Source organism: Methylobacter tundripaludum SV96, assembly GCF_000190755.2.
Classification (GTDB): domain Bacteria; phylum Pseudomonadota; class Gammaproteobacteria; order Methylococcales; family Methylomonadaceae; genus Methylobacter_A; species Methylobacter_A tundripaludum.
The window spans coordinates 457,435-572,777 of record NZ_JH109153.1 but is presented as its reverse complement, the minus strand read 5'-3'; the positions used below and the strand labels follow the sequence as shown (position 1 = coordinate 572,777).

The 115,343-nt window shown below is 50.3% G+C and carries 92 protein-coding genes, 3 tRNA genes and 3 rRNA genes (1 of these 98 running past the window's edge); 68 read left to right on the top strand and 30 right to left on the bottom strand.

The genetic code is table 11. The features are described 5' to 3' along the window. Nucleotides 1-195: 195 nt before the first annotated feature. Both METTU_RS15640 and METTU_RS15635 read right to left on the bottom strand, forming a co-directional pair. Complete coding sequence (locus METTU_RS15640) at nt 196-1,041, bottom strand: sulfurtransferase (protein ID WP_006892753.1); 846 nt, start codon at nt 1,039-1,041, stop codon at nt 196-198. A 4-nt stretch (nt 1,042-1,045) separates the two neighbouring features. After that, nucleotides 1,046-2,029 (bottom strand): NAD(P)H-quinone oxidoreductase, encoded by a 984-nt coding sequence (locus tag METTU_RS15635; protein WP_006892752.1) that lies wholly within the window; start codon nt 2,027-2,029, stop codon nt 1,046-1,048. A 357-nt stretch (nt 2,030-2,386) separates the two neighbouring features. On the opposite strand from METTU_RS15635, the gene METTU_RS15630 reads away from it, so the two are divergent. Together METTU_RS15630 and METTU_RS22635 are read left to right on the top strand one after the other, a co-directional pair. Further along, on the top strand, nt 2,387-3,466 hold the full coding sequence (locus METTU_RS15630) for a DNA cytosine methyltransferase (RefSeq protein WP_006892751.1): 1,080 nt from the start codon (nt 2,387-2,389) through the stop codon (nt 3,464-3,466). A 25-nt stretch (nt 3,467-3,491) separates the two neighbouring features. Next, nucleotides 3,492-3,926 (top strand): ATP-binding protein, encoded by a 435-nt coding sequence (locus METTU_RS22635; protein WP_081466939.1) that lies wholly within the window; start codon nt 3,492-3,494, stop codon nt 3,924-3,926. Here METTU_RS22635 and METTU_RS24585 read toward each other — a convergent pair. Beyond that, the gene (locus METTU_RS24585; protein ID WP_006893919.1) at nt 3,851-4,450 is read right to left on the bottom strand and encodes an IS630 family transposase; all 600 of its coding nucleotides are present in this window, start codon (nt 4,448-4,450) and stop codon (nt 3,851-3,853) included. The two genes, METTU_RS22635 and METTU_RS24585, sit on opposite strands and share 76 nt — an antisense overlap. Continuing rightward, nucleotides 4,447-4,920 (bottom strand): helix-turn-helix domain-containing protein, encoded by a 474-nt coding sequence (locus tag METTU_RS24580; protein ID WP_006893918.1) that lies wholly within the window; start codon nt 4,918-4,920, stop codon nt 4,447-4,449. Before METTU_RS24580 ends, METTU_RS24585 begins: the two co-directional genes overlap by 4 nt. Before the next feature lie 190 nt (nt 4,921-5,110). Between METTU_RS24580 and METTU_RS15610 the strand changes: the two genes are divergently transcribed. The 5 genes from METTU_RS15610 to erpA all read left to right on the top strand — a co-directional run bounded on the left by METTU_RS15610 (nt 5,111) and on the right by erpA (nt 11,835). Beyond that, entirely contained in the window at nt 5,111-7,669 is a 2,559-nt protein-coding gene (locus METTU_RS15610; RefSeq protein WP_254257998.1) for an ATP-binding protein, read from the top strand. Continuing rightward, nucleotides 7,662-9,455, top strand: coding sequence for a response regulator receiver domain (locus METTU_RS15605; RefSeq protein WP_006892749.1), 1,794 nt, complete (start codon nt 7,662-7,664; stop codon nt 9,453-9,455). Before METTU_RS15610 ends, METTU_RS15605 begins: the two co-directional genes overlap by 8 nt. Nucleotides 9,456-9,487: 32 nt before the next feature. Beyond that, the gene (locus METTU_RS22625; RefSeq protein WP_006892748.1) at nt 9,488-9,916 is read left to right on the top strand and encodes a very short patch repair endonuclease; all 429 of its coding nucleotides are present in this window, start codon (nt 9,488-9,490) and stop codon (nt 9,914-9,916) included. A gap of 457 nt (nt 9,917-10,373) precedes the next feature. Beyond that, nucleotides 10,374-11,405 (top strand): N-acetyl-gamma-glutamyl-phosphate reductase, encoded by a 1,032-nt coding sequence (gene argC, locus METTU_RS15595; protein ID WP_006892746.1) that lies wholly within the window; start codon nt 10,374-10,376, stop codon nt 11,403-11,405. A gap of 97 nt (nt 11,406-11,502) precedes the next feature. Next, a complete protein-coding gene (erpA, locus tag METTU_RS15590; RefSeq protein WP_006892745.1) occupies nt 11,503-11,835 on the top strand; it encodes an iron-sulfur cluster insertion protein ErpA in 333 nt (110 codons plus the stop codon). Here erpA and METTU_RS15585 read toward each other — a convergent pair whose 3' ends face one another. Next, the gene (locus METTU_RS15585) at nt 11,836-12,993 is read right to left on the bottom strand and encodes an anhydro-N-acetylmuramic acid kinase (RefSeq protein ID WP_006892744.1); all 1,158 of its coding nucleotides are present in this window, start codon (nt 12,991-12,993) and stop codon (nt 11,836-11,838) included. A 9-nt stretch (nt 12,994-13,002) separates the two neighbouring features. Further along, entirely contained in the window at nt 13,003-13,974 is a 972-nt protein-coding gene (locus tag METTU_RS15580; protein WP_254257995.1) for a M23 family metallopeptidase, read from the bottom strand. A 73-nt stretch (nt 13,975-14,047) separates the two neighbouring features. Between METTU_RS15580 and METTU_RS24575 the strand changes: the two genes are divergently transcribed. From METTU_RS24575 to rrf, 7 genes are all read left to right on the top strand, one after another. Then, nucleotides 14,048-14,347, top strand: a complete 300-nt coding sequence (locus METTU_RS24575; protein WP_254257993.1) for a hypothetical protein — start codon at nt 14,048-14,050, stop codon at nt 14,345-14,347. 307 nt (nt 14,348-14,654) lie between these two features. After that, nucleotides 14,655-15,851 carry a tyrosine--tRNA ligase gene (gene tyrS / locus METTU_RS15575; RefSeq protein WP_006892742.1) on the top strand — a complete coding sequence of 399 codons (1,197 nt, stop codon included), beginning with the start codon at nt 14,655-14,657 and terminating at the stop codon, nt 15,849-15,851. Between the two features lie 410 nt (nt 15,852-16,261). Further along, nucleotides 16,262-17,796 (top strand): 16S ribosomal RNA (locus tag METTU_RS15570). A 69-nt stretch (nt 17,797-17,865) separates the two neighbouring features. Beyond that, nucleotides 17,866-17,942, top strand: a tRNA-Ile gene (locus METTU_RS15565). Between the two features lie 54 nt (nt 17,943-17,996). Continuing rightward, nucleotides 17,997-18,072: transfer RNA gene (locus METTU_RS15560), tRNA-Ala, on the top strand. Nucleotides 18,073-18,414: 342 nt separating this feature from the next. Further along, nucleotides 18,415-21,307: ribosomal RNA gene (locus tag METTU_RS15555) — 23S ribosomal RNA — on the top strand. Between the two features lie 189 nt (nt 21,308-21,496). Continuing rightward, nucleotides 21,497-21,612: ribosomal RNA gene (rrf, locus tag METTU_RS15550) — 5S ribosomal RNA — on the top strand. Together the 16S, 23S and 5S rRNA genes with 2 tRNA genes alongside form the textbook arrangement of a ribosomal RNA operon. 623 nt (nt 21,613-22,235) lie before the next feature. Here rrf and METTU_RS15545 read toward each other — a convergent pair. Then, nucleotides 22,236-23,645 (bottom strand): amino acid permease, encoded by a 1,410-nt coding sequence (locus METTU_RS15545; protein ID WP_006892741.1) that lies wholly within the window; start codon nt 23,643-23,645, stop codon nt 22,236-22,238. Nucleotides 23,646-23,937: 292 nt separating this feature from the next. On the opposite strand from METTU_RS15545, the gene METTU_RS15540 reads away from it, so the two are divergent. The 17 genes from METTU_RS15540 (at nt 23,938) to METTU_RS15460 (ending at nt 37,887) form a co-directional block, all read left to right on the top strand. Further along, nucleotides 23,938-25,002, top strand: coding sequence for a L,D-transpeptidase family protein (locus METTU_RS15540; RefSeq protein WP_006892740.1), 1,065 nt, complete (start codon nt 23,938-23,940; stop codon nt 25,000-25,002). Between the two features lie 121 nt (nt 25,003-25,123). Beyond that, nucleotides 25,124-26,707: a phosphoglycerate dehydrogenase gene (gene serA / locus METTU_RS15535; RefSeq protein ID WP_006892739.1), complete on the top strand. Its 1,584-nt coding sequence runs from the start codon at nt 25,124-25,126 to the stop codon at nt 26,705-26,707. Continuing rightward, on the top strand, nt 26,704-27,345 hold the full coding sequence (locus METTU_RS15530; RefSeq protein ID WP_006892738.1) for an HAD-IB family phosphatase: 642 nt from the start codon (nt 26,704-26,706) through the stop codon (nt 27,343-27,345). The genes serA and METTU_RS15530 overlap by 4 nt, the downstream gene beginning before the upstream one ends. 186 nt (nt 27,346-27,531) lie before the next feature. Beyond that, a complete protein-coding gene (locus METTU_RS15525; protein WP_006892737.1) occupies nt 27,532-28,278 on the top strand; it encodes a YebC/PmpR family DNA-binding transcriptional regulator in 747 nt (248 codons plus the stop codon). A gap of 13 nt (nt 28,279-28,291) precedes the next feature. Then, complete coding sequence (gene ruvC / locus METTU_RS15520; RefSeq protein WP_174269946.1) at nt 28,292-28,792, top strand: crossover junction endodeoxyribonuclease RuvC; 501 nt, start codon at nt 28,292-28,294, stop codon at nt 28,790-28,792. Beyond that, entirely contained in the window at nt 28,789-29,400 is a 612-nt protein-coding gene (gene ruvA, locus METTU_RS15515; RefSeq protein WP_006892735.1) for a Holliday junction branch migration protein RuvA, read from the top strand. The genes ruvC and ruvA overlap by 4 nt, the downstream gene beginning before the upstream one ends. Then, the gene (gene ruvB, locus METTU_RS15510; protein ID WP_217182938.1) at nt 29,400-30,431 is read left to right on the top strand and encodes a Holliday junction branch migration DNA helicase RuvB; all 1,032 of its coding nucleotides are present in this window, start codon (nt 29,400-29,402) and stop codon (nt 30,429-30,431) included. Before ruvA ends, ruvB begins: the two co-directional genes overlap by 1 nt. A 10-nt stretch (nt 30,432-30,441) precedes the next feature. After that, nucleotides 30,442-30,858 (top strand): tol-pal system-associated acyl-CoA thioesterase, encoded by a 417-nt coding sequence (gene ybgC / locus METTU_RS15505; RefSeq protein WP_040580894.1) that lies wholly within the window; start codon nt 30,442-30,444, stop codon nt 30,856-30,858. Beyond that, nucleotides 30,848-31,525 (top strand): protein TolQ, encoded by a 678-nt coding sequence (tolQ, locus tag METTU_RS15500; RefSeq protein WP_006892732.1) that lies wholly within the window; start codon nt 30,848-30,850, stop codon nt 31,523-31,525. The genes ybgC and tolQ overlap by 11 nt, the downstream gene beginning before the upstream one ends. Before the next feature lie 11 nt (nt 31,526-31,536). Then, nucleotides 31,537-31,965, top strand: a complete 429-nt coding sequence (gene tolR / locus METTU_RS15495) for a protein TolR (RefSeq protein WP_006892731.1) — start codon at nt 31,537-31,539, stop codon at nt 31,963-31,965. A 6-nt stretch (nt 31,966-31,971) separates the two neighbouring features. After that, the gene (gene tolA, locus METTU_RS15490) at nt 31,972-33,561 is read left to right on the top strand and encodes a cell envelope integrity protein TolA (protein WP_006892730.1); all 1,590 of its coding nucleotides are present in this window, start codon (nt 31,972-31,974) and stop codon (nt 33,559-33,561) included. Nucleotides 33,562-33,658: 97 nt separating this feature from the next. Then, a complete protein-coding gene (gene tolB, locus METTU_RS15485; protein ID WP_006892729.1) occupies nt 33,659-34,942 on the top strand; it encodes a Tol-Pal system beta propeller repeat protein TolB in 1,284 nt (427 codons plus the stop codon). A gap of 57 nt (nt 34,943-34,999) precedes the next feature. After that, nucleotides 35,000-35,575 (top strand): peptidoglycan-associated lipoprotein Pal, encoded by a 576-nt coding sequence (gene pal, locus METTU_RS15480; protein ID WP_006892728.1) that lies wholly within the window; start codon nt 35,000-35,002, stop codon nt 35,573-35,575. Between the two features lie 81 nt (nt 35,576-35,656). Next, nucleotides 35,657-36,433, top strand: coding sequence for a tol-pal system protein YbgF (gene ybgF, locus METTU_RS15475; RefSeq protein WP_254257989.1), 777 nt, complete (start codon nt 35,657-35,659; stop codon nt 36,431-36,433). Between the two features lie 2 nt (nt 36,434-36,435). Continuing rightward, a complete protein-coding gene (gene queE / locus METTU_RS15470; RefSeq protein WP_006892726.1) occupies nt 36,436-37,077 on the top strand; it encodes a 7-carboxy-7-deazaguanine synthase QueE in 642 nt (213 codons plus the stop codon). A 6-nt stretch (nt 37,078-37,083) separates the two neighbouring features. Continuing rightward, nucleotides 37,084-37,761 (top strand): 7-cyano-7-deazaguanine synthase QueC, encoded by a 678-nt coding sequence (queC, locus tag METTU_RS15465; RefSeq protein ID WP_006892725.1) that lies wholly within the window; start codon nt 37,084-37,086, stop codon nt 37,759-37,761. Between the two features lie 50 nt (nt 37,762-37,811). Then, nucleotides 37,812-37,887: transfer RNA gene (locus tag METTU_RS15460), tRNA-Lys, on the top strand. A gap of 714 nt (nt 37,888-38,601) precedes the next feature. Here the strand turns inward: METTU_RS15460 and METTU_RS15455 are convergent. From METTU_RS15455 to METTU_RS15440, 4 genes are all read right to left on the bottom strand, one after another. Next, nucleotides 38,602-39,816 carry an MFS transporter gene (locus tag METTU_RS15455; protein ID WP_006892724.1) on the bottom strand — a complete coding sequence of 405 codons (1,215 nt, stop codon included), beginning with the start codon at nt 39,814-39,816 and terminating at the stop codon, nt 38,602-38,604. A gap of 195 nt (nt 39,817-40,011) precedes the next feature. Beyond that, nucleotides 40,012-40,668: a DODA-type extradiol aromatic ring-opening family dioxygenase gene (locus METTU_RS15450; RefSeq protein ID WP_254258075.1), complete on the bottom strand. Its 657-nt coding sequence runs from the start codon at nt 40,666-40,668 to the stop codon at nt 40,012-40,014. 376 nt (nt 40,669-41,044) lie between these two features. Next, the gene (locus METTU_RS15445; protein WP_006892722.1) at nt 41,045-41,611 is read right to left on the bottom strand and encodes a YceI family protein; all 567 of its coding nucleotides are present in this window, start codon (nt 41,609-41,611) and stop codon (nt 41,045-41,047) included. Nucleotides 41,612-41,741: 130 nt separating this feature from the next. Next, nucleotides 41,742-42,344, bottom strand: coding sequence for an FMN-dependent NADH-azoreductase (locus tag METTU_RS15440; RefSeq protein ID WP_006892721.1), 603 nt, complete (start codon nt 42,342-42,344; stop codon nt 41,742-41,744). A gap of 104 nt (nt 42,345-42,448) precedes the next feature. Here METTU_RS15440 and METTU_RS15435 point away from each other — a divergent pair, with 104 nt between their 5' ends. After that, nucleotides 42,449-43,354, top strand: a complete 906-nt coding sequence (locus METTU_RS15435; protein ID WP_006892720.1) for a LysR family transcriptional regulator — start codon at nt 42,449-42,451, stop codon at nt 43,352-43,354. Between the two features lie 179 nt (nt 43,355-43,533). Here METTU_RS15435 and METTU_RS15430 read toward each other — a convergent pair whose 3' ends face one another. From METTU_RS15430 to METTU_RS15420, 3 genes are read right to left on the bottom strand one after another with little or no spacing between them, the layout of a single operon-like run. After that, nucleotides 43,534-45,801, bottom strand: coding sequence for an FUSC family protein (locus METTU_RS15430; protein ID WP_006892719.1), 2,268 nt, complete (start codon nt 45,799-45,801; stop codon nt 43,534-43,536). Further along, nucleotides 45,798-46,985: an HlyD family secretion protein gene (locus METTU_RS15425; protein WP_006892718.1), complete on the bottom strand. Its 1,188-nt coding sequence runs from the start codon at nt 46,983-46,985 to the stop codon at nt 45,798-45,800. The genes METTU_RS15430 and METTU_RS15425 overlap by 4 nt, the downstream gene beginning before the upstream one ends. A gap of 18 nt (nt 46,986-47,003) precedes the next feature. Next, nucleotides 47,004-47,273 carry a YtcA family lipoprotein gene (locus tag METTU_RS15420; protein WP_006892717.1) on the bottom strand — a complete coding sequence of 90 codons (270 nt, stop codon included), beginning with the start codon at nt 47,271-47,273 and terminating at the stop codon, nt 47,004-47,006. A gap of 346 nt (nt 47,274-47,619) precedes the next feature. On the opposite strand from METTU_RS15420, the gene METTU_RS15415 reads away from it, so the two are divergent. After that, the gene (locus METTU_RS15415) at nt 47,620-49,056 is read left to right on the top strand and encodes a TolC family protein (protein ID WP_150107873.1); all 1,437 of its coding nucleotides are present in this window, start codon (nt 47,620-47,622) and stop codon (nt 49,054-49,056) included. Between the two features lie 165 nt (nt 49,057-49,221). On the opposite strand, the gene METTU_RS15410 is transcribed toward METTU_RS15415, so the two are convergent. The 4 genes from METTU_RS15410 to METTU_RS15395 are packed head-to-tail and all read right to left on the bottom strand — an operon-like array spanning nt 49,222 to nt 53,742. Next, on the bottom strand, nt 49,222-49,917 hold the full coding sequence (locus METTU_RS15410; protein WP_254257987.1) for a response regulator transcription factor: 696 nt from the start codon (nt 49,915-49,917) through the stop codon (nt 49,222-49,224). Between the two features lie 18 nt (nt 49,918-49,935). Further along, a complete protein-coding gene (locus METTU_RS15405; protein WP_006892709.1) occupies nt 49,936-51,549 on the bottom strand; it encodes a sensor histidine kinase in 1,614 nt (537 codons plus the stop codon). A gap of 5 nt (nt 51,550-51,554) precedes the next feature. After that, entirely contained in the window at nt 51,555-52,130 is a 576-nt protein-coding gene (locus tag METTU_RS15400) for a hypothetical protein (protein WP_006892707.1), read from the bottom strand. A 22-nt stretch (nt 52,131-52,152) separates the two neighbouring features. Further along, nucleotides 52,153-53,742 carry a sensor histidine kinase gene (locus tag METTU_RS15395; protein ID WP_006892706.1) on the bottom strand — a complete coding sequence of 530 codons (1,590 nt, stop codon included), beginning with the start codon at nt 53,740-53,742 and terminating at the stop codon, nt 52,153-52,155. Between the two features lie 344 nt (nt 53,743-54,086). On the opposite strand from METTU_RS15395, the gene METTU_RS15390 reads away from it, so the two are divergent. The 18 genes from METTU_RS15390 to galE all read left to right on the top strand — a co-directional run bounded on the left by METTU_RS15390 (nt 54,087) and on the right by galE (nt 77,243). Next, nucleotides 54,087-57,752, top strand: coding sequence for a hypothetical protein (locus tag METTU_RS15390; protein ID WP_006892704.1), 3,666 nt, complete (start codon nt 54,087-54,089; stop codon nt 57,750-57,752). A 136-nt stretch (nt 57,753-57,888) separates the two neighbouring features. After that, nucleotides 57,889-58,182 carry a type II toxin-antitoxin system Phd/YefM family antitoxin gene (locus tag METTU_RS21885; RefSeq protein ID WP_006892703.1) on the top strand — a complete coding sequence of 98 codons (294 nt, stop codon included), beginning with the start codon at nt 57,889-57,891 and terminating at the stop codon, nt 58,180-58,182. A 7-nt stretch (nt 58,183-58,189) separates the two neighbouring features. Then, entirely contained in the window at nt 58,190-58,516 is a 327-nt protein-coding gene (locus METTU_RS15380) for a type II toxin-antitoxin system RelE/ParE family toxin (protein ID WP_006892702.1), read from the top strand. 302 nt (nt 58,517-58,818) lie between these two features. Continuing rightward, on the top strand, nt 58,819-60,861 hold the full coding sequence (locus METTU_RS15375; RefSeq protein ID WP_006892701.1) for an STM2767 family DEAD/DEAH box helicase: 2,043 nt from the start codon (nt 58,819-58,821) through the stop codon (nt 60,859-60,861). Further along, entirely contained in the window at nt 60,852-61,487 is a 636-nt protein-coding gene (locus METTU_RS21880; RefSeq protein ID WP_006892700.1) for an STM2766 family helicase-associated protein, read from the top strand. The genes METTU_RS15375 and METTU_RS21880 overlap by 10 nt, the downstream gene beginning before the upstream one ends. A gap of 74 nt (nt 61,488-61,561) precedes the next feature. Continuing rightward, a complete protein-coding gene (locus METTU_RS15365) occupies nt 61,562-61,747 on the top strand; it encodes a hypothetical protein (protein ID WP_006892699.1) in 186 nt (61 codons plus the stop codon). Next, nucleotides 61,735-61,863, top strand: a complete 129-nt coding sequence (locus METTU_RS24860) for a hypothetical protein (RefSeq protein ID WP_302050593.1) — start codon at nt 61,735-61,737, stop codon at nt 61,861-61,863. The genes METTU_RS15365 and METTU_RS24860 overlap by 13 nt, the downstream gene beginning before the upstream one ends. A 452-nt stretch (nt 61,864-62,315) precedes the next feature. Continuing rightward, a complete protein-coding gene (locus METTU_RS15355; RefSeq protein ID WP_006892694.1) occupies nt 62,316-63,737 on the top strand; it encodes an undecaprenyl-phosphate glucose phosphotransferase in 1,422 nt (473 codons plus the stop codon). 117 nt (nt 63,738-63,854) lie between these two features. Further along, the gene (locus METTU_RS15350; RefSeq protein ID WP_040581267.1) at nt 63,855-64,970 is read left to right on the top strand and encodes a polysaccharide biosynthesis/export family protein; all 1,116 of its coding nucleotides are present in this window, start codon (nt 63,855-63,857) and stop codon (nt 64,968-64,970) included. Nucleotides 64,971-65,021: 51 nt separating this feature from the next. After that, nucleotides 65,022-67,394, top strand: coding sequence for a polysaccharide biosynthesis tyrosine autokinase (locus tag METTU_RS15345; RefSeq protein WP_006892691.1), 2,373 nt, complete (start codon nt 65,022-65,024; stop codon nt 67,392-67,394). 1 nt (nt 67,395) lies between these two features. Continuing rightward, entirely contained in the window at nt 67,396-68,649 is a 1,254-nt protein-coding gene (locus tag METTU_RS15340) for an O-antigen ligase family protein (RefSeq protein WP_006892689.1), read from the top strand. A gap of 537 nt (nt 68,650-69,186) precedes the next feature. Further along, nucleotides 69,187-70,506, top strand: coding sequence for a lipopolysaccharide biosynthesis protein (locus METTU_RS15335; RefSeq protein WP_006892685.1), 1,320 nt, complete (start codon nt 69,187-69,189; stop codon nt 70,504-70,506). A gap of 479 nt (nt 70,507-70,985) precedes the next feature. Further along, entirely contained in the window at nt 70,986-71,930 is a 945-nt protein-coding gene (locus tag METTU_RS15330) for a class I SAM-dependent methyltransferase (protein ID WP_006892683.1), read from the top strand. A 159-nt stretch (nt 71,931-72,089) separates the two neighbouring features. After that, nucleotides 72,090-72,872, top strand: a complete 783-nt coding sequence (locus METTU_RS15325; RefSeq protein WP_006892681.1) for a glycosyltransferase family 2 protein — start codon at nt 72,090-72,092, stop codon at nt 72,870-72,872. A gap of 5 nt (nt 72,873-72,877) precedes the next feature. Continuing rightward, nucleotides 72,878-73,732 (top strand): glycosyltransferase family 2 protein, encoded by an 855-nt coding sequence (locus tag METTU_RS15320; RefSeq protein WP_006892679.1) that lies wholly within the window; start codon nt 72,878-72,880, stop codon nt 73,730-73,732. Between the two features lie 295 nt (nt 73,733-74,027). Next, the gene (locus METTU_RS15315; protein WP_006892677.1) at nt 74,028-75,230 is read left to right on the top strand and encodes a glycosyltransferase family 4 protein; all 1,203 of its coding nucleotides are present in this window, start codon (nt 74,028-74,030) and stop codon (nt 75,228-75,230) included. Beyond that, nucleotides 75,223-76,146, top strand: coding sequence for a glycosyltransferase family 2 protein (locus tag METTU_RS15310; protein ID WP_006892675.1), 924 nt, complete (start codon nt 75,223-75,225; stop codon nt 76,144-76,146). Before METTU_RS15315 ends, METTU_RS15310 begins: the two co-directional genes overlap by 8 nt. Nucleotides 76,147-76,229: 83 nt before the next feature. Next, entirely contained in the window at nt 76,230-77,243 is a 1,014-nt protein-coding gene (gene galE, locus METTU_RS15305; RefSeq protein ID WP_006892673.1) for a UDP-glucose 4-epimerase GalE, read from the top strand. A 990-nt stretch (nt 77,244-78,233) separates the two neighbouring features. Here the strand turns inward: galE and METTU_RS15295 are convergent. The 3 genes from METTU_RS15295 to METTU_RS15285 all read right to left on the bottom strand — a co-directional run bounded on the left by METTU_RS15295 (nt 78,234) and on the right by METTU_RS15285 (nt 84,323). Next, entirely contained in the window at nt 78,234-81,353 is a 3,120-nt protein-coding gene (locus METTU_RS15295) for an efflux RND transporter permease subunit (protein WP_006892669.1), read from the bottom strand. Beyond that, the gene (locus tag METTU_RS15290) at nt 81,350-82,498 is read right to left on the bottom strand and encodes an efflux RND transporter periplasmic adaptor subunit (protein ID WP_254257985.1); all 1,149 of its coding nucleotides are present in this window, start codon (nt 82,496-82,498) and stop codon (nt 81,350-81,352) included. The genes METTU_RS15295 and METTU_RS15290 overlap by 4 nt, the downstream gene beginning before the upstream one ends. A 241-nt stretch (nt 82,499-82,739) precedes the next feature. Further along, entirely contained in the window at nt 82,740-84,323 is a 1,584-nt protein-coding gene (locus tag METTU_RS15285; RefSeq protein ID WP_254257983.1) for an efflux transporter outer membrane subunit, read from the bottom strand. Between the two features lie 437 nt (nt 84,324-84,760). Between METTU_RS15285 and METTU_RS21875 the strand changes: the two genes are divergently transcribed. From METTU_RS21875 to METTU_RS15240, 9 genes are all read left to right on the top strand, one after another. Beyond that, nucleotides 84,761-88,252, top strand: a complete 3,492-nt coding sequence (locus tag METTU_RS21875) for a CHASE domain-containing protein (RefSeq protein WP_006892664.1) — start codon at nt 84,761-84,763, stop codon at nt 88,250-88,252. After that, nucleotides 88,249-88,854: an ANTAR domain-containing response regulator gene (locus tag METTU_RS15275; protein WP_006892662.1), complete on the top strand. Its 606-nt coding sequence runs from the start codon at nt 88,249-88,251 to the stop codon at nt 88,852-88,854. Before METTU_RS21875 ends, METTU_RS15275 begins: the two co-directional genes overlap by 4 nt. A gap of 312 nt (nt 88,855-89,166) precedes the next feature. Continuing rightward, nucleotides 89,167-89,511: a hypothetical protein gene (locus METTU_RS15270; RefSeq protein WP_006892658.1), complete on the top strand. Its 345-nt coding sequence runs from the start codon at nt 89,167-89,169 to the stop codon at nt 89,509-89,511. Further along, a complete protein-coding gene (locus tag METTU_RS15265) occupies nt 89,508-89,981 on the top strand; it encodes a PAS domain-containing protein (protein ID WP_006892656.1) in 474 nt (157 codons plus the stop codon). Before METTU_RS15270 ends, METTU_RS15265 begins: the two co-directional genes overlap by 4 nt. Before the next feature lie 99 nt (nt 89,982-90,080). Beyond that, a complete protein-coding gene (locus METTU_RS15260) occupies nt 90,081-90,317 on the top strand; it encodes a hypothetical protein (RefSeq protein ID WP_040580885.1) in 237 nt (78 codons plus the stop codon). Between the two features lie 30 nt (nt 90,318-90,347). Next, nucleotides 90,348-91,196: an aldo/keto reductase family protein gene (locus METTU_RS15255; RefSeq protein WP_006892655.1), complete on the top strand. Its 849-nt coding sequence runs from the start codon at nt 90,348-90,350 to the stop codon at nt 91,194-91,196. Further along, entirely contained in the window at nt 91,196-91,723 is a 528-nt protein-coding gene (locus tag METTU_RS15250; RefSeq protein ID WP_040580882.1) for a GNAT family N-acetyltransferase, read from the top strand. Before METTU_RS15255 ends, METTU_RS15250 begins: the two co-directional genes overlap by 1 nt. A 116-nt stretch (nt 91,724-91,839) precedes the next feature. Next, nucleotides 91,840-92,697, top strand: a complete 858-nt coding sequence (locus METTU_RS15245; RefSeq protein WP_006892653.1) for a ParB N-terminal domain-containing protein — start codon at nt 91,840-91,842, stop codon at nt 92,695-92,697. Between the two features lie 83 nt (nt 92,698-92,780). Further along, a complete protein-coding gene (locus tag METTU_RS15240) occupies nt 92,781-93,086 on the top strand; it encodes a hypothetical protein (protein ID WP_006892652.1) in 306 nt (101 codons plus the stop codon). A 39-nt stretch (nt 93,087-93,125) separates the two neighbouring features. Here the strand turns inward: METTU_RS15240 and METTU_RS15235 are convergent, their stop codons facing one another. Next, nucleotides 93,126-93,629, bottom strand: a complete 504-nt coding sequence (locus METTU_RS15235) for a hypothetical protein (RefSeq protein WP_006892651.1) — start codon at nt 93,627-93,629, stop codon at nt 93,126-93,128. Between the two features lie 39 nt (nt 93,630-93,668). Beyond that, nucleotides 93,669-94,265 (bottom strand): DUF938 domain-containing protein, encoded by a 597-nt coding sequence (locus tag METTU_RS15230; RefSeq protein ID WP_006892650.1) that lies wholly within the window; start codon nt 94,263-94,265, stop codon nt 93,669-93,671. A 52-nt stretch (nt 94,266-94,317) separates the two neighbouring features. Here METTU_RS15230 and METTU_RS15225 point away from each other — a divergent pair, with 52 nt between their 5' ends. The 3 genes from METTU_RS15225 (at nt 94,318) to METTU_RS15215 (ending at nt 96,479) form a co-directional block, all read left to right on the top strand. Then, nucleotides 94,318-95,454: a GNAT family N-acetyltransferase gene (locus tag METTU_RS15225; protein ID WP_006892649.1), complete on the top strand. Its 1,137-nt coding sequence runs from the start codon at nt 94,318-94,320 to the stop codon at nt 95,452-95,454. 197 nt (nt 95,455-95,651) lie between these two features. Continuing rightward, complete coding sequence (locus tag METTU_RS15220; RefSeq protein ID WP_254257981.1) at nt 95,652-96,035, top strand: hypothetical protein; 384 nt, start codon at nt 95,652-95,654, stop codon at nt 96,033-96,035. 144 nt (nt 96,036-96,179) lie between these two features. Beyond that, nucleotides 96,180-96,479, top strand: a complete 300-nt coding sequence (locus tag METTU_RS15215; RefSeq protein WP_006892646.1) for a hypothetical protein — start codon at nt 96,180-96,182, stop codon at nt 96,477-96,479. A 1,013-nt stretch (nt 96,480-97,492) separates the two neighbouring features. On the opposite strand, the gene METTU_RS15200 is transcribed toward METTU_RS15215, so the two are convergent. The 5 genes from METTU_RS15200 to METTU_RS23310 all read right to left on the bottom strand — a co-directional run bounded on the left by METTU_RS15200 (nt 97,493) and on the right by METTU_RS23310 (nt 103,817). Further along, nucleotides 97,493-98,146, bottom strand: a complete 654-nt coding sequence (locus tag METTU_RS15200; RefSeq protein WP_006892645.1) for a SagB/ThcOx family dehydrogenase — start codon at nt 98,144-98,146, stop codon at nt 97,493-97,495. 417 nt (nt 98,147-98,563) lie between these two features. After that, on the bottom strand, nt 98,564-99,895 hold the full coding sequence (locus METTU_RS15195; RefSeq protein ID WP_006892644.1) for a hemolysin family protein: 1,332 nt from the start codon (nt 99,893-99,895) through the stop codon (nt 98,564-98,566). Nucleotides 99,896-100,027: 132 nt separating this feature from the next. Further along, nucleotides 100,028-101,377 (bottom strand): POT family MFS transporter, encoded by a 1,350-nt coding sequence (locus METTU_RS15190; RefSeq protein ID WP_006892643.1) that lies wholly within the window; start codon nt 101,375-101,377, stop codon nt 100,028-100,030. Between the two features lie 220 nt (nt 101,378-101,597). After that, nucleotides 101,598-102,851, bottom strand: coding sequence for an MgtC/SapB family protein (locus tag METTU_RS15185; protein ID WP_006892642.1), 1,254 nt, complete (start codon nt 102,849-102,851; stop codon nt 101,598-101,600). Nucleotides 102,852-103,595: 744 nt separating this feature from the next. After that, entirely contained in the window at nt 103,596-103,817 is a 222-nt protein-coding gene (locus tag METTU_RS23310) for a hypothetical protein (RefSeq protein WP_150107867.1), read from the bottom strand. A 69-nt stretch (nt 103,818-103,886) separates the two neighbouring features. Between METTU_RS23310 and METTU_RS15180 the strand changes: the two genes are divergently transcribed. Then, nucleotides 103,887-104,993, top strand: coding sequence for a TIGR00266 family protein (locus tag METTU_RS15180; RefSeq protein ID WP_006892640.1), 1,107 nt, complete (start codon nt 103,887-103,889; stop codon nt 104,991-104,993). Between the two features lie 208 nt (nt 104,994-105,201). Here METTU_RS15180 and rpiA read toward each other — a convergent pair whose 3' ends face one another. Continuing rightward, entirely contained in the window at nt 105,202-105,888 is a 687-nt protein-coding gene (gene rpiA, locus METTU_RS15175) for a ribose-5-phosphate isomerase RpiA (protein WP_006892639.1), read from the bottom strand. Nucleotides 105,889-106,330: 442 nt separating this feature from the next. Between rpiA and nifJ the strand changes: the two genes are divergently transcribed. From nifJ to METTU_RS15160, 3 genes are all read left to right on the top strand, one after another. Next, entirely contained in the window at nt 106,331-109,969 is a 3,639-nt protein-coding gene (gene nifJ / locus METTU_RS15170; protein ID WP_006892638.1) for a pyruvate:ferredoxin (flavodoxin) oxidoreductase, read from the top strand. Further along, entirely contained in the window at nt 109,962-110,975 is a 1,014-nt protein-coding gene (locus METTU_RS15165; RefSeq protein ID WP_006892637.1) for a dihydroorotate dehydrogenase-like protein, read from the top strand. The genes nifJ and METTU_RS15165 overlap by 8 nt, the downstream gene beginning before the upstream one ends. Nucleotides 110,976-111,336: 361 nt before the next feature. After that, a complete protein-coding gene (locus METTU_RS15160; RefSeq protein ID WP_006892636.1) occupies nt 111,337-112,686 on the top strand; it encodes a glycoside hydrolase family 30 protein in 1,350 nt (449 codons plus the stop codon). 126 nt (nt 112,687-112,812) lie between these two features. Here the strand turns inward: METTU_RS15160 and METTU_RS15155 are convergent, their stop codons facing one another. Next, nucleotides 112,813-115,185: a hypothetical protein gene (locus METTU_RS15155; RefSeq protein WP_006892635.1), complete on the bottom strand. Its 2,373-nt coding sequence runs from the start codon at nt 115,183-115,185 to the stop codon at nt 112,813-112,815. Nucleotides 115,186-115,264: 79 nt separating this feature from the next. Here METTU_RS15155 and METTU_RS24085 point away from each other — a divergent pair, with 79 nt between their 5' ends. After that, a protein-coding gene (locus tag METTU_RS24085; RefSeq protein WP_006892634.1) for a hypothetical protein crosses the window boundary here: on the top strand, nt 115,265-115,343 show its beginning. It continues 107 nt past the right edge of the window; only the first 79 of its 186 coding nucleotides appear in the window; the start codon lies at nt 115,265-115,267; the stop codon falls past the right edge of the window.

The following is a 115,343-nucleotide window of genomic DNA, read 5'->3' as shown; positions in this document are numbered from 1 at the left end:
AGTGCGCCTTGGCTACGCTCTCATGTATTAAGTTAACTCGTTCGGGATAAGAAAAGAAGCAAGCTTTTTGGGCAGGGCTTTATTGAGATGTAGTGGAACTCAACGACTACACTCAATAAAGGATATGGCTTTTGATGGGCTGCCGGCTCTTAACGTTGACAACGTCAATCTATTGCCGCTTCTTTAAATTTGAAGTTAGTCTTTAGCAACCGCCCTGTTTTTATTCCTGATCCATTCACTCCACGATCCCGCATAAAGCTTGGAACCGGTTAATCCGGCATATTCCATCGCCAGCAAGTTATGGCAGGCGGTTACGCCGGAGCCGCAATAATGAACGACTTGTTCGGGTGCGGTGGCGCCGATAAGTTGGTTAAATTGTTCGCGCAATTGTTCCGCCGATAAAAACAAACCGTTGCTGTCCAGGTTTAATTGGAAGGCTCGGTTTAATGCGCCGGGAATATGGCCTGCAACCGGGTCGATAGGTTCTTGTTCGCCGCGATAGCGTTCAGGCGTTCTGGCGTCGATCAGGCAAATGGATTTTTTTGCCATGTTGTTTTGCACTTGCAAGGCGCTAAGCCATGCAACATCGTTCAGAGACGGCCTGAATGTGGCGGGCTTAACGGTGGGCAAGGTTGTGGTGACGGGTAGGCCTTGTTTTTGCCATTGTTTGATGCCGCCATTTAATACCGCAACCTTGTCATGGCCCATGCAGCGCAATAGCCACCAGAGACGGTCTGCAAAAGCGCCGCCTGCATCGTCATAAACCACGACTTGGCTGGTGTTGGTTACGCCCCAGTCGCCCAGTTTTTTTGCCAATAAAGCGAAGTTCGGCAAAGGGTGGCGGCCGGTAAAGTCGGTGATGGCCGAGGACAAGTCCTTGTCCAAATGGGCGTAGTGGGCATTGGGGATATGTCCGTGTCGATAGGCTTTGGCACCGACTTCGGTATCCGCTAATGAGAACCGGCAATCAATGATGATCCAGTCGGGATGATTAAGTTGTTGATGGAGTGTTTCTGTGGAAACGAGTGTCGAGTAAGTCATAGTTTTATACCGTTAAGATGATTTTGCCGACGTGTCGGCTGCTTTCCATGAGTTGATGGGCTAAGGCGGCATCGGTGAGTGCAAAAGTTGAATGGATAACCGGTTTGATTTGGCCGGATGCTAATAAAGGCCAAACCTTTTCAAGTAACTTGGCTGCGATTGCCGCTTTAAAGGTATCGTCCCTAGCCCTCAAGGTGGAGCCGGTGATGATCAGCCGTTTGAGCATGACGGGCAATAAGTTTATTTCGGCTTTCGGGCCGTTTTGAATGGCAATTTGCACCAGTCTGGCGTCGTCAGCCATGCATTTTAGATTGCGCGGGAAATAGTCGCCGCCGATCATGTCCAGAATAACATCGACGCCTCTGTTGTCTGTAAGGCGCTTGATCTCGTCAACGAAATCCTGTTCCTTATAGTTGATCGCGGCATCAGCGCCCAGTTGCAGGCAGAACTCGCATTTAGCTTCCGAGCCAGCGGTGACTATGACCTTGGCGTTAAAGGCTTTGGCCAGTTGTATCGCCGTCGTGCCTATGCCGCTGGTACCGCCATGTACCAGTAGCGTTTCGCCGGGCTGCAACTGGGCGCGGTCAAAGACGTTGCTCCAGACGGTAAAGAAAGTTTCCGGCAATGCGGCAGCCAGGGTAAAAGACAGGCCTTCCGGTATAGGCAGGCATAACGCCGCCGAAGCGAGGCAATATTCGGCGTAACCGCCGCCGGTCACCAGTGCGCAGACCTTATCACCTTTATTTAAATGATGGATGTTGTCACCCAATGCCTGAATGGTTCCGGCAACTTCAAGTCCCGGAATGTCGGGTGCATCGGGTGGGGGCGGATACAGGCCTTGGCGCTGCATCACATCGGGTCGATTGACACCGGCGGCAGAGACCTTAATTAACACCTGGTTAGCTGGCGGCGTGGGTATGGTACGTTTTGCCGGTTTTAAAACACCGTTTTCTATTTCAATGGCGATCATCTGTTTGGGAAACGGCATAGTTACAACGTCAATAAACTGAGTTGCGGTTATTATATGCCGCAGTTATTGATCTGATAACTTAAATAATGGAACACTGATGGCGTCTGATTAGACGGGTTTAAACGGATTTTTAAAATATGGGGAGAGCCCGCTCCGCGCATCATTTACGAATACCAGAATGACCGGGTTATTTTTTCGGGTATCAAGATTTCTAGTACGGTTGGGCTTTGAAAAGGGAGGCAACGCTCACTTTACTTGGCTTGCGTAGTTTTATTGAGATTGGGATGGTGTTTTGAAAATGGTACGCGATAAGGTACCCTACACGATAAAACGCAAGAGACCTAAGAGCCCTGTAAGTAACAAGTAATAGTTTTTATGAAGGAAAATCGTCCGAATTGTATAGATTTATTTGCGGGAGCCGGAGGATTCTCGTTGGCAGCAAAAAATGTTGGCTTCAAAGTGTCCGCTGCCATCGAAATAAACAACCACGCTTGTACAACGTACCGACAAAATCTCATCGAAGGCAATTCAACAAAGCTATATCAAAAAAATATACTTGAACTGGCTCCTGAAGAAATTAAGCATGCTCATTTTATGGATGGAGCTGTATGCGATATTGTCTTAGGCGGCCCGCCTTGTCAGGGATTTTCAGTCCATAGAATTAAGGACGCAGGTATCGATGACCCCCGTAACAAACTTATTCTGCGTTATTTTGAATATGTTGCAGTCTTAAAGCCAAAAGTTTTTCTTATGGAAAATGTACCTGGCATATTGTGGTCCAGACATAAGAAGTTTTTAGACGCATTTTATGCAGAAGGGAAAAAAGCCGGATACCAGTTAATGCAGCCGGTGACTCTTGATGCCAGAGATTATGGTTTGCCGCAAAGAAGAAAAAGAGTATTCATACTGGGCATAAGATCCGATATTGAATTTAATTCAGTATGGCCGCCGGCAGCTACGCACGGCATCGAAAAAGAAATAGAAAAAAATTCGTCGTTGCATCCTTGGATACCGGCAACTGAAGTATTTAAAGATTCTGTTCCTGAAGATGATGAAAATAACATCCACATGAATCATTCCTCCGATTTGATTGAAGTATTCAAATCTACGCCTTTAAACGGCGGTAGTCGTCGAGACTCCAATCGTGTTTTGCCGTGTCACGAAAAACATAATGGACATAAGGATGTTTACGGTAGAATTGATCCGACACAGCCCGGCCCGACGATGACTACGGCCTGCATTAATCCATCTAAAGGCAGATTTGTACATCCGACCGAACATCACGGCATTACCTTACGACAGGCCGCACGTTTTCAAACCTTTCCAGATCGGTTCGTGTTTAAGGGGGGGCTTATTGCCGCAGGTGAACAAATCGGTAATGCCGTACCGGTAAAACTCGGTGAAGTTCTATTACGCACTATTGCGGAAGGCCTAAACTTTAAGCTTGATAAATAGCAACCCAAAGATACAGCAGAATCGCATGATTGAAACCGCAGCATTTAAAACCCGAGCCAGAACTATAGACCATCTCGGTCGTGAGCAGATTGCCGATTGCCCGACCGCTGTTTCCGAATTGTGGAAAAATGCCTACGACGCTTATGCGCGGGAAGTAGCACTTCATATTTTCGACGGCGAAGTGCCGATTGCAGCGATAGTCGACGATGGTCACGGTATGAGCCGAGAAGAGTTTATCGAAAAATGGCTGGTGGTCGGTACCGAGTCCAAAGCCTCCAATACAGTAACGCCGGACTCAGATCGTAACGGTCTGCCGTTTCGTCCAAAACAGGGGCAAAAAGGCATAGGCCGACTATCCTCAGCCAACTTGGGATCGTTAAGTAGTTACGCAAAAGTTATTTGGAATTTTTTACCGACGTCACTCAGGATTTCCAACACCCACTTTTTCAAGTGTCCGTAACTTTGATAGGCATCAAGCGGCAACCATTCGTACTTAACTTTACGCCAGAGTATTTCGATCAGGTTCAGCTCCGGGCTGTAAGGCGGAAGAAAATGTAAGCACACACCACGTTGTTGCCAGCCCGCCAGCTTTTCTTTGAATACGCCGCTACGATGAATGGAAGCATTATCCAACACCACACAGCACGGCACTTTAGTTTCTTCGTACTTGCCTGCATACGTTTCGACAAACGCATCAAAGGCATTGACAACCGTATCCGTTGTCACCGATTGTTCGGAGCTGTGGAAAAACAGATCATTGCTGCGACTCAAAAAACCTAACACATTCATGCGCTTGCTACGATAGCAGGGTATTTGTCGGGTCTCGCCAATCCGTTGCCATCCATAGGGTACACAGGGTGTCGTGCTAAATCCGGATTCGTCAAAGTAGTAAAGCTTCAATTCCCCATCATCTTCTTGCTGTTTCAAGGCCTTCAGATATGCCTTATCACGTTGGAAATCTGCTTCATTACGCTTTCCCTTCACTGATTGCCGACAACGTTTCCAGGCATAGGCACTTTTTTTAAAATTCGTTTAAAGGTGTCAAGGCTGGCTTCCTTGCCCGTCTCCTCCAGCAATCGTGCTGCGGCGGCCTTGGGTTGGTGTGGGTTTTTGTCAATATAGCCCAGAAAAACGGCTTGTTCCTCAACCGTGAAGCGCACAGGCCTACCGCTTCGTGGACAATCGTAAAGCCCTATTAATCCCTCTGTTTCCCATTTGTCTAACCATGAGCTGACAGTCTCATGCTGGGACTCAAACAATTCGCTCAGCCGTGCAATTACATACCTTCTATTATTCAATAAGATAGCATGTGCCCGTTGTCTAACCCGGAATAATGGGTGGTTACGATAGGCTTCGGTTAACGTTACTTCCTCTTCCGGGGTCAGTTTGGCGATGAATTTCAGGTGGACTCCTAATTTTTGTCTGTTATTGCAATCGTTTCCAGTTTGACACAATAAATTTACTTCCTAATAACTTTCGCATTACTACTTACTGCTGCTGATTTCAAAAAGAATAGACCAGCCATTTGTTGCCGCATTAATCGATTGGCGGCTATTTGAAAATCCATTTCTCTATCTGCAAGACATCGAAATTCCAATAATTGAATTTTTCGACAAAGACGAATTGTTAGGCCACCTGCCAAACATGTTTAAACAATTGCTGGGTAATTTGCCAGACAATGATCCCAGTACGGTAAGTGCAAAACAAATTACTGTTACTTCAGATCACCCGGAAAAGTCAGAAGATAAGCAGCTTCCAGACGATGATTATGACTTGGCAAGAAAGGAGCGCATTAAAGCCGCTTGGCTGAGTTTTGACCAATTAGAACAATCCGAAAATAAACCACTGACTCGGGAAGCAATTGAGCGAGTGCTGATAGCTGCTGTTTTTGAAAACCGGCATTTGCAGCAATGGCCGATCTGGAACGGTACAAAAACACACGGTACGGCACTGCTGATGGGGAATATTTCTTTCGATCTGGAAGCTCAATTGGATGGTCAAGTCGCATTGAACGAAGGAAACACCGCAAAACAGGCACAACAACGCTTGTATGAGACTTTACATAATTTTACTGATCCCTTTGTCGATCAGGCTGAAATCACGGATGGTTACGCCGCAGAAGACTTTCATTTTTCGGTCACAGCGTGGAAAGGTCTATTGAGTCGCTCGATTATTTCCGATGAACGTGAGTTCGACCTGGGCGACTTTGAAGAACTTGAGCATATCATAGTTGGTACCGTTGACGATTTCGGTATTTTTAGAGGCCGCATCAAGGCATTTGGTCAATGGCTGGATGGCGAAATTCAAATCCTGCCGAAAGTAAATGTTTCAACCCGATCCGACAGTAAAATCGGATTTTTTCGTATTCGCTTAGGATCTTATGAAGGATTAGAAACTAATTCAACACTCCCTCCTGCAATTTGGGCTAGTTTAAAAGAAAAATCAGAACGGTATGGTGGACTTTTGATGTATAGAAACGCCCTGAGAGTAATGCCTTACGGGAGGGAAGATAACGATTTTTTTGAAATTGAGAAAAGACGCAGTTTTAACGCAGGGCGCGAATTCTGGTCAAATCGACGAACTTTCGGGCGAGTGGCATTAACACGGGAACACAATCCAAATCTCAGAGATAAGGCGGGGCGTGAAGGTATTATAGATAATAAGGCATCGAAAATTTTCCGGGATATTGTCGAGAATATTCTAATCGCATCCGCCTATAGATATTTCGGTACTAACGCGGAAGTGCGTCAACAATTGTTACCGTCAATTCAGGAAGATAATGCCAATTTAAGGCAAAAAGCTAAAGCCGAAGAGGCACAAAAGAAGGTTAATGCTCGTAAACGCAAAGAGTTTCGAAAGAATCTTCAAGAGCTCTCTCCCAAGTTACGCAAGTCGTTGACTGAACTTCAAGAATTTGCAGAGCAAGCAAGAATAGGGCTATCTGACGACGAAACGCAAATTCTGGCACTCAGAGAACGAGTATCAGATTTGAAGAATGATGTTCGAGAATTGTCTCTGGGAGTGCCGCCCAAAACTTTGGGTATATTGGAAGACGCATACAAAGATTATCGCCGCGACAGTAGGGAAGTCGCCGAACTGCTTGAGCAGTTGAACGACACGTTGATTAAAAAGCTGGAAATCTTAAAGCCCAAATCGCCCGCAGAAACTGCGTATTCAGAGTTGAATCGGAACGCTGCCTTTCTGCACAACCGCTTACGTAAATGGAGTCAGGAAGCCAAAGAAATTCTAAATTCGGAACTACAACGTATTTCGCAGCTGACCGATGAGCGAAACAAAAGCTATCATCTTGAAATGCTGCCGCGTTTGGATGATCTGGAACACCAACGCACCACACTGACTCAGGTCCTTGATGATCTCGATAGGGAACGCGACAGGCAGGATCGGAAAAATACTGAGGTGTTTGAACCGTATATTTCAGTTCTTAAAAATCTTCAAGAAAGCATCGATGTCGAAACGATGATTAGTTTTACTCTGGGAGAGTCGTGGGAATTGAACAAAAAGCTTGTGGATCTGAATTCGCTGGCGCAACTCGGCATTACCGTCGAATTTATCGGTCATGAGATAGAAGGCTTGGATATGACGATTTCCCGTGGATTGCGCGAAATGCCGGATCAAATCAAGGCTACACAGGCCTATGAAGCCGTCAAAACGGCGCATGAGGCATTGACAGATAGGCTACACTTTTTATCGCCGCTGAAATTATCGGGCGAAAAAATGAAAGTCTGGCTCACCGGCAATAAGCTCGTTGAATATATTCAGGGTTTTATGGGCGACAACTTAACGCACCGAAACATTATTTTGGACGCAACACCAGCGTTTAGGCATTTCAGCATCTACGAACAGCCAGCACGTATCTATCCCGTATTCATCAATCTGGTTAACAACGCCGCTTATTGGGTATGTCAGACCGGTGAGGACTCGAAAAGGATATTGCTGGATATTGTCAACGGCAAGGTCGTTATCGCCGATAACGGGCCTGGGGTGGAAGATGATGATCTTAAACACCTGTTTACCTTGTTTTTTACCCGAAAACTTCGCGGCGGGCGTGGTGTTGGGCTTTATCTGTGTCGAGCCAACTTAGCGGCAGGCGGACATACCATTGATTATATTAAAAACGGCGATCTGAAAAAGTTGTCGGGGGCAAATTTCATGATCGATTTTAAAGGAGCTAAATATGAATAATTCTGTCGCTGCAACACCGATTGAGTACCGCGACCTGATCAAGGAAGTTTATATAGACCCAATTCGCACGGTGGTTGTAATAGATGATGAGTTTCCGTCGTTAGATGGGTTGATTGCTGAAAAATGGTATGGGGAAAAAGGAAGGGGCGGAACAGAGGAAAATGCCGAAAAGGTTAGAAATATTCTGAAGGCCTGTAGACATAAAGACCGACGTTGGCTGGTAGACGTTCATGACGGAAAAACAATTTCGACGAATGACGATCAATGCATCGCGTCTCACCTACATCAAAGCGACCTGATGATTCTAGATTATCATCTTGACGGTAATGACGGCAGCGGAGATAAAGCGATAGCTATCCTTAGAGAGCTGGCTGATAACGATTATTTCAATATGGTCATCATTTATACAAAAGGTTATGGGATCGACGCTGGTAACCTTGATCGCGTCATAGGGGAAATTGCATTAGGTCTTTCATCAAATAATTCTGCTCTAACACTAAAATCTCAAAATTTAGATGAGGTGAATGATTATATTGAGGAATGGGAATTAAAAGAGGAAGGAATTACGGATAAATTAAAAATAACAATTAACGAGAGTGCTTACTTGATTGTAAATCACCAAATCGACATTGATTGGGAAAAAATAAAAGACATGCCTGAATTCCAAGAAGCTGTTTTATTATTTAATAGTAATCCAAATAAACCATCCAAACTGAAGCTTTCATTATTATTGCATTGGTTAGTTCATGAGCAACAAAAAGAGTTAGACAGCAAATTGTCTCCAAGCAATCTGGGGCATGTCGCCTTCCGCTCTTCCGAAAACGGCATAAACTGGATAAGAACCAGTCGCTTATTTATAACCGTTATCCATAAAGAGCAAAATAATCCAGATTCATTGCCGGATAAATTGATTGAAGCGTTAAATCACTGGTGTCCCAAGCCTCATCGTCTACTGATGACAAAAATGCGAGCTGCGCTTGATACACGGGGTACTTTGGCGGAACAGGAGATATTGGAAAATTCCTTTTTACAGATAGCTTGGTTTGATGAGTTGCTGATTGATGACGCTTCGCAAAGAAAGCTAAATGTTAATAAAACTATTGAAAGGCATTGGGAAGGTCTGGGAGATTCAGTTCAAACCGAAGTTGCCCACTTTGCATCTAAAGTGACTGACTATCTTTGCGGCCTTGGTTCTGTAAAAGCATACGAAACCCATTGTCCTGATGGTGGTTCTAATAGCGACAGAACTCAAATTCTAGCCGCAGCAAACTGTTACCACTGCACTAAAACCATTGAGGGAAATCATCTAACGACTGGACATGTTTTAAAAATAGACACCGAGTATTGGCTTTGTCTTTCTCCTGCCTGCGACTTAGTACCTGGGCAAGAGAAAAAAGATTGGTCGAAAAACTTGAAACCGAATATGCCGTTTAAAGCTGTACGGTTATATGAAGAAAATAATCTTAAAAAAGCCTTAAAGTTGGTAAACAACGGAAACCATCTTTTTCTAAAAATAGATTCAGCGATAAAGGCATTTAACTTTTTACCAGACGATTCAACATCCTCAACTCCTAGATGGGAGCAAATGTTCGCGATTAACCAGGGGATATTTACTGATGATGCCAGAATTATCAGTCTACGCAGAATTGGCAACCAACAAGAACAATTAATCGTGCTTGAACCTTCCGCACAAGTAGTAGCTCATCTTCGCTACGAATATGCGCTGAATCTTTTACAACGGTTAGCAGTTTCATTTTCAAGAGTTGGGCTTGACTTTCAATCCTAGTCGAAAAAGAAATAGGGTTAGCAACTCAATACATGGACAAACTTAGTTCCGAGCAGCGTTCACTGAATATGGCGGCAGTGAAAGGAAAAAACACTACGCCTGAAATCCGAGTCAGACGAATGTTGCATAAAATGGGCTACCGCTTCCGATTGCATCGGAAAGATTTACCCGGAAAGCCTGACATTGTTCTCCCTCGGTATCATCTTTGTATTTTTGTCCACGGCTGTTTTTGGCATCAACATCCGGGATGTAAACGCGCAACGATACCCGAATTCAACCACGAATTTTGGGTAACAAAATTCCAAGGAACGATGGAAAGAGATGAGCGAGCAGAAAAAGAGCTCCGCCGACAAGGATGGCGTGTTTGTGTTATTTGGGAATGCGAAACAAAAAAAGAGGAACTTCTTAATAGAATTATTCGAGAATGTATTGGTTCTATCACATCTCTGTGCGCTGGCTAACCAGACATTTTGTTTCATGAACAACGACAGAATGCCTGGGCTGGTATTCCATCACGAATTTTTTCAACTTTTGCAACAAAGGCTCAACAATGAGTGATCAAACGCCCCCAACCCCCAGTCCGGAAACACAAGCCATGCTCGACTGTCTGCGTTTAGCTGTTACGAAGACGCTGGATCGCAAGCGGCGACTTGGGCAATATGCTGTGTTATGGTCGGAAGGAGCGCCTATCGCCGTTGGTGAGGATGCTCCTGTGCAGTTAGCGACACGAAAGGTTCTCAGGATTGAACAAAACGATAACCTGTCATGTGCTTTGCCGGTTTTAAGACGCCGTTGTCAATTTCAATGGCAATCATCTGTTCAGGAGGCGGCATAGTTACAACATCGTCAATAAGCTAAGTTGCGGTTATTATATGCCTCAGTTATTTTCATAAACAATGTGTGGGTAGGATAAAACAGATGATTCGTGCAGGTATTGTGGGCGGAACCGGATATACCGGTGTTGAGCTATTGCGGATTTTAGCGTTGCATTCGGATGTGGAGGTGACGGTCGTCACGTCGCGTGCCGATGCCGGACTTAGGGTGGATGCGCTTTATCCCAGTCTGCGCGGCGCTATCAATGCGGTATTTAGCTTGCCTGAGCTCGAAACCTTGGCCGAATGCGATGTGGTGTTTTTTGCGACGCCGAACGGCACGGCGATGCTGATGGCGGAGCAGTTATTGGCGCGTGGCGTAAAAGTTATCGATCTGTCCGCCGATTTCAGGTTAAAAGACGCAAAGGAATGGAGCAAATGGTATGGCATGGAGCACGCCTGTCCTGATTTAATCGCGGAAGCTGTTTACGGTTTGCCGGAACTAAATCGCGAGGCAATTAAACAGAGTAATTTAATCGCTTGTCCGGGCTGCTATCCAACCGCTGTGCAGCTGGGATTTTTGCCGTTACTTGAAAACGATCTGATTGATGTTAAGCATTTAATTGCCGATGTTAAATCCGGTGTCAGCGGGGCGGGGCGCAAGGCGGAGTTGGCGACGTTAATGAGTGAAACCGGCGAGAGTTTTAAAGCTTATGCGGTTGGCGGCCATCGGCATTTGCCTGAGATTGCTCAAGGGCTTGAGTTGGTGGCTGGAAAATCGGTCGGATTGACCTTTGTGCCGCATTTGACGCCGATGATTCGAGGGATACACGCTACTTTATATGGTCAGGCGCATGGAAACCTGGATGATGTGCAGGCTTTGTACGAAAAAAGATATGCCAATGAAGCGTTTGTTGATGTATTGCCGCAAGGTTCGCATCCTGATACCCGAAATGTACGGGGCAGCAATAACTGCCAGATTTCGATTCACCGGCCGCAGGGCGGTCAAACTATCGTGGTGTTATCGGTGATTGATAACCTGGTTAAGGGCGCGGCGGGGCAGGCGGTGCAAAATATGAATCTGATGTTCGGGCTAAAGGAAGACTCGGGATTAAAGATAATTGCGCTTTATCCGTAGGGGCAAATAATCAGTTGTACACACCTTCATAATTCTTGACTAAAAAGCTGGGTATAGTCATAATTTCTTCCAACTTCATTTTTATAGTGTTACATGTATGTCTAATCCGATAGTTTTTACTGACAGCGCCGCCTCCAAGGTGGGTGAATTAATAGCCGAGGAAGGTAATGATAATCTGAAGCTGAGAGTTTATGTTTCAGGAGGGGGGTGTTCAGGGTTTCAATATGGCTTTACTTTTGATGAAGAAGTCAATGAAGATGATACCTGCGTTGAAAACGGCGGTGTCACGGTATTGATTGACTCGATGAGTATTCAATATTTAACCGGCGCTGAAATCGATTATAAAGAAGATTTGTCAGGCGCTCAGTTCGTTATCCGTAACCCTAACGCGACCACTACCTGCGGTTGCGGGTCTTCTTTTTCCGCGTAGTTATTTTATAGTTTCTCCCCCCTCGTTGGGCGACAGGGTGTCGCCCTTTTTGTTTCCCTGATAAATTCCCCCAAGAATGACAGACTCAATCGCCCCTGTTACTTCTTTAAGATTGCCCGGCAGATTGTTCATGGTTTGTCTGGCCAGCCACGCGAAAGCAACGGCTTCAACATGGTCTGGATGAAGGCCGTACCGCTCTGTTGATTCAACAGGGCATTCAATGTTTTGTTGGATGAGTTCCAGTAAATATTCATTGTGAATGCCGCCGCCGCAAATCAATATGCGCTCAGTAGCTGGTGCGTGCTTTTTGATCGCATCGCAAATCGTTATCGCCGTCAAAAAACACAGGCTGGCTTGTATGTCTTCGGCTTTGTAACTGAATGCGTCGAAATACTGATAAATCCAGGGAAGTGAAAAATATTCTTTGCCGGTGCTTTTTGGCGGGGCGGCGTTGAAATAAGCATCTTGTTTTAATAGCGCTACCAAACCATGATCGATATTGCCGGTTTTGGCCCAAGCGCCGCTTTTGTCATACGATTGGTTCCGGTGCAGCTTGATCCATAGATCCATTAAGGTGTTGCCGGGGCCGGTATCAAAGCCGATGACTTCTGCCGACTGCTGTTTAGGCAAGACGGTAATATTGGCTATGCCGCCGATATTTACGATGCAGCGATGTTCATTTGGGTGGTGGAAAACGGCTTGATGAAAAGCCGGAACCAGCGGTGCGCCTTGGCCTTTGGCTGCAATATCCCGGCGTCTGAAATCGGCCACGGTGGTAATGCCGGTAAGTTCGGCAATTATATTGGGATCGCCGATTTGCAGGGAAAAAGGAAATCGGATGTCAGGCGCATGGTAAATGGTTTGTCCATGGCTGCCGATGGCATTGATCGATGAGGCGGGAATGTCGGCTTTAGCAAGCAAGGCATTAACGGCCTTTGCGAATAAGTGGCCGAGTCGGGCATCCATTGTGCCGTATTCTTTGAGCGAAATTAGCGTGTCAGGCTTGCTAAGGTGCTGGATTGTACTTTGAACATCGTCGGGAAAAGGCAGATATTCAAATTCGACAAGACGGGCTTTATGGTTTTTAAAATCCACAAGAGCGGCGTCAATGCCATCCAGGCTGGTTCCGGACATGAGTCCAATATAAAGTTCAGGCATCGGTTTTGGTTAATCGTAACGAGACGACTGCATAGACGCAGGAGGTAGGGCAATGCCGGGAGCAATTGCCGAAGGGGTTTTTGCAAATAAACTTTTGGCTTTGGCCTGAACAAGTTGAGTAAAGAACGGCTGGGTTTGAGCATTGAAGTCGGCCAGTAATACGCTGCTTATAGGCATTGAATGCGGTATTTTAACCGTCTCGGGGTCGCGATAAAGCCCGTCCACATGAAACTCATAATGTAGGTGGGGGCCGGTGGCCAGACCGGTTTGGCCCACAAAGCCGATAACATCGCCCTGTTTAACATGATTGCCGACTGCTAAGCCTTTTTTAAAATCGGACATGTGCGCATAAAGTGTTTCGTAGTGGTCATTATGTTGAACAATGACCACTTGTCCATAAGCGCCTTTGTTGCCGCTGAAGGTGACGATTCCGTCCCCTGTTGTTTTTACGGGTGTGCCGATTCTTGCGGCATAATCAATGCCTTTGTGAGCGCGAATTCTGTTAAGTATGGGGTGCTTACGGTGCATGTCAAAAGGGGAGCTGATCTTTGCAAAGTCAACAGGCGTCGTTAAAAAAGCCCTTTGCATGGACTGTCCGTCGGGGGTGTAATAACTGGCAATGCCGAATTCATTGATGTATCTGACCGCGGTGTGTGCGGATCCTTGGTTAATAAACTCAGCGGCAATGATTTCGTCGCTGTCGGTTTCTTTGCCATCAACTATTTTCTTTCCATAAACAATCGTGAATTGATCGCCAGGACGTAGATTGGTGGCAAAATCGATGTCCCATGCAAAAATATCGGTAAGTTGCAGGATCAGCTCTTTTGATAAGTCGGCTTCGAGTCCATCCAGAAATAAGGAGGTTTCTATAGATACATGAGCCGTGTTGATTTTTGTGATTTGCGGATGCTCGAGTATGGTTCGATGGAGTTGTTTGTCATTATTTGTGTGGATGATTTGATCCGACTCTGCATTATCCAAGTCCGGATTGGCGGGAGTGTGTTTTTGCAGTTTCTTATAGTTGAGAGGTTTGACGGATACGGATTCGATCGACTTGGAAGAAATAACGGTATGTTTTCTGGCGGATGGATCAAAAGAAGCAACAGCGTTAGTTTTGTGGCTCGATTTGGGAGAAATAATAGATTGTTTGTTGTTTTTTAACTTGGCGGAAACGGTGGGTTGCTTTTTTATCGTGGATTTAGGCGGTGTAGCAGATTTTTTTTGCGTTGTTAGCTTGGTCGTAGCAATAGTGTCTTTTTTGTTGGCGGACTTTGATGTAACAGGTGCTTTTTTGGTGCTTGGCTTGGCGTTAAGAGTTGATGCAGAGTTTTTCTTATTATCCGGTTTGGTGTGATTTGAGTGAAGGGGGGCGGCATAAATGGTTTTGGCTGGTGCGTGCGTGGGTTTTGTTTGTGTGTGGCCGGTTATCGAAAAGGCTACGCTAATTCCAAAGAGCACGGATGTATAGATTCTATTTTTCACTAGGCTATGCTAAGTAATTGAAAATTATATAAATCGGAGGGCGTTTAATGATTTTATGGCTTCATTTTAAGTGGTTTTAAAGGTTTTTGCCAATTAATTAGGTTATATAAAAGTTTTTATTCAGCCGAGCTGATTATTAATTCTATAATGGATTATTTATAGATATTTGGAGAAAGAAATTGCAAGAGGACGTATTGGCACACCTTCTTAGAGGGACTGATGAGGTTTTAATCAAGCAAGAGTTAATTAAAAAATTGGAAGAGGGACGGCCCCTTCGAATTAAGGCGGGTTTTGACCCGACCGCCCCTGATTTGCATTTGGGGCATACGGTGTTGATTAATAAATTGAAGCAATTTCAAGAATTGGGACACGAGGTCTTGTTTCTGATTGGTGATTTTACCGGGATGATTGGTGATCCAACAGGGAAAAATGTTACGCGTAAGCCGTTGACTCGAGACGAGGTTATTGACAATGCAAGAACCTATGAGGAGCAAATATTTAAAATCCTGGATCCGGCTAAAACGTTGGTGATGTTTAATTCAAGCTGGATGAATGCGATGTCGCCGGCCGATTTGATTCAATTGGCTGCAAAGCATACCGTGGCCAGAATGTTGGAGAGGGATGATTTTAGTAAGCGCTTTAAAGGTGGGCAGCCCATTGCGATTCATGAATTCTTGTACCCTTTAATTCAAGGGTATGATTCAGTGGCGATGAAGGCGGATGTAGAATTGGGCGGTACGGATCAAAAGTTTAACTTGCTGGTTGGGCGGCAGTTGCAGGAGGCTTTTGGACAAAAGCCCCAAGTCGTCATGACGATGCCGATTTTGGAAGGATTGGATGGCGTACAAAAAATGTCCAAGTCGCTGAATAATTATGTGGGCATAGCTGACTCTGCCGATGATATGTTCGGCAAACTAATGTCTATTTCAGATGAGTTGATGTGGCGTTATTTTGAATTGCTGAGTTTTCGTCCCATGACTGAAATAGGGTTATGGGCGGAGGAGTGCAAGCAAGGTGCAAATCCAAGGGACTATAAAGTAAAGTTGGCTCAGGAAATTATAGAAAGATTTCATGATGCAGCCGCTGCCGTCAAGGCGCTGGAAAACTTTGAAGCCAGATTCCAGCGTGGTGCGATGCCTGATGAAATGGATGAGCTGGAGTTAAAGATTGAGGGTACAAGTTACGGTATAGCGAATATATTAAAAGATACCGGATTAACGGAGAGCACATCCGAGGCTAATCGTATGATAAAGCAAGGAGCGGTGAAAATTGACGGAGAGAAAGTTTCTGATCAAAAACTGGAAATTTCGGCGGGCACCAATCATGTTTATCAAGTAGGAAAAAGAAAGTTTGCGCGGGTAAAAATAACTTCTTGACGCAGGCTGAAAAGGCTGTAGAATGCGCAGTTCTTTCAGGGCAGGCGCCTTGGCAGAGACGGCAACAAGAAATAAAGTTGGCAAGGATGTTGACAAGCGGACTGAGTAGGTTATAATGGTCGGCTTCATCGGGGTTCGGTAAATGGCTTCGGTGGTTCGGAATGAAAAATAAAGTTAACAGGGTGTTGACAAACTGAATTGGATCTGTATAATTGTCCAGCTCAACCGGGGTTTAACTCCACGCTCTTTAAAAACCTGATCAAAATAATTTGTGTGGGTGCTTGTGATGAACGATTTATGCTTGTAATAAATAGTCGACACAAGAACTACACGTAAAAAGTAATTTATACGTTTAATTCTGTAGTCGAGCCAAGATTGGCTACTCATCTTATTGAGTGGCAAAATGATATAAACTGAAGAGTTTGATCATGGCTCAGATTGAACGCTGGCGGTATGCTTAACACATGCAAGTCGAACGGTAACAGGCCTTCGGGCGCTGACGAGTGGCGGACGGGTGAGTAACGCGTAGGAATCTGCCTCATAGTGGGGGACAACGTGGGGAAACTCACGCTAATACCGCATACGCCCTACGGGGGAAAGCGGGGGATCTTCGGACCTCGCGCTATGAGATGAGCCTGCGTTAGATTAGCTAGTTGGTAGGGTAAAGGCCTACCAAGGCGACGATCTATAGCTGGTCTGAGAGGACGATCAGCCACACTGGGACTGAGACACGGCCCAGACTCCTACGGGAGGCAGCAGTGGGGAATATTGGACAATGGGCGAAAGCCTGATCCAGCAATACCGCGTGTGTGAAGAAGGCCTTAGGGTTGTAAAGCACTTTCAATTGGGAGGAAAACCTACCGGTCAATACCCGGTAGCTTGACATTACCTTTAGAAGAAGCACCGGCTAACTCCGTGCCAGCAGCCGCGGTAATACGGAGGGTGCGAGCGTTAATCGGAATTACTGGGCGTAAAGCGTGCGTAGGCGGTTCGTTAAGTCAGATGTGAAAGCCCTGGGCTCAACCTGGGAACTGCATTTGAAACTGGCGGACTAGAGTTTAGTAGAGGGGAGTGGAATTTCAGGTGTAGCGGTGAAATGCGTAGATATCTGAAGGAACACCAGTGGCGAAGGCGACTCCCTGGACTAGAACTGACGCTGAGGTACGAAAGCGTGGGTAGCAAACAGGATTAGATACCCTGGTAGTCCACGCCGTAAACGATGTCGACTAGCCGTTGGTCCTATTTACAGGATTAGTGGCGCAGCTAACGCATTAAGTCGACCGCCTGGGGAGTACGGCCGCAAGGTTAAAACTCAAATGAATTGACGGGGGCCCGCACAAGCGGTGGAGCATGTGGTTTAATTCGATGCAACGCGAAGAACCTTACCTACCCTTGACATCCAGAGAATCTGTTAGAGATAGTAGAGTGCCTTCGGGAGCTCTGAGACAGGTGCTGCATGGCTGTCGTCAGCTCGTGTCGTGAGATGTTGGGTTAAGTCCCGTAACGAGCGCAACCCTTATCCTTAGTTGCCAGCGGGTAATGCCGGGAACTCTAGGGAGACTGCCGGTGATAAACCGGAGGAAGGTGGGGACGACGTCAAGTCATCATGGCCCTTATGGGTAGGGCTACACACGTGCTACAATGGCCGGTACAGAGGGCTGCGAACTTGCGAAAGTAAGCAAATCCCAGAAAGCCGGTCCTAGTCCGGATTGGAGTCTGCAACTCGACTCCATGAAGTCGGAATCGCTAGTAATCGCGAATCAGAATGTCGCGGTGAATACGTTCCCGGGCCTTGTACACACCGCCCGTCACACCATGGGAGTGGGTTGCAAAAGAAGTGGGTAGTCTAACCTTCGGGAGGGCGCTCACCACTTTGTGATTCATGACTGGGGTGAAGTCGTAACAAGGTAGCCCTAGGGGAACCTGGGGCTGGATCACCTCCTTACAAATTGCAGCTAAACGCTGTCATGAGTGCCCACAACAAATTATTTTGATCAAACGCAGTATGAGCCTAGGGCCTGTAGCTCAGTTGGTTAGAGCGCACCCCTGATAAGGGTGAGGTCGGTGGTTCGAGTCCACCCAGGCCCACCACCTTGCCGTGATGGTAAACGTGATGTGGCCTAGGGGACTTAAGCAAGAAACACTGGGGCTATAGCTCAGCTGGGAGAGCACCTGCCTTGCACGCAGGGGGTCAGCGGTTCGATCCCGCTTAGCTCCACCAATTCTATAACGTCTCGATTCTGAACGAAGAATCGTCAGAGACCTTATAGAATTGGTGCATTACATGCATTAATAGCTCTTTAACAATTTGGAAATCTGTAACAAAGTAACTTCATGGAATAAAACCATGAGCTTACTAAACGAGTTCAAGTGAACCGACACCGAGAAGGTCAAGCGAAACCGGCGTAAGCGGGTCTAGCCTAACACTCAACGTCAAGGTAAACAAGAATGAGTTCTCAAAAGCAGAAAAAAGCGATTAAGAAAGCTGATCGATATAACACAAAACAGCTCTTTATTAACTATTGTAACCAATAGCGAAAAAGCAGACTTATTGGGGTTATATGGTCAAGTGAATAAGCGCATACGGTGGATGCCTAGGCAGTGAGAGGCGATGAAGGACGTTGTAGCATGCGATAAGTCTCGGGGAGTTTGCAAACTAACTTTGATCCGAGAATTTCCGAATGGGGAAACCCGGCCCGCATCAGCGGGTCACAGTACAGTGAATACATAGCTGTATTGAGCGAACCTGGGGAACTGAAACATCTAAGTACCCAGAGGAAAAGAAATCAACCGAGATTCCCTTAGTAGCGGCGAGCGAACGGGGATTAGCCCTTAAGTTGTACAGTTGTTAGTGGAACAGTCTGGAAAGTCTGGCGATACAGGGTGATAGCCCCGTACACGAAAACGCTGTGCAGTGAAATCGAGTAGGTCGGAGCACGTGAAACTTTGACTGAACATGGGGGGACCATCCTCCAAGGCTAAATACTCCTTACTGACCGATAGTGAACCAGTACCGTGAGGGAAAGGCGAAAAGAACCCCGGAGAGGGGAGTGAAATAGATCCTGAAACCGTATGCGTACAAGCAGTAGGAGCGGACTTGTTCCGTGACTGCGTACCTTTTGTATAATGGGTCAGCGACTTAATCTCAGTGGCAAGCTTAACCGAATAGGGGAGGCGTAGCGAAAGCGAGTCTTAATAGGGCGTTTAGTCGCTGGGATTAGACCCGAAACCGGGCGATCTATCCATGGCCAGGCTGAAGGTGGGGTAATACTTACTGGAGGGCCGAACCCACGTATGTTGAAAAATGCGGGGATGAGCTGTGGATCGGAGTGAAAGGCTAATCAAGCTCGGAGATAGCTGGTTCTCCTCGAAAGCTATTTAGGTAGCGCCTCGTGTATAACTGTTGGGGGTAGAGCACTGTTTCGGCTAGGGGGTCATCTCGACTTACCAACCCGATGCAAACTCCGAATACCAACAAGTTTGAGCACGGGAGACACACGGCGGGTGATAAGGTCCGTCGTGGAAAGGGAAACAGCCCAGACCGTCAGCTAAGGTCCCAAAATCTATGCTCAGTGGGAAACGATGTGGGAAGGCACAGACAGCCAGGAGGTTGGCTTAGAAGCAGCCATCCTTTAAAGAAAGCGTAATAGCTCACTGGTCGAGTCGGCCTGCGCGGAAGATTTACCGGGGCTAAGCATAGTACCGAAGCTACGGGTCACACTTTTAGTGTGGCGGTAGAGGAGCGTTCTGTACGCCTGCGAAGGTGAACTGAGAAGTTTGCTGGAGGTATCAGAAGTGCGAATGCTGACATGAGTAACGATAATGGGGGTGAAAAACCCCCACGCCGAAAATCCAAGGTTTCCTGCGCAACGCTAATCGACGCAGGGTTAGTCGGTACCTAAGGCGAGGCCGAAAGGCGTAGTCGATGGAAAGCAGGTTAATATTCCTGCACCAGTTGTAACTGCGATGGGGTGACGGAGAAGGCTAGGTCAGCTGTCTGTTGGAATAGGCAGTTTAAGCGAGTAGGGAGGGTTCTTAGGCAAATCCGGGAACCTATATTCTGAGACGTGATGACGAGTTGCTCTTCGGAGCGACGAAGTGATTGATGCCATGCTTCCAAGAAAAACCTCTAAGCTTCAGGTTACAAGTGGCCGTACCCCAAACCGACACAGGTGGATGGGATGAGAATTCTAAGGCGCTTGAGAGAACTCGGCTGAAGGAACTAGGCAAAATGGTACCGTAACTTCGGGAGAAGGTACACCCCGAGTAGGTGAAGGCACTTGCTGCTGGAGTTGAAAGGGGTTGCAATAAATTGGTGGCTGCGACTGTTTAGCAAAAACATAGCACTCTGCAAACTCGAAAGAGGAAGTATAGGGTGTGACGCCTGCCCGGTGCTGGAAGGTTAATTGATGGGGTTATCTTCGGAGAAGCTCTTGATCGAAGCCCCAGTAAACGGCGGCCGTAACTATAACGGTCCTAAGGTAGCGAAATTCCTTGTCGGGTAAGTTCCGACCTGCACGAATGGCGTAACGATGGCCACACTGTCTCCAGCCGAGACTCAGTGAAATTGAAATTGCGGTGAAGATGCCGTATACCCGCGGCTAGACGGAAAGACCCCGTGAACCTTTACTATAGCTTTGCACTGGACCTTGAACCTATTTGTGTAGGATAGGTGGGAGGCTTCGAAGCAGGAACGCCAGTTCTTGTGGAGCCAACCTTGAAATACCACCCTGGTATGTTCGAAGTTCTAACCTAGGTCCGTTATCCGGATTGGGGACAGTGTATGGTGGGTAGTTTGACTGGGGCGGTCTCCTCCTAAAGAGTAACGGAGGAGCACGAAGGTACCCTCAGCCTGGTCGGAAATCAGGCGATGAGTGCAATGGCATAAGGGTGCTTGACTGCGAGACGGACAAGTCGAGCAGGTACGAAAGTAGGTCATAGTGATCCGGTGGTTCTGTATGGAAGGGCCATCGCTCAACGGATAAAAGGTACTCCGGGGATAACAGGCTGATACCGCCCAAGAGTTCATATCGACGGCGGTGTTTGGCACCTCGATGTCGGCTCATCACATCCTGGGGCTGAAGCAGGTCCCAAGGGTATGGCTGTTCGCCATTTAAAGTGGTACGCGAGCTGGGTTCAGAACGTCGTGAGACAGTTCGGTCCCTATCTGCCGTGGGCGTTTGAGATTTGAGGGAAGCTGCTCCTAGTACGAGAGGACCGGAGTGGACGAACCTCTGGTGTTCCGGTTGTCACGCCAGTGGCATTGCCGGGTAGCTATGTTCGGACAGGATAACCGCTGAAAGCATCTAAGCGGGAAGCCCCTCCCAAGATGAGATCTCACTGGGACACTAAGTCCCCTGAAGGGCCGTCGGAGACTACGACGTTGATAGGCACGGTGTGGAAGCGCAGTAATGTGTGAAGCTAACGTGTACTAATTGCCCGTGAGGCTTGACCATATAACACCCAATCAGTTTGGTGTGTTGTAAGAAAGAACTAAGCATAAAACTTAGTCACAGCTTATTATCGCAAGCTAAAGAGAATATCAGTTACAGATTTCCAACACTCGGCATAACCTGCCCAGTGAAGACGGTCGATTAAGCAACCCCAGCCAAAAGCTGAAGAAGCCAACCGACCACACCAGTTTGCTTGGTGACCATAGCGAACGTGAACCACCCGATCCCATCCCGAACTCGGAAGTGAAACCGTTTAGCGCCGATGATAGTGTGGCAGTTTGCCATGCGAAAGTAGGGAATTGCCAAGCTCTTAAATTAAAACCCAAGCCCAAACGCTTGGGTTTTTTTTTGCCTGAATTTAGGCCAATGCCGGGTATAACGGCGATATTAGTTTTAGAGCGGTGTGGCAATCAGCAGGAATCATGACCCAATTACCCCGTTGGTCGATTGGGTTATCGGAAAAGACCGGTTGAATGATACTCCTTGCCTTCTGAAGATTGGGCAGGGTTGAACAACGGGCGTCGAGAAATAGCATACTCCACATGTCGAATCTTCATTCTCGCTGTGTGCTGAAAGGCTTGGTTGTGAGCCTTGTTTCGTGTGTCAATTTGGGGGCAACTGTTACTGACACGGAGTGCGGAGAGAATCAATTCGATCTGCTAGAGCTCGGCAATGTTATCGCGGCGGGTGTGGGTGCTGGAGTGAGTCTTACAGCGCTGCCCCACATAAGATCGAGAGGTTTGTTGAGCGGTATGATACAGCGTTTCGGATGCCCATGATGCCCACAGTGCGTTGCATGGAGAAGGCTGCATAATACGGAGGAATGAAATCTATTATTTTCCGCCCACAGCTTAGCAGTTGTGGATAGGGTACGCTACGGCTACGATTGAATGAGCGTCACTCGCAGCGTACCCTATCAAGCCAAATTAGCTTAATCCGCCTTTGCCAACTTACTATGCTGCACAGAATAAGAAAAATAAACAATCAACCCAATAACTAGCCAGATCACGAAGCGTAACCAGGTTAAGGCGGGCAAAAATGCCATTAGCGCAGAGCAAGACAGCATGCCCAGCACGGGAAATAAAGGGCTGAACGGCGAACGGAACGGGCGTTTTATGTCCGGCTTGGTGATGCGCAGCACTAATACGCCTAAACACACCAGCACAAATGCGGCAAGGGTACCGATATTGACCAGCTCGGCTAGATCGCCGAGCGGTATGAAGCCTGCAGTTATCGCCATGATGATGCCGCACAGTACGATGACGCGTACTGGCGTTTGGGTTTTGGGGTTCACTTCGCTAAAAAAGGGGGAGAGTAGGCCGTCACGGGACATCGCGAAGATGATGCGGGTCAGTGCGTAATACAGCACCAGCATGACGGTGGTAAGGCCTGCAATAACGCCGGTTGAGATCAGCGCAGACGCCCAGTTGTAACCGAGCAGGTTCAGAGCGTGAGCGACGGGCGAGGATACGTTCAGCTCTGTATAGTTGACGACGCCGGTGAGCAGGCCGGATACCAGGATGTAGATGACGGTGCAAAAGCCCAGCGAGGTGACGATGCCGAAAGGTAGGTCGCGTTGCGGGTTGTTGGCTTCATCGCCTGCGGTGGACACTGCGTCGAAACCGACATAGGCAAAAAATACCAGCGATGCACCCGCCAGAACACCGGTGGTTTTGCCGTCTGGCAGGGTTTGGAACCAGCCGAACGGCATGAAAGGGTGCCAGTTTTCCGGGTGGACGTTGAATGCGGCAATGGCGATAAAGACGGTGATGGTAAGCAGCTTGACAAACACCATGGCGTTGTTGACTTTGGCGCTGTGTTTTACGCCCATAATCAGCAGCAACATTAGTATCAAAATGATGCCGGTTGCAGGCAGGTTGATCAGTCCGCCGAGCTTGGGCGCTTTGGTCAGCATCTCCGGCAACGGTATGCCGATGCCGGTCAGTGCGTTGTTAAAATAGCCGGACCAGCCGTTGGCGACGGTTGCAACGGCAAGGCTGTATTCCAGCAGCAAATCCCAGCCGATAATAAAGGCGAATATTTCACCGAAAGCAACGTAGCTATAGCCATAGGCGCTGCCGCAGCCGCCGACTGAGGCGGATAATTCCGCATAAGACAAGGCGGCGAAAGCGCAGGCGAATCCGGCGATCACAAATGACAGCATCACGGCAGGCCCGGATTGGGTAGCGGCGGCGACTCCGGTCAGCACGAAGATACCGGTGCCGATAATCGCGCCTATGCCGAGAAAGGCCAGATCCCATTTAGACAGGCAACGCTTGAGGCCGCTGCCTGCGTCATCATCGGAAGTAATGTGTTTGCTGCGAAAAATTTCAATGGACATCTGGAGCTCTTGTTATTAAGTTGAAAGTAGAGGGCATAGGTAAGGTGTTGTATTGCCTGAATTATAGGGGCAATGGCGATAATCCCCAAAACAAGTGCATGAAACCAGCAAAATTATGCGTGAGTTGGTCTTGCATGATAATATAAGCGGTTTTTTTAGGTAGGCAGATCTTGAGTAATTACCTGGGGATTGCCTGTAAGTGTGGATAAATCCGCATCTACAACGAGTAACCAACGCTGGCTGTTGAAGAGTTGTTATTTTTTATATTGTGTTTTCTGAGAAACTTATCGCAATGAACATTCGCGCACTACTTGCTTTTACACTCTTACTGTCTGTCATTGGCGGTCATGCAAATGCTACGACCTATGCAATGCCGGCAAATAGTAATGATACTGTAATTACTCAATATCCTGATGGCATGGCTTTAACTCGCGCAGACCAGGATGAAACCTTATTGGATGTGGCGCGCCGCTTTCTTCTGGGACAAACGGAAATAGTCAGGCTGAACCCCGATGTCGATCGCTGGCTGGTTAAAAAAGATGAGATTGTTCGCTTATCCAACAGACGTATTTTGCCGGATTCGCCCCATAACGGAATTACTTTAAATATATCCGAATACCGTATGTATTATTACCCGCCGACTAAAAAGGGGCAGGCGCCTCAACAGGTCATGTCTTATGCGCATGGTGTTGGCAGGCAGGATTGGAAGACGCCGTTGGGTAAAACTAAAGTTGCGCGAAAAATCATGAATCCTGAATGGCATCCGCCCGAGTCAATAAGGCGTGAACATGCGGCGAATGGCGATCCTCTGCCGGTTGTTGTTCCTGCGGGGCCGCATAATCCTCTGGGTACGCGCGCACTGTATCTGGACCTGCCCGGAGAATACCGGATACACGGTACCGATATTGACAAGATTAATGGGATAGGCATGCAGATCACCCATGGTTGCGTTCGTATGTATCCTAAGGATGTCGAAGAAATATACGATCTGGTTTCAGTCGGTACGCCGGTCTATATTGTTAAACAGCCTATCAAGGTCGGTTGGTTGGACAATGTTCTTTATGTAGAAGCGCATCCTGATCTGGAGGGTGAAGAAACAACCTTGGATCAGCGTTTCGCTGTGGCGCTGGGATTAATCCAAAAAGCCAATAATCAGGAACTGCCTGATTTCGATCAACAAGCTTTGAATAAAGTACTTAAGGAGCAGAGTGGAGAGCCTATAGCAATCTATGAACGCTTGCCGCCACTGGAAGAAGCGGCATCGTCCATGCCGACGTCTGCCCCCGTATCGACACCTGCGCCTGCATCGAAACCGGCACGCAAAGCTTCCCCGGATGGTTATTATCATGGAAACTAAGGTATAGAGTTGTCTGGGAGATTGTAAAAAAGTCCTTTATAGCCGCAGGGTACACGTGCCCTGCGAGTAAACCTGTTAAACTAGATATTTTTAACGCATAGCCTTTTTTCGGTACATTCCTTTGAAAAAAATCCTTATTTCCGACAAATTAGCAGAAGCCGGCATCAATTATTTAAATGATCAACCCGGTATACAAATACATATTGAGACCGGGCTTAATGAGGACCAGCTTTGCAACCTGATCGGCGATTACGATGCGTTGTTGATTCGTAGCGATACGCAGGTGACAAAAAAGGTTTTGCAGGCGGCAAAGAACCTCAAGTTGATAGGTCGCGCCGGTATCGGTGTCGATAACGTCGATATACCCGCAGCAACGGAGCTGGGGATTATTGTGATGAATACGCCGGATGCCAATGCGACAACGACTGCCGAATTGGCCATTGCGCATATGATGTCGCTGAGTCGGCATTTGCCGACCGCAGACCGCTCGGTTCGCGCCGGAAAATGGGAACGCTCCAAGTTGATGGGGTCGGAAATCGCTCATAAGACACTGGCGGTACTCGGTTTCGGCACTATCGGGCGAATCGTCGCGCAACGCGGCTTTGGCTTGAAAATGCAGGTAATCGCCTATGACCCGTTTGTTGCGCCTGAAATATTTGAAGATCTGGGGGTTGAATCGGTAAGTCTGGAGGAGCTGGTCACCCGGGCGGATTATCTGACCTTACACTGCCCGCTGATTGAAAAAACCCGCAACGTTATCGACAGCGCCAAGCTGGCGATGATGAAAAAAGAGGCGATGATTATCAACTGCGCCAGAGGCGGTTTGATTGACGAGGCGGCGCTGTACGATGCGTTGAAAAACGGTCGGATAGCCGGTGCGGCGCTGGATGTTTACGAAAATGAACCGCCTGCCGATTCCCCGTTGCTGGGGCTGGATAATATCGTTTTTACCCCGCATTTAGGCGCATCGACCAGTGAAGCGCAAGTGGCGGTGAGTGTCGAAATCGCCCGGCAGGCAGTGACGTTTTTGAAGACCGGTGAAGCGGTTAATGCCCTGAATCTGCCCAGAGTGTCTGCGGAAGAATTGAAAAAATCGCACGAATTTATCACGCTGGCCAATATCTTGGGCAAGGTGTTGGTTGGTCTGGCGACCAAGCCGATAGAAAAAATAGAAGTTGCGTTAATGGGCCGGGCGGCAGAAGTTGAGGCGCGGCCGGTTTCAGTTTCCGCATTGATCGGCGTACTAAGCGGGCAATTTTCAACACCGGTAAACCGGGTTAATGCCGAAAATATTGCCAAACGCCAAGGTATTGCGCTGGTTGAATCGAAAACTGAAGAAACCCAAGATTATTTGTCGTTGATCAGGGTTACCGGGCATTGCGCGGATCATACGATTACGTTGGCGGGAACCTTGTTGGGCGGTTGCCATCCGCGTCTGGTTTGCATCGATCAGTTCGATATTGAAGTGGTGCCGGTAGGAACCTTATTAGTGACCCAGCATGACGACAAGCCGGGGGTTATCTCGGCAATCAGCAGTGTGCTGGGCAATGCCAATATCAATATCTCCAGAATGCAGGTCGGTACGGCGGATGAACAGCAGCGGGCGATGGCAGTTATCAGTGTCTCCGAACCTTTAACCGAGGATTTGTTGCAGCAACTCTGTCATATCCCCGCCGTGCATAAGGCTATCCAGATCAACTTATGAGTTTTGATGTCATCTGCTTCGATTGCGACAGCACCTTAAGCAAAATCGAAGGCATAGACGAACTCGCCCGACGTGTCGGTTTGGGCGATGAAATGTCCAGGCTGACCGATGCGGCGATGAATGGCGAGGTGTTGCTGGAAGCGGTTTATGAGAAACGTTTGTCGTTGATCAGGCCGGACCGGGACAGCATCAACTGGCTGGCTGATTTGTATATCGAACAGCTAGTCGATGGCGTTAAAGAAGTGTTTGAGGCTTTAACTGCGCCGGGCAAGGAACTGCATATTATCAGCGGCGGAATCCGTCAGGCGATCTTGCCGTTGGCAAGGTGTTTAGGATTGCCTGAAGCCCAGGTTCACGCAGTCGATATTTATTTCAATGCGGACGACAGTTATCGCGATTATGACCAGAGTTCGCCGTTGGCCAGATCGGGCGGGAAAGCCGAGATTTGCAGGCGCTTGCTTAAGTCGCAAGGCTCACTGGTGATGATAGGCGACGGCAAGACTGACATGGAAGCCAAGCAGGCCGGAGCCTTTGTAATCGGCTTTGGCGGCGTGGTTGACAGACCGGTTGTCCGCGAGCAAGCCGATTTTTACAGCGCCGAACCGAGCCTGGTTTCTATATTGGCGCATATTTTATAAGCTTAGTTATTCAGCCCTATAAAAATACAATGGAACGCTGATAACGCAGATGAGTATGATGTCCGCGGAGAGATACAAATACTGAAAATCTTATCTGATCATAATTATCAGCGTCATCGGCGTTCTATTTTTCCTGACTACTGAGTAATTACGAGCACACAGTTAACTATTTTTAAGAGAGAGACAATGGCTGGGCATAGTAAATGGGCTAATATCAAGCATCGTAAGGCAGGGCAGGATGCTAAACGTGGAAAAATTTTCACTAAAATGCTGCGGGAAATTACCGTAGCGGTAAAAACCAGCGGGCCGGATGCGGCGAGCAACCCGGCCTTACGCACTGCGGTAGATAAAGCTTTGGGTGCGAATATGCGCCGCGACACTATCGATACCGCGATCAAAAAAGCGTCCGGCGCGCTGGAAGGCGTTAATTACGAAGTCGTTCGCTATGAAGGCTACGGCCCCGGCGGCACGGCGGTCATGGTCGATTGCCTGACCGACAATCGCAACCGCACTGTCGGCGAAGTGCGTCATGCTTTTTCTAAAGCGGGCGGCAACTTGGGCACGGACGGTTCCGTGGCCTATCTATTCAGCAAAATCGGTATTCTCAGTTATGCGCCTTCCGTGGATGAGGATGCGTTGATGGAGGCCGCTTTGGAAGCCGGGGCGGAAGATGTCATCGTCAATGACGACGGCTCTGTTGATGTGATGACTACTCCGGAAAGTTATCTGGAAGTAAAGGACGCCCTGGTTGCAGCAGGCTTTGAGCCGGATAATGCCGAAGTCACCATGCAGGCGGCAACGATGACTGAGCTGGATGCCGAGGGCGCGGAAAAAATGATGCGCTTGATAGACCGGTTGGAAGATCTGGATGACGTACAGAATGTCTATTCCAATGCGGATATTAGCGACGAAATTATGGAAGGTCTGGATTGATAGTTTACCGTAGCTGATGCGAATTTTAGGGATAGATCCCGGCTCAAGAATAACCGGTTACGGCATTATAGAAGAGTCGTCGCGCGGTTATAAATATATAGCCAGCGGCAGTATTCATATCAAAGCCGATTATTTTCCCGACCGGCTCAAACAAATTTTTGACGGCATTCTGGACGTTGTCGAACGCTATCAACCTGAACAAATGGCCATAGAACAGGTGTTCATGCATAAAAATGCCGACTCTGCGCTGAAGCTGGGACAGGCTCGCGGAGCGGCGATTTGTGCGTTCCAGACCACCGGTTTGCCGGTGTTTGAATATGCGGCTAGGCAAGTCAAGCAAGCCGTAGTGGGCAAAGGCAGCGCCGAAAAAACTCAGGTTCAGCATATGGTGAAAATTCTGTTAAACATTCAAGGCGAGTTGCAAATCGATGCCAGCGATGCGTTGGGCATCAGCATTTGTCATGCCCATTATCAGCAAACTGCACAGCGGTTGCAGCGGGGTTTGTCGCGGTGATCGGTTTCCTGCGCGGCAAACTGGCGCATAAATCGCCACCGTTTTTAATGCTTGATGTGAACGGCGTCGGCTATGAAGTCGAAGCGCCGATGACGACTTTTTATGATCTGCCCGCCATCGGTTCCGAGATCACATTGCATACTCATCTGGTGGTTCGGGAAGATGCGCATATCCTGTTCGGATTTTCCACCGAAGCGGACCGCTCGATGTTCAGAACCTTGATCAAGGTCAATGGTGTCGGGCCTAAACTGGCATTGACGATTTTATCGGGGCAGAGCGCCGAAGAATTCCATCGCTGTATTCATAATAATGATACCCAAGCATTGGTACGCTTGCCGGGAGTCGGTAAAAAGACCGCCGAACGCCTGGTTATCGAAATGCGCGACCGGTTGCCTGACCTGACCGATTCATTTGATTCAGGCGGTACATCGGTGGCCGGTGTCGATAAAATCCAGCCGGTCAACAATCCCAAGCAGGAAGCGATCAGCGCCTTGTGTTCATTAGGCTATAAGCCGCTGGATGCCGGTAAAATGGTGCAAAATATCAGTGCTGAAGGTAAAAGCTGTGAAGACATTATCCGGCTGGCGCTACAGGGCACGATAAGATGATTGAAAGCGATCGCATGGTGACGGCTCACAGTCACTCGGATGAAGAGCGTCAGGATCGGGCTATTCGACCCAAACGCCTGGCCGATTATATCGGCCAGAAAGAATTGCGCGAGCAAATGGAGATTTTTATTCAGGCGGCAACGGCGCGGCAGGAAGCCTTGGATCATGTGTTGATTTTCGGCCCTCCCGGTTTGGGCAAAACCACGCTGGCTAATATCATAGCGGCTGAAATGTGTGTTAAAATTCGCCAAACATCGGGCCCTGTGCTCGATAAAGCGGGTGATCTTGCGGCGTTGTTGACCAATCTCGAACCCCATGATGTGTTGTTTATCGATGAGATACATCGGTTGAGTCCGGCGGTTGAAGAGATTTTATATCCGGCCATGGAAGATTATCAGCTTGATCTTATGATTGGCGAAGGCCCTGCCGCGCGCTCCATCAAGCTGGATTTGCCGCCCTTTACCTTGGTTGGCGCGACTACCCGAGCCGGATTGCTGACATCGCCGTTGCGAGATCGCTTTGGCATTGTTCAGCGCTTGGAGTTTTATACAGTTGATGAGCTGGCGAATATCGTGGCGCGTTCAGCCAAAGTGTTGGGCATTGCAATGGAGCCGCGCGGCGCTTATGAAATTGCCCGTCGTTCGCGCGGTACGCCCCGAATTGCCAATAGGTTGCTGCGCCGGGTGCGGGATTATGCGGAAGTAAAAGGGAACGGCACGATTACCGAGGAGTTATCCTTTCAGGCCTTGGAAATGTTGAAAGTGGATAATAACGGATTTGATTCATTAGACCGCAAACTGCTGTTAGCCATGATTGAAAGTTTTGCCGGCGGGCCGGTAGGGTTGGATACGCTGGCCGCAGCCATCAGTGAAGAGCGGGGCACTATTGAAGATGTCGTGGAGCCGTATTTGCTGCAACAAGGGTTTATTATGCGTACCCCCCGTGGTCGTGTGGTCACCCAGAATGCTTACTTGCATTTTGGCTTGCAGCCCCCCAAGCAATTGGGAATGTCTGAGGATTTGTTCGAATAATTAAACGCAAATGAAAAGTTTTATGTGGCCGGTACGCGTTTATTACGAAGACACCGATGCAGGTGGAGTGGTGTTTTACGCCAACTACCTGAAGTTTTTCGAGCGGGCAAGAACCGAAATGCTCAGGGCAATGGGGTATGAGCAGGACGAATTGATCGCTAATGAAGGTATTATTTTCGTTGTACGTTCTGTGCAGGTCGATTATTTGAGTCCGGCCCGGTTCAATGAACAACTACAAGTGAGTGCAAAGGTGAGTCTTGCTAAAAAAGCCAGTCTTACTTTTGAACAAGTCATTACGCGAAGTGATGATGTTTTATGCAAGGGCAGTGTTCGAATTGCCTGTTTGGATGCACAAACCATGCGTCCTAAAGCTATTCCTGAAACCTTATTTAGAGCAATTTTAGAGCACACAAGAAATGAATACTGATTTATCGATTTTCCATTTAGTTAAAGAAGCCAGCTTTGTTGTTCAATTCGTCATGTTGATATTATTATCGGCATCGGTGTCATCGTGGACATTTATTTTCTCCAAACGCAAAGAACTCAATCGGGCGATTGAAATCACCGACGAATTTGAAGAACAGTTTTGGTCAGGTGTGGTATTGGCTGAACTTTATAGAAAGTTGGCTGCCAAGGATTTCGAACCAGAAGGCATAGAGAAAATATTCCTGGCCGGGTACAAAGAATTCTCCCGCATGCGGCAAGCCGGCAATGTAGAACCCGGTGTGCAGGTGGAAAGCGCGCAACGGGTTATGCGTATCGAATTATCGCGTGAATTGGAACGACTTGATGAACATTTGGCATTTCTTGCCACGGTCGGATCGATCAGTCCTTATATCGGTCTATTCGGTACCGTATGGGGCATCATGAATTCCTTCATGTCGCTGGGTAATGTCAAACAGGCGACTTTGGCGCAAGTTGCGCCAGGTATTGCCGAAGCCTTGATTGCAACAGCGATTGGCTTGTTTGCCGCGATCCCCGCCGTTATTTCCTATAACCGCTTTTCCACTCGACTGGACAGATTGACTGGTCGATATGAGTTATTTGTTGAAGAGTTCGTCGTATTGTTGCAAAGGCAGGCACACCAAAAATGAGCGCGCCACAAATGGGTAGAAAAAATGGGCGCCGAAAGCCCATGGCAGAGATCAATGTGGTTCCCTACATTGACGTAACTTTAGTGCTGTTAATCATCTTTATGATCACCACGCCGATGCTGCAAACCGGTGTGCAAGTCGAGCTTCCGCAAGCCGAATCCGCCACCGTGGAATCGGAAGGCGATAATTTGCCGGTTGTTGTGTCGATTAATGAACAGAGCCAATATTTTATTACCATTGATGACAAAGAGCCTGAGCTGATACAGCCGGAAGAAGTCGAAGCCCGGGTGATGGCGGTATTAAGCCAGAAACCCAAAACGCAGGTTCTGATCGGGGCTTACAAGGGCATTGATTATGGTGTCGTGGTTACGCTGATGGCGGGATTAAAAAATGCCGGCGTGTCCAGCGTGGGCTTAATGACCAAGTCGGGCGAACAATAGATTTCGATGGATAGAAATAAAAAGAAATTTTCATGGCCGATCATTCTGGCCTTGGCTTTGCATCTTACGATTCTAGGCCTGTTCGCCTTAAGCGCCTTATTCAAACCTGATAAAACGGAATCGGAGTCCGCGCCTGAAATTATTCACGCTGAAATTGTCGATGAAAGCAAGGTTAAGAATCCGGCTGAGGTAACCGCCGAGCCTGTGAAGCCGGCTGAAAGTCCGGTTGAAGAGAAAATAAAACCGGAAACGGAAGCTAATCAGGAAGCCGAGCGAGCAATCGAGCAGGCGAAAGCAGAAAAAATGAAGGCCGAAGCCAAACAGGCTGAAGCCGCCAAAGCGAAAGCCGAAGCTGCCGAGCAAGCCAAGGCCGAAGCCAAACAGGCCGAAGCCGCCAAAGCGAAAGCCGAAGCTGCCGAGCAAGCCAAGGCCGAAGTCAAACAGGCCGAAGCCGCCAAAGCGAAAGCCGAAGTTGCCGAGCAAGCCAAGGCTGAAGCCAAACAAGCCGAAGCCTCTAAAGCGAAAGCCGAGGCCGCCGCACAAGCCAAGGCTGAAGCCAAACAGGCCGAAGCCGCCAAAGCAAAAGCCGAAGCTGCCGAGCAAGCCAAGGCCGAAGCCAAACAGGCTGAAGCCGCCAAAGCGAAAGCCGAGGCCGCCGCACAAGCCAAGGCTGAAGCCAAACAAGCGGAAGCCTCCAAAGCGAAAGCCGAGGCCGCCGCACAAGCCAAGGCTGAAGCCAAACAAGCGGAAGCCTCCAAAGCAAAAGCCGAAGCTGCCGAGCAAGCCAAGGCTGAAGCCAAACAAGCCGAAGCCGCCAAAGCGAAAGCCGAAGCTGCCGAGCAAGCCAAGGCCGAAGCCAAACAAGCAGAAGCCGCTAAAGCGAAAGCCGCTGAGCAAGCTAAAGCCGAGGCAAAGCAAGCTGAAATAGCCAAAGCGAAAGCCGAGGCCGCCGCACAAGCCAAGGCCGAAGCGGCTAAAGCGAAAGCAGCAGAACAAGCGGAAGCCGCCAAAGCGAAAGCTGCGGCAGAAAAAGCAGAAGCTGCCAAAGCAAAAGCCGAGGCAGAAAAAGCGGAAGCGGCCAAAGCGAAAGCAGCTGCCGAAAAAGCCGAAGCCGCCAAAGCGAAAGCGGCAGCAGAACAGGCGGAAGCGGCCAAAGCAAAAGCGGCGGCAGAAAAAGCAGAGGCCGCTAAAGCGAAAGTTGAAGCAGAGCGGGCTGAAGCCGCCCGAGTTAAAGCAGAAGCAGAAAGGGCTGAGGCGGCAAGAATGGACGCAGAGCAAGCGAGAATGGATGCGGAACAAGATCAGTTGGCGATAAAAACAGCCGCCGCTGCCATTCGGCAAAAAGTGGCCCAGAGCTGGATTCGACCGGTTTCTGCCACAGAAGGTTTAAAGTGTACAATTCAGGTCAGATTGATGTCCGATGGCACGGTGATTGATGCCGTGGTGGTGACTTCCAGCGGCGATGCGGTTTTTGATCGCTCAGCGGAAAATGCTGTCCACAAAGCATCGCCACTTCCGGTACCTAAAGATAAGGAGCTGTCGGCTAAAGAATTTAAGTCATTTAAATTTTTGTTTGATCCAGATCGTTCCAGGTAATCAGAAACAAGGTATTATCAGCACAAAGATGTCGTTGAAGAATATTAACGTCAATCATTTAATGGTCTTTTTTCAGTTAAATTACTGAGGTAAACAAGTGAGCTTTTTTAGAAAAATTTTGTTGATTGGTCTGGTTAGCTTCTATGTGCCAAGTAGCTATGCAGAGATGACGATTGAAATTACCGAAGGTATTGAGAGTGCGTTGCCTATTTCAGTCGTTCCTTTTGGTATGCAAGGGGCATCCGGCGTCCCGGTTGATGTTAGTTTTGTCGTTGATGCGGATTTGGGCCGTAGCGGCTATTTTAAAACGCTGGATAAGCAAAGTATGCCAGCTAAACCCAGCACTGCGGAAGCTGTTCAGTTTAAGGACTGGCAGGCTTTAGGGCAGAATTATCTGGTTATCGGTCAGGTGATTGAAGACCACGGCCAGTACAATGTTCAGTTTCAGCTGTTTGATGTCTATAAGGGCGAACAACTGATGGGCTACCGAATGACATCATCGGCGGCCGAGCTGCGTAGAACGGCTCATCATATCAGCGACCTTATTTTTGAAAAACTAACCGGTAAAAAAGGTGTTTTCAGCGGTCGGATTGCTTACATTACCAGCAGCAGGCAGGGCAAACAAAGTACCAGTAAACTTCAAGTTTCAGATGCTGACGGCTTTAATGCGCAAACCATAGCTTCATCTGTAGAACCCTTGATGTCTCCAGCGTGGTCGCCCGATGGTAGAAAAATAGCCTACGTGTCATTTGAGAAAAAATCAGCCGCAATTTATATCCAGACCTTGGCTACCGGAGAGAGAGCGAGAGTTGCCGAATTCCCCGGTATCAATGGCGCACCTTCCTGGTCGCCCGATGGAGCAAAGTTGGCTTTGACGTTATCTAAAGATGGCAGTCCCGATATTTACATATTAAATCTGGTGACGCGATCTTTAACTAAATTGACTAAAAGTTTTGCGATTGATACCGAGCCAACCTGGTCTCCTGACGGCAGTCATATTGTTTTTACCTCGGATAGGGGTGGGAAGCCACAGTTGTACATTATGTCGAGCCAAGGTGGTGAGGAAAAAAGGCTAACATTTTCAGGGAATTATAATGCCAGAGCCAGTTTTTCACCGGACGGCAAAAGTATAGCCATGGTCCATGGAAATGGCAGCGATTATCGTATTGCCGTTATGGATATGGCGACCAAGTCGGTTAATGTGATTACTGACGGTCGATCGGATGAATCCCCAAGTTTTGCACCGAATGGCAGCATGATTTTGTACGCTTCCCGAAAAGGTAGTGCAGGTTACTTATCGGCCGTATCATTGGATGGTAAAATGCAACAGAAGCTGGTGTTTGACAGCAGTGAAATTCGCGAACCGGCGTGGTCGCCCTAGTTCGGTTGGGCATAACATGATTTTTTGAATTAATAGATTACTTTTTGGAAATTAAAAATGAAATTGAATAAAACAGTATTGGCATTGGCAATAAGCGCGGTAATCCTATCGGGTTGTAGTGAAGATGAAAAAGATGCGAGTCTTACTGACGGCACTCAAAATACTGCCAGTGGTATCAACGATGCATCAACCAGCGGTTTAAATAATGGATCAGGCTTATCCGGGTCGGAAATGAATGCTTCGGGAATGTATCCCAATGCCGGTATAGGCCCTGAATTCAGCGATCCGAACAACCCGCTGTCAAAAAGCACTATCTATTTTATGCTGGACAGCAGCCAGGTTCAGGATGATTTTGTTCCGGTCATTGCAGCTCATGCACAATATTTGGTGGCGCATCCCGGTCAACGCGTCGTCATGGAAGGTCATGGCGATGAGCGTGGTTCACGTGAATACAACATTGCATTGGGTGAGCAGCGCGCAAAATCCATAGCAAGTATGATGAAAGTTCAAGGTGTTGCTGACGGTCAGTTAGAAGTTGTCAGTTACGGCGAAGAAAAACCTGCATCATTAGGTCATGATGAAGCGTCCTGGGAGCTTAATCGTCGCGTTGAATTAGTTTATCAAGGCAAATAAATGAAAGCTCGTCTTATCACGTTGCTGTGTGTTTGCAGCGCTGTCCATGCAGAATCGTTACCGCCCGTTGTTGATAATTCAATGTATCCGGCGGGTGAAGTCAGTGCTGCAAAGCCTTCACCGACTAATGCGTTGTATGAAATGATGGGGCGACTGGAGCAATTGCAAGGTGAAGTGCAGCAGCTTACCGGCAGGCTGGAAGAGCAGGCAAATCTTATTGCCGAGATGAAAAAGTCTCAAAGCACGATGTATTCCGATTTTGATGAGCGGATGCAAAGACTTGAGAAAAAAACTGAGGGCGTTAAGTCATCGGTTACTGACAGTTCTCCTACGCAAGATGGCTCCGTTGGAACCGAAGCAAAGATGGTCGAGCCGACAGTTGCGGCTTCGGCCGCATCTCCAGAGGTTAAACAGCCTCCTGTGCAAAAACAGGCGGCTGTCCAAACATCAGGTGAAGCTTCCGCTCCTGTAGGCGATGAAAAGCAGCAATATCAACAAGCGTATGAAGCACTTAGAAATGGACATAACGCTCAGGCAATTGCTGAATTCAATACATTGCTGGGTAAAAATCCGAAGGGCGAATATGCGAATAATGCCCAATATTGGTTAGGTGAGGCCTATAGAGTTAATCAGGATATCGATTCAGCGCGTAAAGCTTTTAGTGGCGTGATTGAAAATTATCCTGGCAGCTCCAAAGTGCCGGATGCTTTGTTGAAGTTGGGCACTATCGAGGTTGAGCAAAAAAATCCAGTTAAAGCGCGTGAATATTTAACGCGTGTTACCGTGGATTTCCCCAGCTCGACAGCCGCCCGCCTGGCCGCAAAGAAATTACTGTTACTTGATGATGTTAAACAATAGTTGTGAGTTCATTACGCATAACTGAAATTTTTCATTCGTTACAGGGCGAGTCGAATACGGTAGGTCTGCCCACCGTATTTATTCGACTCACCGGTTGTCCATTAAGATGCGTTTATTGCGATACGGCCTATGCATTCACCGGCGGTGAAAAAATAGGAATTGATGCAATCATTGCGCAAGCTGAACAGTATGGAACGCCGTATATTACTGTAACCGGTGGCGAACCTTTGGCGCAGCCGAGCTGTCTTGAGTTAATGACCAAGCTTCTCGATAAAGGCTATGTCGTTTCGCTTGAAACCAGCGGAGCACTTGATGTGTCGAAAGTCGATCAGCGCGTTGTTAAAGTCATGGATCTTAAAACCCCCAGTTCGGGTGAATTAAGCAGAAACTGTTATCAAAATATCGAATATCTAACCGCAAAAGACCAAGTTAAATTTGTTATCGGTAATGACAGTGACTACGACTGGTCAAAATCCATTTTAACAGAATACGATTTGCCTAATCTTTGTGAAGTATTGTTTTCACCGGTGATGGGGCAGCAAAACCCAACCGAGCTTGCCGAAAAAATTCTAAAGGACAGGTTACCTGTTCGCTTTCAACTTCAACTACATAAAATACTTTGGGATGACGCCCAAGGTAAGTAAACCGACATGCAAAAAAAAGCCATCGTCCTGCTATCCGGCGGATTAGATTCAATTACCGTACTTGCTCTTGCGAAAAAGCAGGGATTCAAATGTTACGCCTTAAGCTTTGATTACGGTCAGCGGCATAATGCCGAGCTAGTAGCGGCAGCGCAGATAGCCGCAGATTATCAAGTCGAAGATCATAAAATCATCAAACTGGGTTTAAGCTCGATTGGCGGTTCTGCGCTGACCGACGAGCACATTGCCGTGCCTCACTCTCCACAAGACGGCATACCGGTAACCTATGTGCCGGCAAGAAATACGATTTTCCTGTCCTTTGCCTTAGGTTGGGCGGAAGTTTTAAAATTAAGCGACATCTTTATCGGTGTTAATGCCGTGGATTATTCCGGATACCCGGATTGCAGGCCTGAATTTATCAAAGCGTTTCAGCAATTAGCCAACCTAGCCACTAAGGCCGGCGTAGAAGGTGAGCATTTCGTGATACATACCCCTCTAATCGCGCTGAGCAAGGCGGAAATCATTAAGCAGGGTGTTGAGTTAGGTGTGGATTATCAGCGCACAGTGTCCTGTTATTCCGCCGATGAGCAAGGTCGTGCTTGCCAAGTTTGTGATGCCTGTCGCCTAAGAAAAATCGGATTTACTGAGGCGGGAATAAAGGATCCGACACGGTATCAAATAAGCTGAAAAAAAACTTGCCAAGATCAGATTAATCAGTATAATAGGCAATCTTTGTTGGGTCGTTAGCTCAGCCGGTAGAGCACCGCACTTTTAATGCGATGGTCGCGCGTTCGAATCGCGCACGACCCACCATCAAAGATATATGAATCAACCAGTTAGGCTTTTCTGTCAACTGGTTTTTTTATGCCTGTCGTTAAAGTTTCCACATTGTTACCACCGTTTAAAGTTCTCGCCAACGGGTTAAGTTGAATTGCTTGAATCAAGCAGTCAGGCGACAGGTGAGAATACCTCATTGTAATATTTAAACTCGAATGCCCAATATCTGTTGAAGGGCAACAATGTTGCTGCCATTCATAATAAAGTGACTGACGAAAGTATGGCGGAGAATATGAGCCAGTTGTTCTACATGACTTTGCTCAGCACGGTAACCGGAAAAGTCTTCTGTTGCTCTCGAATAAAGCCGTATTTTATTGGCGTTCTTTCGCCAAGAAGACTGTACCTAAAGGGTGCCATATAATATTTCGTGCTCCATCCGCAATTGTTCAACTTTTTTACCTAAGTGGGGTAATTCGTCTTGATCAGTCAAGTTCAAAACCTTTTTCTTTCGTCTTCCACCCATCGCCCAATAGCAGTAAGTGATATGCCTAAATTATCGGCTGCTTGCTTGTGCGTATAGTCTTTTCAGTAACTAACTTAAGCGTCTTGTTTAAACTCAATGCTGTATTCGGGGCCTTTATGCTTATTTTGATTACTCATGTTCACCGCCCGCTGATGACATTATAAAAAGTGTCCTGTTTAATTAAACCATTTCAGTACAGCAATGGATTGACAGTCTGGACACAGGGATCAATGCAGCTGGTGAAGTTCCAGTCGGCGTAATTTCGGTGCCAGTTTTGCCGTCGCAGCAACGACAGTCAGCGTCATCACCCCACCGAAAACTACCGATGGCACCAGCCCCATCAAGCGCGCCGCAATACCCGATTCAAACGCTCCCAGCTCGTTGGATGAGCCGATAAATATACCGTTGATAGCGGAAACCCGGCCGCGCATGGCATCGGGTGTCGCCAGCTGCAGGATGGTCGTGCGCATGACCACAGATACCCCGTCGCAAACACCGGAGAGTATCAAGAGCAGCCCGGCAACCCAGAAGTTTGTTGATATGGCAAAGCCGATCATACAGAATCCGAATCCCGCCACGGCTGCCAGCAGCCAGCGTCCGGCATACAGGTTGATCGGATGGCGGGCGAGCAATAATCCTGTCATCACGGCGCCGATTGCCGGGGCGGCACGAAGAATACCCAGTCCCTGAGGACCGTAATGAAAGACGTCGTGAATAAACGCAGGCAGCATGGAAACCGCGCCCCCGAACAGCACGGCAAACATATCCAGCGACTGCGCGCCCAAGATGATCTGGTTGCTGAACACGAAGCGCAGTCCTTCAGCGATGCTGGTGAAGATAGGCGCGCTTGCCGCCGGAGGAGGCTCCTCGACGCGTAGCGACAGCAGGGCCACTGCTGCAACCAAACACAAACCGGCGGCAACGCCATAGGCGGCAGTCTTGCCTGCCCATCCAACCAGGATGCCGCCTAACGCAGGTCCGACTACGAGTCCGAACTGGAACGCGGAACTGCCGATTCCCGACGCTCGGGCATATTGATCACGCCGTAAAACCAGGGCAAACATCGCGCTATACGATGGGCCGATAAACGCACGCGCCACCCCGGTAAAGGCGATAGAGCCGTAGATCCACCACGAAGGATTGCCGCCTATCCAACCTGCCGACACGGCTGTCAGCGTCAGCGCGGTGAGAAATAGCATTAGGCAGGCGAGCACGCCGAACAGGCGGCGAGAGTAGTGATCTATCGCATAACCTGCAAATAGCGCGCAACAGAAGTAGGGGATGACCTCGGCCAGTCCGACCAAACCCAGCGCAAATGTGTCATGTGTCAGTTCATAAATGTGCCAGCCCACTACGATCGCCATTACTTGGTAGGCGAGAACGATTAGGACGCGAAAAGATAGCAGTTTGAGAAAAGGATTGGGTTTAACAAAAAATTGCATGAATGTCCGATGATTAATAGCGGCCTGCCTGAGTAGGACAATTGAGTCAAAATAGACGCTAAGTGTACCGCCTTCTTTGCGGACAGCAGCCCTGATTATGGAAAATTCCAACTTTTCGATTACTTATAAAATGTACAGCGATTTGGCTGATTTCCTCCCAATGATTTTATATATTTTGTTTCGAATAAAATCGTTTTACCAAATATAAGCACTCGCCATTTTTCCCATTATTTCAAATTCAAGCGCTTTTTTTGCCGCAGTACCGGCGATGCCATAGCAAACGTGTAAGGGCAATAAGTGTTCAGCTCTTGGGTGGCAGTATCTTGCAGCAGGGGCGCTAGCCCAGTTTTTTAACCTTTGCTCCCTCTGCTCTTCAGTAAGCTGGCTATTAGAACAGGTATCAATAAGCCACTGCTCGAAGGACTCGTTCATGGCTCGGGCTGCTTTTGTCGATGGCACAAAAAATTCTTTGAGATTATGGAATGAAAACCCGGAACCAATGACAAGAACGTTATCTTTTCTCAAATCAGCTAAGGCCTTGCCAATCCGGATATGCTCTTCGGGCTGCAAGCTATTGATTAGGGATAATTGAACGCAGGGAATGTTTGCCTCCGGATACATAAGCTTTAACGGCACAAACAAGCCATGATCAAAACCGCGCTGGTCGTCGAGTTTTGCTTCAATACCCGCTCTTCCCAAGAGATTAAAAATCCTATTCGCCAGCTCAGGCGAGCCCGGTGCTGGATACTCGATTTCATAGGATTCTTTGGGAAACCCATAATAATCATATATCAATGCAGGGGATGCCCCGCTGGTAATGGTTGGCTTACCCTCTTCCCAATGCGCGCTAATGACTAAAATAGCGCTGGGCTTTGCAAGCGTTTGCGCAATCTCCCTAATAATATTTGGTGGCCTTTATCTCCAAGCAAGGGTAAAGGACCTCCTCCATGAGAAAGGTACACAACAGAACCGGGTAAAATATTTGATTCGCTGTTCATGATTGCTTGGCCAATTGTGCGTATTACTGTGATCGCCTCGGCTACCCAAATGATACTTGTGTAACCTATATGCAGGCAAGCGTCTCAAATCCACGATGAGGACGGTCTGGAAAGTCGGCGATGAATCGTTACAACGCGCGAGTGGGCGAGTCGTACTCCTTAATAACGATAACAGTAATTCCTGTTACCGTTGTTTATTTCTATTCTGATATGGGACTTTAACCAAAGGTTTATTCCTTGACGGCTTCAACGGCAATGGTAAGGGTAACCTCGTCACTGACGTTAGGCGCGTACTTTCCCATATTGAAGTCCGTACGCTTAACGACTGCGGTTGCGTTCGCACCGCATGCGTCCTTTTTCAGCATCGGGTGCGGCATGCACTGAAACGATGTCACATCGAGCGTGACCGGCTTGCTGATACCTTTAAGCGTCAGTGAGCCATCGACTGAAACGATCTTTTCGCCATCGAAGTTGACTTTGTTGGAGGTGAAAGTGGCGGTGGGATACTTGGCGGTGTCGAAAAAATCTACACCCTGAATGTGTTCATTGAATAAGGGATAGCCGGTATCAACCGAAGTGGTGGCAATGACGACATTGACCGAGCCTGTTTTCGCCTCGCGATCGATAACGATGTTGCCGGAGGTCTTGTCGAAGCGGCTTAACTGCGTCGAAAAGCCAAAGTGGCTGTAGGAAAAACGTGGATAGGTATGGGTATTGTCGATGACATACGTTTCCGGAGCGGCTAGGGCTGGCGTTGAAATGGCTGCTGCCAGGATTAAAAGGGTAATGCGTTTCATGGTGTTGCTCCTTATAAAGGTAGTGATAAAAAAGATGACAATATGTTTTGACTAGCGAAAAAGTGAATCCTGATCCGGATTTCTTTGGCAACAGCGCTAAAGCCGGACCGGATCTACGCGTCGTCCGCCCTCATGCCGCCAATGCGGTGAGCCGTAGTTTGGCTCCGGCCAGTGCTGCTTCCTTAGCTGTCTCGCCCATATTGAGTCCTTCGGCATAAACGAACTCGGTATTGTCCATGCCGAGAAAGCCTAAAAAATCGCGCACATAGTTTGTCTGGCTGTCCAGTGGCGTACCCGCGTAGATTCCGCCCCGTGCTGCGAAAACATAGACCTTCTTGCCGGTTAGCAAGCCCTCCGGTCCATTTTCGGTATAACGGAAGGTTACCCCGGCGCGGGCAATTTGGTCAAAGTAGGCCTTTAACGTCGAAGGGATGCCGAAGTTATACATCGGTAGACCGATGACTATAATCTGCGCTTGTTTGATCTCTTCGATCAGCGCATCCGATTCGGCGACATAGGCTTGCTGTTCCGGTGTTCGCGTTTCGGGCTGTGCAAAGAAAGCCAAAACCCGCTGGGCATCCAGGTGAGGAATGGCGTCATGTGCAAGGTCGCGGACGATTACCTGGGCGTCCGGTTCATTCGCTTGCCAGGCGGTGACGAACTGGTCGGCGAGCTGGGTGGACTGACCACCGGAAGAGAAAATGCTTGAGTTAAGTTGTAATAGGGTTGTCATGGTATTTCTCTAATCATTGAAAGTAAGGCTATTAGACTTCTTGTTGAAGTGATAAAAAAGTATAATAATTCGCTGTTAATGGTCTAAAAATCAGATAGGTTTCGATGTCTCCCCATATTACCCTTGAGCAATGGCGCTCATTGATCGCAGTTGTAGACGCGGGCGGTTATGCCCAGGCTTCGGAATCACTGCACAAGAGCCAATCTGCCGTCACCTATGCGGTACAAAAAATAGAGTCCTTACTTGGTGTGAAAGCATTCGAGATTCAAGGACGTAAGGCGATCCTCACGCCGACCGGGCAGATGCTCTATCGACGTGCGCTGGCGTTAGTGGACGAAGCCAACGATCTGGAGCAAGCCGCCCACGCGCTGTCGGCCGGCTGGGAGGCGGAAATACGTATCGTCGCTGAAATTCTCTTTCCCTCTCGACTGTTATTAGCTTGTCTGGATCGTTTTGGGCAGGAAAGCCCCGGTACGCGGCTCGAATTAATTGAATCGGTACTCGGTGGAACTTCGGATGCACTGCTAAAAGGGGAGGCCGACTTGGTGATTTCTCCCCAGCTGCCGCCAGGGTTTCTGGGCGATCCCTTGATGCGAATACGGTTGCGCGCAGTGGCTCATGCCGATCACCCTTTACATCATTATGACCGGGAACTGACCTATCGGGATCTGCGCGCATATCGCCATGTGGTGGTGCGTGATTCGGGCGCCAATCGTGACCGACGCACAGCGACAGTTGAAGTGGATCAGCGTTGGACGGTGAGTCAGGTCGCCACATCAATCCAGGCAGTCTGTATGGGATATGGATTTGCCTGGCTGCCGGAGGAGCACATCCGCGAAGAGCTGCGGACCGGGACGCTTCGGCCGCTACCCTTACGGGAAGGCGGTACGCGCGAGGCGTCGCTCTATTTGATTCTAGCCAATCCTGACTTTGCAGGTCCCGGAGTAAGACGTCTGGCGGAGATCGTCAGGGAATCGGTTGGATCGGAGTATTTTTTTAAGATGGAGTAAATCTTTGAAGATTTTGTTCGTGTATTTTGATTTGTCCTGATCCAGGCAACAGGCCTGCTGGGGCTTTAGAGAACAAAGCTCTGAACTTCTCCATGAAATCGAACATGGCCTGCTCATGGACGTAATTAATATTCTTGTCGCGCCGTTATTTACCGGTCTTTTGTGAACGGCCTGAAGCGTTACTCATCAATAGTCGAACCGGCTTTCAGACGATATGAGACAGAGTCCACGGCTCTTTTTTGGATTTGTTCTACCAGTTCCATGATTTGCTGATCCAGCATGAATCGCAGTTCCCATTCCATTGCCAGGTCGGCCGGCAAGCTGTCGATACGGTGATGTTCGGTGTAGCTTTGTTTCAGTAGCGCGTGGATGTCGGCAGCCTCAGTCCGGGTCTCCTGTTGTCGGCCTTGCAGCACCAGCGCCGCATTCTCCAGAGCGCTTGTCAGCGCCGCATCGAAAGTTCGGCTATGTTCTTGCAGTTCATCAGGAAAGCTGCTGAATTGTTGACCGCTTAGCAAGCGATAGCGCCGCCGAATCTGTAGCAATCCGGACAAGTTGCCTGCGGCTTCAATAACCGCACGCAGCGCCGTTCTTTCGTTGACTTTGTAGGTCAATCTTGCATCCGGCTCCAGTACCGCGTGAATCACCAAATCCTGTGCAGCAGCCAGATCTTTTTCAGCCGACAAGCGCAATGGCAAGGTAGATTTAAGCATCAGGCTCAGGTCCGGCAACCGGGTTGTGAACTTGGCGAGTGTGTGCAATGCCGCTGTGGTATGGTGACGGGCAAGTACAATCGAACGCCGCGGCCATAGCGCATAGTCGAGTATTCCCATCACGATGATGCCCAGCAAAATACCGATAACCCGGTCACGCGGCAGATACAGATCGGTGACTGGGCCGAAATCATGTAAAACGAACATCGCGAACGAAAACCCGAGTTGCCTGCCCATGTAAGCGATACGTTCGCTGCCGGAGGAAATCCAGGCCGCAATGGCCCACACCGGAGCCGTTGCAAGCGCAAAGCCGGCGATGGTGTCGAGCTGGGACTGGAACATCAGCACATACAAGTAGGCGCAGAGTCCGCCCAGGATGGCGCCCGATACACGCAATATCGATAGCCGGTAGTCGGCGCCGAGACTGGTTTGTGCCGCGACCAAACAGGTGGGTATGGCGGTATTGATGTCCGGCCAGCCCAGGCTTTCAACGATCAGCGTGCAGAGTATGGCGCCCAGAGAAAATTTAATCCCGAATTGCAGGCTGTCGGCATGCGTCGCCCAGAAATCATAGCCAAACCAGGCGGGTAACCAGTCATCTGCTTCATTACTGTCGGTTTCGGCCTCTAGGGGTTTAATTTCAGGCGCGGCTGTCGGCTCATGCAAGTTATGCATCAAACCGGCGGTACGTTGCAGCGCACGCCAAATGGCGGTTAACAGCGAAGGGTTGGTTTGCGAATAACTGCGCAGCACTTCATCGGTCAGCAGCGTCTCTATTTGTCCGGAAACATCGCGCGATTCTTCCACGCCTTGCCGCAATGTTGCACAGGCGCTTTGCAGAGCCAGGTAGACATTTAATTTTTCCTGATTCATCGGTTGAGCGCGATACTCTGCCGTCAATACCTGATCCAGCCAGATGGCCATCTGCCGTAAACCGTCGATTTCAAGCAGCAGGGCAAGATAAGTATCATGCCGTCCATGCATTGATGGATGTATCAGTTCCGCGTTTGACAGAAGCCCCAGTATTTTGCCGAAGCTGCCGGCGCTGGAAAATTTCGAGATGACCCGCTTATGGATATTCACGCCGCTGTCGGCCAAGCGCGCACTGAAAATGTATTCCACTGCCGCCAGTTGTTCAGCGATACTCGTCTTCAGTTGTTTGAGCGGGTCTTGCGGCTTGATGGTCAGATGCACCACCGTCCAGGATCCGATAGCCAATACGCCAATGATCGGGATATTCCACAAGGCGTTGTAGATGCCTTGAGCGGGAGTGCTTGGGCTATACAGCACCGCCACCGAATACCAGAGGGCGATGCCGGTAGGCCAGGCGATCAGGCGGGCATGAAACAGGGCGACAGCCAGGATTATGAAAGACAAGGGGAGCAACAGCCAGGCATCATTGCCGGCAAACATAAGCGTAAACACCGACACCGAGGTGGTGACGATGATATAGCCCAGCTGGCGCAGTCCGAACGCCAACGATTGACCGGCATTCGCATACGCGTCGTAACTCAAGCATATCAGCAGTGCGATCGCTCCCAATGGCGGCACGTGCAGGGTTTGGCTGACTAGGGCAATGGTCATCGCAACGATGAACAGGCGGAATGCGGCTACGCGCCGCTCTGGAAAGTCTCTGAGTTCAGTCTTCAGGAATTGCGTCAGGCCGGTCCCGAACCAAAGACGGCTTCGCTTTTTGTTCAGAGCGGAAGCGTGCTGTGTGTCGCCGTGGTTCATTGCGGAATCCGGGTTTTGCTTTCTCCTTCCTCAGTGGCAGGCGAAAGCCCCGGAATTTCGGCGGGACGATCCAGAACGGTGACAAAGGCGGTCATGCCCATGCGCAACGGGTGTTCGGGGTCGCGTTCGTGTATCTCGATCCGCACCGGGAAGCGGGATGCCAGAATGACCCAGTTCAGGGTGCGCTGAACCTCCGGCAGAACCCCTTGTTGCTTGATATTGTCGGGATAATTGGCCCAACCGATACCGGTCACCACCCCCCGGTAGCGTTTTCCCGGATAACCGATGAGGAATACGTCGGCTTCCTGACCTGGGCGGATGGACTGTAGATAAGTTTCTTTGAAGTTGGCGATGGCGTACCAGTGGCGGTCATCGACCAGGGCGAACATTTGCGTTCCGGTCTTGGCGTATTCGCCTTCGCGTGTATTCAGGTTGGTGACGTAGGCATCGAAAGGCGCACGCACCGAACAATATTCGACGTCCAGTTCGGCGGCGGCAACGACCGCTTTGGCCGCTTCGATGCGGGCATTGACGTTGCCGACCTGGGCGATCAACGATACGGCGCGGCGGCTATCGCTTTTGGCTTCGTCTATCGCGCTCCGGGCCGAAAGTTCCTTGGCCCGGGCGTCCGCCAGTTCAGCGCGCGACGCGGCGTACTTGGATCGGGCCTGCTTGAGCTGGTCTGCCGTTACGTATTGTTTCTCCGCCAAGGGCTCAAGGCGTTCCAGATAGCTATGCAGATATTCATCCTCGGCCTCAATTCTGCTGACTTCAGCCTCGGCGGCGGCGCGTTGGTGTTCCAGTCGTTCGATGGCCAGTTCGGCGGAGCCGCTGGAGGCGCGCCGTGAATCCACATCTTTTTCGGCCACCAGCAATTCCGCCTTGGCTTGGGCCAGTTTGGCCTGATAGGGGCGGGGATCGATCACATATAGCAGATCGCCCTGCTTGACGTACTGATTGTCTTCAACGTGCAATTCCACGATACGGCCGCTCACTTCGGGCGCGATGCCGACGATGTTGGCCCGCACCATCGCATCATTGGTGCGGGGATGCTGATAGTTGATGCGCCAGACCAGCGCTCCGGTCAGGAGTGCGCCCAGCACGATTAACGTTCCGATGATGCGTCCCAGCATCATGCGGCGTTTAAAATTTATAGCGTGATTATCAGTTTGACTGTTTTCCATGATGGACGGCGCCCGTGTTTACGTCGAGTAAAATAACAACCAGATAACAAAAGTGCATAGCGCCCACAGGCTCGGCGCAATCAACAGCGGCGGCCCCAGATACGGCGCCAGCCGGTGTCGCACCAATTGCCACATCAGTACCATGCTTGCCATCAGTCCGGCAAGGATACAGATAATCCAGGCAGGCCAGAACGAACCCTGAATACTCAGCATCGGGTCGCAAGCCGTCAGAAAAAACGCAAAAATAACCGGGAAAGCCGTTTTTCGTAATCTCGTTATGAAGGTCATAATTTGCGCCTGAGCGGAGAAACTGAACTTAAATAATTTTCGTATGACCATTAGATTTATTTTTGGCGACGTTTTTTTAAGATTGATCAGGTCATTAATAAATCTTTAAGTTGTAAAAATTAAAGGCATTAACTAAAGTGTAGCTGATCAGGATTCTGGTATTTGAAGCCCCTATTGTCAACCAACTCATTCAAGTTTCCGAAAATAGGGACATTCTGCAACTAAATTGACGTTTGAATAAGGTGGTTTAAATTTGCAAAAGTTGCGGCGCAGTAAGTGCGATAACTTGCTAACATTGTTGTCCTATCTGCCGCGAGGTATAAGCCGAGCGATTGTGCCGGCCGCGATGGCATTGACAGCCTGCATGCCGCCGAGCGCGGTGCAGTTTGATGAACCCTATGCGGCGGCCCCGGCCGACCATGCCGTTGATTGGCATGATTACCAGACCAAGGCCACAACCGGCACGCAGCCGCCCCCGCTATCCAGCCGTTCGCATGAAGAAAGCCCGATCGATACCAAGCTAACCTACGACCTGCCTGCGCTGGTCGACCTGGCCTTGCACGCTAACCCGGAAACAAGAGTGAGCTGGGAGGAGGCGAAAGCCGCCGCCGCTCGGCTCGAAATGAATCGCAGTGCCTGGTACCCGACTCTGACGGCTATGGCGTTCGGGCAATATTTCAAAAATAGCTTCCCCATCCCCGGAGGCGCGTTGGTAAGCCATGGTTACTCCTCTTTGGGCAGTTTGAATTTGGCATGGACATTGTTCGATTTCGGACGCAGGGAAGCCATGGTCGATGCGGGCGCACAGCGCTTGAGCGCCGCTAATTTTGCCTTCAACCGCAAACATCAGGAAATTGCCTATCGGGTTGCAACCGGTTTTTTTGCTTATCAGGCCGCCCTGGCCAAGGTAACGGCGGCGGAGCAAACATTTGAGGCCGCAAGGGCCGGTTCCGCTTCGGTTCAGGCGAAACTCGAAAAAGGTCTGGCGACACGCCCCGATTTATTGCTGGCGATTCAGGAGCAGGCGAAAGCCAGTTATGACCTGCAAGATACACGCAGCTCGGTGATTCAGACACATGCCGATTTGACTTCGAGCTTGGGTATTTCGCCTTCTTATTCGTTGCAACTGATAGACTTGAGCAAGCTGCCTTTACCGGCAGGACTGGTGCAGTCGGTCGAAAAAATTGTCGATCAGGCATTGGAGCAACGCCCCGATCTGATGGCGCGCCTTGCCGAATTACGTGCGCGCGAAGCCGAAGTGAAGAAGGCCAGGGCCGAATTCTGGCCCAAGTTTTCCCTGGGAGGCAGTCTCGGCAATCAAGCCTGGAGAAATGTGCATACCAATCCACCCGGTAATGAAAGTTATTCGGCGAGCAATCTGGTCGGTACAGCGATGCTGAGCATGGAATGGACCTTGTTCGATGGCTTTGAGCGCAGCAATGCCGTGCATGAAGCAGAGGCCAGGAAAGAGGCTTCCAAGGCCCAACTTGAGGCCTTGCGTCTGGAAATTATGCGCGATATCTGGAAAGCCTATGCCGATACCAAAACCGCGCTGGAAAAACGCGAGTTTGCGTTAGCCTTGTTGAAAGCTGCCGAAGAATCCTATGCGGCCACACAAGAATCTTATACCCACGGCTTTTCCACGGTGATAGAACTGCTTTCCGCGCAAAAGGATTTGGCGCGCGCCCGTTATACCGAAATCGACAGCCGAGCCACCTTGCTGCGATCCGCAGCAACCCTGGTTTATGCTTCCGGCGGACAAAGCCGGAATGCAACGGATTAATTTTTCCAAGTCCTAACGGTGCAGAAAAGCCGTTTGATGCTCGACCCAATGTTCTGCGCCGCATATAACTCAATGGATATGTAATGTAGCACCTGATGCATGCCAAAATGACAGCTATTGAAAAGCGTATTTTTTAGGGTTTAGAGCCGGTTGCTCCACGGCTTTTCAGGAGACATCCAATTTGTAGCCGAATCCTCGGACAGTCTTGAGCAGTTTTAGCTCATAATCGTCATCGATTTTTCGTCTCAACTGGCGAATATAGACATCCACCACATTGGTCAATGGGTCGGCGCTGTAGCCCCATACCTGCTCCAGTATCCGGGTGCGGCTCAACACCTTGCCGGGCATGCGCATAAAGCATTCCAGCAAGGCAAATTCCTTCGGAGTTAGCTCGATTAGCGTTTCTCCACGTCTTACTTCATGGGTTTCTCCATTCAACAGGAGGTCGGCTACCTGCAGTTCTTTGGTTTCCAATTTGATTTCGCCGCTACGACGACGCATCAGCGCTTCGATTCGAGCAAGCAGTTCTTCAAACGCGAAAGGCTTGGTCATATAATCATCGGCGCCTGAGCGCAAGCCGGTCACCTTATCCTGCACGGTGTCCCTGGCCGTCAACATTAGAATCGGGGTGCCGACGCCGGCGTCGCGCAAGCGCTCGCAAACCTGTCGGCCATTGAGATCAGGCAAGCCCAGATCCAGAATAATGGCTTGAAACTTGCCCGCGCTACCCAGCGCTATCGCATCCAGCCCGTTACGGGCCACCTCCACGGCATAGCCTTCGGCCTTCAGACCTCGTTGAACAAAATCGACAATCCGCTCATCGTCTTCCACTAGCAGAACTCGCATGTAACCGGTATCCATTAGATTAGTGTAGTTAAGTTATTTTTCATTTATCTGCTTGCTATCCTGTTCTATCGAAATCAGCGGGAGCGTTACTGTGAACGTCGAGCCTGAATTTTCAATGCTGGTTACTTTGATGCTTCCGCCGTGTGCTTTCAGGATCGACTTGGCCATCGGCAAGCCCAGACCCTTTCCATCGTCTCGCGAAGCCAGGGCATTCCGGCTGCGGAAATGGCGGTCGAAAATACGCTCCAAATCCTGTGCCGGTATGCCTATGCCTTGATCCGTGAGGCTGAAACTTGCCATTTCACCGTCCACCCGTAAGGCGACCGCGATGTGTCCTCCAGGGGTCGAATATCGGCAGGCATTGTCGCCAAGAATGAACAGCACCTGTCGAAGCCGCTGTTTGTCGCCGCGCACCCACACCGGTTCGGTCGGCGCATCCAGGGAAACCGAAATCGAGTTTTCCTCGGCCATCACTTGAAAATTCTCGACGGCTCCGGCCACCAGTTCGGCCAGGTCCACGCTATCCCATTCAAATTGGAGATTGGCGGTTTCGGTTCGGGCCAGAAACAACAGATCGTTGACGTATTTTCCCAATTGCATCGCCAGTTCGACGATGCGATGTAAAGCATCCTTGTACTCTTCGGCTTCGCGATCCTGGCCCCGTAGAGTAACCTCCGCTTCCCCGCGAATGACGGTAATCGGGGTGCGCAGTTCGTGGCTGATGTCGGCTAAAAACTCTCGGCGCTCGTTGTCCATGCGTTTTAATTCTTCATTTAACTGATGAAGTTCGAAAGTACGTTCGGCCACTCTTTTCTCCAGCACGACGCGTCCTTCGCGCAGTTTATTTTGCTGAAGTCCCAGTTCCTGCGCCATTTGATTGAAATGGCTGGCAAGATAGGCGAATTCATCGCGGGTATCCAGAGAAATACGATAATCCAAATTACCGGAGGCTATCTCGTCGGTACCTTTCATCAGCGCTTCGATAGGCTTCCTGACGCCGCGAAGCAGTAATGCCCCGGACGTGAGGCTGAATATCGCCGCAGTCAATGATGCCAGGATGGCGATCCAACGCGATTGAGCTACCAAATCCTCCAGTTCTTGCTTGGCCTGTCCGGCCTTTTCCCGTTCGGCGTTGATGGCGGCATCGATCAGCGGCTGGAATTTGCCGTCGATTTCTTCTTCCGAGAATTTCGACAGCGCTTGCACCGCCATTTCATTCTTCCCCTGCTGACGCAAGCGCTCGACTTCGTCGAATCGATATTCGCTGGAATCGAGGAAGGCGGTGAAATGGGCAACTCTTTCCAGTTCGGCGGGTTTATCCTGCCAATCTTCAGTATGACTTTCCGCAATCGGTGTTTTTACTGCAGTATTTCTAAGCTCCTGCATCGCTTCGTAGAGACGATGTTTGGATGATTCCACACCGGCTTCCGCCGCCGGGCTGGCGGTGATCAGTCTATCCATCCGCTGTTTGAAGTGGCGATAAGCCTCTTGGGATAATCGTTCATAACGATCGAAAGCCTCATAGGCCATCTGGCTGCGCTGAAAATGCCGGGCAACCTGGTTCGAACCCCAATACAGTGCGAATCCTAATAACAAGACAAAGCAGAACGAAACAACGATAGCAACAGCCAAGCGGAAACGAAACATGAGTTCTAGTTTGCGTCGCCGCTTTCGTCCAGGTGTTTCTCCATGGATCTGATGGCTTCCAGTTTTTCGCGCAGTAAGCGGTTTTCATCCTTCTTCGATTCGTTTGTATCCTTCGACTCCGGTACAGATTGGACTGTTTTTTGTTTATGTTCCAGCGTACCGGGTTTTCTCGACACATTTTGTAAACGTTTTAAGGCTTCGGTATGAATAGCGACAAGTCGCTGCATCCGTTCATCGGGCAGGCTTCCGGGTGGGATAGCGTTTATCCCGTCCAGAATTCTGGGGATTTCACCGCAGCTATCGGAAAGTAAGCGACCGACCATCAGGTGCAAGTGTATTCCTGCTCCGGGAGGGTTTTTTTGGCGTTTTAGCAAGGTGCGACACACCTCGGCGCGTGACGAGGGCGATATTTTGGCCATGTTGGCTCCGAAAGCCAGCAGTTCGTCAAAATCCGACTGCGCATAAGGGTCTTTATACTGGTTTGGATAGCCGTTATAACCGGCATTGAACTCGGCGCATCCGGCCAGCAGTAAAAGGCTTAGCGCTAAGCCTGTGTTTCGAATAGAAAGTAATGACAGCATAGATAGTTGTGTTCCGTATTGGTTAGGCCTTTCCGGTTAGCGGTATTTGAACGCGGATGCGGGCCCCATGTTGATCTTGTCTTGCGTCGATAATATCGACTTTGCCTTGGTGGTTGGTGACGTATTCCCTGACAATGGCAAGCCCCAATCCCGGACCTTCTGTATTCTCTTCGGGTTGGGCGGTCTTGCCGCGGAAAAAGGGCTCGAATACATGCGAACGTTCATTGGGATCGATACCCGGACCCTCATCTTCAACTTCCAATTCCAGTTGCGCGCCCGAATCGCGAAGCATGATGCGTATTTCGCCGCCCGTCGGCGAATATTTCACCGCATTCGACATTAACTGTTCGATAATGCTTCGCAACTGATCGTGGATTCCGGAAATCTCGACCGGCCTGACCAGCTTTTTCAAGCTGATCGATTTGGCCTGTAGACGGGGTTGACAATCATTGATGACCGACTCAAGCAGGTCGTTCATATTGACGGTTTGCTTGCGGTTCGTTTCCGGCTGCGCGTTGATCTGACTATAACGAACCAATTCATCGGACACTGTTTTCAGCTTGTCGACATTGTTGCACAGTAATCGTGCGATGTCCTGCCGTGCATTGCTCGATTCCTCAGCCGCCTCGTTCGCAAGCAGTTCCGCGCCTTCGCGGATACTCTCCAACGGCAGGTCGATCTCGCGGGCGACATTGTGCATGAACTGCTGTTTCGAAGCTTCCAGTTCCATCAAATGGGTTCGCAGCCATTCGAGACGATTGCCCAGATAGCGCAAATCCGAAGGGCCGGTAATGTCAATCGGCTCTTCGAGTTCCCTCGAACCCAGACGGCGGATGCAGGTATTCAGTTGCCGCATTGACTGCGAAACTACCGCCAGCAGTATTGCGATGAAGATAAACGAGACGGCCAACAGAACCGCGCCCTTGATTAACAGCCCTTGTTCAAGGGATTCCGATTGCTGGCGCAATTCGTTGAATTCATGATCAACGTAGCTCTCGAATTCGCGCGAAAGGCTGGCGGAGGACTCGCGCAGTCCCTGAAACGCCTCATCGACCGGCAGTTTGAGATTATTCTCGCTCGCCGAGCCAATGATTTGTTGATAAATCAGGTTTTCCTTTTCCGATAATTCGTTGACCAACAGGGCGATTTTGTTATCGACATGCAGTTTTAGCAACGCGCTCAAGGCTTGTTTGAATGAGGCCCGGGTACTTTCATACGATTGTTGTTCGTAAGGCTGACGTACGGCCGGATCGGACAGCAGCACGAATAGTCTGGCTTTTCGCTCAATATCGGCAGTTTTTTGCAAAACCAGGCGTACGGCCTTGGTCTGTTCGAAGACCTGGAAATTGATGGTCCTGCCCAATGCCGAGGTTTCGCGCATGCCGAAAGCGGCGTACATGACGGCCAAAAAAAGCGGAATAACGGCAACCACAAAGCCCAGAACAATCAGTGATTTTAGCGATAAAATATTTTTGAATGTCATCCGGTCGCAAAGAGACGCAAATCGCCCCCCTTGGTTCAACCACAGTTTCGACCACAGTTTCGACCACAGTTTCGACAAATCCGGTTTTCTGAAAATATCCAGAATAAAGTTGGGAATAAGCTCCTTCATGGATCTCCGTATTTAATTGTTAAAAGTAATCCTTTCTACAACAATCCATCCATGACGCCGCGCTGCACGGGAACCCGATTCGGGCATCGAAAAGTCCAAACATGCATCTGATACATTTGCTGGCTAGCTCGGCTTAATAGTCGTTATTATACACACAAGTGTCGCATCACTAGCTTGTCGGGTGTGATTAAAAGTATTGTTTAAATTCAAAGTAAACGTTCGCTTTAATAGATATTACGCAAATTGTATTAACGTCATCCCTGCAGGAATGACGCGTTGTATAGATACCTATGCACGCAAAGAATAATTTCGTCAGTTTATCCATAACCCCATTTTGAATAGTCATGAAGCCATTGATTTTATTTCTTTTTACATTGCAAACGGTGTTGGTTGCGTTGTCCGGGTTGTCGGTTGCCAACGCCGCTGTACTCTCTGGATTACCCATACAAAGCACAGCCGAGAGGCCGGCGCTGCTGCTCGAATTGGGCAGTGCGCCGCCGTCGGTCGGCGAAGGCGATAAGACCACGCGGGTGTTTGCAGGCGAAGTCTACGCCCACGAAGGAGACGCGTCGATTCAGGTCGATAAAGATGAAATAAGCTCTTTGCACCCTGGGTTCGGCAGCTGGAAAGTCAGCTTTCGATTCAAGGTCAAACCCGGTTTCCCGGCCAAGCCCTATACCTTTTGGGCTCGGTGGCGGCAGGGCGGAGATCCCAATGTCTGCGTACAATCGTTCGAAGTCTGGGCCGGACCCGATCCATCCCGGCTGGAGTTGCGCGCTACGCTGTCCATGAAGCCCAAGGGTTGGGATTATGCCTGGATAGCCGCCGAGTCGCCGGTCAGCCTTAAGGCCGACGATGCCGTCATCGAAGTGCGGGATAGCGGCGCAGGCCATGATGCCAAAGTTTTCGACGCCTTCCTGTTAGCCTCGCCATTGTCCGCTCTGCCGACGAGCGGTACGGCAGACAGTCCATTGGTGTTGCTGGACTTGGGCAAAGCGCCTGCACTTGCAGCCATGGAAAAAGATCCCGCGCTGCAAGTCCAACTGGGCACGGCCACGGCAGGCCCCGGTGCCGAGTCGGTATTGACCGAAAAGGACGAAGTCCAGGTTTTTCACCCAGGTTTCGGAAGCTGGGGCGCGAATTTTCGTTTTGAACTGAACCCGGCAATTGCTCCGGGACAGTACCGTTTTTATGCCCGCTACAAAAGCGGCGGCGAGGTCTCCCAGGTTAATCAAAATTTCACGGTCAAGGCCGGAGCAAAGCCCGATGAGCTGGCGACACGCGGCGATTTTTCCCTGACCAACACCACGCCTTGGGAATATCAGTGGTTGCAAGCCGCAGCTACCGTCACCGTATTGCCGGGCGATCGCTGGCTGGAAATCAACAACACCGGCAAGGCGGACGGGGCCAAAGTCTTCGACGCCTTCCTGCTGAAACTGGAGACGCCGCTGGGCGATTGGATGACCGCCGCTCAGGCTCAAGCCAGAAATCGCTTTCTGGCGCTGACCAAGGCAGTGCCTGCCGCGAATCGCCGTCTGATTGTGCTCGACGGCAAAGGCGGAAAAGATGAAGTCCTGTTTCGCGGCTTGGCTTCCGATGCCGCGCGCCCAAGTTATGAAAAACTGTCGGTCTCCTATCTGATAGGGCCTGAAGCCGAAGCGCTGTCCGGCAGCTTGAATCTCCCGGCACTGCCTGCCGCATTGATGACCGACGATCATTACGGCATCCTCGGCGTTTTGGCCCAGCCCAATAGCGAACAGGACGTAGCCGGATTTCTTGCCGATCCGGCCAAAGGCGGCATGATGCCCACGCCGCCTGCGGTCGCTGGCGAAACCGCTAAGCCGCTTAAGGGAGGCATACCGGATGCCTGGCTGGTGGGCGGTTTGCAGGACGGTTTATCGGGCCTGTCGGTTTTCGGGCTGGATAGCGAGTCCGTGTTGCGCCCGAATCCCGGCCAACCCTATCTCAGCCTGCAAATGATGGGCGGGGAAATGCGGGCTTGGCGTGTTGAGCCGACGCAAGCCAATGGCATCACAGATATTGAGGCCAGCACCCAACATGCCTACGGCTGGTCGCGCGGCAGCGGCTATGCCCAGCTGTACCTGCATGTCGATCAGCCCACACAGGCGCTGCTGCATCTGAAACAATCCGGTATCAAAACCGGCGGCTGGCTGGATGGAAAGCCGTTCAAACTGGCTGATGACCCGAATCCGCCATCCGGGTTTTCGTCATCTCCCGGCGAGCAAGTAAAAAAACTGCTAAAGGGGCTGACTACCGAAGGACTGGTGGCTACCGCGTTGTCGACTCGCCCCGAAGCGCCGCAACTCGCGACGCTGGAACTGTCGCCCGGATGGCACAGCCTGCTGGTCAAGCTGGTGATGCAGCATGACCAAGGCCAGCGGTTCTACTTTGCTGGCTTATTCACCGATCCGACCGGCAAGCCACTGGATTCGATCAAGACGCAACCGACCGATCCCGCCGCCGATCTGGCGCTTAACGGCATCGCCGCCAAGCTGCGCCCTTTGATCTTCGTGGACGGTCCGGCCAATCTGCCTCATCCGGGCGACCCGCTCAAACTGCGGGTGGATATGCGCTGGCATCCGATTCTGGAGGAAACCGGCTTGCCAGCACCGTTGCCGCGCTTTCCGGCAAAACTGCGTCTGCGACTGGTTGACTACAGCGGCAACGAGGTCGCGGCTCAGGAAATAACCGGCTTGTTTCCCGGTGAAGCCGAAGTGGATTTCGGCAAGGTTAGCGAGCCCGGCTACTACGCCGTTTATTCTTCCTTATATACACCTGACGGCAAGTTGATCATGAACTATCCCGCCGACGGCTTCTCAGTCGTGGGCGGAGCTGCCGAGCAAAAGCACAGGCTGGACAAGAAAAAACTATGGAGCAACGACTATTACGCCTTGGCCGACGGGGACAAGAGCTTCAAGCAGGATGGCGGGTATTTCTCCTGGCTGGAACGGATGGGGATTTACAAAAGCTATGGCAGCTATCCGGGCTTCGATCCGCAGTATCGGGCCAAATGGGAGCAGGCTAAGCAACGTGGATTAGTCTTGTTCGCCGATTCCTCGGGCGACAGTACTTGGCTCAACGATAATCCGGCAGACGGGCAAAACTTCATCGACACGGCTTCAGCATTTACCCGTTTCTTCAAATCGACCAACGAGATCGATATTCGCTCGGATGCCGAATGGCAAAAACTACGCGAGCCCGCGCATTGGGTGCAACGCGCCAAATGGGAATATGAACAGGTACACAAGCAGCGTAGCGATGCCCATTACGTCGGCGGCAGTCTGGTGCGGCCGGGCGATAAGGAGGGGGCAGGGCAGTGGTTCAAACAGGTGTTGGAGCTGGGCCTGGACCGTTATCAGGATGCCTGGGATATCCATGCTTATCCTCAGCAAGCGCCACGTTTCGGAGGCCCGATCGGCAACGGCGAAAACGAGGATGAACGTGGCGTGCTGGCTACTTATGCCAGCTTGGGCCGGAAAAACAGCTTGCCGTTCTGGCTGGGAGAAACGGGTGCCAAGGCGATGCATGGATTGACCGGACGCCGCTGGCAGGCCGAGCAGGTCGCGAAAATGATCGCCTGGGTCAACAGCCGTAGCGACTATTTGGGCATAGCTTTCTGTATCGGTCACGAATACGACCTAGCCTATGGCCGGATCTGGGATTACTCGATGGGCCACAAGCCCGGCGAGGCGGCACTCTATACCGCAAGCGCCTTAATCGACGGCCTGCCGTATAAAGCCTTCGATACCAAGGACGCCAATATCCAGGCGGCTTATTTCGGCGAAACCTTGATGATTTGGCGGACCGATGAGGCAGTCGGCAATTGGCGGCAGCAGCTTGTTCCCGGTAAACCCTGGGTGCTGGTGGATGTGGTGGGGCATGTTCAAGAACTGACGGTTGATGCCTCCGGGAACGCGGACATCCCGGTCTCCGCCAGCCCTGTTTATGTGCTTGCGCGCGCCGAGTATGAACGACTGGCCCGGTATTGATGCTTAAAACGGTTCGTTTTCAGGAGACGACAGCACAGCATTTTACCTATGTTATATATACGGAAAATGCGTTTGGATTTATTGCAAAGTAGCTATAATGGCCGCTATGTAATTCTTAACCATAGGAACTATGAACATGAAAACCATCTCAGCTAAAGAAGCAAAAAACGCATTCGGTAGCTTTTTGGATTCGGCGCAAAGAGAACCGGTAATGATTACCAAAAGAGAGCGTCCAATAGGGATATTTTTTTCAATGCATGATGTTGAAGCTTTGATTCAAGTAAGCGAAGCCTTTAAAAAAGACATCCATAATGGAATTATTTCAGGAATCGCCGACGCAGAAGCGGGCCGCGTAACCGAATGCAACCAGGAACATATAAACGACCTGAAGACAAAGTTAAGAGCCAGGTTAGCAGTAGCCGCTAGTTAGTTTTTTGATGAAAATACATAAAATTGTATTAACTGAAAGCGCTGATCAATGCTTGCTTAATATAGCCGAATACATCGCTTTGGACAGTCCGGTTCGGGCAGAAACATTTATCGAAGAAATCGTAGAGTCGTTAACTGGAACGCTCTCTGTTTTTCCGTTGGCGGGTAAGGTTTATGAAGAAATGGAAGCAAAAATCGAGATCAGGAGTTTGCCCTATAAAAATTATGTGAGTTTTTATAGAGTAAGAAACGATGTCGTTGAAATACTGTTTATTTTCAATTCGGCACAGAATATTAAAAATATTCTGGCATCTATGGGGAACCCGCTCACTTAACTTGATCTCGTTGTTTGGACGTTGGGATGCTGAACCCATTTGACAGGGTCATGCCAAGTAGCGGAACCTGATGCAGTAGTCTGGTTGGATTAGCGATAAGCAGCGTATCTCATCCGGTACATACGGCTATTGCTTATTGCGCCTTACCGTGTTCGATTATCATGCTAGGCAAACAGTTAATCTTGATGCTGTTGAAAAGATTGAATTCAGGGCTGCATAACTAGCCAGCTGGAAAGTGATCAATACTCGCAAACTAATTAATTTGTACGTAAGAAAATATTAATTCCTAAATGGATAGAAACATGACAAGCATGACAAGCATGACAAGCAGTTTTTTCTTTTTACAAGCAGAAAAAAACGATAAAAACCATATCCTCATCGATCAAGTGGATAAATATTCAAATCAAGAAAAAAAACAGGTCTACATAATCAACAAACCGCTTGGTGACAACAAATATTCATATGACTATGAGGACGGATTAGTTCTTTTAATTCCAAGGCACAAAATAATATTTATTAACTTCGGTGAGGCTGTTGGTAGCTTTGAGTCATATATTGAAGATTTCATTGAGGATTTGGGCTCCATTTCCGATAAGTATCGTTATAAACAAGTTATTGGTCGCCCCCGCTCTTGGAGAGATGATCTAATTGAGGAGGTTAAATATGATCCAGCAGTTTTTTCATTGGAAAATTTGCTGGCTAAAACTTACATCAATGCCGGAGATCGCCAAAAGGTTTGCGAACTTTTAATATCATTATTAACGGGAAGTATTAATGATATTGATAAAGTAAAAGGAAGTGTCCCCGATAACTTGCTGGATAAAGTCAAACAGAAAATTCTACTTTTCGATGGAGATCAAACGCGTTTCGTGTACCAGAAAATTACAAATCCTGTTATTAGAATACAAGGATTGTCTGGCACCGGAAAAACTGAACTATTGCTACATAAATTAAAAGAACTATATGTTGGGTCTGAAAATAGCAAGATAATGTTTACCTGCCACAACAAAATTTTGGCAGACAATATAAAAAAGAGAATTCCAGATTTCTTCAATTTCATGAAGGTCGAGCAGCAAATCAAGTGGAATGAACGCCTTTGGTGCGTACATGCCTGGGGTTCTCTAATAGACGAAGATTCCGGCGCTTATCGATATATTTGTGAGCATTATGGCCTTACATTTTACCGATACAGCTATTCAATGAGTTTTGATACAGCATGTAGGTTGGCCTTAGAGCAAATCAAAGAGAAAAATGAAGTAGACTTTGCATTTGACTATATGCTGATTGATGAAAGCCAAGACTTCCCACAATCATTTTTTGATTTATGTGAGCGAGTAACTAAATCTACGGTATATATTGCGGGGGATATATTTCAAAGCATATTCGATGAGAATATTGTGAGCAATATTGAACCGGACTTTCTACTAAGTAAATGTTACAGAACAGATCCTAGAACATTAATGTTCGCACACTCTTTAGGTATGGGGCTATTCGAAACAAAAAAATTGCGTTGGCTAGAGGACCGTGAGTGGACGGCATGCGGATATCTTATAAATAAAGTCAGCAATGATACTCGCTATAGGCTAAAAAGAGAGCCTCTTAGGAGGTTTGAAGATCTAGGTAGCGAAAATTTTGATAGCGTGGAGCTAGTTCTGACTAGTAGCGGCACAGGTTGTGACGTTCAGGCGCGAATATTGACCATAATTAAGGATATAAGAAAAAATAACCCTACGGTATTAGCTGATGATATAGGCATCATTTTCACAGAAAACGGCAACGAAACATATTTAGTGGCCGATGCGCTTGAACAGTCCATACCAAGAAATTTTGGTTGGAATGTTAACAAAGCGTATGAAACAAGACGCAAGATAAAAGATACTCTATTTATAAGCAATAAGAATAATGTAAAAGGATTAGAGTTTCCGTTTGTAATCTGCGTTAACAATCGTATTAGTAATACACCTGGATCAAGGAATGCCTTGTATATGATGCTAACTAGATCGTTCATAAAAACTTACCTGTTAATTTCTCAGATAAATAATCAGTCTCTGATAGGGCAGATTCAACAAGGATTGGAAGGGATTAATAAAAATGGGTACATAGAGGTCAGTGCTCCTTCCGAAGAAGAGCGAGAAAAAATCAAGACTACTATTAAATACAGCAATAGCAGTATGTCATATTATGATTTTATAACGTCAATATTTGATGAACTCGATGTGCAGTCAGATTGTAGACAGCCCCTATTTGACGCGGTGAAAAAACTTGTTGGTGAGGATTTCGATAGCGGCCATATTAGAAGGATCATTGAATTCAACTATAAGAACATGCGGAGAGAATGGAGTTGAAGTCCTTTAAATTCGATCTTGATGAAAGGCAAGTTAAATGGATATTTTCTCCTTTAAGGGACAAGATTCAAGTAATTGAATTACTCATGAAAATTATAAAAATAATACTTGTTGACGATAAATTGGATAGTGAACGAATCAAAGGGAAAGTCGTTCTGCGTGTATCGAAGATGAGTAGGTTGTTTTTTTTCTCAGAAGATAAATTTTTTTCAATAAACTTTCCGTTCTTGGTTTTTCATGCGAATAAGGATTTGTCCTTTCAATCAAAGAACGGCAATAAAGTCGACAATAAAGTAACATCTGACGTACTTGGTTTATTAGCATCTGAGGTACTTCTGAGTTCAGATCATGTACTGGAATTTGCGGATCCTGTAGCTGATATTGAAGACTACAATAGTGGGTTTTGGTCTTTGCTTAAAGAGTTATTGTTATTTGAAGACGGTTATATTAGATATGATTATGATGATAAACATGTGAATGGTCAAAGGCATCCATTAAACCATCTGGATATTTTTTATTGTTCAGGGTCTACATTTAAAATTGGGCTAAGGCAAAGAATTACAGACAACCATTTAATGGATTTATTGGATTTAGAAACTGATAGCCACTTTCTTGAGAGGCTATAGTTCCGTAGGGTACGCAATGCGTACCCTACGGATTGTCTATCGCATTTTCTTACGACCAAATATAGGGGGGTATTATGTCAACAGTCAAAGAAAGGGTTTCTGAAATAGTTCAAGCTCAGCCTGACGACAGCCGCTTTGATGAAATTTTGCGGGAGCTTGCTTTTTCGCGCATGGTAGAACGCGGTTTAAAAGACTCCCGCGAAGGTCGAATAATTTCTAACGAAGAAATGGAACATCGAATCCTCACATGGCAGAAATAAACTGGACTGCGGAGGCCGAGCGATGGCTGTGGGATATTTATGACTATATTATCCAAGACAAGCCGGACGCAGCCGCAAATGTTGTCTCAGGTATTTATGCAAAAGCTCAGCTTTGACGCGATTTCCCAGAAATCGGCTATCTGTATCGCAAAGAATCCGACGGCGATATTCGCATTTGTTGTACGGACATTACCGAATTACGTATTTAATCAAAAGCTCAAAAAGAATTGATATTTTGTGTGTGTTTCACGGATCACTCGATATTGACCGATTCCTGCTGTGAAGCGCAACGTTCGCGATTGATGCGCCTCGTTGCGTCGACAGCATCCTACGCAAGTCAATAGCCGCTTTGGGTAAAAATCCGACAACGGCACGCTATTGCTCCCTTCCTGAAACCATTCAGATCTTCATCTGATTTTAATTAAACCCACAGGATTCCCCTCATCTTGCTTCTGTAACCTTTATCCAAACGTAGCGACCTGCGCGTAACGCCGGTTGCGATGACTTTGGGGATGGACGGTTTTTTCCGTTCATCATTGGATACAGACAAAATAGGGGGTTAACGAATATGCCACTCGGTATAGGGAACATCTTCAACGGGCTCTTTAAGCAATATGGACACACGGTGATCCTGTTGCTGCGGTTTATCGATATAGCCATGCTCATTGGCGCCGCTTGGGTCTCCCATTATTTATGGCTTCGCCAGTTTGTCATCGATCAGGACTACCGCATAGTGGTCTCCCTGGGTATTTTGGCGGCCATCATCTTTTTCGAAATCGGCCAGGTTTACCGCCCCTGGCGCAATGACGCGATGCGCGGGGAAATTCCGCGTATCGTCAGGGCTTGGGTATCGGCCATCGTGTCGGTTATCTCCATTGTTGCGCTGATTCGTTTGCATTTCTGGTTCGGTTCCAGTTATCGCTGGATCGTCACCTGGTGGGTGCTGGGCTTGTTATTCGTGCTCACCGCCCGTAGCTTGCTTTCCCATATGTTGCAATGGTTGCGTGCTCGCGGCTGGTCTCAGGGGCGTATCGTCCTGGTCGGATTAAACCAGATGGCCGTTGCGGTTAGCCGACAGTTGAGCCAATCATCCTGGGCCGGTTTGCAAGTGATCGGTTATGTCGATGCCCGGTCCGAAAACCGGCATTTGGTGGATGATTTTTCTCTGCCGCGACTCGGCGGATTGGACGACCTCGCTGCCATCGTCGCCAAGGAAGCCATTGACGAAGTATGGATTGCGTTCCCCGGCGAATCGCTTGCGGAACGTGCGCAATACCAACTGCGCCATCTGCCGGTCAGTATCCGACTGGTTATCGACTGTTTCGCGTTCAAGCAAAGTAAATTCCTCAGCTTGAACACGGTGGCCGGTATTCCGACTTTGGACTTCTCGGTTTCTCCGTTGCACGGCATTAACCGCTATATCAAGGAAGTTATGGATAGGTTGTTTGCGCTGATCCTGTTGGCTCTGATCAGTCCGTTGCTGTTAGTGATCGCTATCGGCGTCAAGCTGAGTTCAAAAGGCCCGGTATTTTACCGGCAAGAACGGGTCGGCTGGAACAACCGTTCGTTCACGATGCTGAAGTTTCGCTCGATGCCGGTGGATGCAGAAGCCAAAACCGGCGCGGTATGGGCAAAACCCGGCGAACAACGGGCGACCCGGTTTGGCGGTTTCTTGCGTAAAACCAGTCTTGACGAATTGCCGCAACTGATCAACGTGCTTACCGGCGATATGTCGCTGGTCGGACCCAGGCCGGAGCGCCCGGATTTTGTCGAAGTGTTCAAGGACCAGGTGCCGAATTACATGAAAAAGCACATGGTCAAGGCCGGTATCACCGGCTGGGCGCAAGTCAACGGTTGGCGCGGGGACACCGACCTGAACCGGCGCATCGAACACGATTTGTATTACATCCAGCATTGGTCGGTATGGTTCGATCTGGAAATCGCACTGCGCACCGTGTTGACCGGTTTTATCAATAAGAATGCGTATTGAGGCGCAAGGCAAAGGGCGAAAAAATCCAATTTCCAAATTACACAGCTCCTTAGCCTTTTGCCTTTCGTCCTTTGCCCGCTTTTAAATTATAGGAACACATTTGCCATGTTTAGAATAATGTTTAGAACAATGCCCTTGATACCGGTCTTGCTGCTGCAAGCCTGCTCTTTAACGCCCGGCATGGAGATGGAGACCAACAGCCCGTTATCGAATATAGAGGTTCCGATGATGAAAGACGGCAAGTTAGTCAAGGAAAAGGCGAAGGTTTCTCAGATTACCGCAGACCTGATTATCGAGCGGGAAAATTCGAAACGGCAGGAGATCAATGATCTCCCGTCTCAGGTTGTCCCCATGACCGAATATAGGATTGGCCCGCATGACAGGCTTCAAATCACGGTGTGGGAACATCCAGAACTGAACGATCCGGGAGGTGAGAAAATCGACCCCGAGTTGGCGGGCAAGATGGTCCAAGATGACGGTATGCTTTATTACCCCTATGTGGGCAACGTCCAGGTGAAAGGGAAAACTGCCAACGAGGTTCGGGAGTTATTGAGCCAAGGGCTTTCCAAATACTTCAAGAAAGTCAAACTTGATGTCCGGGTGCTGTCTTTCCAGAGTCATCGGGCAGCCGTGGTCGGTCAGGTCAAAACGCCGGGGATCCAGGCCATGACGGAGACGCCATTGACTATTACAGAAGCCATCAGCCGCGCCGGCGGCGTGACCGAGGATGCCGATATGAGCAACGTGACCCTGGCCCGCGATGGCAAGCTCTATAAAATCGATGTTCTGAGGTTATACGAAAAGGGCGGCGCTGAGCAAAACCTGCTGCTCAAGGACGGCGACGTGCTTAATGTCTCCGACCGCAAGGACAACGAGGTGTTCGTAATGGGCGAAGTCGGCAAGCAGCAGGCCCTGCAAATCAACAAGGGAAAATTGACGCTCGCACAGGCGCTAGCGAAAGCCTATGGGGTTGATTTCAATACTTCGCGGTCGGAAGAGATTTATGTGATTCGGACAGGAGAACTAAAGACAGGGGAGCTAAAGCCGGAAATTTTCCAGTTGAATGCGAAATCGCCTGACGCCCTGATTCTAGCGGACCAGTTCCACTTGCAAGCGCACGATACCGTTTTCGTAAGTACCGCAGGCGTGACCCAGTGGTCCCGAGTTCTCAACCAAATCCTGCCGTCATCTTTCACGTCGGTTATGTCGAAAGCCGCCACCATGGGCTTGTAACGGTGTGCAAGACTCGAATTTTCTTTTCACATGATTAGGATATGAAAGATTATGTATTCACAAAATGAAGCGACTCTACAGCTCCCGCCGCTGAATCCGTCCAGGATTGAAGAGCAGGGCGTCAGTATTCGCGATTATATCGATCTGCTGATCGAAGGCAGAAAGATCGTGCTGATAGCGCTATCGGCTGTCCTGCTGGTGACGTCGGCCTATTTAATGCTCGCGCCGCGCACTTACAAGGCTGACGCGCTGTTGCGGATCGACAAGAACAAGGCGCTGCTCGCCGCCCCGCTACACAGCGAGGCGAACGGGGCTGCGACTGAAGCCGATAATCCCCGTGCGCAACGTGAGGTGGAAATCCTCCGCTCCCGTTCGGTGCTCGGCAAGGTGGTCGATGACCTGAACCTGATGGTGGAATATTCTCCCAATTATTTCCCCCTTATCGGAGAGACGCTGGCGCGAAGGCATGACGCTCACGACGGGGTTGCCGGTTCATGGTGGGGATTTAGCCGTTGGGCCTGGGGCGGCGAAAAGATGAAAATCGCTACCTTCACGGTGCCGGATCGTTATCTGGGCAAAGCGTTTACCCTGATCGCTCTCGAAGAAGGCCGCTTTCGCTTGCTCGGGCCTAAGGATGAGGTCCTGGCCGAAGGCCGGATAGGCGAAATGCTGATCGCCGACATGGGCGAAACTGCGCCTGCCGTTATTAAAATTGAAGAACTCGCGGCTCATCCCGGCACTCATTTCGAGTTGACCCGGAAAACCTCATTGGCCGCTATCGAAAACCTGCAAAAGGCTTTTTCGGTCAAAGAGGTTTCCAAGGATACCGATATTCTCAGCGTCGAACTCAAGGGCCGTGAACCGGAGCAACTCGCTAAATCGGTCAACGACATCGCCAATATTTATGTCAACGCGACCGTCAATTGGGAGTCTGCGGAAGCCTCGCAAAAGCTGGGTTTTCTGGAAAGTCAGTTGCCTGTTGTCAAGGAACGTTTGGAAAAAGCGGAGCAGGGCTTGAGTGTCTACAGGCAGCAGCATGGCGCGGTCGATATATCCGCCGAGGCTGAAATACTGCTCAAGCAGGCCTCCGAAATGGAGACGCTGGGCATTCAGCTCAAACAGAAGTACGAAGAACAGAACCAACATCTGGAGGCTGCTCATCCGGACATGATGGCCACCAAGGCACAAATCAAACGCATCGACCAAAAACTGGCGAATCTGGATAAACGCATTAAAGATTTACCGCGCACTCAGCAGAACGTTGTGAGCCTGTCGCGGGATGTGCAGGTCAATACCGAGCTTTACACGTCGTTGCTGAACAGCGCCCAGGAGCAGCGCATTGCCGCGGCCGGTTCGTTGGGCAACTCGCGCATTGTCGATTTTGCGGTGACTCCGGAAAAACCGTATTGGCCGAAACCCGGCCTGCTGTTAGCCATCGCCACCTTGCTGGGCTTGAGTGCGGGATCTGCGATAGTGTTTCTTAGACACTCCTTGCAGCGCCACGATAATTACCCGGCCTTGCTGGAATATCAGGTGGGCTTGCCGCTATTTGCCGCCATCCCGCATAGCAAAAAGCAGCGTCGGTTGGCGCGCCTGATCGATCAGGGCAGGGATCGCGAACCCGGCATTCTGGTCAGCCAGGACCCGCTCGATATTTCGGTGGAGTCGCTGCGCGGCCTGCGCACAACGCTGGAAGCGACGTTTGCCGGCGACGCGAGCAAAGTCATCATGGTCAGCAGCCCTGCGCCCGGCATGGGTAAATCCTTTGTCAGCACCAATCTTTCCGCATTGTTGGCGAGTATCAAGAAACGCGTGTTGATCATCGATGCCGACATGCGCAACGGCCGATTGCATGAAGCTTTTTCCGTCGGCAAGGAGCCGGGGCTTTCCGACCTGTTGGCGGGCCGGGCGACCCTGGGCGAGGTTATCGTCAGCCTGCCCGATGTTGGAGTGGACTTTATACCGCGGGGAAGTATGGCGCTGAATCCGGCGGAATTGCTGGTGCTCGGCAATCTGGAGGAGACGCTTGAGCAGTTGAAGAGTTTTTATAACCATATCGTGATCGATTCGCCGCCGATTTTGGGCGCCACCGACGCGGCGGTTATCGGCAAGTACGCCGACGCCACCTTCCTGGTGGTCAAGGAAGGCCGCTACACGGCGCAGGAATTGGAAGTCAGTTTCAGGCGTTTCCAACAGGTCGGCGTGAAACCGAACGGCTTCATTATCAATGATATGAAAGAGGGATCGTCGTATTACCCTTATTACGGCTACGCCTACAAGCGTACCGACATGGAGCCCAAGGGTCCGTCGGTATTTACGACCAGCTATCAGGCGGTGGGCGACTGGTTGGGCAAACGCCAGGAGCGTGATTATCTGCCTGGTGCGGAATCTGCGGAAGAGATTGACGACAAGGTACAAGTGTAAGATGAAAATACGCTTCGAAAAAGACTTGCCGGTGCTGTTGTTCGCGCTGGTCAGCGCGTCGACGCTGGCTTCTTTGCCCCAGGTCGAGTCGGCCTGGACCGGGGTGAAAGAGGTTTACGGCGAGCAGGATTTCGGATTGCGTATTCTTCGCGAGGCGATGCTGGCGGTGTTGGTGGCTTACGCGTTTTTCGAACCGCGCTTGCGGAACGGGGCGTTGTCCAGCGCGGTGTTGGCTTTTTTGGGCGTTATTGCGACCTACGTGTTGTTTGAGATCGGCTATGCGCTGTATCTGGATTTGCCGCTGGTGGTGCCGATGGCGGGCCTGCGCGTGTTCGAATACCTGCCGCTGGCCTTGATCGGATTCGTGACCAGCCGGTTGGGCGCGGGCGGCTATGTTATCCATCGGTTCGCGCAATATCTTCGCTATTACATTGCGCTCCAGGCCGTGTTGGCGATAGCCCAGGCGTTGTGGGCGCCGCCTTTGTTCGGAGTGTCATTCCTGGGCGGCGGTCGGCCGTTCGGCACCTTTGTCAGTCCCAACCTGTTTGGCGCGACCATGGCGACTTGCGCGCTGCTGTTCTCGCTGGTTCCGGGGATGAGAAAGTGGGTGGCGGCCAGCATCTTTTTGGCCTTGTTGAGCGGTTCGCGAACTGCGTTCATCAGTTCGCTGCTGGTGGTTTATTTTCAGGTTTATGCGGTGCTCCGCCCTCGCGATCGCTGGGCTTTGGTCATGCCGGCGCCGATCCTTGCGGTGGGTGCGCTGGTGCTGGCGTCCAGCCCTTTGCTCAGCGGACGCGATGACGCCGATCCGACTCAAGACGGCCGCATAGACCTGTGGCAACGGGTGTTTTCCGAACAGATGCACGGGCCTGCGGATTTGTTGTTCGGTTGGGGGCTGGGGCTGAGTTCCAACACCATCAATGTGCTCTATGGTGCGGAACATTTTAAGGGGCAATTCGATTCCGACAGCCTTTATTTATACCTGCTGAACGGTTACGGCCTGATCGGTCTGCTGGCGTATCTTTTCTTTTTATGGACAACGACAAGGACGTCTGTTCATCCCAACAAAGGATTGGTGGTGATGTTTATTTTCGTTGCCGGGCTGACCTTCAACATGTGGGAGTATTTTCCGCAAAACGCGATATTGATGTATCTCTGGGGAATGGTATTAGGCACCGGGTATCAGTCGGTTTCGATCCCAGTGCAGGCCGGTCCGGCAGTATCGGGCTCGTATTACCGGCCCCCATCATCGTAGAAAAATCAGTTGATCCACGAAAACCCAAAAATATTTAAAGAGATACCAAGCGATGAACTTAAAAAACGCAGTTGAGTATTCCAAAATCCCGATCACCCTGAGTTCTTCGACTACCGCTCAGGAGAGCCTTGCGGAAGCCTGTCATGAGCTTGTCGGATGGGGTGAGCGGGATTCTGGAATACTCACCATAGGCACAGGTATCTACAGAAGTACCGGCTCCTTCTCCCTTGAGGGAGAAGGTTGGGATGAGGGGGATATAAAGGGGTGTTTTTATTCTCCTCTCCCCAACCCTCTCGGCAACTGCTCCTGCGTTGCTCTACCTCCTGCATCCTCGCAGTCGTCCAACAGGAGAGGGGGCTAGGTCGACTTGCAATCCATTGTATTTATAATACAAAAAAGCTGTGTAGATACCTGTGTACCAAATGGGGTGGGCCGATGAAAGCCGTTCATGCTTCGACAAGCTCGGTACGAACGGCTTTCATCGGCTCCAACTGCGGTTTTAGGATCATGACTACGAGTCTTTAAAGGAAAATAGCTATGTTCGGACTATTGAAAGAAAGACGATTATTCGGTGACGCGTTTTGGGCGCTGTTTGGACAAGTGGCGTCTGCCATTGCGTTGTTGGCGGGCACCCGAGTCCTGACCGAGCTGGTAACGCCCGACATATACGGACAAGTTGCTTTGTTGAACGGTTTTGTGGCGCTGGGCGTTACCCTGTTTTCCTACCCTTTTATTTGCGCCGGCATGAGGATAGTGCCGGAGTGCCTGAATAAAGGGGAACGTGCCGCTTTATACGGCGTTGTGACAAGACTGACGGCGAAAGCAACGGCGTTGGCGATAGGCCTGCTGGTGCTGGGCGGCGTTACCTACAGCTATTTTTCGCATAGCGATGTTTGGTTGTTTATGCTGGTAGGCGTCCTTCTGGTCGTAACCGTCCGGCGCGAACTGGGCATTCAGTTGCTGATCGGCGAACGTAAACAGCGCGGCGCAAGTCTGTGGCAGACCAGCGACAGCATCCTGCGCCCCGTGTTGGCGATCTCGTTGGTGGTGTGGGGAGGCCAAAAGGCTGAGTGGGTGTTGCTGGGTTACATCGTGGCAAGCCTGGTCTCGAATACGGCTTGGTCGTTAATGTTGGGCGCTAAGCCTGACAAAAACAGACCGCTTATTATCACCCGTAATTTCAGGACTGAGGTGTGGGCCTACGCCTTGCCGCTAATCCCGATGGAATTGATATTCTGGGTTAACGGTTTGGGCGATCGCTATGTGATCGGCTATTTGATGACGGCTGCGGAGGTGGGTTTATATGCGGCGACTTACATGATCATCAATGAGGCGTTTAACCGCAGCGCAATGGTTTTGTTGCGCACCTTTCAGCCGGTTTATTTTCAGTACTGTTCCCAAAACCGGATCAAGGAAGGATTCAGGATCTTGTGGATATGGATAGGCTGCGTTGTTGCTTTGGGGATTGTCGGCGTGTCGCTATTGCTGGTTACCAAGGACTGGGTCGCATCGATGGTGCTCGCAAAATCCTATCATTCGGCGGTTGAGTTAATGCCTGCCATAGCGGTCGGCTGTGCGCTGCATGCTTTGGGAACCGTGGTGGCTCAACCGCTACTGGCTAATAAACGGACGCGGTTGTTATTGCTGGGGCGCGTATGCGGGGCGGTGACGGCGGCGATCAGCATTCCGCTGATGGTGAAAAATTACGGCTTGATCGGCGCTGCGCTGGCTAATCCGATTTATTTCGGCGTTGAGATGTTGGTTTTGGCAATACTGGCCAAACCCTGGCGGAATACCGGCGTCGAGGATAAAGCGGCAATAGAGCGGGTCGATGAGGAAGCGTCGGTTACGGCCTGACAGCGGTGTGGGTCGAGTTTGCTCTCGTTCCCACGTGCTGCGCTCGTCTTTATACATCAGTCTGTCGAAGAGCGTCATTTCGATATGAATGCTGGAATGGCGGACTCGGATGTAGGCCGGAATAAGGCCATCCAAGCGTGTAGCGCGAGGTGGCGTTTCCGGCGAGTTCGGGAGGTGTTTGCCGGAAAAGCTTCCGCTCCTGCTCACGCCCCTTACCTACATCCATGTAGGCAACGCCAGTTCTCGCTGTCACTCGAACCAAACAGGCGGAACGGGGTTTGCAACCCCGTCCGAAACGTTTGATTGATGAAGATATGGCCGTAGTTATCGAAAACGGTAGGGACGGGGGTGGCAACCCCCGTCCCGCTCGGGGGCCACGTAGCGCGTGGGAACTAGGGGTCGAGTAGGGCGCGCCCTACGGTTGTTAAGTGGAAAACAAGTCAACAGCTTATCAAAGCAAGAATAAAAGGGGGAATACCATGACGTATGCATCAGCGGCTTCAGGAATCTATGGCGATATTTTGCGCGAATGCGTGGCCTGTAGAGCCGAGAAAATAAGATATTGGGGGCAGAAAAACTTCCATTATACGGAAAGCGCCAAACACAAGGAGTTCCACATATACCGTTGCGAAAGCTGTGGAACCGGATTCTTGAACCGGCCTCCGCATGTGCAATGGCTGCAATCCATTTACCAATACTCGGGCCAGGCGCTGACTCAGGCGATAACGCTGGAGGATGTGCTGGCCAGAGAGGACGCGTTTCCCAACTGCAAGGTGGACGCCGAGCGCATGAGTCGGCAAGCCAACGGACTCAACAACTCGGGCAATGACCGGGCGCTCGATATTGGCTCGGGCTTTGGCTTTTACACGCAGGCGCTCAGAAAAGCGGGTTACCGGACGGTCAGCATCAATCCCGGCCAATACGAAAACGAAGTGTTCAGAAATCTGAACGGCGATGAGCCGCTTGCCGTGATGTTTGAAGATTACCAACCCTCCGAGCAGTTCGGCGTAGTGATGATGTCGCAGGTATTGGAACATCTGCTCGAACCGGATCAGGCGATAAGCAAGGTGTCCGGTCTGTTGGCGTCGGGCGGCGTTTTGGCTTGCGCCGTGCCTAATTACGATTCGTTTTTAGTCAAGCTGCTGGGCACCAGGGACAACGCCTGTTTATGGGTGCCGGAGCATGTCAATTACTTTACCGAGAACGGATTAAGAACCTTGGTGGAACGAAACGGCTTTCGTGTCGTCAAGGTGGAGCAAATAACCCGGATCCCGTTCAACGCGTTATCCAAACGGCTGCGACTGAAAGGAAGACCGGCTGCCGTTGTTGATCGCTTGATTAAGTATTTGCAAGCTCCGTTTGCCGGATTGATGCACACCTTCGGGCTGGGCATCTATATCAATTTATATGCGGTCAAGCAGTAAAAATGCGTTTTTTCACCACGAAGGCACGAACGACTGCATGGATGCAGGAGGTAGAGCAATGCAGGAGCTATTGCCGAGGACACGAAGTTTGTGTTTTTTCTTCGTGCTCTTCGTGCCTTCGTGGTGAATTAGTTACCCATAAATTTTAAATAAGTCATTATGTTAACTATTGCTATTTTGACCAAAAACGAGCAAGCCAATCTGCCGGGTTGTCTGGCTGCTATCCCCGAACGCTATCCGATTGTGATTGTGGACTCGGGAAGCACCGACGATACGGTCGCCATCGCCAATAGCCGGGGTTGCAGGGTTTATATAAATCCGTGGCCCGGCTTTGCCGAGCAACGCAACTTTGCGATCAGGCAATGCGATATAAGCACGCCCTGGATATTGTTCGTCGATGCCGACGAGATCTACCCGCAGTCATTTTACGACTGGTTTGAATCCGGTACGACAGACACCGATTCGATTGATGTGCTGATGGTGCCGTCGATACTTTATCTGCGCGGCAAGCGCTTAAACCATGCGCCCGGCTATCCCATTTATCACCCGAGACTGGTGCGCCGGGAAACGGCAAGCTTTGTCCGCAACCACACCGGGCATGGCGAAGCTGTGATTAATACCTGCCGGATCGGCTATTCCGCTATTCCCTATGAACACTATTTTTATCATGGCGAGATTATCGAATGGATGCATAAACATGTCGATAAGGCCGCGCAAGAGGTGCAGCTTAAGCCGACAACGGGTGCGGTGATGACCACGCGCGGACGGTTAAGCGTGTTATTGGGGCGATCCTGGATCAGGATTATTGCCCGTTTTTTATACCACTTCGTATTTCGGGGCGGTTTTTTGGACGGCGTTGCAGGGTTGGAATTTGCTCTCATGTTTACCTGGTATGAGGCAACGATCTATTTACAAGCAAAAGCCGGTATTCAGGCAAGGTGATTAATATGAAAGTTTCGTTGGTTTTAGCAACATTGGGAAGGGACTGGGAGCTGGCTGATTTTTTGAAGTCTCTGATGATCCAAACCTATAAAGACTTTGAGCTCATTATCATCGATCAAAACAAGGACGGTAAAATCGACGACATTGTCGAGTCGATCGATAGCTACCTTGATGTGAAGCATGTGAAAGTGGATTTTACCGGTAACGCCAGGGCCAGAGACTACGGCATAGGCTTGGCCGAGGGCAGAATCGTCGCGTTTCCCGATGACGATTGCGCCTATGACAAGGATGTCCTGAAAAAAGTGGTCACCGAGTTTAAAAGGCGACCAAACCTTTCCATCGTGGTGGCGGGTTCGTACGATTTTTCATCCAGCCGATTCAGCATCGGTGTTAACAGTCACAGTGCGCAGTATTTTTCACGCTTCAATATGATGGGGGTGGAGTTCACGCAGTTTTTCGATCGGAAAAAGATTGACGGCAAACAGTTCTACCTGGATCACGACTTCGGGATCGGTTCCAAATATTCCGGGGCGGAGGGATTTGAACTTTTGTATCGCTTGCTTCGGGCCGGCAGTGCTGCATTTTATACCCCGGAAATAAAGATTTATCACCCGGATAAAGATCACTACAAGCTGGGAACCGGAAGAATGCTGATGTATTCCACCGGGGTTGGGGCTTACATCAGGAAATTCGCCAATCAGCAGGATGTGTTCATTCTGTACTACATCGTTCGCAAGATGTTTGTCGCGCCCATCCTGAAAATGATGCTGGCCGTGGTTTTATTGAACCCGAGAAAGCTGGCTTATTCTTTTTATAACCTCGTCGGTATTTGGCGCGGGTTTCTGGCGTATGGAAGGTAAGTAAGGCGAAAGGCGAAAGGCGAAGGGCGAAGGGCTGGGGACACACGGTTACCTCTCGTTCCCACGCGCTGCGTGGGAATGCAGTCAAGGCGCGCTGCGCCGCGAGTCATGACCAACGTCTTGCGTATACGGGACGCAGCGCGTCCGGCACTACGTTCCCACGCAGCGCGTGGGAACGAGAGCAAGCGCTAAGGGTGTAGGGGCAGGGTACAAAACGGCAGACGGTCTTTTTTGCCCTTAGCCTTTCGCCTTGTTTATCCAATTTATTCAGAGAATGTTTTTCAGGAGAAATATTATGAATGTAGGTATCGTTACCACACATATCCCCCCGGCTAAAGGTTACGGCGGGGTGTCCGTCACCGCCGGCGTTTTAACCAAAGCCTGGGCGGAACGCGGTCATAAGATGGTGTTGATCGCATCCGACGAGTCGATTGCGGGACGACTGAGATCTGAGCAGGTATGTCTTGGCGAACAGGTGGATGTCAGGCTGTATCGCTGCTATGGCTTCAGGCGCTGGGGTTTTGGACTGGGCGCTATTCCCGAACTGTTTAAATTATGCCTGCAAGCGCCGGTGGTCTATATCCACGGCATCGCAACCTGGCCGTCTACGCTGGCGGCTGTTTTTTGCACGCTGTTGCGTCGTCCGTTCATGGTCGCCGTGCATGGCGGATTGATGCCTGAGCATGTCGATTTGATACGGCGGGAAAAACCGCACAAATGGCTGTTCTATAAATGCTTGACCTTTCCAACCTTGCGCCGGGCCGTTGCCGTGCATTGCACCAGCGACACCGAGGCCGAAGGCGTACGCAACGTGCTCGGCGAAGATGCCCGCATCCTGCTGGTTCCGAACGGCATCGACAGTCGAGACATTAAAGTAGCCGAGTATCCTGCCGGGAAAGGCATGAAGCTTTGCTTTCTGGGACATATTCAACAGGAAAAAGGCATCAACGCCTTTATCAGGGCATGGTTGAAAGTTCGGAACCCTGAGGATCGGTTGGTGATCGCAGGCCGTAGCGTCGACGGCGCTTATTTTGAAGAATTCCAGGCGCTGGTCGAACAGGCCCAAGGGGCTATCAGTTACAGCGGTTACCTGGAACGCGGCGAAGTCATGGACTTGTTAGCCTCCAGCCATTTTTTGGTGTTGCCTTCAGGGCTGGAAGAAGCGGGCGGCATGCGCGAGAACTTCGGCAATGTGGTGGCCGAAGCCATGGCCGCAGGACGCCCGGTGATGGTCGCCAAAGGCTTGGCATGGGATCATCTGGAATCGTTCGGGGCCGGTTTCGTTTTCGATAGAACCGAGGCTTCGGTGTGCGACGTGCTGCGTAAAGCGCAATCTCTGGAGTGTTTGGACTGGGAACAGATGTCGTGGTATGGCCGAGAATATGTCGAACAACAGCTCGATCCCATTAAACTGGGGGAGCGAGTCTGGCAGGTGTTGAAAAGGCCTGATCAAGCCAAGCTGCCGCAACCGCTGGTCGGGGGAGCCTCGCATGACTAAGGTCGGCCTTATCGTACCCACGCTAAACGCCGGTAGCCTGTGGGAGTCGTGGCTCAAAGCCTTCGAACAACAGACCCGGAAACCGGATTACCTGTTGGTGATCGACTCTTCGTCCAGCGACGACACCGTCGCCTTGGCGCGCGCCCACGGCTTTGAGGTGCAGGTGATTTCCAAGTCGGAGTTTAATCACGGCGGCACTCGCCAGTCCGGCGTGAACAGGCTGCCTTCGGCGGATATTATCGTGTTCCTGACGCAGGATGCCTTATTGGCCAAAGCCGATGCCATCGAACGGTTGTTGGCGGAGTTTGATGATGAGCGGGTCGGTGCTGCTTATGGACGCCAGCTTCCGCATCGGAACGCCGGGCCGATTGCCGCCCACGCCCGGCTATTCAATTATCCGGCCGAAAGCCAGTTGCGCGGCATGGAAGATCGAGCGCGCTTCGGCATCAAAACGGTGTTCATATCCAATTCTTTTGCCGCCTATCGGCGGAATGCACTGATGCAGGTAAGCGGCTTCCCCGTCGATACCATCATGAACGAGGACACCTATGTGGCCGGAAAGATGCTGGCATCCGGCTGGAAAATCGCTTACTGCGCCGATGCCCAAGTGTTCCATTCGCATGACTACGGTTTCCTGGACGAATTTAAGCGCTACTTCGACATCGGCGTTTTCCATACGCATACTGCGTGGCTGCAACAGACATTCGGCGGCGCGTCCGGCGAGGGCTTACGCTTTGTTATTTCGGAAATGCGCTACCTGATGAAACACGCCCCCTGGCTGATTCCCTCCGCAGGGTTGCGGACCGGCTTGAAATGGCTCGGATTCAAGCTGGGCGCATTACATAGGGGATTGCCGCAAGCTATGCTCAGACGCTTTAGCCTGCATAAAACCTACTGGCTTCGCGCTTTGCCGTAAACCTCTCCGGTTACTCAATTTTTGCAGAATTTAGGTGTTACAATCTGTGAAATTCAAATTTAATACATAATGGATTAATTCGTATGACGAAACCTATTAAAACTGTTCTTGTGGTCGGCGGCGCCGGTTATATCGGCTCCCATATGGTCTGGCTGCTCGGCCGGAAAGGCGTCGATGTGGTTACGCTCGACAATCTTTCCAGCGGACACCGCGACGCGGTGCTGCATGGTCAATTCGTCCATGGCGATATTGCCGATCGGCTGATACTCGACAAAGTGTTTCGGGAGCACAAGTTCGATGCCGTCATGCACTTTGCGTCGTTCATCCAGGTGGGCGAATCGATGCAAGATCCCGCCAAGTATTACCAGAACAACGTCGTCAACACCCTCAACCTGCTCAACGCGATGCGCAGTCATGGCGTCGATAAATTCATTTTCTCATCGACCGCCGCCATCTTCGGCGAGCCGGAATACACGCCTATCGATGAAGCGCATCCCAAGCAGCCTATTAATCCCTACGGCTGGAGCAAACTGATGGTTGAGCAGGCCTTAGCCGATTACGATCGCGCTTACGGCCTCAAATCGGTTTGCCTGCGCTACTTCAATGCCGCCGGGGCGCATCCCGACGGCTTGCTGGGCGAGCGGCACGACCCCGAAACCCACCTGATCCCGCTGGTGCTGCAAGCCGCCTCCGGCCGCCGCCCGCACATTACCGTTTTCGGACGCGATTACGATACCCCGGACGGCACCTGCATCCGCGATTACATCCATATCCTCGACTTGGCCGAGGCGCACTGGCTGGCTCTGCAACATTTGCAGTCGGCAGGAGAATCCGCCGCATTCAACCTGGGCAACGGCAACGGCTATTCGGTCGAGAGCGTTATTCAGGCGGCCAAGCGGGTCACCGGCAAGACCATCACTGTGCAGGAAGGCCAACGCCGCGAAGGCGACCCCGCCCGTCTAGTGGCCAATGCCGATAAAATAAAGCAGCAATTGGGCTGGGAGCCCGCTTATGCGAGCCTGGATGCCATAGTCGAGCACGCTTGGCAATGGGAATACAACCACGCGTCCGGATTCGCCGGAACGAAAACCGCTTAACTATCGGCCATTTATAATCAATCCCAGTCTTCCTCACTTAATTTCGGTTTTGGAGACCTTGCAAAAAACGCCAAACCCGGCGTGAGCTGTTTTTAGCGGAGATGGGGCGGGTCGCGTCTTGCCTCCGCTATGAGTATAAATATCCCGGCACTGGCGAAAAATGATTTAATCAGCGCTTCCCTAGGTATTTTACGATATACCAATCGCTCATTATTTGACTTAGTGTGTAATCCTGATATTTTCGCCAGACGGGAGGTGTTGACACTATGGCAACTAGAGAACTGACCAAGCAAGCCTTCAGGCTTTACGACAACATTAGAGCTCAAAGTTATAGAGCATCAGCATGTTCAGAGGATGGGGTGCGGTTATATTTCCTGGGACGTAAAGCTTTTTACAGATATAAACGTCGTCTGAAAGCCGAATAAGGCGATGAACGGATGCTCAGTCATAGGTTTATTAGATTAAATTTCAATAATGAAGTGGGGCGCTAAAGCCGTTTCTTGTGGTATTAGCGGCTCAAATACTAACAAACATTCGAGCGAACAAATAAATGGGATGAAAAGAAAATTGATTAAAGAGGCTTGTAAGTTATACGACAAGATTAACGACAAGATTATGGATGAGGGAAATAAGCTATACAGCTGCATAAACTTTAAGGAACGTCTCTGTCGACTTGCAATTCGAGCCCATAAAAGATACATGCGGCGGCGAGGGGGCGTTCTTGTCGATGAGCGGGGGAAGCATTCGTAAGTGTGTCAAACAAACATACGGCGCTATCCGCTCATGATGACTGCTAGTGGCTCGCTCTTGCCAACATACGCTTTATTAAAATCTGTGCAATCCCTGTCTTGAATAGCCAAGAAACCGATCTGTTAATATTTTTTCGGACATATAGTTAAGGGGATTTGGCGTTCATAGCGCGTGTTCCTTTGGTCGGCTATATTTGTTTATTCGGGGATTTTTGATCAATGAAAAGCGGGCGGCGTTGATTTATAGCTTACTACGGTCGGTTGCCCAAGTCGCCAGCCGCTGCGTCATGACGTAAAGCACCGGTACGAACGGTATTGCCAACAGCGTCGAAGACAGCATGCCGCCGAAAACCACCGTACCGATAGCCTGTTGGCTGGCCGCGCCCGCTCCCGAGGCGCCGAGCAAAGGCACGACGCCCAGAATGAAAGCGAACGAGGTCATGACGATGGGCCGGAATCGCCGCCGGGTGGCCTCCACCGCAGCTTCCGTCACGGACATCCCTTCGGCTTGCAGTTGCCGGGCGAATTCGACGATAAGAATGGCATTCTTGCAAGCCAGGCCGATCATCAGGATCAGTCCGACCTGCGTATAAAGATTATTGTCGAATCCCCGCATCATCAGGGCCAGCAGGACGCCCACCAGGGCCATCGGAACGACCAGCACCACGGCCAGGGGACTGGTCCAGCTTTCGTACAAAGCCGCCAGTACCATGAATACCAAGGTGATCGAAAGAGCGTAAATGAAGTAGGCTTGGTTACCCACCTGCTTTTCCTGGAAGGACGTTGCCGTCCAGTCGAAGCTCATCCCCTTGGGCAGGACATTATTGGCTAATTGTTCCATCAGATTCAGGGCTTGTCCGGAGCTGAATCCCGGAGCGGCAGCGCCGTATATTTGCGCCGCAGGGTAAAGGTTGTAACGCATCACCAGCTCGGGGCCGACAGTGCGCTTCACCTGCAACAAGGTACCTAACGGCACCATTTCGCCCTGCTCATTTCGCACATAAAGGTTCTTGATGTCTTCCGGCTGTAAACGGAAGGGCGCATCGGCCTGAACATAAACCTGGAAGACCTGGTTGAACTTGTTAAACAGATTGACAAAGGACGAGCCCAGATAGGTCTGCAACGTGGAAAACACGTTGTTTAAGGGAATATTTAGCGACTCCACCTTGGTTCTGTCAATATCCAGGAAAAGCTGCGGGCTGCGCGCATTGAAAGTCGAGATTAAATTCTGCAAGCCGGACTGGGAGTTGCCCGCGCGGATGACTTCGTTGACTGCTTTTTGCAACTCGGCAAGGCCCAGACTTTGACGATCCTCGACCATCAACTGGAAACCGCCGCCTTGGCCCAGTCCGCGAATCGGAGGGGGGACCAGCACAAGGGACCCGGATTCCTCCAAAGGCGTTAGATCGCGGCGCAGGTTGGCGGTAATCGCGTCCTGGCTCAGATCCGCTCCCCGCTTGCTCCAATCGTCAAAAACAATAAAGGTGGTGACGATGTTGGAGACGTTCGCGCCGTCCAGTATAGACAATCCGCCGATGGTCACCCAAGCTTCCACGCCTTGGGTTTTATGAAGAATCTCATTCAGTGATTGGGTCACGGCGGTCACGCGCGGCTGCGAGGACGCGTCCGGAAGTTGGGTGATCACCATCGCATAGCCCTGGTCTTCGGTGGGTAAGAATCCCGTGGGATGATAGGCAAACCTCCACGCGCTGAGGACGATTATCAGCATGTACAGCAAAACCATCGCAACGGCCCGTTGTACCATCCAGGTAACCAAGCGCACGTAAGCACGTTCGAGGAAACCATAAGCCTTGTTAAAGCCGCGGAAGAACCAATTGACTTGCTTGTCTTGAACCGGGCGCAGCCACAGAGCACACTGGGTCGGCTTAAGTGTCAGCGCATTGATCGCGCTGATGATGGCCGTGGACGCAATGACCAAAGCGAACTGGCGGAACAGCTGCCCGGTGATCCCCGGAAGAAAGGCGGCCGGTAGAAACACCGAAGTCAACACCAAAGTAATACCCATGATCGGCCCGGTGATTTCCTGCATCGCTTTGATTGTTGCTTCTTTGGGGGCCAGGCCTTGCTCGATATGATACGAGGCGTTTTCGACGATAACAATGGCATCGTCCACGACAATACCGATCGCCAGAATCAGCGCGAACAGGGTCAACAGGTTGATGCCGAAGCCAAGCATGGACATCGCCGCAAAGGAACCGATCAGGGTGACCGGGATGGTCGTCGCCGGTACCAGCGTAGCCCGCCAATTCTGTAAAAAGACCACGACGACGATGAGCACCAGTAGGCCGGCCTCGAACAGCGTAATGTAAACATCGTGTATCGCGCTACGGACAAACTTCGTGGTGTCGTAGTGAATTTCGTATTTCAGGCCGGGCGGAAAATCCTTGCTCATGGTCGCCATGGCCTTTTTAACCTCTTCCGCTACGCTAAGCGCGTTGGCGCCGGGCAAGGTAAACACCGGCATCACCGTCGCCTTGTGGCCGCTCGACTCGGAAAAGTTGCTGTAGCTTTGGCGGCTAAGCTCGACGCGGGCGACATCGCGAATCCGCACGATTTGCGCCGACTCGCTGCGGGTGCTTTTGATAACGATATTCTCGAATTGCCCCACATCAGCCAAGCGGCCCATCGCGTTGACGGTGAATTGAAAGGTCTGGTTCGCAGGGATCGGAGGGCCGCCCAATTGCCCTGCGACCACTTGCAGGTTTTGACTCTGGATGGCGTTGACCACATCCTGCGTCGTTAAGTTTAAATAACGAAGCTTTTCCGGATTCAACCAGACCCTCATGCTGTAAGGCCCGGCCCCGCGCACCGCGATTTGGCCCACACCGGGCAAGCGCGCCAGCGGGTTCTGCAAATTGATCACGGCGTAGTTGGAAAGAAATGTGTCGTCAAACCGGTCGTCTTCCGAATACAGCCCTACCACCAACAAGATGTCCGTGGAAACCTTTTTTACATTGACGCCCTGGGGTTGAACCGAATCGGGAAGTTGCGGCAAAGCGCTGTTGACCAGGTTCTGCACCAGCGCCGTGGAGGTATTAAGATCGGTTCCCACGTTAAAGGTGATCGTTAAGGTGTAACTGCCGTCGCTGGCGCTGGTCGACAGCATATACAGAGAATTCTCCACGCCGTTGACCGCCTGCTCGATGGGGATGCCCACCGTATTCGCAACCACTTCGGCGCTGGCCCCCGGATAGCGTGCAGTCACCTGAATGGTCGGCGGCACAATGGGCGGATATTGCGCCACGGGCAGGTTCATAAAACAAACCAGGCCCAGAATGACGGTGATAATCGCGATGACGTTGGCGAAAATCGGTCTTTCAATGAAATATTGGGAGATCATGGCGTTTGCTTCTCCAACTCGGCCGGAGCGGAAGAAACGTCCCCGTTGCTCTCGGTCTTAGTCAGGGGTTTTCGTATCGGCTTCACCGTATTTCCCGGAATTGCGCGCAGGAGACCCGTCACAATGACCCAGTCTTGAGCGCCGAGTCCTTCTTCGATCACCCTCCCATCGTCAGCCTGGATGCCAAGCTTGACCGGGCGACGCTCAACGACGTTGTTGTCGTCCACTACCAGCAGGTATGAGCCCAGCTGGTCATAGCCAATGGCCGCTTCCGGTATCAGTAACGCCATTTTTTCCGAGTTGACCACGAGCACCCGCACCCGAGCGAACAGCCCCGGCAAGATCCTGCCGTCGGCATTGGGATAACTGGCGCGCAACAGCAATGTGCCGGTCGTCGGTGTTATGGAAATCGCCGTGAAATCGAGGTATCCCTGATGGGGATAGCCTTTTTCGCCGGACAGCGCGAGCGAAGCCGGTATTTTCATTTGTTCGGCCTCGCCCGGTCCGACGTTGGTCTGTTTGATAACTCTCAGCAGCTCCGTCTCGTTGATGGTGAAGTAGACGTAGATGGGATCTATCTGGTTGATCTGGGCCAACGGGGTAAATTCACCGGCACCCACGAGGTTGCCGGGGTCCTTGAGCCGACGGTCAATACGTCCGTCAAAAGGCGCGACAACCTTGGTGTAGTCCAGATCCAATTTAGCCAGATCGCGATTCGCCTCGGCGGCCACCACTGCGGCCCTCGCGTTATCGCGCTCGAACCGCCAATTGTCCACATCCGTCTGGGCCGCCGCATGTTGCCGCACCAAGCCGCCGAACCGGTCCAATTCGGTTTGCGCGTGGTTGAGGCTGGCCTGTTGCTGAAGCACTTGAGCCTTAGCCTGTTTCAATCGGGCCAGATAAGTGTCCTGTTGAATCAGGAACAGCGGCTGGCCTTTCTTTACGCTATCGCCGTCGTGAAAGAAAACCTTTTCCAGATAGCCTTGCACGCGTGCGACGAGCTGGACTGAATTGAAAGCCTGGGTGTTTCCGGTAAATTCCAGGTATTCGCTAACCCGCTGATGAACGGGCCGGCTAACCGTGACCTGTGGGGGAGGGGGCGGTACGTAGGTATTCTTGTCTTCGCAACCGGCGCCAATGATCATTGCCATCCACAGCAACTTCGCAATGTGCCGGGCTGGTTCCCAAGCTCCAGCTTGGGAACCCAGGGGGCGAAGCTCTCGGCAACCGCTCCTGCGTTGCTCTACCTCCTGCATCCATGCAAGTCGTAGCTTCGCGAGACGGGAAGCTAGAGCTTCCAGCACCGAATTCCCAAGCTGGAGCTTGGGAACTAGCAAATTAGCAGACTTCACAATGTCGTGCCTGATCATAGCTTTCGCTCCATCCTCACCATCGCGGCCAACTGACGCCCGATGGTGTCTCGGCATCCGGCGATGGCTGGGCGGCAGGCGTCAATAAGCCGCCCCAATCGGTACGTTTTGCCATCTGTTCCTTGACCGAATCAGGCACGACGTCCTTACTATCTCGAACCTGCCACCCGCCGCCCAAGGCGCGATACACACCGACCAGATTGTTGGAAATATCCCCCAAGGTATTGGCTAGGCTATCTTGTTCGCTTAACAGCGCCTGCTGAGCCGTCAGCACGGTGGTGAAATCGGTGATCCCCTGCCGGTACTGCAATGTCGCCAGATCGAGCGAGCGCTGGGCCGCTGCGGTGCTTTCTCCCAACGATTGGGCGCGTTCCTGGGAACGTAGAAATGCCACCAGGTTGTCTTCCACTTCCCGCTGAGCGCTGAGCACAGTGTTTTGATAACTGATTAATAAGCCCTGTAGCCGTGCGTCCTGCACCCGCACCTGGTTGGTGATTTGTCCGTAGTTGAAGATGTTCCATTGCAGCGCCGGACCAAAGTTGGCGGTTCGGCTTTTCCAGAGAAAAACATCGCCCAGAGCAAACGAGCCGACATCGCTGGACAGCAAGCCAAAAGTGCCGGTGAGCGAGAGAGCGGGATACAGAGCGGCCTTGGTCACGCCGATGCTGGCGGATTGGGCGGCTGCCTGCCATTCGGCATGGCGGACGTCGGGCCGACGCCGCAGCAGTTCGGCGGGTATGCCTACGGCTACCTGCACGGGCGGCGCGGGGATCTGCGCGGTTCCAGCCAATAAACCGCTGATCCGGCCGGGAGCCGCACCCAGCAGAACGCTGAGAGCATTCTGTTGCTGCCGCAGCCCGATCTCCAGTGTCGGGATAGAGGCCTGCGTATTAGCCAGCACGGTCCTGGCCTGTTCGACATCCCGCTCGGAGGTTGTGCCTCCGTTATAGCGGATTTTCGCAATGTTCAGGCTTTCCTTTTGGGTATCGACATTCTGCCGCGCAATGCTCAAGCGTTTTTCCAGCGTTCGGATAGTGATATACGCATGCGCCACGTCGGCGGTGAGACTGACCAGCGCGTTGTTGTAATCGGCCACCGCAGCCTGAAATCCGGCGTCCGCCGATTCGATGGCGCGGCGGAACTTGCCCCAGAAATCGATTTCCCAACTGGCGGTCAATCCCAGCTGCGTCTGGGCGTAATCGAATATCTTGGAAAAAGCCGCCTGCGAGGCACGCTCACTGAGGTGTACTTTGCTCAGCGAACCGGTTAATTGCTGATTTTGCGGATAGATATTACCGATGGCGATTCCCAGCTGGGCGCGGGCTTCGAGAACCCGCACTCCGGCTATGCGTATGTTGAGATTTTCGAGGTAGGCGCGATCGATTAGCTGATTCAGAACCGGGTCGTTGAATGATTTCCACCAAGTTTGATCGTTGGCGGAAGTCGTATTAAGCCGCCGGTCCTCGGCTTCCAGCCATTGAGTAGCCGTTTCGGTAGCAGGACGAACATAGTCGGGCCCGACCATACAGCTGGAGAGCAACAGAAAAGCCAATGACCAAACCGGGTAAAACCCAGAGAGTTTAACGGCCCATTGCATCATTAACTCCTAAGCGTGTCGGTTCGCGCTCGCAGTTCGGGATTCCAGTCGCAATGGATTTTGTTTTGCTTGCGTCTGGCGTGTTAACACAACCTATCGAATCACGCTGCCCAGTGGCGTATCTGCGTCCTCGCAGTATTTGCTGGCCTTTTCGTATTGCGACTCAAGAGAACTTATAAACATCCATAATGGAGTATCTCTTGTTTGCGAACCCTGATAAATCCGCATAACTACTTACAAACCATAGTTTTTACAAGTAGTTTACGAGTAGACGACTCCGGCGGTCGCTGAAACCCGATTGCCGATACCGATTGAGCAATTTGAGGTGTTACCGAAGCGGGACGACCCTGTTTGACTTCTTTTCAGATCAATGAAAATGCTGGATTGCCGAACTTTGAAATGATGTGAGTATAATGAGCAAAAATCAAAGTTAAATTCATATGCCTAAAGATAACCGCAAGCCGGGTTCTTCATTTTCAGCTGCGAACCCATCGGTTCGATCTTATGCTTGGCTGCTTCAAATTGTGGGAGTGGCTGCCGCCTACTTTGTCACCGGCAAACTCGGTACTTTTTTAGCGATTCCTCCAGGATATGCAACGGCCATCTGGCCGCCTTCAGGCATCGCCTTGGCGGGCATTCTGATCTACGGATACCGCGCCTGGCCGGGTATCCTGCTAGGGTCTTTTCTGGTTAACCTCTCGGCCACATTAATTAACGGTTCTCCTTCGGAAACGCTCACTTCAGTCGTTACTACCCTGGCTATCGGCGGCGGTGCAAGCTTGCAAGCCGTCGTAGGCGCTTATTTAGTCAGGCGCTTTGCCGGTTTTCCCAACTCGCTGACCCGAGAAAAAGAAGTCTTTTTGTTCTTGCTTTTTGGCGGACTCTTAAGCGCTCTGGTCAATTCGACGATCGCAGTCTCGACGCTAGTGGCTACCGGGCGGATTCCGGCGGCAAATTTCCAGGCTAATTGGGGAACTTGGTGGATGGGGGATGCCTTGGGGATATTTATCTTTACCCCGCTTGTTTTGGTCTGGGCGCAACATCCTGGCGAACTTTGGCGTAACAGACGCATGGCGATAACCGTTCCAATTATCGCAATGTTTGTGTTGACAACGGTCGCCGTTTTTTATGAGGCAAAAAATAACAATGAGCGGCTAAAGTTTGAGTTCGATCAACAGGCTGCGGAGCTGAGCGTCGCATTGGAAAAGTCGATTTTGACGCACTTAAACGTACTTCGTTCGCTCGGAAGTTTCTACTCGGCTTCGACAACGGTGGATAGGGACGAATTCCGAACCTTCGTTGCTCATTCGTTAGATAATTTTCAGGGGATTCAGGCGCTGGGATGGAATCCCGTCATTCTGTCATCCGAACGGGATGCATTCGAGCATAGCGTAAGGCGCGAAGGCTACCCAAATTTCCGGATCACCGAGTGGGATGTCGATGAACAGCTGGTGCGCGCGGGGAATCGCCCCGAATATGCCCCGGTCGGTTTTGTCGAACCCTACAAGGAAAACGAAGTCGCGTTAGGTTACGACGTGTATTCCGATGAGTCGCGGCGCGAGGCCGCCGATCGGGCGAGAGATACCGGAGAAATCGCCACGACTGCCAGGGTTAAATTAGTTCAGGAACGCGGCAATCAGTATGGGCTTATCGCGTTTATGCCTCTTTACCGCAAAGGCTTTCCGCATCAGACTTTGGAAGAGCGGCGCAATAATATTGCAGGTTATATGGTGGCGGTATTCAGGGGCGGGGACATTGTGACTGCGGCGCTCAAAGACCTGAATCGGGAAAGACTGTCCTACCGGCTTATTGACGAGGGAGCTCCGGCTGGAGAGCAGTTGATTTTTTCCAGCGATCGGAAACAACTAAAGCCGCTGGTCCTGCAAGAAAACGGACTTTTCGGAACACACTTTTCTCTTGTGAGCCGTTTAGTCATGCCGGTCGGAGGTCGATCATGGCGGTTTGAGGTCGTTCCTACACAGGATTATTTTGCCTATCATCGCTCGAATAACGCATGGCTGATTTTGTCGGTCGGCCTGTTACTGACCAGCATGGGTAGCGCATTTGCGATGGTATTTTCCGGTCGCGGCAGCGTGCTCCGGCAGTTGGTAGATGAACGCACGGCTGCGTTGGCGCAAAGCGAGGAACGTTTTCGTTCTACTTTCGAGGATGCTCCGGTCGGTGTCGTTAATGTATCGCTGGAGGGTCGCTTTTTAGCCGTTAATCAAGGGTTCTGCGATCTGGTCGGTTACAGCCGTAATGAGCTTCTGACCATGACCTTCATGCAATTGACGCATCCCGATTATCGCCGGCACGATGCCGATAAGATACGGCAAACCCTGGCGGGTGAAATTTCCGGATTCAATGTGGAGAAAAAATATGTGCGCAAGGACGGCGGATTCGTCTGGGGCAATTTATCGGCGAAGCTGATCCGTCATCCTGATGGCTCACCGGGTTACTTTGTTGCGGTTATCGAGAATATTGACCGTCGTAAGCTGGCGGAAGCGACGCTGAAGGAAAACGAGGTCTTCAAGCAAGCCATCCTGAATTCCGTCGATGCCGAAATAGCCGTGCTGGACCACGATGGCGTTATCCTGGCGGTCAACGAACCCTGGCGGCGTTTTGCGTTGGAAAATGGTATCGAGTCCTCCGGCATGCGGGCATCGAACGCTGACGTCGGCGCCAATTACCTAACGGTCTGCGAGATGCCGGGTAGCGATTCTTCGGCGGATGGCGCCCTGGAAGCCTACCACGGCATTCGGGCGGTGCTGGACGGCCGCTTGCCCAGCTTCAGTCTGGAATACCCATGCCATTCGCCGCAGCAACAACGCTGGTTCAGTATGAGCGTCACGCCTATGGGAGATACGGCGCAGGGTAGTGCGGTGATCACGCACATGAATATCACCGTCCGTAAGCAGGCGGAGGAGCAGTTGCGCATTGCCGCGATCGCATTCGAATGCCGGGAAGGCATCGTGGTGATGGATGCAAATCTGAAAGTTTTGCGGGTCAATCGGGCTTTCACCCAGATTACAGGCTACTCGCAACAGGAGGTTCAGGGCAAAACAACCGCGACTTTCAGATCGGACAGGCCCCCGGCTTCCTTTTATGACACGGTCTGGAGTGAAGTCAGGAGCACGGGGATATGGCAAGGCGAATCGTGGCAGCGCCATAAAAAAGGCGAGGATTACCCGGCGCAGGTGATGATTACGGCGGTCAGGGATGAGGCCGGGCAGGTCACTCATTACGTAGGCAATATCACCGATGCCACCAACAGCAAGTTGCATGAGCAGCAGCGTCTGCTCAACGAGGCCGCGCACCGCAACATACTGGTGCGGGAAGTGCATCACCGCATCAAGAATAATCTGCAAGGCATTACCGGCATACTGAGCCAATTTGCCCAGACACACCCCGAGATGAGCGACCCCATCAATCAGGCTATCTGCCAAGTGCAGAGCATCTCGGTCATTCACGGATTACAAGGCCGTGCCGTCACATCGTTGGTGCGGGTCTGCGAACTGACTGCCGCTATAGCCGCAGGAATTGAATCGATATGGCAAAAGCCGGTTACCGTCGAAATTCCGGATGTTTGGGCGCGTTATATCGTTTCCGAAGCGGAAGCGGTACCTTTGGCGCTGGTATTGAATGAGCTGATTTGGAATGCGATCAAGCATGGCGGGGTGGAAGGGCAGGTCAGCATCAGGGTCAGTCATGAGCCGCACCCGGACTCGATTCGATTGACGATCCGCAATACCGGCCTGATCCCGGTCGGGTTCGGGTTGGAGGATACAACCGCCTTCGGCACCGGATTACAGCTGGTCGCATCGTTATTGCCGCGAGCAGGCGCCCGACTGGCTTGGGCACAACAAGGCGACATTGTCGTCACCACGCTGGGCTTGGATGAGCCCGTTATTCAACCGGAATCGCTCACATGAACTCTACTATCAACAGCAAACATACTCTTTTACTGGTCGACGACGAACGCCTGGTGTTGGCAACGCTGGCCCAAGGCCTGTCCAAGGCCGGTTATGCCGTCAGCACCGCAGAATCCGTGGACGAGGCTGAAGCCTTACTGGCGAGTGGAGAGAGGCCGGACCTGGTTATTCTCGATGTCAGCATGCCGGGCAGGAGCGGACTGGAACTGGCGGAGCGGCTGCATTCATTCGACCATATCCCCTTCCTGCTGTTGACCGCTTACAGCGATCAGGCGATCGTTGAGCAGGCCGCCGCATGCGGTGCGCTGGGCTATCTGGTGAAACCGGTCGATACAAGACAGCTGGTGCCGGCTATTGAAGCTGCCCTGGCCCGTGCCGCAGAGCTTCGCAGCTTGCGGATGACCGGACAGCAGTTGCAAAACGCCCTTGATGGCGAGCGTGAAATCAGTATTGCCGTCGGTATCACCATGGTGCAATACCGGCTCGGCCGCAAGGCGGCCTTTGAGCTGTTGCGCAAAACCGCACGCAGCCAGAGCCGAAGACTGGCGGAACTGGCGATAGACGTTATCAAGGCGAGCGAAGCCCTGAATCTTGGCAGGTAGGTTAAATTCCTTTTGATTTTAGACTGTATGTAGGTTATAACTTACATAATTATTTCGGTTTGCCTCTGCCCCCGGCGCCGAATATTTGAGGCCCAGAACACGCCTCGTTAAGCTACCCGTAGATTTTTTCATAAGCGGGAATTGACGAAAAATGCCCAAAAGGCAGGAGACGCGCGTGTTCAGGCAGCTTGCAATTCGCTTTACAGGTCAAAATTCCCCCTCTCTGTTTGACTATCTGGCGTTTTACCGCTTGATTGCAGCGACTCTGCGCCTATTGTTCGGCGTCATCTGCATCCCGCTGAGGCAGAAGGCATGATTAAACAAGTCCTCAAGTTCCCCGGCGGAAATAAATGCCGCAGCAGGCTTCAGTATCAACTGGACGCCGAAGCCGTTCCTGTCTCCGTTCTTGCCGTTGCGCCGATCACGTCGGCCTATTGCTTCATTTCTTTCGCATTCGCTTATTTTGTCTGGTCCCGTAAGGTGCTGAAATCCCGTTGGATTTATTTGCCGCACGCTACGTTCATTTCCGCATTGAGGCACAGTCCATTGACTAGCCGGGGCACCGACGCAAGATATATTAAAAAATCACTCATTCTCTATGTCAGTTTGATTGAAAGTTTATCGATTAATTCTTACCAAAAAAGAAATCCATTATGAAAATCAATATTCCTGTAACCGATGTGGCGTATAACCTCGCAGAGCATGATTCTCTTGTTTCCAAGACCGATCTAAGGGGAATGATTACCTACATTAATGAAGATTTTCTCAGGGTTAGCGGGTTTTCCAAGCAAGAACTGATCGGCAAGCCGCACAATATAGTGCGCCACCCCGACATGCCGCCTGAAGCGTTCGAGGATATGTGGCAATCGCTAAAAGCAGGTCGCCCGTGGAGGGGAATAGTTAAAAACCGCTGCAAAAACGGCGGCTATTATTGGGCTGTTGCCAATGCCGCGCCCATTTACGAAAACAATCATCTGATCGGCTATATGTCGGTGCGCAGTAAACCCGTTTATGAGCAAATCCAAGCGGCAAGCGCCGCCTACAAACGATTCCGCGAAGGCAATGCGGACAATCTGGAAATCCGGGATGGCAAAGTCGTAAAAGCAACTTTTTTTGTGGAAATTTAATGTCTTCAAGAATTCCACGATCAAAAGCTGCTTAATCAATGTTATCGGGCTGTTGCGCGTATTGATGGCGCGGGTAAGGCTAATAACGGCCCAGGTCCGGTGTATGAGTATCCGCACATTGCCGATGAAACTTTGCGCATCGGAATCGGCTTGGATAGCGTCAGTACCGGTGTGATGATCAGCGTTAAGGTTGTGCTAAAACAGGCAAAATGCTTTTTGCAATTTGAGGAAGATTTAATACAGTCGGTTCAGTTTGACGCCGGTTGCGGAAAAGCCGGAAAATCGCTATGCGGCTCGATAGCCGGTAGCCCGAAATCAGTTAATGTGCGAGGATAATCGAAGTCCAATATTTTTCATGGAGTGCTTATGAACGCTAACGACTTTTTGATTTCCGCTTGCGGGGTACGGATGCCCCGGATTATTTACGGTACGGCCTGGAAGAAAGAGCGCACGGCGGCGCTGGTAGAACAGGCCATCGGGCTGGGTTTTCGCGGCATTGATACCGCCTGCCAGCCCAAGCATTACAATGAAGCGGGTGTCGGCGACGGCGTGGCCGCCTGTCTGCATCGCGGGATAGATCGCAGTGAGCTTTATCTGCAAAGCAAGTTCACGTCGATGAGCGGTCAGGACCCGGCGCGAGTGCCTTATGATCCCAACGCCGGCCTCAGCGAGCAGGTCGCGCAATCATTCCAGGCCTCGCTGAAAAATCTGCAAACCACTTACCTGGATTGTCTGGTGCTGCATTCGCCGCTGGCAAACCGGCTGCATACCATGGAAGTGTGGCAGGCAATGGAGCGGATCTTTCACGACGGCGGCGTCAAACAGCTGGGGATCAGCAATTGTTACGATATCCAACAGTTTGAGCTTTTGTATCGAGATGCCACGATCAAACCGGCGGTTATCCAGAACCGGTTTTATGCCGAGACCGGGTACGACCGAGCCATCCGCGATTTTTGCCGGGAACATCGGATAATTTATCAAAGCTTCTGGACGCTGAGCGCCAATCCCAATGTCTTGGCGCATCCGACACTGCAAGCGCCGGCGGCGAAATACCGCTGTCATGCCGCGCAAATATTTTTCCGTTACTTGAGTCAAATCGACATTATTCCGTTAACCGGGACTACATCGGAAAGCCACATGCGGGAAGACTTGGCGATCTTCGATTTTGAACTGACCGTCGACGAGTGCGATGCGGTTGAGGCGTTGCTTTGGTGATGGCGCTATCGATTTCCAAGGCCGACAATCAGGATGCCGAGCAGATTGCGGCTCTGGTTAACTCGGCTTATCGCGGCGAATCCAGTCAACAAGGTTGGACCACGGAAGCCGATTTGCTGGCCGGGCGCAGAACCGAGACCGAAGAAATCCTGCGCTTAATCGCAACTGACGATTCGATGTTTCTGCTGTGTAAAGACGGAGCGGAACTGGTCGGTTCGGTGCATTTGCAGAAACAGGCCGATATGGTTTTCCTCGGTATGCTGGCAGTGCGTCCGTCGTTACAGGGAAGGGGCGTAGGCAAGCAATTGCTGCTTGCAGCAGAGCTGGCCGCGCTGGAAAGCTGGGGTGTCAGTAAATCGGTTATGACCGTCATTGCATGCAGGAATGAGCTGATCGCATTTTATCAACGGCGCGGTTACCGGCGCACCGGGGTAAGCAAGGCGTTTCCGGTCAATCCTGAGTTGTGGACGCCTAAAGTTGCGGATTTGCGCTTGGATATATTGGAAAAAGTCTTGTCGGCGAATTGATCGGATTTTAAGGCGCAACTTTAAAACACCATGAGCATGTCAGCATGTCAGCATGCCCGCTAAAAACTATTGCGTGTAGCCATGATATAATGGCCGGCCTAAATTAAGGCCGATCAATGACTGAGAAAAATAATCAAACCATGGAACTACACCCGCTTTGCACTTACTTCCCACGGATGTCCGATGCCGAGTTCGATTCGCTTAAAGATAATCTGCTGAATAACGGACAAACACACCCTATTTATTCCCTTGACGGCATGATTCTGGATGGTGGCAATCGCTATCGTGCGCTATGTGAGCTGGGTATTGCCCCGGTCATTATTGAGTACACCGGCTCTAACCCGACGCAATTTATCTTGTCGTCGAATTTACATCGTCGGCACTTAACGCAAGGCCAGTCTGCGGCTATCGTTTCGGCCTCTCAAAGTTGGGTAAATGCTCAGGCAGCGGGTAATCCCCAGTTACGCGATGCTGCTCAATTAGACACCGCCACCGCCAGGGCTAAGCAATCCGGAGTAGGGCACCGCACCCAGCAGTTAGCGGATAAACTGGTTAAGGAAGCACCGGCAGAGTTGGTAAAGGAAGTCATAGACGGCAAAAAAAGCCTGAATAAAGCCATTAAAGAGATCACGCCGCCAAAGTTTGTAGTCCCAAAGCCTGAACCGGTTCAGGCTGTCGAGCAGGAAGCTGAGGAAGACCACGAAGCTCAGTTGAGCGGCATTATTGACGAACAACAAGGTGCGATAAAAGCGTTGGAAGCTGATAACGATGTCATGCTGAAAGTGTTTGAGTCGGACGATAGGGTTTTGGCTTCGATCGAAGAAGTTAAGAAATTAACCGAACTGAACCGGGTTTTAAACGAGCGCATCAATGCTTTGATGGATGAAAAGAATGAAGCGGTTAAGACCGCTGAACACTGGAAAGATCAGTTCTTGAAACTTGAAGCCGAGCTTAAGGAATTACAAAATATTTGATTGCGGCCGGGTCATCGCGTCTCGCAAACAAGTGCATGAAAAATCATGATTGATAACCTTCCAACTCAAGAGAACCGCCAATAATGTTCACCTTACCTTCCACATGGAACCTGGTTATATCCACCCTTGTGTTCTTCATCGCCGCCCGGTATCTCCACCGTTATCTTGAGGTGCAGGGCATACCCAAGGGCATGACCCGCGGCATGCTGGTGTTTTCGCTTGCCTCCTTGGTGTCGTGGGGATCGGGAGAGATGGTGGACTGGACCCAGGAAAAAATAGAGGGGCCGCAGCCGCAAGTGGCGGAAACCTCTGATGATATGTCGCAATTGCTGAAAGTGCTCGGTCAGGCGCAATCCACAGCGGAATTAAAGGGGCCAAGCTCGAACTAAACGTTCTGAGTGCTTCATCAGTGGATTGGGCAGTTTCTTTTAAAAGCAGCTGCCATAATCCAATAACAACTCATCGCATCCAAAGAATATTCTTGGATAGTCTATGCGTATCAATAGCTTCAAGCTGTATTCAAAAAATACACTGATTGTCAGCAAGCGGGCGCATGCTGCCCAAACGCTTAAACGGCTGTTTGGCGAACATCGCCAAACAGCCGTTGTCCACCAGACAATCGGCAGCAATAGCATCAAATGCACGTCATCCCAGCTGGATACGGTAAATAGTCCGGCTTTTGCCAGCGTATCCGCTGTATACAAACAAGCGTTCAGGATTAGAAAAAAAGGCCAGAACGCCCACTTTAGGGGCGCACTGCCGTTCCATGCGGCAAACAGATAGTTGTCCGAGGATTGCTTCTGCAAACTTTCCCCGCCAAACAGCGAACTTACAAACAGAACGATAAACAAGGCCATAAAAATAATCAGCAAATCCAGCGGACTTGCCAGACCAATATGAGTGAAAAATAACGGTAACGAATAAATGAACATGTGGGCCTGCCTGTTGAAGAAAATAACGGATCAATGCTTTCAGCTGTTTTGCAGCACAAGCAAACGATTGTTGGCGGGCATGGCCATATCGTTTAATAAGCTAAAGCCCCTGGATGTCGATAAAGCCATGATGTCTTCAAAGTTTCTAATGCCGCTTGAGCTATTTCGGCTTTTAAGCCATTGATCGAAAGAGGCATTGCTGTCGCTGGTATAAGCGCCGTTATAGTTGAACGGACCGTAAATACAAATAAACGCTTTGGGACTCAGGTGTTTAGTCAGACGATCAAAGAATATTTGTAGCTCATCCCAGCTCATGATGTGCAGCGTATTGGCGGTAAATAATGCGTCGATAGCGCTGCATGGCCACACCGCATCGGTGACATCCAGCGATAATGGCGGTTTCAAATTGGCTAATTTTGCTTGTTCCTGCCATAAACGGATGCCGGGAATATTTTCGCTTCTATCGGTAGGCTGCCATTCAAGATGCGGGAGATGCGCGGAAAAATAACAGGCGTGTTGACCGGTGCCGCTGCCGATTTCCCAAACGGTTGTCGGCCGGCAAAAAGTCGTTCTGATAACCTGCAAAATGGGATCTTTATTGTTTTCACAGGCCTGAGAAAAAGGTTTATGGGGCATGAGTTTGAGGGATTGATGTTATTCTGCTGTTTTAACTGTACTGTTTTTAAAAATGGAAGTAAAACAAATCCATAGTATGGCGCAAGTTGATTGCACGGTCTGGAATCGACTTGCGGGCGACGCCTATCCGTTTTTACGGCATGAGTTTTTGTCGGCGCTGGAGCAAAGCGGTTCGGTCTCTGAGCAAACGGGTTGGGAGGCTGCGCATTTACTGGTTACGGAGGCAGATGAACTGGTTGCTTTTATGCCCTTGTACCTTAAGCGGCATTCCTGGGGCGAATATGTGTTTGACCATCAGTGGGCCCAAGCTTATCAGCAGCAGGGCATCGATTATTATCCAAAATGGCTGACCGCCATCCCGCTGACGCCTTGCCAGGGCGAGCGTATTGTTTTTGCAGAGGCTGTCAATCCGGTTGAGGTCATGCAATTACTACTGGATTTTATAAAACAGCTGTCAGATAAGCTGGGCATTTCTTCATGGCATTGCTTGTTTCCTGTCGAGCAACAGGCAGAGCTGTTACGGTCATTGGGCTTGAGTATTCGCGAGGGCGTACAGTTCCACTGGTTTAACCGGGGTTATGGTGACTTTAACGATTTCCTGCAAACCTTGAATGCCGGTAAACGCAAAATGCTCAAGCGCGAACGCCGCCGGGTCAGCGAACAGGGCGTCAGTTTGTTGCGTATTGCCGGGCCGGATGTCAGTGAAGTGCAATGGCGGGCGTTTTTTCAGTTTTACACAATGACCTATTTAAAAAGAGGCTCGCAACCTTATTTGAATCCGGCGTTTTTTCAGCAAATAGCCGCAACCATGGGTGAACAATTATTGCTGGTGTTGGCGGTTAAAGATGATAACTACATTGCCGCCGCATTAAGTTTTGTTGGTGCGGATACCTTGTACGGCCGCTATTGGGGCTGTCACGAAGAATACAATAGCCTGCATTTTGAAGTCTGTTATTATCAGGGACTGGACTATTGTATTGAGCATAGCTTAAAGCGGTTTGATTCAGGCGCCCAAGGCGAACACAAGATTTCGCGCGGATTTGAGCCGATCACTACGTATTCCGCGCACTGGATCAAGGATGCCCGGTTTGCCAAAGCGATCGATCATTTTTTAGTCAGGGAGCAGCAAGCCACACGGCTTTATAAACAGGATGCCGCCTCTTATCTGCCGTTTAAGCAGTCGCTATGAGAGGGTTACGAATTAATTAAATAGAGGACTAATTTATGAAAATAATGATGTATATCTGGATTTTGGCTTTAGTTATTTCAGGATGTGACGGCGAGGGCATGAAAATGGACAGGAAAGTAGCGCAACAACCCACTTCATTGCAGTAATTTTTTCTACCGGCTTGAAAATAAATCACTATAACAACGCAAAGAGGCACGATGATGAAACAATATAATTGCTTGTGGTTTTTGATGTTAATGATGGTTACCGGCGCTTCATGGGCTTACGGTAGCGGCAGTAGTTCAAAAGCCTGTGCCAAACCCGAGTTTACCCATTTTACGCCCGCTGAAAACACCGAAGTTGCAGCGGGATCAGCTTTTTCTTTCACCGCGTCTGCAAACACTTACTCCAATACGATCAAGGTTGCAGTCAAAGGGCTCCCGGCTACCCTCAACGTCACGCCCAGAACTGAAGGCGGTTTTCAGGTAAGTGGGACAATACCGGCGTCGTTAAAAGGGGTTTACGCCAGAATTGCTATCACTGCCGATGGACAAAATAATTGCAAGGGCGATGGCGGCTGGTTGGTGAAAATTGCCGAATAATTCTTAAAGCGCCATGATCCGATAATTGCCCCAATGGCGCTTGTTTACGATCATAATGACAATAAGAAATTTATTGCAACCTGCATAACGTTTTGTAAAATTACCCGACTTTTTATCAATCCCAAATTTTAAGAGTAACTGATTATGCAAAATAATTTCACTATCCGACCGAATCTAATTATCACTTGCTTGGCTTTACTACTCGGCGGTTGCGCGTCCGATCCTGCGCCTGCACCCATTCTTTCCGGCGAGCAAATGCTGAGCGAAAGCCAAGGTATAGCAAATTTGGGCGATAGATGGAAAAAAGGTAAGCAGTTGGTTGAGCGCGGTAATGTGTTGGTTCGCGAAGGCCAAAATAAAATTGCTGAAGGTAACCGACTGATTGAAGAAGGCGAAAAAGCGAAGCTCGAAAGTGAGGAAAGTTATAAAAACATAAAAAAATAATCTGCCCTGGAATCACTGGGGTTTGACGCAAAATGTGTCAAACCGGGAGATAATTTATTTTTTTCAATCGCAATCGCTGAAAATCTTGGAAGCGGAGCACCGCGTAGCGAAGATTTTTAGTCCGCAGAAGCGATAGCGCATGTGTTTTCACGAAGCGCTTTTTGCGTAGTGAAAATGCAGGCTTTCCGACATCGCGTCGAGTCATTGCGAGAATGATGTTGGATACCCCTTGCTGGGTATCCAACGAATGAAGCAGGACGGCTGGGGCCGCCGGAGGCATTGGCTGCCGCGTAATTTTTGCCGCTTGCTTGGGCTGGGATGCCCAAAACAAGCTTTCGCAAAAATAGCGGCACTTTCAATCCCACGATCAGTTTTAAAAGCGCCCACTTTCCATTACGTTGTCTCCTCTCCGACCTTGAAATTCTTGGAAACAGTGGGCGTTAAAGTCGATCATGCTACACCCCGTCCGCTATTCATCGTCCTTAATCATGGGCGCTAAAAACCGTAAACGTATTGTTGCGGTTTACCTGTATCAAGCTGTCACCGATTCATGGTGGTTGAAAAAAACCGTTTTACTGCGGTTTTTTTCAACCATTAATCTCTTCCCCATCCGTTTCAATCTATTCTTGTTCAGCGATTAGCCTTGATTTTACTCATGTTATTCGAGTCGGCAATTTATGGCATGGAAATGGCTTAATAATTTGTAAGTTGTTGTTAAACGTTTTCATGTTGACATGAATGCGTAGAATAAATATTTAACTTACATTGATAGGGGTGGATTACCATGATATTCGATATTGTACTTGCAGGTGTTTTTTGTATAGCTGTTTTTTACGCTCATGTTTTTATCAAAAAAATAATGACTGGCGAATTAAACTCATAAACAGACATTTTTGAAACATGCTGAAGCGGTCAATGGAAAGTTAAAGCCGGTTGGATTTGGAACCAGGGTGAATACAACCGGCTGCGCTTCGCTCGATATGTTTAAGGAGGTATTCTGAACTAATACGTTTTCACTTTTTCGGATAACCGACGCTCTGCGCTGCAACAATCCATTGCGTTGGATTGAGCTTCATGGCTTTCGCCAAGGCTTCCTTATCAATCGAGCCTCGAACAACGGTCGCCAGATTTGCGGCGGCACAATACAGATAGACATTCTGACCGATAAAGCCGGTGTCGATTGCCGCCGCGATTTTTTTGTCTTCCTGGCTGGTGTCTGAATCCATGCGGGTGAAGTCCGAAACGTAAATCAAATTGACCGGTGCATGCCCAACAAAATCCTGTGTGCCTGTCAGCGCCCGAATGTCTTTGGCTTGAATCATTTTCAACGTATGGCTCTTTGCGTCAAACAGGTAAAGGCCGTCTGCGCTTGCCACATAGATGTCGATGTCTTGCCAATTATGCGTAGAAGGGGCGGTACGGCCTCCTGTTTCCGGACGATTGATACCGAATGCAGCCCAAAGTAATTCAGAAAGCACCTGATTAGGCAGTTTTTCCGCGCTGAACTCTCTCACGGATTTGCGTGCGCGCAGAGCTTGCATCAGCGGCATTCCTGTTTCTAGCTGGAGCTGTGGAAGTTTCATGGGACGGTTTTCCTGCGCGAAAGAGTGAGTAGCGATAAACATCAGTCCCACTACCCATAACCATTGCATCATTGATTTTTTCATGGAGTGCTCTCCTTATTTCAAGACAAGCGTTTTTGCCGGGTGACAGGTAATGTGATTATGATTTTTCCGGTCAGTTCGACGCTACTGAAAAAACAATTGCCTGGGTAGGTCGGTAGTTGAAAGTCGCTTTCCATACGGTCTCAATGTTTAACATGATGCGTGTAGTGTCGTCGAAGCGTCAAGTTGTGGTAAATGCGTATAGAAGAGTAATCGGGAGTGTGCTACGGATAATTCCGGTCATTTAAACACCGGTTTGGCTCGGCGCGTGGCCGTCCGATATTGAACGTGAAATGACCGGAAATGTGTTGATTGGTATCGAATCGATACCTGAAATGATCGTTGCAGAAGAAAGTCAGGTGTTTGCTGCTAAGAGTGTTTATAACGCCGCCCCATGCGACGTGCATGTTCGAAGTATGCCTATTGGTTGTCCATATCGGATATTTCATTGGGATAAATCTGGACAAAGACGATGCGCGATTCATTCATTTTCCTGACCACAACATCGAATTGATTAAATTCAATTCTTTGGCCTTCTACCGGAATATCGCGCAGTTTGGCCATGATGAGTCCGCCGATCGAGACCTCGTCTTCCAACTCAAGTTCTTCGTTCTCGACATCAATGCCCATGATCCGTTCCAGCGAAAATATCGGCAAGCTGCCTTTACCGATCAGTGTGCCGTCATCGAGCCGCGTCCAATCATTGTTGTTTGGGCGGAATTCGTCGCGTATCTCGCCGACCATCGCACTTAACAAATTATCCAGCGTGATGAAGCCATCCGGCTTTTGTCCTTTTTGACCAATGACTGCAAAATGTGAGGTGCCCATGCGGAATTGACGGAATAGCTCCAGCGCGGGTGCGTGCGGCGAGATGTATTGAATGGGCCGCAAGTAATGACTCAAATCCTCAATCGTCTTGCCTTCCTGCTGAGCGAAAAACAAATCTTTCAAATGAATCACCCCTAACACGTCAATACCATTCGTATCGAAATAGGGATAGCGACTGAAGCGCTTTTGAGACATGGTTTGCAGGTTTTTTTGCATTGACGCGCTACGGTGCAATGCGGCGATTTCATGGATAGGACGCATCAGGTCGGACACCTCAAGTTCGCTGAAATCGAGCGTTTTCGCCAGAATATTCCATTCGTCGCGGGTAAACCGGTCGTCCGGACAGTTGCTGCGCAAAATCAGTTTAAGCTCGTCTGCCGAGTAGTGCGCGTCGTGCCGGTGAACATCACCCAAACCTAACAGGCGCAGCACTAGATTGGCGCTGGAATTCAGCAGCCAAATCGCAGGATACATCAGCCAATAAAATCCGTAGAGCGGCACGGCGCTCCATAAGCCGATCTTTTCAGGGTTACGAATCGCCATCGATTTTGGCGCAAGCTCGCCAACGACAATGTGCAGAAACGAGATCATGGAAAAGGCGAAAGCGAAGGAGATGCCGTGTATCATTTCCGGCGACGTGACCTTTATTTTGTCGAATAAAGGTTCCAGCAGGCTGGCGAACGCGGGTTCGCCAATCCAGCCCAAGCCGAGCGAAGCGAGCGTGATGCCCAACTGGCAAGCCGATAAATAGGCGTCGAGTTTGGCATGTACCTTTCCTAAAATACGCCCACGCCACCCGTGTGTTTTAATAATCGAACGGATGCGCGTTTGTCGCAGTTTGACGAGGCCGAACTCTGCGGCCACAAAAAAGCCGTTGAGTGCAACCAGCAACAAAGCGGCAATTATCGGAAAAACATTATTCATATATAAGGATTATTGAGGTCGTCGATCAAGCGTAGGGATTATTAAGGGCAGTATGCAAAATCCATACAAAAAACGGAATACAGGGGCTTAACTGTACTCTCTAAGGAGGTGTTTTAAAAGCCTTCCAGTCAGTTACCTTATGTCCTGCGCCTCTTCTTGCAGATAAGTCCGCTCCTGGTAACGCCGACTATGCCAGACAAATCCCACGGCGGTGACCAGCATCAAGGCGGCAAAAAACCAAAAATAACCGGCCCCGGCAAGACGGCTGGAACCGTCCGGGTTTTCAATGAAAAAATTCACCGCGCTGGTGAACAGGTTCCCGAGCGCAACTGCCGCCATATAAAGCGACATCACCAGGGATTTCATGGTCCTTGGCGCTTGAGTATAGGAAAACTCCAGGCAGGTGATCGACACCATCACCTCGGCGGAAGTCAGCAATAGATAGGCCGGCAACTGCCAGCAGATGTTAGGTTGCAATCCTGCGTCTATGCGCATCTGAATACCGGCGATCAGTACAAACGATAATACCGCGACAAACAAACCGATGGCGATTTTGTTCAGATAGCCCAAGTGCAAATACCGGCCCAGCGCCGGATATAGCCGCCGGTAAAACAATGGCGTGAGCAGGACGATCAGCAACGGATTGGCGGCTTGAATCTGCGAGGGCAAAATCTCGATGCCGAATACCCGCCTATCCATGTGTTGCGCCTGCAAGACCCAGGATGAACCGTTTTGGTCGAACAAGGCCCAAAACACCGCAATGAACAAATAAATTCCGCTTAACCGGCCCAGACAACGCAAACCTTCGCCGCTCAAGGCCTCGCGCACAAAGCCCATACCGGCGGCAGGTATGTGCACAAACCGGTATCGTCCCGACCGGAATATCACCGTCGCCAACAGCATCAACACGCCGGGCAGCAGAAATGCGATCGATGCGCCGTAGGTTTTGAGCAGCCAAGGCACCAGCAACATGGCGACAAAAGCGCCTACGTTAATCGTCAAATAAAACCAGCTGAATACCTTGCCAAGCCAATGCTGATTACCGGTGCCGAACTGGTCGCCGAGATGCGCGGACACGCAGGGCTTAATGCCGCCTGCGCCCAATGCGATCAAGGATTGCCCGACCAGCAAACCGGTTCGCGTGTCGTCCAGCGCCAGGCAAAAATGGCCGAGGCAATAGACGATCGACAACGAGATGATGGTACGGTACTTGCCCAATAAACCATCGGCCAGCAACGCGCCTAAAAATGGCGTGAAATAAGTAATGGATACGAATAGATGGAAATACGCCGTGGCCTCGTTTGACGTCATAGGCGCAAGCTTGCCGTCGGCATCCATCAGGTATTGCGTCATGAACACCACCAGAATTGCCCGCATGCCGTAATAGCTGAAGCGTTCGGCGAGTTCGTTGCCGATGATAAAAGGAATACCTGCGGGTATTTCAGCGGAATGGACGGGAGCGGTAAGGTATGGTTTTTTCACAAAATGATACGTCTCATGGATTTTGATGGCATCTTCTCATAGCGTCATGGAACATGCCGGTTAACGCTGGAACGAGAGCGAGGCATCCAAAATGAAAGATGTTGCGCCGGAAAAGCGTTAATCACAAGTTTCATGTTCCTTGGATATTGAATAAAACATAGTCCGTATGGCCGCCGTGGTATCCCGTTTGCGTGCCAAATCGAAATGCGTCGCTCGATAGTTAATAGGACATCTCCATCAATAAGCCTGAGACAACGGCACCCACTAAAGTGCCTCCGACTCTGATAGCCAAAGCTCGACCGCCAATGACCCATGAAAAAATACCTTTAATGCCTGAATTAACGAATACCGCAATAAGAATTGCGTTGGCGGCGACGCTGACGTTCAGTCCGTCATTGCTCATTTTGGACATCGAAAGAGTAATCGGATCAACATCCGCCAAACCGGACGTCGCGGCTAGAAAATAAGTGCCCATATCACCGAAATAAACTTTTAGCAGTTTGGACAGCAACATGATGATGACTAAAAATGCACCGAACTTCAACGCCATTCCTAATTGAAAAGGATTTTCCAGTTTTATTTCTTCAATGGTTTGGAAGCCTCGGTCGCTTCGCCATAATAGAAAAGCAACCAGGTATGTAAATATGGACATGACCAGCAGGGCAGGGAACAACACCAGGAACAAGGCCGGATTCATCACCGAGGTTAGCAGCAGCGTGCGGGCAAACATGGTGGCGCAGGCCGTTAAAATGCCCGCGGCCAGCACCTTGCCCATATCCGGATATTGCGTTGATAATTTGGACAGATTAAGCGTAACGGCTGTAGAAGAGACTAATCCTCCCAGCGCTCCGGTCAAAACCGGTCCATGCTGATTGCCGACAATCTTGACGGCAAAATAGCCCAGATAGGAAATGCCCGCAATCAGTACCACCATCCACCAAATATGATAGGGATTAAAGGCGGCCCAGGGGCCATAGTCCTGGTCCGGCAGGATCGGCAGTATAACGACCGAGATCAACAGCAATTTCAGCGTGGCATGCAATTCGTGCTGCTCCAGTTTTTTCATCCAACCATGGAGCAAGGGCTTAAAGCCGAGCAGTGAGGTAATGACCACGGCACTTGCCGCAGCAAGGGTAATATGACCGAAAACAGTTAACGCACCCAACGTAAAGGTAGTCAGCGATGCGATGGTGCCGGTGATGCTGTAGTCTTTAAATTTGTCGAGACTTTTACTGTAAGCAAGCAGCAAGACTGAGGTCAGGCCCAGAAAAACAAAGCCCATCAAATAAGTGTCCACTTGTTGAGCCAGGATGCCCGACAAGCCGCCCAGCAAGCTAATCATCCCGTAGGTGCGCAGCCCGGCAACCCGCATGCCCTCATTCAGGTCGCGGGTACGCCAGCCGCGTTCCAGGCCGATGAGTAAACCTATTGCCAGTGCAATACCCAGAAACTTGAAGTTTTCCAGATCAATCATGTGTGTAAACCCCAGACATCGGTAATAATCCTGTATCAGCCAATGATATTGGCCGCTTTTTTTGTTATACACCAGCTGGCGTCATTCCGACAGTTCCTTATCTGGCGTTAGGTGAGAAACATGCTGATATGCAGACCTTCCAGGTTTTAAAAACCTGGAAGGTCTGACTTGCAACGTTCTGAACAGGTGGGACGTTCGCTTGCGATTGCAGGCGAAGCCTGCAATCCGGCTATCAGCCGGCGCCTGGACAGCTTTTGCGCGGGGAGGTTTCGCTCTCGTTCCCACGCGCTGCGCTCATCGTTATATACAAATGCTCAAGTACACCTCGTTCCCACATGCTACGTGGGAATGCAGTGCTGGACGCGCTGCGTCCCGTATATTCAGACGTTGCTCATGACTCGCGGTGCAGCGCGCCCCTTGCGCTAGTTCCCAAGCTCCTGCTTGGGAATTCAGTACGGGAAGCTCTAGCTTCCCGGCTCGCAAAGCTGGAGCTTTGCTCACTGGGTTCCCAAGCGGGAGCTTGGGAACCAGCGTGTCTCTTAACTTAATGGCAGTGACGCGCTGCGTGGGAATGCAGTCAAGGCGCGCTGCGCCGCGAGTTACGATCAGCGCTCCATCGCTGAAAATCTTGGAAGCGGAGCACCGCGTAGCGAAGATTTTTAGTCCGCAGAAGCGATAGCGCATGTGTTTTCACGAAGCGCTTTTTGCGTAGTGAAAATGCAGGCTTTCCGACATCGCGTCGAGTCATTGCGAGAATGATGTTGGATACCCCTTGCTGGGTATCCAACGAATGAAGCAGGACGGCTGGGGCCGCCGGAGGCATTGGCTGCCGCGTAATTTTTGCCGCTTGCTTGGGCTGGGATGCCCAAAACAAGCTTTCGCAAAAATAGCGGCACTTTCAGTGCGATTGATAAGCTCAGGTTTCGGGAAGTTATTATCGACCAAGCCCCAAGTTGAATATTTCATGTGCATAACTCCAGTGGTTTATACTTTCCCGCATCACTTTTACAGCCCATAACGACCAAGGCCAACCCTATGAACGAATGGTTTTTTTCTTTTGAAAATGTAACCGGCGGACCCTACGCGCTGGATTATGCAAAAACGTTTGCCCGTGAACATCAGGGCGCTTATTGTTGGCGTCAGGGTTTACCCGACTGGATTCCCGTCTATGACGCGACTGAAATCAGGCCGATGAAAAAAGACGGGGTCACGCCTTTTCCGCCGACGCCCGCCGCTATGATGTCACCCAAGCCGACCACCTTGCCGGTCGTCACCCCGCTTGCTAATCCGGTCGATGCGCAGGCGTCGAGCATCGTTGCCCAGTCTTCCAGCGGTTTTGGCCGGGATTCGGTCACCGAAGGCATTGATTTTAAAATAGTCGGCCATGAAATGCAGTTTGTGGAAATCGAACTGGATCCAGGCGAGAGTGCGGTCGCAGAAGCGGGGGCGATGATGTACAAAAGCGCGGATGTCAAAATGGAAACCGTTTTCGGCGACGGCTCCGCATCGCAACAAGCCGGTATTATGGGATTATTACTGGGCGCGGGTAAACGCTTGCTGACTAACGAAAGCCTGTTTATTACCGTGTTTACGCAAACCGCGCAGTGTAAAGGCAAGGTGGCATTCGCGGCGCCTTTTCCGGGCACCATTCTGGCCTTAAATTTGAAAGACTACGATAGAAAACTGATTTGCCAAAAAGACAGTTTTTTGGCGGCCGCCAAAGGTGTGCAAATCGGTATTCATTTTCAACGCCGTATTTTAACCGGGTTGTTTGGCGGCGAAGGTTTCATCATGCAAAAGCTGGAAGGCGATGGCTGGGTATTTGTCCATGCCGGTGGCTGCCTGCAAAGAATAGAACTTAGCGCTGGTGAAACGCTGCATGTCGATACCGGCTGTTTGGCGGCTATGACCAGCAGCGTTGATTTTGACATTCAACAGGCAAGCGGCATTAAAACCATGTTGTTTGGCGGCGAGGGCTTGTTTTTTGCCAAATTGACCGGCCCCGGCACGGTTTGGCTGCAAAGCCTGCCGTTTTCTCGTTTGGCAGGCCGAATGTTTTCAGCAGCGCCGCAAGGCGGCGGCAGGCAGCAAGATGAAGGTTCAATTCTGGGCGGTTTGGGTAATTTGCTAGGCGGTGATTGATCGGGCCGTAGAGCAAATCCAAGAAAGTTATTATCCACGAAAAGCACGAAAAATGGCTGGGAAAACTTTAATGTTATCAGGAATAAAGTGCTGTATTTGACGTACATGGATAAATGGGCCGAATGAGGAATTCTCTCTGAATGCAACAGTCAAGCAGATTGAGTTATAAAACTTTTCGTGCCTTTTGTGTTTTTCGTGGACAGTGCAGTTAAAGATTAGCAGCCTGCCGCTCTTGTACTTGACCGTTAACGCCGATTAAAACCGTCGTTGCCAGCGCGTAAAAAATACCATGCTCAACGATGCCGGGGATACTGTTTAAAATGTCGTTGAGTGCTTCAGCATCGATATGCTCGGCAAAGCGCATATCCAATATTAGACTGCCATGCGAGCTTATCGCATAACCGTTTTTATTGGCGTTTTGGCGTAAATCGCCTTGGCCGCCGATCGCTTCCAGCTGCTTTTTAACCAGTTGCCAGGCAAAAGGCATCACTTCGATGGGGATCGCAAAATGCTGGCCGATGCGCTCGACCAGCTTGTTGGATTCAACCAATACTAAAAATTGCTTACTGGCGGTTGCCAATAGTTTTTCGCGTACCAAGTCAGCCCCTTGGCCTTTGAGCAAGGTTAATTCCGGCGACACCTCATCGGCGCCATCGACATAAAGATCAACATGACTGACCTGATCGAAACCCAGCACCGGTAAGCCGAGTTGTTGCGCCTTAATCGCACTCGCAATTGAGCTGGAGACAGTGGTCACTTTAAGCCCCTGTTCGCGGCTACGCTGCGCCAGTTCCTCGATAAAACAATTTGCAGTCGAGCCGGTGCCAAGTCCTACCAGCATCCCGTCCGCCACTTGATTGGCGGCATGTTGGGCAATACGTTCTTTATCATTCATGGCTTATATCTCAATGTGAAAGGGTTGCAAAGATTCTCGTTACTTGAAAGAGATTATTCTCTCCGCCGGTTTTTATGTCCAGTATGCTGACACAAAAGTCCGTAATGGCGGTCATACTGAGAAAAAGACAGTCATGCCCGGTTTTGGGGCCTTTGAATATTTGCGACAGAACCCGGAAAAACTCTGGCATACTTAGGCTGCCGGATGAAATAGTGATAACTTCCGCTCACCGACAATAATTGACGGATGGGCGTTTGCTCAATAAAAATACATCGGCAAGCGGTACTCTGTCGTCGAACGGACGGCTTGTTTTTTATCACGGTTGGTTATGGTTGTTTTCAATATCCATATTCTGTACTGTCAGTTAATGCGTAACTTCCAAGCCTTTAAAACTATTATAAAAGAGGGTGGTTACACTTTTTTTGTTCCATGAGGGTTTCTAATGCAAAGTCAGCAAACACTTACGATCGATGGAAATCAGGCCGCCGCTACGGTAGCCCACAAACTCAACGAAGTCATCGCGATCTATCCCATAACGCCGTCGTCGAATATGGGCGAATGGGCCGATGAATGGTCGTCTCGCGGACAGGTCAATTTATGGGGGACGGTGCCGCAAGTGACCGAAATGCAAAGCGAGGCCGGTGCAGCCGGGGCCATTCACGGCGCGTTGCAGGCCGGGTCGATGGCGACCACGTTTACCGCCTCCCAGGGCTTGCTGCTGATGCTGCCCAATATGTACAAAATTGCCGGGGAGCTGACGCCGACGGTATTCCATATCGCCGCCCGTTCGCTGGCGTGTCAGGGCTTGTCGATTTTCGGCGACCATAGCGATGTGATGTCGGCGCGTATGACCGGTTTCGGCATGCTCTGTTCCAACTCGCCGCAGGAAGTCATGGACTTTGCGCTGATCGCCCATGCCGCAGCGCTGGAAGGCCGCATTCCGCTGATGCATTTTTTCGACGGATTCAGGACCTCGCACGAAATCGCCAAGATTAGTCTGCTGGATGACGATGTGATGCGGGCCATGATTAACGAAGAGTGGGTCGTGGCGCACCGAAGTCGGGCCTTATCGCCCGATAACCCGGTGCTGCGCGGCACGGCCCAGAATCCCGATGTGTATTTTCAGGCCAGGGAATCGGTCAATGCCTATTATCAGGCGATGCCGGGAATCGTGCAGGCTGCAATGGATCGCTTTGCCAAGCTGACCGGCCGCTCTTATCGCTTGTTTGAGTATCTGGGTTCGCCGGACGCCGAGCGCGTCATCGTGATGATGGGTTCAGGCGCGGAGGCCGTCGCGGAGACGCTGGATTATCTTAATCGTCAGGGCGAATCGGTCGGCCTGCTTAAAGTGCGTTTATACCGACCCTTCGATGCCGCCAGCCTGTTAGCGGCGCTTCCGGCAACCTGCCGCAAAATCGCGGTGCTGGACCGCACCAAAGAGCCGGGCGCGGATGGCGAGCCGCTGTATAAGGACGTGCTTGGCGCGCTCGCTCAGGATTTTATCGGCGGCGCGGCTAAGTTTTCGGTGCTGCCGAAAGTGGTCGGCGGCCGTTACGGTCTTTCTTCAAAGGAATTCACGCCCGGCATGATCAAGGCGATTTTCGACGAATTGAAACAGGCGCAACCGAAAAATAATTTCACCATCGGCATCCACGACGATGTCACGCACACCAGCCTGGATTGGGATGCAAGTTATCGCACCGACGCCCACGCCGATACTTTTCAGGCGATGTTTTACGGCCTGGGCAGCGACGGCACGGTCAGCGCCAATAAAAACACCATTAAAATTATCGGCGAAGCGACCGATTTGAACGCCCAGGGCTATTTCGTTTACGACTCGAAAAAATCCGGTGCGATTACCGTCTCGCATTTGCGCTTCGGTCCCAAGCCGATACGCTCGACTTACCTGATTGGTGAAAACGACGCTAATTTTATCGGCTGCCATCAGACGATTTTCCTTGAACGCTACGACATGCTCGCCAATGCGGCGGAAAACGCGGTGTTTTTACTGAACTCGCCGGAGTCGGCGGAGCAGGCTTGGGCATCGCTGCCCGCTAAAATGCAGCGGCAAATGATAGCCAAAAAAATCCGTTTTTATGTGATCGACGGTTATGAAGTGGCCGAAAAAAGCGGCATGGGCAAACGCATCAACACCATCATGCAGACCTGCTTCTTTGCGATATCCGGCGTGTTGCCGGAGGAACAGGCGATTACTGCGATTAAACACGCGGTCGAAAAGACCTACGGCAAAAAAGGCCAGCATATCGTCGAGCTGAATTTCAAAGCCATCGACGAAACGCTGGCTTGTTTGCATGCAGTACCACTGCCAACAGAGGTTAGCAGTCAGTTCGAGATTCAGTCCAGGATCAGCGATGCAGCGCCCGATTTTGTTAAACGGGTAACCGGTGAAATTATTGCAGGCAGGGGCGATGCATTGCCGGTCAGTGCGATGCCGATTGACGGTACGTTTCCAACCGGCACGGCGGCTTATGAGAAACGCAATTTGGCCCTGGAAATTCCGGTCTGGGAAACCGATTTGTGTACGCAATGCGGCAAATGCGTAATGGTTTGCCCTCATTCGGTCATACGCAGCAAAATTTATTCGACTGAGGTTTTGGCAAAAGCCCCCGAAACTTTCAAACATGCGCCGATGCTGGGCAAGGATTTTCCTGCCGGCTTGGAAATCACCTATCAGGTCGCGCCGGAAGATTGCACCGGCTGTACGCTATGCGTCGATATTTGCCCGATTCGGGATAAATCCAACGCCAGCCGCAAAGCCATCAATATGCGGCCCCAGCCGCCGCTGCGCGAAACAGAACGTGACAATTGGGATTTCTTTTTGTCTATACCCGAATACGATCGCAGGCTTTTGAAAACCAACACCATCAAAGGTTCGATGGTATTGCAGCCGCTGTTCGAATTTTCGGGCGCGTGCGTGGGCTGCGGCGAAACGCCGTACATAAAACTGGCTTCGCAATTGTTTGGAGACCGCATGGTGGTTGCCAATGCGACCGGATGTTCCTCAATTTACGGCGGCAATCTGCCAACCACACCGTGGACTAAAAACGCCGAAGGCCGCGGGCCTGCGTGGAGCAATTCATTATTCGAAGACAATGCGGAATTCGGCTTGGGCATGCGCATCGCGCTCGACAAGCAAAACGAGTACGCCAAGGAGTTGCTGGCCTCGTTGCGCGAACCGTTAGGCGGCGAATTGGTCGATACGATACTGAACGCCGACCAGTCTGATGAAGCGGGGATTTACGAGCAGCGCGAGCGGGTTGCCGCACTTAAACAACATTTGTCGTCCTTGACCGGGCAGGGCGCACAAACACTGCTCCAGTTAGCGGACAGCTTGTGCAAAAAAAGCGTCTGGATTATCGGCGGCGATGGCTGGGCTTACGATATTGGTTTTGGTGGTCTCGACCATGTCCTGGCCAGCGGGCGCAATGTCAATATTCTGGTGCTGGATACCGAGGTCTATTCCAATACCGGCGGGCAAACTTCCAAAGCTACACCGTTAGGCGCAGTGGCGAAATTCTCCGCAGGCGGCAAAGCCACGGCGAAAAAAGACCTGGCATTGCTGGCGATGGATTACAGCAATGTCTATGTCGCCCATGTCGCTTACGCAGGTAAAGATACCCAAACCCTGAATGCGTTTTTGGAAGCCGAAGCCCATGACGGCCCGTCCATCATCATCGCTTACGCACCGTGTATCGCACACGGCGTGGATCTATCGAACAATCATCGGCAGCAAAACCTGGCGGTGAAAAGCGGGCATTGGCCGTTGTTCCGATTCGACCCCGGCAAAATCAAACAGGGCAAGAACCCGATGCATCTGGATTCTGCGGAACCGTCCATTCCTTACCGCGATTTCGTCAAAACCGAAACCCGTTTCAGCATGTTGTGGCAAACGCATCCCGAAGACGCGGAGCGCTTCCTGGAGCAAGCGCAGCAGGATGTTAAAAACCGCTACCATTATTACAAACAACTGTCTGAGCTGGCCTGGAACGAATCGACCAGCGTTTCAGCGGTGAAAGCCCAACTCAAAAGCGAAACTGCCAAGGAGATCGACAATGGTTGATTTAACGACTGATTATTTAGGCTTGAAGCTGGCTAACCCCTTGGTGCCGTCGGCGTCGCCGTTAAGTAGAGACGTTGACAGCGCGCGCAGACTGGAAGACGCAGGCGCATCGGCGCTGGTGATGTATTCGCTGTTCGAAGAAAAAATCGAAGCCGAGGAACATCAAATGGAGCGGTTTTTTTATAACCAATCGATAGGCCATAATGAGTCGGATTCGTTTCATCCGATGCCGGATAACATCCAAACCTATCAGGAGCAGTATCTGGAGCATTTGCAAACACTCAAGTCCGCTCTGGCGATTCCGGTTATTGCCAGTTTGAATGGCACTTCCTTAAGCGGCTGGGTCGAGTACGGCAAGCAATTGCAGCAGGCGGGCGCTGACGCGCTGGAGCTGAATATCTATCATCTGGCCGCAAATAGCGATGAAAGCGGCGACGCGGTCGAACAACGCTATCTGGACATATTGCAGGAATTGAAAGGCCAAGTCAGTGTGCCGATTGTGATGAAGCTTTCTTCGCAGTTCAGTTCGCCGATTCATTTTGCCAAGCGCCTGGAAGCCGCCGGAGCCGATGGCTTGGCGATATTCAACCGTTTTTACCAACCCGATATTGATTTGGAAACGCTGGAAGTCGTGCCGAAACTGGAGCTGTCATCCTCGGCGGAAGCGTTGTTGCGCATACGCTGGACAGCGTTGCTGTATGGACGGACCAAGCTGTCGCTTGCGGTAACCGGCGGCTTTCACCAGACGCCGGATGTATTGAAAGCGCTGTTGGCCGGAGCCGACGTGGTGCATCTGTGCAGCGTATTGCTAAAGCACGGCACAGGCCGTTTAAGCGAAATCCTGGCTGAAATGGAACAATGGCTGGCCGAGCATGAATACGAGTCGGTCAATCAACTAAAAGGCAGCGTCAGCCAGCAACACGCCATTGATCCCAGCGCTTACGAACGGGCCAATTATGTGCAGGTGTTGGATAGTTATTCCAGCCCTGCGGGGGTGTTGAGGTAGGCTTTGTTAAGGGTGCGTTTTCGATTCGCGTTCCCACGCGCTGCGTGGGAACGCAGTCAAGGCGCGCTGCGCCGCGAGTCACGAACAGTACCTTGCGTATACGGAACGTAGCGCGTCCAGCAATGCATTCCCATGCGGCGCGTCACTGCCATTAAGTTAAGGATTTTAGTGAGCGCTAGTTCCCAAGCTCCAGCTTCCCGTCTCGCGAAGCTGGAGCTTCGTTAACTGGGTTCCCAAGCTGGAGCTTGGGAACCAGCGTAATGATCACTGACTAATTTAGAAAAAATCCATTAGATGATTCTCAATAGCTAGGTCTGGCGATTATCGTCTTCAGTAACACTCAACAAGTGGAGTTAGCAAAATGACAAAACAGCGGCTGGTAAAGCAATTTTGTACCGCTCGTGACACCGCCTATCGACTGTCGAAACTGGCGCCGATAGCGTTCGAACCCGGCACGAATATTTCCGATCCCTCTGTGTTCATAGACACGACCGTTAAGTTTCAAGAAATTCAGGGCTTCGGAGGAGCTTTCACAGAAGCGGCAGCGGTAACCTTAGACAAAATGCCAAGCCACTTACGGCAAGAAATTCTGGAAGCCTATTTCTCTCCAGACACCGGCAATGCCTATAGCTTATGCCGAACCCACATCAATAGCTGCGACTTCTCGCTGGGAAATTATGCCTATACGGAAGTGGACGGCGATGTCGATCTTAAACATTTCAGCATCGAGCATGACCGGCAAGCCCTGATTCCCATGATTCGCGAGGCCATCGATTTGTCCGGCGGTAAATTAAAGCTGTTCGCTTCGCCCTGGAGTCCTCCGGCCTGGATGAAAACCAACGGCATGATGAATAACGGCGGCAAGCTTAAGCCGGAATATCGCCAAGCCTGGGCGGATTACTATGTCCGTTACATTCAGGAATACGGGCAGGAGGGCATACCGATTTGGGGGCTGACGGTGCAGAACGAGCCGGAAGCCACGCAAACCTGGGACTCCTGTATTTACACCGGCGAAGAAGAGCGGGATTTTGTCAGGGATCATCTTGGCCCAACCCTCCATGATGCCGGGCTTGGCAATGTTAAAGTGATTGTCTGGGACCACAATCGCGACCGGATGTTTGAGCGGGCCAAGGTCGTGCTGGACGATCCGAAGGCAGCACACTATGTCTGGGGCGTCGGTTTCCACTGGTATTGCGGGGATCACTTCGACAACGTGCAGCTGACTCATGACGCCTATCCCGATAAACACCTTATTTTCACGGAGGGCTGCCAGGAAAGCGGGCCGCATCTCGGTTCGTGGGATACCGGAGAGCGTTATGCCCACTCGATGATAAACGATCTTAACCGCTGGACAGAGGCATGGGTGGACTGGAACATGGTTCTCGATGAAACGGGCGGCCCCAACCATGTCGGCAATTTCTGTAGCGCGCCGATTATTGCCGATACTCAAGCCGGAGAAATACGCTATCAAAGTTCTTATTACTACATCGGTCATTTCTCCCGATTCATCCGGCCGGGGGCTCGCCGGGTGGCCTGCGCCAAAACCCTGGACAGTCTTGAAGCAAGCGCATTTTTGAATGTTGATGGGACCGTGGCCGTAGTGGCCTTGAACCGCACCGAGCAGGCAATTGACTTCGTGCTGCTAAAGAGTCAGGGATTACAGGTTAAAGCCTCAATACCGGCTCGGGGGATCAAGACTTTTGTTTTTTAATAACGGTTGGGGAAGTCGTTTATGCCCGACATTTACATACATCAAAATGTCGGGTAACGAAAAGCTGTCACTCTATCTACGGGGCTGAATATTTGAAGAAATCCCTTTCCTGCTGTTAGATGCTTATTATTTTGTATCCCGCTTTTTATTCCATTCTGCTTCTGTGAATTCATGCCAACTTGGCAATCCAAGATATAGCTGCTGCGTGGCATCTGCAATGGAAAACAAATCTTCCCATCCGATTCGGTTATCGCTGAATTTGTTAAGAGCTCCACCTTTTCCCTGCCAGCATTCGGGCGCACCACGAGGTGAAAATAGTTCTGTCCCCGTAAGTATAATGACAGGGCTGTTTACTTGCCCGAGAAGGCGCTTGGATCGTTGCGATTCGACCATTTTCTTGATCGAAATAATCTCTGCTGAAGAAAGTGTTTCCTTAAGTGTTGCGAAGATCAATACTGAACCCGGAAACTCGCGCGCTAAAAAATCCATTCTATCAATGTCGGCAATCTCAAACCCATTAAAGCTTTTACATTCGGCATGAACAATCTGTGGGCTGGACACTCGCCAATTTGAGGGACTGTACAAACAGGTAAGATCAGCCTCTAATTCATGTTCATCTTTTTTGGCGGTATAGCTAAAAAGAGGTGTAACTTTATTGTCCGATGTGAAGTTTCCTTTCAGAAATTTGAGAACCAGTAAAACGCTAAACGCTCCTTGCGAAACGGAGCTGGCAAAAGGTCCGTGAGCGCGATAAGTCCACTCTATATTTTTTGGTGATTGTACAGGGACATCAAAATTGGATAAGCAAAATCGGCAATCCGTTTGGTAATTCAATGCATCCAGTTCGTACCAGTTATGCCGTGTGCAAACAGGGCACTGAATTTTGGCGCCCAATTTCATGGCACTTGTTTTAATAAGCCTTTCTAGGATAATTTCGCTGTCAAAATCAAGGCCATGTTTCGTTTTCATTTGATTGAGTCGCCCTATAACAGCTGGTCGAGGCATCCCGCTTTCTTTCTCTAGTTCAGCTAATAGTTCAATCAAGCCTTTGTGGCCTAACCACCAAATACCCGAGATACCTCCAAGTTGTTTGACAAGTTGTGCAGCCATTCGTCCAGATGGAGATAAGCTTACCTTCCAACCTAGCTCCCTTAGCCACTCAATCATCACAGACTCAGCACGAGGCAATTCTAAGAAGATCAAATCTTGTTCATTGTAAGCAAGGAATATTGGACCTGAATTAGAAAATCGCCAATTGCGGTAGCCGATACCAATTGCCGAAGATAGCTCCCTACTACTCTCGGGGAAAACTTCCGCCATAGGCTCTTTTGAATCATAGAACCGGAAGGAAAAATCGTTTGCGAATCGGGGTTCGCCTGAATATTCTTGGAATGATTTGATTTTGGGGTCATACGAACGCAACTCCAATCGCTCTTGATCATCAGCTATTTGTATATCAACTTTATGCGCATAAGGTTTTTCCACTCCTTCTTGAGTGTTTTCACGTGCCCATGCATCCCAAAGTCTCGGATACCACCATCTTAACGAGTACTTCGGTTCTTGTTTATTTTCGCCGAGTGAGATATTTAGCGAGTCGCAAAATGTCTTCACATCATCTTCAGACACCGTTCGTGATTTCTGAATTATTGTCCGATTAAACATGTTTGGATTGTGCCGGTATGGTCGATAGTTTTCTTCGATAAAATCGCGGGCAAACTTCTTTACTGTTTCCAAACCGGAAATTTGAATGGGTATGGGTACAACGTAGTATCCCGCCGCACGCAGATTCCAATAATCTATTATGTCCAGAGGATTGTTGGCATTACAAAAGAAAAGCTGAGGTTCACGAAGAGGTTGGTGCTCCAAAGACCAAGACGTAAGTCTTCGTGGGAAAACATTAAGAGGCTCAAGTAACTCAACAAAATTATCCAATGTTGGTTGGGGAAATTTGACCTCAAGATGTTTCCCGTAATACCTGTCAATGACTTGCTCAGCTTGCGCTGGTAATTTCCCAAAAACACTGGCTAAGAAAAGTCCGTGTGTCTTCGGTAACTTTGGAAACATGAGAGTCAAGTCATCATTTCGTTTGAACTTGAATTCCTTATCGACAAAATCTGCAAGTACCTCTAAAAATCCTAAGCCAAATTGAGGTGTATGCGTTTCAGCTATGTCTCCGATTAATTCATTTATCTTGATTATTTCACGATGCCCTACCTGGAATTCTCTACTTTCACAGAGCCCAACAGGTACGATCAAATCCGGGTCAAAGGCGTCGATATAGCCTGTGATAATTTCTTCAGGCTGAGGTAAGCGTCGTATTCTCTGAGGCTCCCAAGTTCTAGGTGTGCGTGTGTAGACGGGAATAATGGGGTTACATGTGCCGCCCCAAAGAAAAGTACTGGCTTCGATAGCACGTAAAAGAGCGTGTCGATCCTTAGGATCTACCAAGAAAGCGATGCGAAGCGGACGTGCGCGAATAGTTAGCGTGCCTGATGCCATTTATTAAATCACCACATAAGGAAAAAATATAAGCCCAGTAGATACTCTGCGCATACCTTAAAGCCTAACGTATCATATCATGATCTCAAATATCCGGTTTGCCGTGCTAGACATACACTATGCAGTACGCGTAGCGTACATGACTGGATTTATTTTCC

What these genes read in the sequence shown, in the direction of transcription:
- METTU_RS15640 (WP_006892753.1), bottom strand. Translation starts at nt 1,041, where the DNA reads ATGACTTACTCGACACTCGTTTCCACAGAAACACTCCATCAACAACTT.
- METTU_RS15635 (WP_006892752.1), bottom strand. Translation starts at nt 2,029, where the DNA reads ATGCCGTTTCCCAAACAGATGATCGCCATTGAAATAGAAAACGGTGTT.
- METTU_RS15630 (WP_006892751.1), top strand. Translation starts at nt 2,387, where the DNA reads ATGAAGGAAAATCGTCCGAATTGTATAGATTTATTTGCGGGAGCCGGA.
- METTU_RS22635 (WP_081466939.1), top strand. Translation starts at nt 3,492, where the DNA reads ATGATTGAAACCGCAGCATTTAAAACCCGAGCCAGAACTATAGACCAT.
- METTU_RS15610 (WP_254257998.1), top strand. Translation starts at nt 5,111, where the DNA reads ATGTTTAAACAATTGCTGGGTAATTTGCCAGACAATGATCCCAGTACG.
- METTU_RS15605 (WP_006892749.1), top strand. Translation starts at nt 7,662, where the DNA reads ATGAATAATTCTGTCGCTGCAACACCGATTGAGTACCGCGACCTGATC.
- METTU_RS22625 (WP_006892748.1), top strand. Translation starts at nt 9,488, where the DNA reads ATGGACAAACTTAGTTCCGAGCAGCGTTCACTGAATATGGCGGCAGTG.
- argC (WP_006892746.1), top strand. Translation starts at nt 10,374, where the DNA reads ATGATTCGTGCAGGTATTGTGGGCGGAACCGGATATACCGGTGTTGAG.
- erpA (WP_006892745.1), top strand. Translation starts at nt 11,503, where the DNA reads ATGTCTAATCCGATAGTTTTTACTGACAGCGCCGCCTCCAAGGTGGGT.
- METTU_RS15585 (WP_006892744.1), bottom strand. Translation starts at nt 12,993, where the DNA reads ATGCCTGAACTTTATATTGGACTCATGTCCGGAACCAGCCTGGATGGC.
- METTU_RS15545 (WP_006892741.1), bottom strand. Translation starts at nt 23,645, where the DNA reads ATGTCCATTGAAATTTTTCGCAGCAAACACATTACTTCCGATGATGAC.
- METTU_RS15540 (WP_006892740.1), top strand. Translation starts at nt 23,938, where the DNA reads ATGAACATTCGCGCACTACTTGCTTTTACACTCTTACTGTCTGTCATT.
- METTU_RS15530 (WP_006892738.1), top strand. Translation starts at nt 26,704, where the DNA reads ATGAGTTTTGATGTCATCTGCTTCGATTGCGACAGCACCTTAAGCAAA.
- METTU_RS15525 (WP_006892737.1), top strand. Translation starts at nt 27,532, where the DNA reads ATGGCTGGGCATAGTAAATGGGCTAATATCAAGCATCGTAAGGCAGGG.
- ybgC (WP_040580894.1), top strand. Translation starts at nt 30,442, where the DNA reads ATGAAAAGTTTTATGTGGCCGGTACGCGTTTATTACGAAGACACCGAT.
- tolQ (WP_006892732.1), top strand. Translation starts at nt 30,848, where the DNA reads ATGAATACTGATTTATCGATTTTCCATTTAGTTAAAGAAGCCAGCTTT.
- tolR (WP_006892731.1), top strand. Translation starts at nt 31,537, where the DNA reads ATGGGTAGAAAAAATGGGCGCCGAAAGCCCATGGCAGAGATCAATGTG.
- tolA (WP_006892730.1), top strand. Translation starts at nt 31,972, where the DNA reads ATGGATAGAAATAAAAAGAAATTTTCATGGCCGATCATTCTGGCCTTG.
- pal (WP_006892728.1), top strand. Translation starts at nt 35,000, where the DNA reads ATGAAATTGAATAAAACAGTATTGGCATTGGCAATAAGCGCGGTAATC.
- ybgF (WP_254257989.1), top strand. Translation starts at nt 35,657, where the DNA reads ATGTATCCGGCGGGTGAAGTCAGTGCTGCAAAGCCTTCACCGACTAAT.
- queC (WP_006892725.1), top strand. Translation starts at nt 37,084, where the DNA reads ATGCAAAAAAAAGCCATCGTCCTGCTATCCGGCGGATTAGATTCAATT.
- METTU_RS15455 (WP_006892724.1), bottom strand. Translation starts at nt 39,816, where the DNA reads ATGCAATTTTTTGTTAAACCCAATCCTTTTCTCAAACTGCTATCTTTT.
- METTU_RS15445 (WP_006892722.1), bottom strand. Translation starts at nt 41,611, where the DNA reads ATGAAACGCATTACCCTTTTAATCCTGGCAGCAGCCATTTCAACGCCA.
- METTU_RS15440 (WP_006892721.1), bottom strand. Translation starts at nt 42,344, where the DNA reads ATGACAACCCTATTACAACTTAACTCAAGCATTTTCTCTTCCGGTGGT.
- METTU_RS15435 (WP_006892720.1), top strand. Translation starts at nt 42,449, where the DNA reads ATGTCTCCCCATATTACCCTTGAGCAATGGCGCTCATTGATCGCAGTT.
- METTU_RS15430 (WP_006892719.1), bottom strand. Translation starts at nt 45,801, where the DNA reads ATGAACCACGGCGACACACAGCACGCTTCCGCTCTGAACAAAAAGCGA.
- METTU_RS15425 (WP_006892718.1), bottom strand. Translation starts at nt 46,985, where the DNA reads ATGGAAAACAGTCAAACTGATAATCACGCTATAAATTTTAAACGCCGC.
- METTU_RS15420 (WP_006892717.1), bottom strand. Translation starts at nt 47,273, where the DNA reads ATGACCTTCATAACGAGATTACGAAAAACGGCTTTCCCGGTTATTTTT.
- METTU_RS15415 (WP_150107873.1), top strand. Translation starts at nt 47,620, where the DNA reads ATGGCATTGACAGCCTGCATGCCGCCGAGCGCGGTGCAGTTTGATGAA.
- METTU_RS15410 (WP_254257987.1), bottom strand. Translation starts at nt 49,917, where the DNA reads ATGGATACCGGTTACATGCGAGTTCTGCTAGTGGAAGACGATGAGCGG.
- METTU_RS15405 (WP_006892709.1), bottom strand. Translation starts at nt 51,549, where the DNA reads ATGTTTCGTTTCCGCTTGGCTGTTGCTATCGTTGTTTCGTTCTGCTTT.
- METTU_RS15400 (WP_006892707.1), bottom strand. Translation starts at nt 52,130, where the DNA reads ATGCTGTCATTACTTTCTATTCGAAACACAGGCTTAGCGCTAAGCCTT.
- METTU_RS15395 (WP_006892706.1), bottom strand. Translation starts at nt 53,742, where the DNA reads ATGAAGGAGCTTATTCCCAACTTTATTCTGGATATTTTCAGAAAACCG.
- METTU_RS15390 (WP_006892704.1), top strand. Translation starts at nt 54,087, where the DNA reads ATGAAGCCATTGATTTTATTTCTTTTTACATTGCAAACGGTGTTGGTT.
- METTU_RS21885 (WP_006892703.1), top strand. Translation starts at nt 57,889, where the DNA reads ATGAAAACCATCTCAGCTAAAGAAGCAAAAAACGCATTCGGTAGCTTT.
- METTU_RS15380 (WP_006892702.1), top strand. Translation starts at nt 58,190, where the DNA reads ATGAAAATACATAAAATTGTATTAACTGAAAGCGCTGATCAATGCTTG.
- METTU_RS15375 (WP_006892701.1), top strand. Translation starts at nt 58,819, where the DNA reads ATGACAAGCATGACAAGCATGACAAGCAGTTTTTTCTTTTTACAAGCA.
- METTU_RS21880 (WP_006892700.1), top strand. Translation starts at nt 60,852, where the DNA reads ATGGAGTTGAAGTCCTTTAAATTCGATCTTGATGAAAGGCAAGTTAAA.
- METTU_RS15365 (WP_006892699.1), top strand. Translation starts at nt 61,562, where the DNA reads ATGTCAACAGTCAAAGAAAGGGTTTCTGAAATAGTTCAAGCTCAGCCT.
- METTU_RS24860 (WP_302050593.1), top strand. Translation starts at nt 61,735, where the DNA reads ATGGCAGAAATAAACTGGACTGCGGAGGCCGAGCGATGGCTGTGGGAT.
- METTU_RS15355 (WP_006892694.1), top strand. Translation starts at nt 62,316, where the DNA reads ATGCCACTCGGTATAGGGAACATCTTCAACGGGCTCTTTAAGCAATAT.
- METTU_RS15350 (WP_040581267.1), top strand. Translation starts at nt 63,855, where the DNA reads ATGTTTAGAACAATGCCCTTGATACCGGTCTTGCTGCTGCAAGCCTGC.
- METTU_RS15345 (WP_006892691.1), top strand. Translation starts at nt 65,022, where the DNA reads ATGTATTCACAAAATGAAGCGACTCTACAGCTCCCGCCGCTGAATCCG.
- METTU_RS15340 (WP_006892689.1), top strand. Translation starts at nt 67,396, where the DNA reads ATGAAAATACGCTTCGAAAAAGACTTGCCGGTGCTGTTGTTCGCGCTG.
- METTU_RS15335 (WP_006892685.1), top strand. Translation starts at nt 69,187, where the DNA reads ATGTTCGGACTATTGAAAGAAAGACGATTATTCGGTGACGCGTTTTGG.
- METTU_RS15330 (WP_006892683.1), top strand. Translation starts at nt 70,986, where the DNA reads ATGACGTATGCATCAGCGGCTTCAGGAATCTATGGCGATATTTTGCGC.
- METTU_RS15325 (WP_006892681.1), top strand. Translation starts at nt 72,090, where the DNA reads ATGTTAACTATTGCTATTTTGACCAAAAACGAGCAAGCCAATCTGCCG.
- METTU_RS15320 (WP_006892679.1), top strand. Translation starts at nt 72,878, where the DNA reads ATGAAAGTTTCGTTGGTTTTAGCAACATTGGGAAGGGACTGGGAGCTG.
- METTU_RS15315 (WP_006892677.1), top strand. Translation starts at nt 74,028, where the DNA reads ATGAATGTAGGTATCGTTACCACACATATCCCCCCGGCTAAAGGTTAC.
- METTU_RS15310 (WP_006892675.1), top strand. Translation starts at nt 75,223, where the DNA reads ATGACTAAGGTCGGCCTTATCGTACCCACGCTAAACGCCGGTAGCCTG.
- galE (WP_006892673.1), top strand. Translation starts at nt 76,230, where the DNA reads ATGACGAAACCTATTAAAACTGTTCTTGTGGTCGGCGGCGCCGGTTAT.
- METTU_RS15295 (WP_006892669.1), bottom strand. Translation starts at nt 81,353, where the DNA reads ATGATCTCCCAATATTTCATTGAAAGACCGATTTTCGCCAACGTCATC.
- METTU_RS15290 (WP_254257985.1), bottom strand. Translation starts at nt 82,498, where the DNA reads ATGATCATTGGCGCCGGTTGCGAAGACAAGAATACCTACGTACCGCCC.
- METTU_RS15285 (WP_254257983.1), bottom strand. Translation starts at nt 84,323, where the DNA reads ATGATGCAATGGGCCGTTAAACTCTCTGGGTTTTACCCGGTTTGGTCA.
- METTU_RS21875 (WP_006892664.1), top strand. Translation starts at nt 84,761, where the DNA reads ATGCCTAAAGATAACCGCAAGCCGGGTTCTTCATTTTCAGCTGCGAAC.
- METTU_RS15275 (WP_006892662.1), top strand. Translation starts at nt 88,249, where the DNA reads ATGAACTCTACTATCAACAGCAAACATACTCTTTTACTGGTCGACGAC.
- METTU_RS15270 (WP_006892658.1), top strand. Translation starts at nt 89,167, where the DNA reads ATGATTAAACAAGTCCTCAAGTTCCCCGGCGGAAATAAATGCCGCAGC.
- METTU_RS15265 (WP_006892656.1), top strand. Translation starts at nt 89,508, where the DNA reads ATGAAAATCAATATTCCTGTAACCGATGTGGCGTATAACCTCGCAGAG.
- METTU_RS15255 (WP_006892655.1), top strand. Translation starts at nt 90,348, where the DNA reads ATGAACGCTAACGACTTTTTGATTTCCGCTTGCGGGGTACGGATGCCC.
- METTU_RS15250 (WP_040580882.1), top strand. Translation starts at nt 91,196, where the DNA reads ATGGCGCTATCGATTTCCAAGGCCGACAATCAGGATGCCGAGCAGATT.
- METTU_RS15245 (WP_006892653.1), top strand. Translation starts at nt 91,840, where the DNA reads ATGACTGAGAAAAATAATCAAACCATGGAACTACACCCGCTTTGCACT.
- METTU_RS15240 (WP_006892652.1), top strand. Translation starts at nt 92,781, where the DNA reads ATGTTCACCTTACCTTCCACATGGAACCTGGTTATATCCACCCTTGTG.
- METTU_RS15235 (WP_006892651.1), bottom strand. Translation starts at nt 93,629, where the DNA reads ATGTTCATTTATTCGTTACCGTTATTTTTCACTCATATTGGTCTGGCA.
- METTU_RS15230 (WP_006892650.1), bottom strand. Translation starts at nt 94,265, where the DNA reads ATGCCCCATAAACCTTTTTCTCAGGCCTGTGAAAACAATAAAGATCCC.
- METTU_RS15225 (WP_006892649.1), top strand. Translation starts at nt 94,318, where the DNA reads ATGGAAGTAAAACAAATCCATAGTATGGCGCAAGTTGATTGCACGGTC.
- METTU_RS15220 (WP_254257981.1), top strand. Translation starts at nt 95,652, where the DNA reads ATGATGAAACAATATAATTGCTTGTGGTTTTTGATGTTAATGATGGTT.
- METTU_RS15215 (WP_006892646.1), top strand. Translation starts at nt 96,180, where the DNA reads ATGCAAAATAATTTCACTATCCGACCGAATCTAATTATCACTTGCTTG.
- METTU_RS15200 (WP_006892645.1), bottom strand. Translation starts at nt 98,146, where the DNA reads ATGAAAAAATCAATGATGCAATGGTTATGGGTAGTGGGACTGATGTTT.
- METTU_RS15195 (WP_006892644.1), bottom strand. Translation starts at nt 99,895, where the DNA reads ATGAATAATGTTTTTCCGATAATTGCCGCTTTGTTGCTGGTTGCACTC.
- METTU_RS15185 (WP_006892642.1), bottom strand. Translation starts at nt 102,851, where the DNA reads ATGATTGATCTGGAAAACTTCAAGTTTCTGGGTATTGCACTGGCAATA.
- METTU_RS23310 (WP_150107867.1), bottom strand. Translation starts at nt 103,817, where the DNA reads ATGAAATATTCAACTTGGGGCTTGGTCGATAATAACTTCCCGAAACCT.
- METTU_RS15180 (WP_006892640.1), top strand. Translation starts at nt 103,887, where the DNA reads ATGAACGAATGGTTTTTTTCTTTTGAAAATGTAACCGGCGGACCCTAC.
- rpiA (WP_006892639.1), bottom strand. Translation starts at nt 105,888, where the DNA reads ATGAATGATAAAGAACGTATTGCCCAACATGCCGCCAATCAAGTGGCG.
- nifJ (WP_006892638.1), top strand. Translation starts at nt 106,331, where the DNA reads ATGCAAAGTCAGCAAACACTTACGATCGATGGAAATCAGGCCGCCGCT.
- METTU_RS15165 (WP_006892637.1), top strand. Translation starts at nt 109,962, where the DNA reads ATGGTTGATTTAACGACTGATTATTTAGGCTTGAAGCTGGCTAACCCC.
- METTU_RS15160 (WP_006892636.1), top strand. Translation starts at nt 111,337, where the DNA reads ATGACAAAACAGCGGCTGGTAAAGCAATTTTGTACCGCTCGTGACACC.
- METTU_RS15155 (WP_006892635.1), bottom strand. Translation starts at nt 115,185, where the DNA reads ATGGCATCAGGCACGCTAACTATTCGCGCACGTCCGCTTCGCATCGCT.